The organism is Bacillus sp. PS108, from assembly GCF_037963335.1.
GTDB classification, from domain to species: domain Bacteria; phylum Bacillota; class Bacilli; order Bacillales; family Bacillaceae; genus Bacillus; species Bacillus subtilis.
Window position 1 is genome coordinate 1,304,393 of record NZ_CP150155.1, and the last position, 113,479, is coordinate 1,417,871.

A 113,479-nucleotide genomic window follows, 5' to 3' on the forward strand; every position below is an offset into this window, starting at 1 on the left:
ACGGTTTTCTCGCGGAGGCACGGGAGATTGATATCAATCACAGCTTCGAGGGCGGAACCGGCGTCGTGGTCGAGTCCTATGTGGCGCCCGATGATTTTATGATCGGGTCAAAGCGGATTACAAAGGGCTCATGGGTGCTCGTGACAAGAGCGTCAGACGAGGTGTGGGAACAGATCAAGGCTGGAATCATCACCGGCTACAGCATGGCGGGCACTGCAGATGTATATGAGGAAGAACCGGTTGAAAAAGCGGGATTCTTCAGTGTATTCAAGCAAATGCTTGCTGACAAAACAGGGAAGGAGACTGAAGAAATGAGAAAAGAAGACATGAAAGAATCATTCGAGCATGCGCTTTACCCTCTGCTCAAACGGCTTGAGCGGATTGAAAAAAACACAGACACGGAGGAAAAGCCGGAGCAGACGGGTGATGACGAGCGTCTGAAAAAGCTCGTTGAAGACATGCTTGCCCCGCTGATCGAACGCATCGAGGCTTTGGAAAAAGCGCGAGGCGCGTCTAAGCAGACAGCGGACGATACGGGCGGCAATACAGAGCAAGTCAAAAAATCAATCTGGAGCGGACTGCTGTAAAACCAGTCAAGGAGGAGGAAATCAATTGAGAAATCAAGAGATCATTCGGAAAGCGGAAATGTCGCTTTCTGCTTTAAAAAGCGGCGGGCTTATGAACCCTGCGCAAGCATCGGCTTTTATCCGCATGGTGCAAAACACGCCGACCATTTTCAGTGAATCCCGCGTGATTCAAATGGAAAATGACTCGCAAAAATTTGAGAAAATCGGCTTCGGCCAGCGTATTCTGCGGGCTGCGCAAGAAGGAAAAGCACTGTCAAACGACGAGCTGACAGTTCCAACGACAAGCACTGTCCAGCTGAACACGAAGGAAGTCATTGCGGAAATTAACATTACGTATGACACACTTGAAAACAATATTGAAAAAGACGGCCTGCAGCAGACAATCATGCAAATTTTAGCAGAGCGCGCAGCAGTTGATATTGAAGAGCTGATCGTTAACGGTGATACAGCATCAGCTGATCCGTATCTGGCACAGCTGGACGGCATCCGCAAACAGGCAGTTTCCCATATCGTTGACATGAACGGTGAAGAACTGTCCAGAGCGACATTCAAGAAGGGCTTAAAGGCAGTTCCGCCAAAATATTTGCGCATCCCTCAGGAATTTAGATTCTATACGTCTCACGGCTTAGAAGTTGAATGGAAGGACCGCGTGGCAGACCGCCAGACAAACCTTGGGGACCAGGCTGTTCAGGGCGGCTTGTCAACAGCATTCGGCGTACCGGTCAAAGGAGTATCCAATATTCAGCCGTACACAGTCGGTGAGGGAGACGCGCAATATGACGCTTCGGATATCATTCTCACACATCCGAAAAATATCATTCTCGGCTTCTCCCGCAATATCCGAATTGAAGTCGACAAAGACATCCGCTCCCGTAAATTCATTATTGTCTTAACGGCCAAGCTGGACAGCAAGTTCGAGGAAGAGGATGCCTGCGCGAAATTAATTAACGTAAAAGAATAATAGAAACGAGGTGGTCAGCTCATGCTCATTGAACCGACTGACGTAGCCTCCTATTCGGTTTATGATCGGGTGAAAAACAGGCCGGAAGAGCTGCTGGCGCAGGATATCATCGAGGCGGAAGCAGAAGCGGCTCTCATCACGGGCCACCGCTTTGAAGACAGCTTGTATGATCCGCTGCCCGGTAAGGTGAAGTTGGCTTTAGTAAAGCTTGCCCAGTATTTTGCGCTTGTCAACAGCGATGAATCTGCCTCATCAAGCTATCAGTCTGAGAAAATGGGGGATTATTCCTACACGGTTTCCGGAGAAGGCGGGATTCAGCGGCCTGAGGTGTATCATTTGCTCGAAGAGTTTATCAAGCCGAGCTACATCCCTGAATCCTCCAGACTGAAGGTGAGATCTTTATGAGCTACAGGCAGATGCTCATTCACCGCTGCGATATTTATCATGAAGCAGCCCAAGCGCCGTCTGCAGGCCGATTTGGGATTCCGGCAGACAGGCTGCAGCCGGTGATTTCATATCCGGAGACACCCGATGAACAAGATGTCCCTTGTTATTTTACCGAAAAAACGCAGCAGCTGATTCAGGAGGAGCCGGATCAAACTGTATATCATAGCTTTCTCGTCCATTTTCCGTTGTCAGCGGACATCCGCGTGAACGATAAAATCATTTGGGAGAATCATAAATATATATTAAAGCTGCCGAAAAGGATCAGGCATCATCATTGGGAGGTCGTCGCAGTCAGGGATGAAAGCCTATGAAAATAGCGGGATTGAAACAGCTGAACACGGCATTAAAAGAAGCGGCTTCAGGCGGTTTTTCCAGACAGGCGTCCCGGTGGCTTGAGGAGTGCGGGCAAGATTTTCTGAAGATCGTCCAATCTGAACTCATCAGCGCACAAACGATTGATACAGAAAAACTGCTCAGTTCCTTTGAGAAAGGCGCAGAGGACAATCTCTGGATTGTGCAAAGCGGCGGGCTTTCGCTTGAGGTGGGGACACAGCTTGATTACGCCTCATTTCTTAATGACGGCCATTGGACGTCAAAACAAGATGTGAGATGGGTGCCGGGGCGTTTTCAAGGCTCACGGTTTATTTATGATCCAGCGGCTTCAACGGGAATAGCGCTCAAGAGAAAATGGATACCGGGCACGGGTTACTGGGATCATGCACTGCTTTTATATGAACAGCTGTTTGAAAAATCGCTGGAAAGCAAACTGCGCCAGTGGCTGAAGAAGCTGTAAAGGAGGAGCAGGATGAACAGTGAAACAGGATCGATCATGGCGTTTTTGTACAGCCGGTGGTCTGTTCCCATTTATGAACGCGAGCTTCCTGATCACTTTCAGGTGCCGTCGTTATACGTCCCGCCACCATCTGTTTTCGAGGAAACAGATACGGTCTCCACATTTAAAAAAACCTACAGTCTCAATGTAAAACTGTTTCATCTGGACTCCGTTCAGGCGCTGGATGAAGCGGACAGGCTCGCGGATGCCATCAGAGAAGCGAGAAATATGATTCCGCTGCTGAGTGAATCCGGCGAGAAGACGGGGGATATGGTTCGCATCTCCCAAATCGAGACAAGGGTAGGAGACAGGGGCGAGGCGGCCATGGTGATCAGGTGGAGCAGCCGATATTATTATCACAAAATAGAACAGCCTGTCTTACAGGATATCGACATGAACAGCGGGGTGAAATAAACGGTGTCAAAGTACAAACAACAGAAGAAGGCTGTACATACAAAGAGCCGGGAAGCTCTATTTGATACAGCGGATTTGATTAAGCACGCGAAGGAACTGTTCGGCGTTAAGCCGGATATTCTTCAGGGGGCTTTATTTGGCGTGGATCAACCACGTATGACGAAATCAGAAGCCAACCAATTGATTCAAACATTTCTAACCAAGGAGGTCATGTCATCATGAATGGCGGAACATTTACAACAGGCAAAGAAAAAGAACGTGCAGGTATTTATTTTAACTTTAAAACGACGGCACAGGAGCGGGTATCACTCAGTGAACGGGGAACAGTCGCACTTCCGGTCGCATCAAGCTGGGGCGAAGCGAAAACGTTCGTCTCCATTTCCAGCGTTGAAGACCTAAACAAAAAAGTGGGCCTCAGCATTGATGACCCGTCTTTATTGCTGCTGCGTGAAGCGAAGAAAAATGCGAAAACGGTATTGATGTACCGTCTAACCGAAGGTGTCCGAGCGTCTGCTGATATTGCTGAAGGCGTCAAAGCAACTGCAGTATATGGCGGAACAAAAGGAAATGACATTATCATCCGCATCAATCAAAATGTGCTGGATGCTAATTCTTTCGATGTGACAACATATATGGACGAATCAGAGGTTGATAAACAGACTGTCAAAAAGGCTGAAGAATTAACAGCTAACGGCTATGTCACTTTTACCGGAACAGGCGATCTTTCTTCAACGATTCCTCTCACTGGATCAGAAGGAGACACTGCAGCTGAGACGCTGAATGCATCCGCGGGAATCCGTTTATCTGGCGGTACGGATAAAGCCCCTGTCAACTCCGACTATACAGATTTCTTAGCCGCGGCTGAAACGGAGAGCTTTGATGTGATTGCGCTGCCTGTTGCAGAAGGTGACCAGTTGAAGGCGACGTTTGCTGCTTTCATTAAACGCCTGCGCGACGGCCAAGGACAAAAAGTGCAAGGCGTCACAGCCAATTATGCTGGTGATTATGAAGGCATCATCAACGTAACCGAGGGTGTGCTGCTTGAAGATGGCACGGAAGTTACACCGGACAAAGCAACAGCTTGGGTAGCTGGAGCGAGTGCAGGAGCAACCTTTAACCAATCACTCACATTTGTAGAGTACGAAGGCGCAGTTGATGTGTTACACCGCCTTGACCACGATACGATTGTTGAACGTCTGGGCAAAGGTGAATTTTTATTCACATTCGACGCCCGTGATAAATCCGTCAGCGTAGAAAAGGACATTAACTCACTCGTGACGTTCACAGTTGAGAAAAACAAGAAATTTGCGAAGAACAAAATCGTTCGTGTCCTGGATGCTGTGAATAATGATTTAACACGCGAGCTGAAAGCCTTAATTAAATCAAGAAAAGGCAGCGGAAGCGATATCCCGGCATCTGAAGACGGACTGCAGTATGTAAAAACGATGATCACGCAATACATGACAACGCTTCAGGATGCAGGCGGCATCACTGGCTTTGATTCCGATGAAGATATCACAATTTCAATGAATGAAGATCGTGACGGCTTCTTGATTGACCTAGCTGTACAGCCTGTCGACGCAGCAGAAAAATTCTACTTTAATGTGGAGGTAAACTAATATGGCATTAAAAGCACAAAACACAATTTCAGGAAAAGAAGGCCGTTTATTCCTCGATGGCGAGGAAATGGCGCACATCAAAACATTTGAAGCAAACGTTGAGAAAAACAAATCTGAAGTCAACATTATGGGCCGCCGCATGACAGGCCATAAAACAACAGGGGCAAATGGAACAGGGACCGCGACGTTCTACAAAGTCACATCAAAATTCGTGCTATTGATGATGGACTATGTCAAAAAAGGCAGCGACCCTTATTTCACGCTCCAAGCCGTGCTGGATGATCAATCCTCCGGCCGGGGCACAGAGCGAGTCACGCTGTACGACGTCAACTTTGACTCTGCCAAAATCGCAAGCCTTGATGTCGATTCAGAAGCGTTAGAGGAAGAAGTTCCATTTACATTCGAAGACTTCGACGTCCCTGAAAAGCTATCTGACACGTTTTAATCAAAGCTGAATCAGCCCATACGCAGACCTTTCTCAGAAAGGTCTGTTTTTTTACAAGATGAAACTAAACAATAGACAAGGGAGTTTTTTACATGAGCGAGAAGAACGAAAACGTATATGATCTTTCCTTTTTTATGCCGGGAAAAACAATTGAAGCTGAGGAAATCAAAGTGCCGATCTCAAAGCGTTTTGTTGATAAAAAAGGGAATGTCATTCCGTTTATTTTAAAACCAATTACTACTGAACGGATTGATGAATTAGAGAAAGAAAACACCACATTTAAAAATGTGAAAGGCCGCGGCCGCGTCAAAGATTTAGACTCCCAGCGCTTTTATGCGAGAATTGCCATCGAATCTACTATTTATCCTGATTTTCGTTCAAAAGATTTAAGGGAAGCATACAAAACTGCGGATCCGGTAGAAGTTGCCAAACGTGTATTATCTGTTGGGGGAGAGTATGCGAACTGGCTGAATAAAGCAATTGAAATCAATGGTTTTGAAGATGATCTTGAAGATCTAGAAGAAGAAGCAAAAAACTAGTAAAGGATGGCGATAAGGAAGCTGTGTATTTGTACTATGCAATGCATGAGCTTCATTACTCGCCATCCCAACTTCTTGAATTATATGAAGCACCAAAACATTTTAAAGCTCTTTTATTTGGGTTGATAGGTTATAAGCTAGATCTATTAGAAAAAGAATCAAGGAGAGGAGGGAACTAATATCGCAAAATTAACAGCCCGTTTTGATCTCGAAGACAAGGTATCTAAAAAACTAAAACGGATACATAAAGGATTCCAAGAGGTCGAAAAAAAAGTCAAAACCATTAATCGGCAAATCAAAATCAGTATCAGAGCGGAAGATCAGGCATTTTACCGGCTGAGAAAAATAAACGACTATATCATTTTGAAATTCGCGAAATCGCTTGAAATTAAAGTTGTACTTGATGACCAAGTCACTTCAAAGCTTGATGCAATTGAAAGAAAACTTAAACGGCTGCCGAAAGAAACGAAGCTGACTGTCTCCTTGGTAGACCGGACAGCAGCTGCGTATAAAAAAATAAAGAAGATGCTATCTAATCAAAAGCTATCATTCCTTTTGATTCCAGATGACAAGGTTACTTCTACAGTTAAAAGGATTATCGGTTATATTAAGAAAAATTTGAAAAACGGATACACAGTAAAACTAAAGGTCATCGATGAAATCACCAAAACAGTTAATCGATTAACAGCACTTTTAAGGAAATTTGAAAAAACCTATTATGTAAAAGTGGTTGTTAAGACAAAAATATCAGACAAAATCAATAAAAAAGAAAGCCCGATTAACAAAGAAACTTCTAAGAGAGAATCAGACAAATCCTCAGATAAAGGCTCTGATAAGAGCTCAGATCAAAAACCTGGATGGGTCGGAAAAATAAAAGGTTGGCTGAAGGATTGGTGGACAAAATCAGCTTGGCCTTGGATTAAGGATACGCTCAATGAAATAGGCAAAGCTTTTTTGGATCGTTTCAAAGAGAGATTGATAGAAAAGCTGAAAAATGATGTGTTTGATAAGATCATTGATAAAATTCTAGGACCACAAAAAAAGGACGATTCTGGTGAAAATTCTGACACAGATAAAAAAGTCCTTAACCGTAATACAGGAGGAATTTGTTGCTGCGACTGCTGTGAAGGCGGCGATGTCAGTCCAGGCACTAAAAATAAAAAAACCTATAGAAAAAAGAAAAGTCCCACAAAGGTTCCAAACAGAACACTCAAGGTTCCTGGAGAGGTGATAAGAAGACGCCAGAGCGGCATACCTGCTGAAAGTGCACCTAGGACCTCGGGTTCCAAGTTAAAGAACTGGCTTGGAGGGTTAAAATCGCTAGGGAAGGATTCATCCAAACTAGGTAAAGCGTTCAGAGGAATGGGAAAGGCTGTTCCATACGTAGGATCTGCTTTAGCAGTGTTTGATTTAGCTGGAATCAATAAAGATAATGCTGGCGAAAAGGTTGGTTCAATCGGAGGACGCATTGCCGGAGCGGAAGCTGGTGCAACAGCCGGAGCGGAAGCTGGTGCAACGATTGGATCTTTCGTTGGTCCGGAAGGTACAGCAATCGGCGGGGCAATCGGTGGAATTGGCGGCGGATTAGTAGGCGGAATCGGCGGCGAAGAAGCAGGTAAGAACATTGGTAAGATGTTTGATACTTCTCAAATCAAAGAGAACATTTCAAATACATTATTTAATGGTGATTGGTGGAATGAAAAATGGACAGGTGTTAAAACAACAACGAGTGATACTCTCGGAGGCCTTAGTGATACGTGGACTAATATAAAAGATACAGCTTCTACTACTTTTTTTGACTCAAATTGGTGGGCTGAAAAAGCTGGTTATGCATACGGTACATTAGAGTCTACGCTTTTCAACAGTGATTGGTGGGGCGGAAAATGGGAATCGGTAAAAGGTTGGACACAGGAAAAATGGGATCAAGCTTCCTCTGTATGGAACTCTGTTAAATCAAAAGTAAAAGAAACAGTCTTTAATAAAGATTGGTGGTCCGGTAAGTGGGAAGGCGTTAAGAGCTGGGCTCAAGAAAAATGGAACGGTGCCGTTTCTGTTTGGGAATCAATTAAGTCGAAAGTAAAAGAAACAGTCTTTAATAAAGATTGGTGGTCCGGTAAGTGGGAAGGTGTTAAAGGCTGGACAAAGGAAAAATGGGAAAATACAAAGTCACTTTGGAAAAAATTCAAATCTACACTTGAAGACAGCCTATTTAATAAAGACTGGTGGTCTGGAAAATGGGATTCAGTAAAAGAGTGGGGGAAAAATATATTAGGAGATTCTTGGGATGCTATAAAGTCTGCAGGCGGGAAGGTAGTAAAAACTGCTCAAAAAGTGGGCGGCGGAATGAAGTCTTGGGTTCAAGAAAAGGTAGAGCATTTTCAAAATGGACGAGAGAAAGCTCACAGAGACTTTGGAATGAAAACTGATAAAAACGCCTCAGGTGGTTTTATTACGAAACCAACTATTTCTTGGATCGGTGAAGCGGGTAAGGAATTTGTCATTCCGGTCGACAACAATCGCGGCCGCGGCAAAATGCTGTTAGCGCAAGCCGCATCGAAATTGGGCATGCATGTGGTCGATGATATGGCATCAGCCTCTACACTTTCAGGTGGTACAGCTCTAAACACTGTTGGCAGCCATTCTGCTTCAATGTCACCTTCTATTAACACATCTAGCCTTAACGGACAAGCTTCAGACCTCGGACAGCAATTTTCAGAGGGCTTTGACAAGGGAATAAGTAACCAACCTGTCAAAATGGAAGACTGGAAAAAGAAAAACATCAATACGCCATTTACACAAATGATTTCTGCTTCACCAAATTACGGTAAACAAATGGTAAGCGGGTATGCCAAGGGCCAAAACGGCACTGCAACCGGAACGGACGGCTTTTTGCAATCAAAAGTTAAAACGCCGTTCCAAGCTACTGTAAATAAATCGTCATCATGGGGGACAGGTACGGTCAAAGGCTTTGCGCAAGGACAGAACTCGACCCAAACAGGGACAGCGCAGTATGTAAGCTCACATGTTGACAAGCCGTTCCTGCGTTCCAAAGACACATCCAACAGCTGGGGTTCAGGCTTGATCGGAAACTTTGTGACAGGCATGAATTCTAAATCCAGTGAAGTAAAACAAGCAGCAAAGGATATGGCCAAGAGAGTGGAGCAGGCTTTCCGTGAGGAGCTAGATATTCATTCACCTTCTCGAGTCATGATGAGCTTGGGGCGTTTTGCCTCTGTCGGTGTTGTAAAAGGACTGGATTCTGTCGATGTGAAAAAATACGCAGAAAAACAAGCCGGTTCATTGGCAGCTGCTTATTCCGGAATGGGTGCAGTAGGGGGAAATGTGAAACAGTGGCTTATGGCAGCAATGATGGCCACAAAAACACCATTAAGCTGGCTTCCGGGATTGATGACAATTGCAAAGTATGAATCAGGGGGCAACCCTAACGCCATTAACCTGTGGGATAGTAACGCGAAGGCAGGCAATCCATCCCAAGGGCTCATGCAGACAGTACCAACCACTTTTAACGCACACAAAGCGCCAGGCATGGGTAACATTAGAAACCCGATTCATAACGCTGCTGCCGCAATCGGCTACATCAAAAGCAGATACGGCTCTATTGACAATGTACCTGGTATTAAAAGCATGAAGCATGGCGGGCCTTATGTCGGTTACGCAAACGGCGGGCTGATTACAAAAGAACAAATCGCCCGTGTCGGTGAAGGAAACAAGCGGGAATGGATCATCCCAGAGGAACGGGGCATCCGAGGCCGCTACCTCCTTCAGAGAGCTGCGCAAGCTCTGGGAATGGAAGTGACAGATCCGTCTCAATCCCAGCAGTCTGAGCTTTCTTCAGGACAAGTTTCAGCAGTTACATCCGGTACACGGCAAACGATACAAACAGCCAGAACGAAAGAAATAAAGATTGAGTTTAACGGAGACCAGCACTTCCATAATGGACAGGACGCTGAAACCCTTGCAGCGAAAATCAAGCAGGCGCTTATAGATGAACTGCAAAAGGATATCAATATTGGAACGAAGGGAGTCGTTGCATTTGACTAAATCCGTATATGAATTTTGGATTTCACAAGGGAAGGACAAGCTGCGGCTCCCCGTTCTTCCCGACCAGATGAATATTTCAAATACGGTTCAGAATGAGACGGTTAAAGTAGCCAAGTTCGGTGACCTTACATTTATTGACGAACAAGGCGCGAAAGAAATTTCGTTCTCTTCGTTTTTTCCGAAGAAATACAGCCCAATAGCTGAATATCAAACCTTCCCGTCGCCGGAAAATGCGATAACAAAAATTGAAAAATGGATGAAGGCCAAAAAACCGGTTCAGTTTTTGATTACGGGAACTAAAGTGAATTTAACATGCAGTATTGAAGGTTTTTCCTATAGCGAAGGCCAGCAGGATATAGGTGATCGCACCTTTGATATTCAATTAAAAGAATACAAAACCGCTTCCCCGCGGAAAATCAAGCAGAAGAAAAAAACAAAGGCAAAACGTCCGTCGAAGGCTGCGCCGAAGACGTACACAGTCAAAAAGGGAGACACGCTATGGGACATTGCAGGCAGATTTTATGGGAACAGCACCCAATGGCGCAAAATTTGGAACGCCAATAAAACAGCAATGATCAAACGAAGCAAACGGAACATTAGGCAGCCGGGCCACTGGATTTTTCCCGGCCAAAAATTAAAGATACCGCAATGAAACAGGTGATGTATGATGATAGAACTGTTCGTCATTAAAGACACAGAGTGGCTTGAGCTGGTTGCAGAAAGCGTATCGCTTGAAGGCCATCGTTATCAGGCGCCGCGCGCCATTGAAGCGACCATCGTCACCAAACAGGGCGACCAGACGTATTACAGTGTCTCAGAAGGAGATACGGTCTTGTTTAAATGGAAGGGAAAAGAGCTGTTTCGGGGCATTGTTTTTGCAAGAACCCCGGACGAGCATACGCTTGCCTTCAGCGCTTATGACATGCTTCAGTACCTGGTCAAAAACCAGGATATGTACGTGTTTTCCAATCAGCGGGCCGACCAGATCATCAGAAGGATTGCGAGTGACTTCCAGATACCGACAACCTCGATCGCAAACACAGGCCATACGATCAAAAGTCTTGTCATTAAAAATGATACGACATTGTATGACATCATATTAAAAGCGCTGAAACAGACGAAAAGCCAGACAGGACGACATTACCAGCTGTATTCGGAAAAAGGAAAGCTCGGTCTGCGCGCTTGGCCAGATCCGTCAGAGGTATGGGTGCTTGAAACGGGCGTCAATATAACGGGCTACCAATACAGCACTTCTATAAACGACACTGCTACTCGGGTGGTGCTTCGCCGGCAAAAGGACAATAAGACATATAAAGCCTCTGCCAAGGACAGTTCAGGCTTAAATAAATACGGTGTGCTTCAATATACGGAAACGGTCACAGATAACATCAACCAGGCACAGCTTCAGCAGCGGGCAGATGTACGTCTTGCTGAAAAAAAGGGCGTGAAAAAAGAACTGAAAAATATTCAGGCAGTGGGCATCCCAGAAGTGCAGAGCGGCTTGCCCGTCTATATTTCGATTCCGGAGGCCGGCATCAAGAAAACCTATTGGGTAGATACGGACCGGCATGAATTTAAAGGAACGAAACATACGATGACGATCGATGTTGTCGAAAAGAACACGATGCCGGAAGGAGTATCCTGATGAGATTAAGTGAGGCTATAAAACATTTGGCAGTCGGCGCAGTTGACGCTGAGTCTCCGGTAGAACTGCTCCCGGCTGAAGTCGTTTCGGTTTCTCCTGTGGAAATCAAATTAAAAGAAAACAGCAAACTGATCATACCGGAAGACGCCATCATTATCCCAAAACGAATGCAGTCCGGAGGAGACGATGCACTCGAGCCGGGGGATCGCCTCATGACCGCGGCTCTGACTGGCGGGCAATCGTTTTTTATTTTAGATAAGGTATAGACAAACCGCTTCAGTACGAAGGGGTTTTTATTTAGCATGTAAAAGGAGTGGGCATCATGGCCCTGACACCAGAAGTGGAGTTTGAAGATATTGAAGATGTGAGTGAAATCATTGAAACCTCGCAAACGTACAAAATAGATTTTGAAAACGGAAGAATTACGAATGAGCTGATTACCGGGCTTGAAGCGATCAGGCAGTTCGTGTATATCGCCTTACAGACAGAACGCTATGCGTATTCCATATACAGCCATAATGTCGGAAACGAGCTTCAGGACGTGCTGACCGATCATGAGACAACTGATGCCTATAAAAAGATGGAGATCCCGAGGCTGATAGAAGAGGCGCTGGTTTATGATGACCGGATATCGGCTGTAACAGATTTTGAGATTGAAAAACAAGGCGACGCGTTTCATGTGTCCTTCGTGGTGGAGACGGATGAAGGAACGCTTGAGATTGAGGAGGTGATTGGCGAAGATGTTTGAAGATCAGACTTTTGAAGCGATTATGGAGCGTATGCTGAACAGCATTTCCGCAGATATTGACACAAGAGAAGGCAGCGTCATTTATAATGCGTTAGCCCCAGCGGCGGCCGAGCTTGCGAAGTCTTATATATGGCTGGATACTGTGCTTGAGCTCGTTTTTTCTGATACCGCACAAGGCGAATTTTTAGACAGGCGTGCAGCGGAAGCGGGAATTGAAAGAACTGCCGCGACAAAGGCTGTTAGAGCGGGAGAGTTTACATCTGGAGTTACTATTCCTGTCGGCTCCCGCTTTTACGTGGATAATCTTTATTTTCAATATACGGCAGACGGGACGCTCATCTGTGAAACACCTGGTGAAGCAGGAAACGCCAATCTGACCGGACGCAATTTACTGTCATTGGATACCATTCCCGGTTTAGAAACGGCCATAGTCAAAGAAATCCTGATTCCGGGACGCGAGGAAGAGGGAGATGACAGCTTGCGAGAACGGTATTTTACAAGGGTTCGGCGTGAGGCCGTCAGTGCCAATAAAATGCATTATAAAGAGTGGGCTGAGGAAGTGGACGGTGTGGGAAAGGCAAAGATCTTCCCGCTTTGGAACGGTGAAGGCACGGTCAAAATTGTCGTCACCAATGCGAATCTTGAGCCCGCTTCTCCTATTTTAATTCAAAAAGTGAAAGATTATATCGACCCTGAACCAGGACAGGGAGAGGGACAGGCGCCAATCGGAGCCGTTGTCACAGTGGAGAGCGCGGTCTGGAAAGAAGTTGAGATTTCTGCCGAAGTGCTGCCTGAGATCAATCACTCAATTGATGAAGTGAAGTCAGAAATTGAGGAAGGCGTTTTAAATCTCTTTAAGAAAATGGCGTTTGAAGATAACGTCATCCGCCTTTCTCAAATTAACAATATCGTCTATAATTCACCATCAGTCAGTGACTACTCCAATATTCAAATCAACGGCACGTCTGAAAATCTGGTGCTGAGCGACGTGGAAATTCCTAAGCTTGGGCAGGTGAAGATCATTGAGCAAACAAGATGACATGACAGCGTATCTGCCGCCGTTTCTCACCAGCCTTAAAGAAATGGCTGAGCTGCTGAAAGCGGAAGCGCCTGAGTTTGATAAACAAAATGACAGCATATTTGATCTGACGGATCAGTTATTCGTACCGACGGCGACTTGGGGACTCAGCCGCTGGGAAAAAATTTTAAACGTCCCGCGGGAATCAGGCGACACTGATGAGATCAGACGATTGCGGCTCATTTCCAAAATGTCGAACATCCCGCCAATCACATACAGGGCCATAGAGCAGGCGGTAAACCGTTTCTTGAAAAACCCGTCTGCACAGGTCCGCCTGCTTCCCGGCGAATACCGATTTAACGTCGATATCAATGTTGATGACCTCCAGCACATGAATGAGCTGATCGAAGCGATAGAAAACATGAAACCCGCTCATTTGGCGTATACGCTCAGAGGCGGATTGAATGAGACGCTGCAAATCAAAGATACAGTCATCCTGAATCACCGCAGATACCGAACAGCCAGTGAGCTCAAGGTCGGTTATTCTGTCACTCTTAACAACAATGAGGTGGTTTTAACTTGATTTCAACCATATACAGAGAACGCACAGCGGCTGATCTAAAAAGCAGAATCGATCACGTGCTGCTCAACGGCCAAAAAACAGAAATAGTAGAGCTCGCCATTGACGGTGCGACCGTCACCGTTCTGACAAAACGTGAGGAAGACATCAAGCATATCGAAACGGTACAAATTTTTGACGAGCTGGGCAATGTGATTACAGAGAGAAAGACTGACCTGGACGTCAGCGAAAACAGAACACTTGATTTCAGATTTACTTTTGAGGTGGTGTAAACATGGCATACGAAGAAAAAACAGACTGGCTTCCGGACGACCCCATCAACGAAGATGACGTCAACCGCTGGGAAAAAGGAATAAAAGACGCCCACACAGACCTGGCTGCCCACAAAAACGACATGAACAACCCCCACAATACAACAAAGGCGCAAATCGGGCTGGGGAACGTAGATAATGTGCAGCAGGCTTCAAAGACGGAATTTAATGAACATAATCATGATTCAACCCGGCATATTACATCAGTAGAACGTGATGAATGGAATGCGAAGGAAACACCTGCCGGAGCCCAGTATAAGGCAGATCAAGCTGAAGCAAACGCCAAAGCATATACAGACAATTTTGCTGCACGAAGAGATAATCCTAACCAAGTAACAAAAGCACAGGTTGGACTTGGGAATGTCGAAAATGTGAAACAAGCCTCACAAGCAGATTTTGATGCTCATTTAAGCAATTCTAAAGTTCATGTATCTGAAGAGGAAAGAAACAAATGGAATGCTGCCCAACTAATTAAACTTACTGGAGACGACGGTAAAAGAATACAACTCCAAGACGGTACAGATATTCTTACATTATCTTCAGGATTTTATTGTGCAGTTGGTCAGTCAGTTGTAAACAACCCGGTGGAAGGCGATGCAGCTTGGTATAACTACGATATTGTAGAAGGCGGTTCAGGAAGGAAAACAATAGTAGCTTACCAAAGTTGGGGAAGTATGATGTGGATTGGAATGGTTCACACTGATGGAGAATTTAGAGGATGGAAACAAATTGCAACAACAGATTTTATAGATAGAGTTCAAACAGAATTAGATCTTCATGAAAATGATAAAACTAATCCTCATTCAGTTACTAAACAACAAGTGGGTCTCGGAAATGTTGAGAATGTTAAGCAGGAGACACCTGATGGTGCGCAAAAAAAAGCTGATACTGCTTTAAACCAATCAAAAGATTATACTAACAGCACGGCCTTTATTACTAGACCATTAAATTCAATAACCGATGCAAATGATTTAAATCTTCCGCCTGGCACTTATCGTTTAGACACTAATTACATGAATGCAAATCCAGTTTTGCAAAATCAATTTCCGTTAAATGATAACAGAACAGGTTTATTAATTATCTACCCCTCTGCAAATAAATGGGCTACACGTCAAGATTGGTTTAGCATCTCTACGAAAACACTTTATACAAGGGTAGCAGTTAATGGTACTGAGTATACCGATTGGTATATATTGGAAACATCGGAAGGTTCACAAAGTAAAGCAGATAAAGCTTTAGCTGATGCTAAAAACTATGTTGACTCTAATTATACGAATAATAAATTAACAGTTCTTACAGGATCCAATGCAATTCAAGACGCTAGAACAAGCGGCAATGAGTATCCAGCTGGGCTGACTTTTATGGATATAGGAGCAAATAATACAACAGGTTACCCGCTTACCTATGGCATAGTAAAAAATGAAAAGTATAGTAATTATCGATTTGCTCAATATTTTTATGGGACAGGAAATGAGTCAAACTCTTATTTTACTAGTACAGGTTCTTGGATTCGCCATTGGTGGGCCGATTCCGGTTGGACAGCTTGGCATAAAATTTCTGGATTTGCTCATGCAAATATCGGAACTACAGGAAAGCAGCAATTGATTAAAGGAGAACTTCAAAAAGTAAAATATAATAGAAAAATAAAAGATAGCCATAATACTTTTGATACTAAAAACAATAGATTTATTGTTCCGAATGATGGAATGTTTTTGGTGAACGCGGGATTGTATATAGAAAATTATCAAAGGTATGTAAACTATGAATTGGACATTTATTTAAATGGTGTTAGATATAAAAATATTGCACACTATAGGGCAAATCCAGGAGACCAGTCGGATACTACCGAAATAAATGTTGGACTTTATGGAGCTGCGACAGTTCCAGCAAATAAAGGGGATTATATTGAAATTTACTTATATGTGGGATATAACGGTGATACTACTCGGTATACAACAGAAAGTTCAGGGTGGTATAACTACTTTGATATTACAGAAATCGGCGGCATAAATTACCCGAGAACTTAGGAGGTGCAAAAATGATATTATACGAGGCAATCATGTATAAATACCCTGACGCTGTGCCAAGAAAGGATTTTGAGCTGCGCAATGACGGCAATGGTTCTTACATTGAAAAATGGAACCTGCGCTCGCCCATCCCAACACAAAAAGAACTCGAATCCTGGTGGGAAGAGCTGCAAAAAAACCCGCCGTACGAGCCGCCTGATCAGGTGGAGCTTCTCGCTCAAGAATTGTCACAAGAAAAGCTGGCACGCAAGCAGCTTGAAGAGCTGAACAAAACTTTGGGAAGCGAGTTGTCAGATATAAAGCTATCATTACTTTTCTTGAAAGGAGATCTTGCCGAATGAATTATTGGGTGCTAGCCCTTTATTATGAGTGGGCGACAGCAGATATGGTAAAACAAGCATTAGCATATAAAGGCTGTTCAATTGAGGATCTGGCAGAGGGTGTGAACAAAAAGCTGATCACAGCTGACCAGTATAAAGAAATTACCGGTAAAGCCATGTAAGGCTTTTTTATTTTGCCTGTTTTTAGATCAAAGGAGGATGAAGATGGTGAAGTATCAATATGAATTTCCTCTCGATAAGGCTGGAAAAGCCGGCGCTGTAAAGCCCTATCGAGGAGGAAAAAATGATTTTGTGACACCTGTTTCGAATTTGTCAGGCGTAGCGGAGATTTTAACAAATGCTTCCTTAAAGGCGACTGAGGCATACAGTCAGCTCGGGCAGGACAGGCTTGGCGCAGTTCTGATTTCGAAAGTGAAGGGCTGGGCGTATGCAGATCGTGAAGGTACACTCTTTATAGAAGAAAGTGACAATAACAATGTTTGGACAACGACAGCAGCAGTTAATGTCGCAGCAGGTGTCCTGACAGCGACGGACTGGGTATATCTTTCTAAACGCTATTACCGTTTCCGCTATGTGAACGGGAATCTTCAGCAATCTGAGTTTGTATTATACCAATCAGTCGGTGCGGGTGAGATGGATGTGCGTGTCAATGGAAAAACGCCTTTACAGATTGACTTTGCGGAGAATCAAACACACGATGGACGGCTGAAAGTCGAGGCTCGCAAAACATTTGACTTTGTCTTTCATGAAAATGCAGAGTCCGCCGGAGAGGGTGCTTCTTTACCTGTTGACGGTGCCGCGCATTTACTCGTTGAAATCTACGGCACAGCGGAAATGAGCGAAGTCAAATTTTGGGGCAAATCGGTGTCAGGACAGAAACTGCCGATCAGAGGCGTGAAAACTGATGATGCCACCTCTGCTTTGAGTACATTAGGAAAAGCTGAGGCATGGGCCTTCGATATTAAAGGGTTTAAGGAGATCATCATGGAGATCGTCAGTATCACCGGCGGTACTCTCTCGGTAAAAGGGACCGCTGTTTCATAACAGTTTTGGCCCTCGGAAGGGAGGTGATCTGCATGTGAAGGAGGAGTGAATAATGCAGCAAGAGGCAGATGTGAATGTGTTTCAGCAGGACTTAGCAGACATAAAAGGCGAGCACAAAGCACTTGAGCAGAGGGTTTCCGCATTAGAACGCGTGTCTGACCGTCAAGACCAGCAAATCATGACGCTGAACGAAAAATTAAACAAAATTGAAGAAAACACCACGTGGATTAAACGCACCATCACAGGTGCCATCATTACAGCAGTGTCTACAGGCATCATTGGCGGAGCTATCGCCATTATGTACAGCTTGCTGCAGCATTAAAGGGGGATTTTTATGAACACGTTTGACAAGGGCACGGTCATCAGGACGGTGCTTCTTTTAATTGCTTTAATCAACCAGAGCATGCTGATGCTCGGCAAATCACCATTGGACATTCAGGAGGAGCAGGTCAATCAGCTCGCTGACGCTCTTTATTCAGCCGGTTCCATCGTATTTACAATTGGAACGACACTTATCGCTTGGTTTAAAAACAACTATGTAACAGAAAAAGGAAAAAAACAGCGCGACTTGTTAAGGGACAATAATCTGACGAAATAAGGAGAGATGAAAATGGTTAACATTATTCAAGACTTTATTCCGGTTGGCGCAAATAACCGTCCAGGCTACGCAATGACGCCGCTTTACATTACGGTGCACAACACAGCGAATACCGCAGTAGGAGCAGATGCTGCAGCGCATGCCCGCTATTTGAAAAATCCTGATACGACGACAAGCTGGCATTTTACAGTTGATGATACAGAAATTTATCAGCATCTGCCTTTAAATGAAAACGGCTGGCATGCGGGAGACGGAAATGGCAGCGGCAACCGGGCTTCTATTGGAATTGAAATTTGCGAAAATGCCGATGGCGATTTTGCAAAAGCAACAGCAAATGCCCAGTGGCTCATCAAAACATTAATGGCTGAACATAATATCAGTCTCGCCAATGTCGTCCCTCATAAGTATTGGTCAGGGAAGGAATGTCCGCGAAAATTGTTAGATACGTGGGATTCGTTCAAAGCAGGAATTGGGGGAGGCGGCAGCCAAACTTACGTCGTGAAACAGGGCGACACACTTACATCTATAGCGAGAGCATTTGGTGTTACGGTTGCTCAGCTGCAAGAGTGGAACAATATCGAAGACCCGAATCTTATTCGCGTTGGTCAAGTATTAATTGTAAGTGCTCCATCGTCCGCTGAAGAACCCGAGCTCTATCCGCTCCCTGATGGTATCATTCAATTGGCAACACCTTATACCTCAGGAGAACACGTCTTTCAGGTGCAACGAGCACTTGCGGCTCTGTATTTTTACCCTGATAAAGGCGCTGTTAACAACGGAATTGACGGCGTTTACGGACCGAAAACAGCTGACGCAGTTGCCCGTTTTCAGTCTGTTAACGGTTTAACTGCTGACGGTATCTACGGGCCTCCGACGAAAGCGAAGATCGCAGCGCAATTAAGCTGATCAAAGACCATAAAAATCCCGGAGCTGCTCCGGGATTTATTTTTTCTTCTTCAACTTTTTTATAATTCCAGCACTGCGCTCCCTCACCCGAAGCGAGTACCCGGAAAGCCCAAACCTTCCGTAATCAACAAACTTCACACGCCTCACCAATTTTTTCACTGTATCACCTGACATTATCCTCTGTTTGTATTTATTATATGTAACCCTTTAAGAAAAGGAATAAGGACAAGAGCTGTTTTCCCTTGTCCTTTTAGTGTGATCATGCTTTTTTTCGTTTATACTCGTCAATCAGCCGTTCGTTTTCTTTGAAGATTCTTGCTGTATGCGGACTGACTTGATAGCTTGCGACACTGGTGGTTGAACGTTTTTTCAGGATTTTAAACGGCTTCGCCGATCTGGGCTCGCATCTGTTTTGAAACGCACGTTCCATTATCCTTCACCTTCCTCCTCAATTGGCAGCACCAAATCATATATGCTCGTTAATGACGTAAATAGCAAATAATCAAATTCCGTGACAATGCTGTCAGACGTCAGCTTGATGACATAGTTCTGTGTCTCGATGGTAAAAGGGATGAGAACCACTTTTCCGTATTGGTCGTAATAAACATCCTTTCGATCGAGCCGTGTTTGTACATCTGCCGGATCATCCATATGCTCGGTTAACCGGTCTTTATCAGCCTGTGTCGAATAGTGGCAAAGAGAAGCCGTTAAGTTCATTTTATCAGCATAGGTTTTCAGCAGCTTATCAATACCTTCAGCATAAGCATCTATACTTCCATAATAAACATGGATCGGTTCGTTTTTCAATAGGTATTGGTATGTTTTCAGCCGATTGAGGTACATGTGGAGCATTTCGTTGTTTTCTTCAAGAATTTCTCTTGTGTCTGTCTCAAGCTCGCTGCCGGCCAGTTTTTTGACGTATGCACTTAAGAAGATAAAAGCATCAATCAAAGCAAAACTGACTGCGACAATGAGATACCGTTCCCAGTGGGTAAATAGGGAAGTGGGCTCATATGTCCAGTATACCATAGCGCCCAGAACAAACAGCAAATACCAAGTTTTCCGGATGGCGGACATTTTTTCTTTGACCTTCGCTTCGAAACGCCACGTGGCATACACGTATAACCCCAGTCCGGCCACGATGCACCAGACCATGATCTGAAAGAATAAAACCATATTCGAATCCCTCACATCTGAAATAGGTTCTGCTTATTGTATTCGAGAGATCCGGATGGTTTTCCTGTTCCATCAAAAAAACCGCTCCTTTGACAGAAGCGGTGTGACATTAAAATATCATATTTAAAATAAAGTAGGCGATGGCACCGAGTGTCGCTGAAATAGGAAGCGTGATGACCCATGTAATGAGCATTCGCTTGGCCGTACCCCAGTTTACGCCTTTTACGCGGTGGGACGCACCGACGCCAAGAATTGATGAAGAAATGACGTGGGTTGTACTGACCGGCAAATGAATAAACGTGGCGCCGAAAATAATGGCTGCTCCGGTTAAGTCAGCGGAAACACCGTTTACCGGACGGATTTTCATGATCTTTCCGCCAACGGTTTTGATGATTTTCCAGCCGCCGATTGATGTTCCGAGACCCATGGCTGTCGCGCAGGCGAATTGCACCCAGGTAGGAATGTCATTAGCAGAAGTATGTAAATTCGCTGTGATGAGAGCCATTGTGATAATTCCCATTGCTTTTTGCGCATCGTTTGTTCCGTGTGTATACGATTGCAGGGCAGCTGTTACAATCTGCACTCTGCGGAATTGCTTATTCGTTTTCGCCAAGTTGCTGTCTTTGAAAATCAGCTTAACGATGCTATAAAGAATAAAACCAAGGACAAAGGCAATAATTGGTGATAGGATCAGTGCTTCAATGATTTTAATGAAGCCCTTATAGTTTAACGCTGCAAATCCGGCTGCCGCAATGGCTGCACCGGCAATAGCGCCGATGATGGCATGGGATGAGCTGCTTGGGATACCGTAGTACCATGTGATAAGGTTCCAGGCAATTGCAGCGAGTAGCGCAGCCAAAATGACAACAGAGCCATTTTCCAGCGTATAAGGATCTACGATGTCTTTCGTAATGGTTTTGGCAACACCTGTAAACGTCATTGCTCCGACAAAGTTCATCACAGCCGCCAATATAATGGCATGGCGCGGTTTCAACGCTTTTGTTGATACTGAAGTCGCAATTGCGTTTGCCGTATCATGAAACCCGTTGATGAAATCAAACGCCAGAGCACAAATGACTATTAGTATCGTTAATATTAATAGAATATCCATTTTTACCCCTCGTTACGCGTTTTTCATAATGATGGTTTCAAGATTATTGGCAACACTTTGACAAGAGTCGGCGATTTCTTCAAGCGTTTCGTATATTTCACGATATTGAATGACTTTGATTGGATCTGTTTCATTTCCGAAAAGATTCTTTAATGATTTTCTGTGCAAGTTGTCACAGCTGTGCTCGTACTCTTTAATTTTGATTGCGTGAGGCTGAATATCCTTTAAGCGATTTTCTGCCAGCAGCTCGATCGTAATCAAAATCTCTTTCGCACATTCTCTGATATATCCGCTGAATTTATCAATATGCTCGTCTGATGAAGTAATTGAGAAAATCTCCATCATGGCAGAGAAATGTTCGATTCCGTCAAGCACATCATCCAAGCTGTTTGTCAGCTGAAGGATATCTTCGCGCTCAATAGGAGTGATGAACGCTTTGTTAAGCTCTTTAATCATGACATGAACATGATTGTCACCTTTTGTTTCATATTCCTTTAACGTATCTGCAAATTCTTTAAGAGTCGTTTGGTTAGTGACCTTGAAATTCACAAAATATTCTGCAGTTTCGTCTATGTTCTTTGCAATTTCTGTTAAAAGGAGTGAGAACTTATCTTTTTTTCTTCTTATCATTAAAAACCCTCCATAGTTTGAATGAACAATGCACACATCAAATTATTATATAGCCTTTTGTCGAAAAAAAACAGGTAAAGTCGAAAAAAACGTATCTTGACTTTTTTGATAAATCGTGTCTCCTTATTTTGACCTACTTCGCTTTAAAAAAACGACCCAAGTTTGCAAAAACTTTCTGCTTAACGTAAAAAGTATATCAAAAGTTGTGTTTTTCCTGTCAACTTTTATCTTCTGTTTCACCAAAAAACGGTTCCCTAAACAGGAACCGTTTTATCAGCTTGCTTTTCGTTTTTTCATCCCGTAATAGACAGGTAGTCCGGCAAGGCCGATGAGGATGGATAATCCGCAGCTCATTGTATCTGTAATGAGTGTGCTGCCTAACACAAAGAAGGAGCCCGCGATTGCCAGAATTGGCATAAATGGATAAAGCGGAACACTGTAGGCGCGCTTTTTTCCCTTTGCTCGCTTGCGGAGAATAAACACTGCAAAAAAGGCCATCACATAAAAAATGTAGATCATGAAAATGGAGATTTCTGAGAGCTTATCGGGGTTGCTGATCAGCATCATAATCAAAGCCAAAGCAATTTGAAAAGAAATCGCAATCCATGGTGTGCGGAACGACGGGTGTACATGTGACAGTTTTTCAGCAAATGGAAGCTGTTTGCGTTCCGCCATTGCAAATGAAACACGCGGGAAAGAAAGCACCTTTCCATTTAAGCACCCAAAGATGCTGACGATAATCCCTACACTGATCAGCTTTCCGCCAATTGAACCGAACAGCATGGTTGCAGCGGTGCTTGTCGCATTTTCACCAAGCGTGACAATTTCGTTCGCTGACAGGATGTGAAGCAATGCAAAATTAATGAAAATATAGATCGCCGTTACAATTAATAATCCGCCCGTCATAGCGCGTGGCAGCAGCTTTTCGGGATTTTTCATTTCTCCGCCGAGAGCGGCAAGGAGAATCCATCCGTCATAAGCAAACAACGTAGCTAAAATAGCCGCCCCGAAGTTCATATCAGAAATGCTTTCGTTTACTGCTGTGAAGATGTGCTGATCGCCTTTCCAAAGGCCAAAGATGATGATGCAGGCAATCGGAATCAGTTTTCCGATCGTTGTCAGCGTTTGGACAAAACCGCCATATTTTGTACCGATAATATTAATGACGCATAAAAAGAGAACTGCTATGATTCCAATGACTTTTGATAGTCCAGATCCCCAGCCGAAAAGATTCGCCATTAAAGATCCAAAATATAAACCCAGCGCGCCGATAATCGCCGGACCGTAAATGATAATCTGCACCCAGCCGCACAAAAATCCCCAAAACTCGCCGTACACTTCTTCAAGGTACGTATAAAGCCCGCCGGTTTTTGGAATCTGCGTTCCGATTTCCGCGATTGTCAAACCGCCCGCCAGTGTTAAAATACCGCCTAGCAGCCAGGCGAAAAGCGCCGTTTTTGAATCACCTGAATAAGCAAGCACAGCGCCGGGCTTCATAAAAACACCAGAACCGATAATGGTTCCGATGACAAGAGTAAGGGCAAACAAGAGGCCTATCTCTTTTTTCAAACCGTTGTCTTCAGTATGCATGTCCTTAACCTCCTATGATGTTGAAGCTTCATGTTGAAGAATCTATTTTTTCATATTGTAAACCCTATTTTAGAAAAGTGAAATAAAATAAATTTTCTGATTTTCGAAATTTGCTTTGGGTACAGTAGATAAAACTGTGGAAACACCTGTTTTAACGATCTATAAACGAATAAAATTCATGATTTTTATTTACAAAGTTCGTGTTTTCTGTATTAGGATTTTAGCCGGTACAGAGGGGAGGTGAGAATTCAGAAAATGAACGAACCTTCGGTGAAGCTGATATGTTGACTTTCTCATGCGAATAAAATACTTTGTTATTAGAACAATAAATATACAATTATGATATGATATCTCGAAATCGAGATAAAATAACCTGGAGGGACAGCATATGAAAGTTAACGGCATTCACCACGTATCGGCATTAACGGCCGACGCACAAAAAAACTTGGATTTCTATAAGAAAGTACTAGGATTAAAGCTCGTCAAAAAATCCGTCAATCAGGATGAACCGACAATGTACCATCTGTTCTACGGAGATGAAGTGGCAAACCCGGGAACTGAGCTGACGTTTTTCGAGATTCCCCGCATTGCACCGTTTCATGCGGGAACAAACAGTATTTCTTCTATTGGATTGCGCGTTCCAGGCACAGAAGCCCTGCATTACTGGAAAGAACGTTTTGAAGAGCAGCAAGTAACGCACAGCGGCATCTCCAAAAGAGCCGGACGTGACATATTGGCATTTCAAGATCATGAAGGGCAGCGACTTGTGCTGACTGCTGATGAGGAAGGAAAAGGATATGGCCTGCCTGTTAAACAGAGCGGCATTCCGGAAGAATTTTCGTTTCGCGGGTTAGGGCCGATTGAACTGACTGTGCCATATGCTGAACCAACCTTACACGTATTGACGAATATTCTTGGATTTACAGAAATCAGCCGTGAACCAGTCGAAGGGCAAGGAACCGCCGTTATTCTGGAATCAGGAGAAGGCGGTGCTGCAACGGAAATCCATTTAATAGAAAGAAATGATCTTCCGCGCGAGCGTCAAGGCAAAGGGAGTGTTCACCACGTCGCATTTCGGGTAAGAGATGAAGAAGAACTTGCCGGGTGGCACCGGATCATCAGCCGCGAAGGCTTTAGCAATTCCGGCATTGTGGAGCGCTACTATTTCAAGGCGCTGTATTTCAGAGAACCGAACGGCATTTTGTTCGAGTTATCAACGGACGGACCGGGCTTTATGGTAGATGAAAATCTTGACGAGCTTGGCCAAACGATTGCTCTTCCGCCATATCTAGAGCATCGAAGAGCAGAAATTGAAGCGAAATTGAAACCGATCCAATAAATTGTGATTCATTTGCCTTCCGGCGCCGCCGGAGGGCTTTTTTTATTACCATAATTAATTTTGACCTAAACAGCATGCCTTATTAGGGAGGAAATATCAGATGCTGATTGGGAGAATTGGCTTAAAACCCTTTGCAAATATGGGTGATTGGTATGGAATGGCCTCGGCAAAAATATTGTCTTTGTTTATTAATAGTTTATTCATATTTGCTTGTTACACTATTCCCAAGTTAGACAAAAAGGAGTGAAAAACACGTGGAAAAGAAAAAACGCGAGCTGGATATTTTCCTCATCCTCATTTTGCTCGCATCTGCATTCTTAAATATCTATAACATCTGGAATGATGATACGGTGAATCCTTATTACACCGCTGCAGTCACAAGTATGATGCAAAGCTTTCATAATTTTTTCTATGCCTCATTCGACGCGGCGGGGTTTATAACGGTTGATAAACCGCCTATTACGTTCCAGATACAAACCATCAGCGCACTTATATTCGGTATGCACGGCTGGAGCGTCATCCTGCCTCAGGCACTTGCTGGTGTAGGTTCTGTCCTTTTAATGTATCTGTTAATAAAACCGACATTCGGTAAGACAGCAGCAAGAATTGCCTCTTTCATAATGGCATGTACACCGATTGCTGTAGCTGTAGCACGTACAAACAATGTTGATGCATTACTGGTATTTTTCTTATTGCTTGCTACATGGCTTCTCTTTAAAGCGATCAGAAAAGGAAAGCTGATCTGGCTGTTAGCAGCATTTTTCGTTGTTGGAGTAGGTTTTAATACAAAAATGCTGCAGGCTTACATGATTTTACCGGCCTTCCTATTGTTCTATTTTATTGCGGCAAATGCCGCGATGAAGAAAAAAATCATTTCGCTGGTCAGTGCGTTAGCCGTATTAGCAGCCGTTTCGTTATCGTGGCCGCTCATTGTCGACAATATCCCTGCAAGCAAGCGGCCTTATATCGGAAGCAGCCAAACCAACTCTGTTTTGGAATTGGCTTTTGGCTATAACGGAATCCAGCGGCTGACAGGCCAAAATTCAGGCGGCGGCCAGGGTGCGCCAAACAAAGACGCTTCAAAAGAAATGTCTTCTTCTGATAACACTCAAGCACCGCCTAATCAGTCATCAAACAGCAGCTCATCAAATGATGACAAATCTTCAAATGGCAATATGACGGCACCTCCATCCAATGGCCAAATGCCAAGCGGAGGAGAAATGCCAAGCGGCGGTCAAGGAGGCCCTCCAAGCGGCGGAGATGGCGGCCAAGGCGGACCTGGCGGAGACGGAGGGAAAGGCGGTACAGGAACCGGTTCGAAAATGCAATCAGGTTCAGGGATGTTTGGAACGGGAACTCCTGGTCCTCTGCGGCTTTTCCAACAAGAGTTATCTGATCAAATCAGCTGGCTTCTGCCATTTGCGATATTTGGAATCGCAGGCTTACTGATCGCTGGCGCAAGAGAAAGAAGAAGATTATCTATAGAGCAGAAGGAAACGGTGTTCTGGGTTGCGTGGCTTGTACCGATTGCCGGATTCTTCAGTGTCGCAGAATTTTTCCATCATTATTATCTCATCATGCTGGCACCGCCGATTGCGGCTCTTGTCGGTGCGGGGTGGGTTGCTCTTGTTCATCTGTACCGCAATCAGACAGGCTGGAAAGCATGGCTTTTGCCGGGAGCAATTATTGCGACAACTGGATTTGAATTGTTTATTCTCAGAAACTACAACGATCAAATCGGTGCAGGCTGGAGCATCGGTGTAGGTGTTATCGGCGCGTTGTCAGCGATTGCTTTGCTGCTGTTTAAACAGCGCCAAAAACCGTTCAGTTATTATGTTTCACTTGCAGCTCTCCTCGCATTGCTGGTGATGCCGATTTATTGGGCAAGTACGCCACTTCTGTACGGAGGCAACAGCTCACTGCCTGAAACAGGCCCTCAGCTCGCATCAATGAGCGGAAAAGGCATGGGAATGTCTGATGCGACTGTAAATGAAAAACTGATCAAATATCTAGAGAAGAATAACTCCGGAGCTGAATACCTATTCGCCACAACCGATTCGAACACAGCGGCACCATATATCATTAAAACGAAAAAAGCTGTCATGGCTATTGGCGGATACAGCGGTTCTGACCCGGCGATCACACTGACTCAATTCAAAAAACTTGTAAAAGAAGGAAAAGTGAAATACTTCTTGGCTTCTGGAATGGGAAGAGGCGGAAACAATGACATTGTTGAATGGGTTGAGAAAAATGGAAAAGAAGTAGCATCAGAAAAATGGCAATCAAGTTCTGATCAAAAAACAGAAAATACTGATTCAGCTGATACATCAAGCAGCAAGGCTTCAGGTGAAAACGGCAAAATGGGCGGACCTGGCGGAATGAATCAGTCAGCAACATTATACGAACTACATGCTGATGAATAGGAGGCAAAAACATGAGCAGACATATTCAATATTCAATTGTTGTACCTGTGTATAACGAAGAGCTTGTCATTCATGAAACCTATCAGCGCTTAAAAGAGGTCATGGATCAAACGAAGGAAAACTACGAGCTGCTTTTTGTCAACGATGGCAGCAAAGACCGCAGTATTGAGATTTTAAGAGAGCACAGCCTGATCGATCCGAGAGTGAAAATTATTGATTTTTCAAGGAATTTTGGACACCAGATCGCCATTACGGCGGGTATGGATTATGCACAGGGGAATGCAATCGTCGTCATTGACGCCGATTTGCAGGACCCTCCTGAACTGATTTTAGAAATGATTGAAAAGTGGAAGGAAGGCTATGAAGTCGTGTACGCCGTACGGACTAAACGAAAAGGGGAAACCTTTTTCAAAAAACAAACCGCGGCTATGTTTTACCGGCTTCTCAGCGGTATGACAGATATTGATATCCCGATTGATACGGGGGATTTTCGCCTCATGGACAGAAAAGTCTGTGATGAAATGAAGAGATTAAAAGAAAAAAATCCATTTGTCAGAGGGCTAGTCAGCTGGGTGGGTTTCAAACAGACAGCGGTCGAGTATGTACGTGATGAAAGGCTCGCCGGAGAAACAAAGTACCCGCTCAAGAAAATGCTGAAGCTGTCAATGGACGGCATCACGACATTTTCACATAAACCGCTGAAGCTGGCAAGCTATGCGGGGATTTTAATGTCAGGTGCTGGATTTCTGTATATGTTTATCGTGCTGTATCTGAAGCTATTCACAGACAGCACGATTACCGGCTGGTCATCACTTATTGTGATCCAGCTCCTGTTCAGCGGCATTGTCCTTCTGATTTTGGGCGTGATCGGCGAATATATCGGCAGAATCTACGATGAAGCCAAAGACAGGCCGCTTTACATCGTCCAAAAATCGTATGGAATTGAAAATAAAAGACTCTATAGAGACCAGCATATGTCATAACCTCAAACCCCCTGTCCGTAATGGACAGGGGGTTTTTATGCTCTGAGCACGATCTAAAGCAAAAGATGCTGATAGATATATGGAAATTGGGTAAAGAAGAGATTGTGAGCTTGTACTGCGGTTCAGTCATGCCGAAATAAAAACAGCAAAACTTAAAGATTTCGTCATCGGCTTTGTTGCATGTCAGCTGTTAGATTGGGGGGCTTTTAAGAAACGCATGATTAGAGCCGTACCAGTTATGTTTAATAGAATACTGGTACCCAATACAATTCCCCACGTCAACGTCGATTCAGAGAGAAGAAAGCTCAGTAAAAGAAAAGCCAATCCTGCGCAGATCATACTCAGTCCCACGGTTTTCATGTTCATGCCTCCTAGCAAACGATGTTTCTAGCATCTGATGTGAATGATGTCAATCTGTATGATATACGGATATCTCGTCAGAAAGTTTCATAGAGCAATTAGGTCTTTTATCTAATAAAAAGCCTCAGACCGCTTTTACGGCCTGAGGCATTATGTCTTACGAAGTTTTCTCTTCTTTTTGATCCAGTTTAATTTTTTTCGTCATTTCTTTGCCGTTTCGGAGAATTTTCACTTCAACGGTATCACCGATCTTTGCGTCTTTATATAAGATATTGCGCAATTCACTGCCTGTATCAATTTCTTTACCTTTTAGGCCGATGATAATATCCTCCGCTTTTAATCCGGCCTTTTCAGCAGGAGAGCCTGAAGCGACCTCACGGATGTAAACACCTTTATTCAGCTGGCTGCCGAACAGGCCGAGTGTGCCTTCTTGGTAATTTTGCGGCACTTGTTCCAGATCAAGCATGCTGACACCGATATATGGACGTTCAATTTGGCCTTTAGACAGCAGTTCTTCAGCAATCGGTTTTACGTCATTGCTTGGAATGGCAAATCCGATACCCTCAACATCATCCTCACTGATTTTCATACTGTTAATGCCGACAATTTTGCCGTCTGTATTTAACAAAGGACCGCCGCTGTTACCTGGATTAATTGCTGCGTCTGTCTGAATGACGTTAATGCTCGTTTCGCCGGCTGATGTAGACATTGAAACCGTTCTGTCCACGCCGCTTACAATTCCTTGTGTTACTGTGCGGGACAGGTCTTTTCCAAGCGGATCCCCAATCGCAATAACGGTCTCGCCTGTTCTAAGATCAGATGAATCACCGAAGTTTGCCACTTTTGTGACGTGGTCATCACTGATTTGGAGGACGGCTAAATCAGTTAACGAGTCACTGCCTACCAGCTTTGCAGTAACCTCAGTGCCGTCATATAAAGATACCTTCAGTGATGATGCCCCTTCTACGACGTGGTTATTTGTAATGATATAAGCCTTGCCATTCTCTTTTTTGAAAATGACACCTGACCCTGAACCGCTTTCTGTATCTTCGCTGGAATCAGAAGAACTAGAGCCGAACAAAGAGCTGTTTGATTGTGCCTGAAGATTTGTAATACCGACAATCGCTGGTGAAAGGTCTTCTACCATATCTGAGATTTTAGAAGAGTCCTCGCTCTTGAATGCAGATGAGCTGCTTGAGCTTGATGAGCTTTTTTTAGATTCAGAGGAGGTGCTTGTTGCTGTAACAGATTGCGTTTGCTGCTGGCTGGATGATTGTTTTGCAGTGTCCTGAGAATCATGGTCGCCAAGCGGTGTAAACGTGTAAATGCCAAGGGCAAGACTGCCGCCGATCACTCCGCCAAGCAACGGTCTGAACCATCCGAAGCCTCGTTTTTTCTTCTCCTGATCATGAATGACATTGCGGGCCGAGTAGGAGGTGCTCTGATCGTTCTCTTTCGTTAAAAAGACCTCATTCTCATTACCTTTCGTTCTGTTTTCATCACGATAGTTATCCATCATGTTCACTCCGTTTCTCTATTTTCACATGTCTATTTATATTGATAGGTTTATGACTTGAGTTTATCATAAACAAAAACTGTGGGATAAAAATGAAAAGATTATGGGAAATTGTGAAAAAGTGCGGAAAACGGTACACTTCATATTGTATATGAAAGGACTGAGTCGATGGAACAGATTGGATTGATTGGATATGGCAGCATGGCGGATATGATCGCCAGACAGCTGTTGAAACATGAACAAATAAAAGAGAATGAGCTATTTATTGAGACGAGAACGAAGGGGGAGCGGCTGCGGGCACTCATGTCAGATTATCCAAACGTATCGGCTGATCCGTTGGAGAATTGGGCAAATACGTGCCAATTGATTTTGATATGCGTCCCGCCGCTCTATGTCATCGAAACAATGCGCCGTCTGCACCCGTATGTGAACAGAAATACTCACATCGTATCCATAGCTGCCGGTGTGCCGCTGCGTCTTTTGGAGGCAGAAACAGAAGCCGGTATCTCACGTGTTATTCCTGCCATTACGTCCGAAGCAGAAGCTGGCATCTCACTTGTCGTTCACAGTGAAGCACTGGCTGCAGAGAAAAAAGAACGTCTGAATGAATTGTTATCGGTTTTCAGCCGTGTACGAGAAATCAAAGAATCGAATTTAGATGCGGCCAGCAATTTAACGAGCTCGGCACCGGGATTCATAGCGGCAATCTATGAAGAACTGGCACTGTCTGCCGTCAGAAACAGCAGCCTGTCCAAAGAAGAAGCCTTTGATTTTCTGATTCATTCGCTATACGGAACTGGCAAGATGCTGATCGAAAAAAATATGTCTTTCGAGGAGACGCTGGAACGTGTCGCAACCAAAGGCGGAATAACGGGAGAGGGAGCTGAGGTGATACGCGCCTCTGTGCCAGACGTTTTTGATGAGGTGTTTGAAAGAACCCTGAAAAAATATGAACTGCTTACAGAACAGGTTGGTAAACAGACATGAATCCTTGAAAGAGGATTCTTTTTTTATCACTGAGTGGTTGAGATTTTCCCCAGTTATATTGCATTTTTCCTCTTTTTTTAATATAATCTGTTAGAATATTCATAATTTAGTAAAAAAGGAGGAGCGTTATGAAATTGTACATGTCAGTAGATATGGAAGGTATTTCGGGTCTTCCGGACGATACCTTTGTGGATTCCGGCAAGCGGAATTATGAACGCGGACGGCTTATCATGACTGAAGAAGCAAACTACTGTATTGCTGAAGCGTTTAACAGCGGGTGTACCGAGGTGCTGGTCAATGACAGTCATTCGAAGATGAATAATCTGATGGTTGAAAAGCTTCACCCTGAAGCAGACTTGATTTCTGGTGACGTCAAACCATTTTCAATGGTGGAGGGACTGGATGATACGTTTACAGGCGCTTTGTTTCTCGGTTATCATGCGAGAGCCTCGACTCCCGGTGTCATGTCACACAGCATGATTTTCGGCGTCCGTCATTTTTACATAAACGATCGGCCTGTCGGTGAGCTTGGATTAAATGCATACGTTGCCGGTTATTATGATGTCCCGGTATTACTGGTAGCCGGGGATGACCGGGCGGCGAAGGAAGCGGAAGAGCTTATCCCGAACGTGACGACAGCCGCAGTCAAACAAACCATTTCAAGATCCGCAGTGAAGTGCTTGTCCCCTGCGAAAGCCGGACGGCTGTTGACAGAAAAAACTGCGTTTGCCCTGCAAAACAAGGACAAAGTCAAGCCGCTCACCCCGCCTGACAGGCCAGTTCTGAGCATTGAATTCGCCAATTATGGCCAAGCAGAATGGGCGAATCTGATGCCGGGAACGGAAATCAAGACGGGAACTACAACCGTTCAATTTCAGGCGAAGGACATGCTTGAAGCCTATCAGGCGATGCTTGTCATGACTGAGCTTGCGATGCGGACATCATTCTGCTAAAGGGGTGTTTTAGGCTTTGGCGCGATACATGATAAAGCGTTTTTGGGCAATGGCAGCTACAATTTTGGTGATTACCACCCTGACTTTTGTTCTCATGAAGGTCATTCCCGGATCTCCTTTTAACGAGGAGAGAGGCACAAATGAAGCCGTTCAAAAAAATCTCGAAGCCTACTATCACTTAGACGATCCTCTCATTTTCCAATACATTTTCTACTTAAAATCCATCATTACATTCGATTTCGGACCTTCAATTAAAAAACCGTCGGACAGCGTAAATGATATGCTGGAACGCGGATTTCCCGTTTCCTTTGAGCTTGGGATGACAGCGATTGTCATTGCTGTGATTTCTGGGCTGGTGCTGGGCGTAATCGCTGCACTCCGCCGCAATGGCTTTTTGGACTACGCCGCGATGAGTCTTGCAGTACTCGGCATCTCCATCCCGAATTTTATTCTGGCAACATTGCTCATTCAGCAATTTGCTGTCAATCTCAAACTATTTCCTGCTGCGACATGGACGAGCCCGATTCATATGGTGCTTCCGACCGCAGCGCTTGCTGTAGGGCCAATGGCGATCATTGCCAGGCTGACACGGTCGAGCATGGTCGAAGTTCTGACACAGGATTATATCCGCACAGCAAAAGCAAAAGGGCTTTCTCCATTCAAAATTATCGTAAAACACGCACTCAGAAATGCACTCATGCCCGTCATTACCGTCCTGGGCACACTCGTCGCCAGCATCTTAACAGGAAGCTTTGTCATTGAAAAAATCTTTGCCATTCCGGGAATGGGAAAATATTTTGTTGAAAGCATTAATCAGCGGGACTATCCCGTGATTATGGGAACGACCGTTTTTTACAGCGTCATTCTGATTATCATGCTGTTTTTGGTCGATTTGGCCTACGGTCTCTTAGACCCGCGCATTAAACTGCATAAGAAAGGGTGAAGCGTGTGAATCTCCCTGTACAAACGGATGAACGCCAGCCAGAACAGCACAATCAGGTGCCTGATGAGTGGTTTGTCTCGAATCAGGAAAAAAATCGGGAAGCCGATTCGGTCAAGCGGCCGAGTTTGTCATACACGCAGGATGCCTGGAGGAGGCTGAAAAAAAATAAATTAGCGATGGCCGGACTCTTTATTCTTTTATTTCTTTTTGTCATGGCAGTTATCGGGCCCTTTTTATCGCCCCATAGTGTCGTACGCCAATCGCTGACAGAACAAAATCTTCCGCCCTCAGCCGATCATTGGTTCGGCACCGATGAACTCGGCCGGGATGTGTTTACCCGGACATGGTATGGCGCGAGAATCTCGTTGTTTGTCGGCGTGATGGCAGCACTGATTGATTTTTTGATCGGTGTCATTTACGGAGGCGTTGCCGGCTATAAAGGCGGCAGGATTGACAGCATTATGATGCGGATTATCGAAGTGCTGTACGGACTGCCGTACCTGCTTGTTGTCATTTTGCTGATGGTGCTCATGGGGCCGGGACTGGGCACGATTATTGTGGCGCTTACTGTGACCGGGTGGGTCGGCATGGCGAGAATTGTAAGAGGCCAGGTGCTTCAGATTAAAAATTATGAATATGTACTCGCCTCGAAAACCTTTGGCGCGAAAACCTTTCGCATCATCCGGAAGAATTTGCTGCCGAATACTATGGGAGCGATCATCGTACAAATGACATTAACCGTACCTGCCGCCATATTCGCAGAATCATTTTTAAGCTTTCTCGGCCTCGGCATACAGGCTCCGTTTGCAAGCTGGGGCGTGATGGCGAATGACGGCCTGCCCACGATTTTATCTGGGCATTGGTGGCGCCTATTTTTTCCGGCCTTTTTCATATCTCTGACGATGTACGCGTTTAATGTGCTGGGGGACGGATTGCAGGATGCGCTTGACCCTAAGCTGAGGAGGTAGCTGTATGGAAAAAGTTCTGTCAGTCCAAAATCTGCACGTGTCTTTTACGACTTACGGCGGGACGGTTCAGGCGGTCAGAGGGGTGAGCTTTGATTTGTATAAAGGAGAAACCTTTGCGATCGTCGGCGAATCCGGCTGCGGCAAAAGCGTTACCTCCCAAAGCATCATGGGCCTGCTTCCGCCTTATTCGGCGAAGGTGACAGACGGCAGCATTCTATTTAAAAACAAAGACCTTTGCCGTCTCTCTGACAAAGAAATGAGAGGTATAAGGGGAGCCGACATTTCTATGATTTTTCAAGACCCGATGACGGCGTTAAACCCTACGCTGACTGTCGGCGACCAGCTGGGGGAAGCGCTATTGCGCCACAAAAAAATGAGCAAAAAAGCGGCACGGAAAGAGGTGCTTTCCATGCTGTCATTGGTTGGTATTCCAGATCCCGAAGAGCGCCTAAAGCAATATCCCCACCAATTCAGCGGCGGCATGAGACAGCGGATTGTCATTGCGATGGCGCTGATTTGCGAGCCTGACATCTTAATTGCGGATGAACCGACCACCGCCCTGGATGTAACCATTCAGGCACAGATTTTAGAGCTGTTTAAAGAGATTCAGAGAAAAACGAATGTGTCTGTCATTCTGATTACACATGATTTAGGGGTCGTTGCCCAGGTAGCTGACAGAGTCGCAGTCATGTATGCCGGGAAAATGGCGGAAATCGGCACGAGAAAAGATATTTTTTATCAGCCGCAGCACCCTTATACAAAAGGACTGCTGGCTTCTGTCCCGCGGCTGGATTTAGATGGCGCGGAGCTGATCCCGATCGACGGAACGCCGCCGGATTTATTTTCGCCTCCGCCGGGCTGCCCATTTGCCGCCCGCTGTCCGAACAGGATGGTTGTGTGTGACAGGGTGTACCCGGGCCAGACGATCAGATCTGACTCGCACACCGTCAACTGCTGGCTGCAGGATCAACGAGCAGAGCATGCGGTGCTGTCAGGAGATGCGAAGGATTGAACATGAAAAGGGGGAAGAGGATGAAACGAGTGAAAAAGCTATGGGGCATGGGTCTTGCATTAGGACTTTCGTTTGCGCTGATGGGGTGCACAGCAAATGAACAGGCCGGAAAAGAAGGCAGTCATGATAAGGCAAAAACCAGCGGAGAAAAGGTGCTGTATGTAAATAATGAAAATGAACCGACTTCATTCGATCCGCCGATCGGCTTTAATAATGTGTCATGGCAGCCGTTAAATAACATCATGGAGGGGCTGACGCGTCTTGGCAAAGATCATGAGCCCGAGCCGGCAATGGCGGAGAAATGGTCTGTTTCGAAAGATAAAAAAACTTACACATTTACGATTCGGGAAAATGCGAAATGGACAAACGGAGATCCTGTAACAGCCGGAGACTTCGAATACGCGTGGAAGCGAATGCTTGATCCGAAAAAAGGCGCTTCATCGGCATTCCTAGGTTATTTTATTGAAGGCGGCGAAGCATATAACAGCGGGAAAGGGAAAAAAGACGATGTGAAGGTGACGGCAAAGGATGATCGAACCCTTGAAGTTACACTGGAAGCACCGCAAAAATATTTTCTGAGCGTTGTGTCCAATCCTGCGTATTTTCCGGTAAATGAAAAGGTCGATAAAGACAATCCAAAGTGGTTTGCTGAGGCGGATACATTTGTCGGAAACGGCCCGTTTAAGCTGACGGAATGGAAGCATGATGACAGCATCACTATGGAGAAAAGCGACACGTATTGGGATAAAGATACCGTGAAGCTTGATAAGGTGAAATGGGCGATGGTCAGTGACAGAAATACAGATTATCAGATGTTTCAATCAGGGGAACTTGATACCGCTTATGTCCCTGCAGAGTTAAGCGACCAGCTGATGGATCAGGATAACGTCAATATTGTTGACCAGGCGGGTCTCTATTTCTATCGATTTAATGTCAACATGGAGCCATTCCAAAATGAAAACATCAGAAAAGCCTTTGCGATGGCTGTGGATCAAGAGGAAATTGTAAAGTATGTCACGAAAAATAATGAAAAACCGGCGCGCGCCTTTGTATCGCCTGGGTTTACGCAGCCTGACGGCAAAGATTTCCGTGAAGCAGGCGGAGACTTGATCAAGCCTAACGAAAGCAAAGCGAAGCAGCTGCTCGAAAAGGGCATGAAGGAAGAAAACTATAATAAGCTTCCTGCGATCACGCTTACTTACAGTACAAAGCCGGAGCATAAAAAGATTGCCGAAGCTATTCAGCAAAAATTGAAAAATAGCCTTGGAGTCGATGTAAAGCTGGCCAATATGGAATGGAACGTATTTTTAGAGGATCAAAAAGCGCTGAAATTCCAATTCTCTCAAAGCTCATTTTTGCCTGATTACGCGGACCCTATCAGTTTTCTGGAAGCCTTTCAAACGGGAAATTCGATGAACCGCACAGGCTGGGCCAATAAAGAATACGATCAGCTGATCAAACAGGCGAAAAATGAAGCCGATGAAAAAACACGGTTCTCTCTTATGCATCAAGCTGAAGAGCTGCTCATCAATGAAGCGCCGATTATCCCGGTTTATTTTTATAATCAGGTTCACCTGCAAAATGAACAAGTAAAGGGAATTGTCCGTCACCCTGTCGGCTATATCGACTTAAAATGGGCAGATAAAAACTGATGGCGGTGATTGAAGAAATACTGCTTCTTTATGCGAAGGAGCGGTATTTTTTCTCTTTCTTGCACGTATACGTAGGGTGCAGAGCAAATGAAAGGAGTGTTTTCGTTGAATTACAAGCCGAAAGCGTTGAACAAGGGTGATACAGTCGGAGTGATCGCGCCCGCAAGTCCGCCGGATCCAAAAAAGCTTGACACCGCGCTTTTATTTTTAGAAGAGCTCGGTCTTCAGGTGAAGTTGGGCAAGGCGCTGAAAAACCAGCACGGCTATTTAGCGGGACAGGATGATGAGCGGCTGGCGGATCTCCATGAGATGTTCAGAGACGATGAGGTAAAAGCAGTGTTGTGCGCATGCGGGGGTTTTGGGACAGGACGTATCGCCGCGGGCATTGATTTCAGCTTGATCCGCAAACACCCTAAAATCTTTTGGGGATACAGCGATATTACGTTTTTACATACTGCCATTCATCAAAACACAGGTCTTGTCACTTTCCATGGCCCGATGCTCAGCACGGATATTGGCCTTGACGACGTTCACCCGCTGACAAAAGCGTCATATAAGCAGCTCTTCCAGGAGACGGAATTCACCTATACAGAAGAGCTTTCTCCGCTGACCGCGCTTGTTCCTGGAAAAGCGGAAGGCGAGCTTGTCGGGGGAAATCTGTCTTTGCTGACGTCTACACTGGGCACGCCATTTGAAATTGATACGAGAGGAAAGCTTCTGTTTATTGAAGATATTGACGAGGAGCCTTATCAAATCGACCGGATGCTGAATCAGCTGAAAATGGCGGGGAAGCTGACAGACGCGGCCGGAATTCTAGTTTGTGATTTTCACAATTGTGTCCCGGTGAAGCGAGAGAAGTCTCTCTCACTTGAGCAGGTGCTGGAAGACTATATTATTTCTGCGGGCAGGCCTGCTCTGAGAGGATTTAAAATCGGCCACTGCTCGCCAAGTATTGCCGTTCCGATCGGTGCGAAAGCTGCTATGAATACAGCAGAAAAAACAGTCGTAATAGAGGCAGGCGTTTCAGAAGGAGCGCTGAAGACATGAAAATCATTCGAATCGAAACAAGCCGAATCGCTGTCCCACTGACAAAGCCGTTTAAAACCGCGCTTCGCACTGTGTATACGGCTGAATCAGTCATAGTAAGGATTACTTATGACAGCGGTGCAGTCGGATGGGGAGAAGCACCCCCGACGTTAGTGATTACAGGAGACAGCATGGATAGCATTGAAAGTGCCATCCACCATGTGTTGAAGCCGGCATTGCTTGGAAAAAGCCTGGTGGGCTATGAGGCCATTCTGCACGACATCCAGCATCTTCTTACAGGAAATATGAGCGCGAAGGCTGCTGTAGAAATGGCGCTGTACGACGGCTGGGCGCAGATGTGCGGGCTGCCGCTTTATCAAATGCTTGGCGGATATCGAGATACGCTGGAAACAGATTATACCGTCAGTGTCAACTCACCTGAAGAGATGGCAGCTGATGCCGAGAATTATCTCAAACAAGGCTTTCAAACGCTGAAAATAAAGGTCGGAAAAGATGATATTGCAACAGATATCGCCCGTATCCAGGAAATCAGAAAACGTGTCGGATCAGCTGTGAAACTGCGTTTAGACGCTAATCAGGGGTGGAGGCCGAAGGAAGCGGTAACTGCCATTCGGAAAATGGAGGATGCGGGTCTAGGCATTGAGCTTGTCGAGCAGCCTGTCCATAAAGATGATCTCGCTGGGCTTAAAAAGGTGACAGATGCAACAGATACGCCGATTATGGCTGATGAAAGTGTTTTTACACCGCGGCAGGCGTTCGAAGTTCTGCAAACCCGGAGCGCAGACTTGATCAATATTAAATTGATGAAAGCGGGCGGCATCAGCGGAGCAGAGAAAATTAATGCCATGGCGGAAGCCTGCGGGGTGGAGTGTATGGTCGGCAGCATGATCGAAACGAAGCTGGGCATTACGGCCGCGGCGCATTTTGCGGCAAGCAAGAGAAACATCACACGCTTTGATTTTGACGCGCCGCTGATGCTGAAAACAGATGTATTCAATGGCGGCATAACATATCGCGGCAGCACGATTTCGATGCCTGGCAAACCGGGCCTCGGAATCACCGGGGCTGCGCTTTTGAAAGGGGAAAAAGAGCAATGATGCACACTGTCATATCAGCAGTGGCCAACATCTGGACAGCGCCTGATTCACCTCGTCCGTCTGATCAATTCATGCTTCAACCGACTGTAATGATCAGAGACTGGCTGGAGCGCATGACGTATGATGAACGGCTTGGATTATCTACAGACAATGTAATCCAAACTCAGGTTCTTTTTGGCGAAAAGGTACTTGTGACGGCGGAACAGGGGGAATGGGTTTCTGTGATCGTGCCTAGCCAGCCATCCCGAAAGGATCCGCGCGGATACCCAGGCTGGATGAAAAAGAACCAGCTGGAAAAATCTATGCCCATCCATTCACAACACGATGTGATGATCAGCAAACCTGCTGCCTTTTTGTACAAAAGCAATGGAGAAAAGGAGATCGAATTGAGCTTTTTGACAGTTCTCCCCCTTATTGCAGAAGAAAAAGGATATTTTAAGGTTTCGACTGTTTTGGGAGAAAGGTTTGTGAAGCAAAGTGATGCAGTGCCTGTCAGCAAACAGAAAGGGACTGCTGAAGACATCATTCAAATGGGAGCTTTTTTTCTCGGACTTCCCTACCTATGGGGAGGGATCAGCGGGTTTGGGTTTGATTGCTCCGGATTTATGTACAGTATATTTAAGGCGAATGGATATAGCATCCCCCGTGATGCGGGAGATCAGGCTAAGGCGGGGAAGGGTGTCCCGCTTGATGATATGAAAGCCGGTGATCTGCTGTTTTTTGCTTATGAGGAAGGAAAAGGAGCGATTCATCACGTCGGTCTGTATGTAGGCGGCGGGAAAATGCTTCATTCTCCAAAGACAGGGAAGTCAATCGAAATCCTCACATTAACAGAGACAATCTATGAAAAAGAATTATGTGCGGTGCGCCGCTGTTTTTCAGAATAAGGAGGGAGACAAATGAGGCGACTGCCTTTGTTAGAGGTCAGCCAGCTGAAAATGCATTTTGACGCAGGGAAAAAGCGGACAGTCAAAGCTGTCGACGGGGTCACCTTTCAGATTCGTGAAGGAGAAACGTTCGGGCTAGTCGGGGAATCAGGGTGCGGGAAATCAACCTTGGGGAGAGTGCTGATGCGCCTTTATCAGCCGACAGAAGGAAGCGTGACATACCGCGGCACAAATCTTCATGCACTAAGTGAAAAAGAGCAGTTTGCCTTCAACCGCAAACTGCAGATGATTTTTCAGGACCCTTATGCTTCACTTAACCCGCGCATGACCGTTCGAGAAATTATTTTGGAGCCAATGGAGATTCATAACCTCTACAATACCCATAAAGCACGGCTTCTCGTCGTGGACGAGCTGCTTGAGGCAGTTGGGCTTCACCCCGATTTTGGCAGCCGTTATCCGCATGAATTCAGCGGCGGGCAAAGGCAGAGAATTGGGATTGCGAGAGCACTGTCGCTGAATCCTGAATTTATCGTGGCGGACGAACCGATTTCTGCACTTGATGTCTCTGTTCAAGCGCAGGTGGTCAATCTGCTGAAGCGGCTTCAAAAAGAGAAAGGGCTTACGTTTTTATTCATTGCCCATGATCTTTCGATGGTGAAGCATATCAGTGACAGGATCGGTGTTATGTACTTAGGACACATGATGGAAATTACAGAGAGCGGCACCTTGTATCGTGAACCGCTCCATCCCTATACAAAGGCGCTTTTGTCCTCGATTCCGATTCCAGATCCTGAATTGGAGGACAAGCGTGAGCGTATTCTCTTAAAAGGAGAGCTGCCGAGCCCGGTCAATCCGCCAAGCGGCTGCGTGTTTCGGACCCGCTGTCCGGAGGCGATGTCTGAATGTGGAGAATCTCGTCCCCAGCTTCAAGAAATCGAACCCGGCCGTTTTGTCGCTTGCCATTTGTATCGAAATGCTGAAACGAAGGAAAAAGTGAGATAAATAAAAAGAGTGGCTCCTTTTTACTAGAGCCACTCCATTTGATTATACTTGATGTAAAAACTTTACACAAACCGGGTAAGGGACAGAAACCGTTGATGGGAGGAGTGTCAATCGGCCGGTTTCTTTGTCTCTTTCAAACAAGACAAGGTTGCCTGTTTCTTCATTTGAAGCAACGAGGAACTCTTCCGTTGGGTCAAATACAAAGTCACGAGGCCAGTTTCCTTCTGTCGACACTCTTTCTACGAAAGACAGCTCTCCTGAATATTGATTCACTTCAAATACGGCGATACTGTCATGGCCGCGGTTTGCGACATAAACAAAACGTCCGTCCTGCGTGACATGTATTGCGCTTCCCTGGCTGTTATCTGTAAAATCATCAGGGATGGCAGAAACGACTTGGATTTCTCTAAATTCGCCGGCTGTCGGGTTGTATTCAAGCGCAATCACTTCATTGCTTAATTCTGTCATGACATAAGCGTATTTTTCTTTCGGATGAAAAGCGATATGGCGAGGTCCTGCACCGGGAGCGAAGGAATGGCTTCCGGATTCAGTCAACACACCGTCTTTCAGCTTATAGGTGTAGAGCTTATCTATACCTAAATCAACCGCTACCACATAATTGTGTTCAGGTGTGAACCCCGCGTAGTGTGTATGCGGTTTTTCTTGTCTTTCGTGCGGCCCTTTTCCTGTGTGAGCGGCCTCTGAAACAGGTGATTGCAAGCTGCCGTCTTCCTGAACCGGAAAAACGTGTACCTTCCCGCTGTGATAATTGGCAGTCAGTACGAATTGTTTTTGATCATCAACGCTTACGTGGCATGGCGAAGGGCCATCAATTAACTGATGATTCAGAAATGTCAATTCGCCGCTGTTTTTATCGATTTGATAGGCAGCAACTCCGCCTTGGCCGTCTGCTTTTTCGATGGAATAAAGGATGGTGTTGTTTTTATTCGGCGCCACATATGTCGGGTTGCCCAGCTTAGCGGCCAGCTTTGGCTCGCTGAGTGCTTTTTTCTCAGTATCAAGCTCAAATGAATAAATTCCTTCGCTTCCGCCTTTTGTATATGTTCCCACATATCCTATGTATTTTGTCATGCGATTTCCCCCTTAAAAATGATGTCACCTCTATATTAACGTATCTTGATAAAATAAGCTGTTCAAAACATGAAAAAGGGGAAGATTCTTCATTCGCCTCGAATCAGCGGCATTGTGCAGCACCTGAAGGAGCCGCCTGATTTAATAATTTCTGACAGGTCAATTTCGATAATGTGATAGCCTCTTTTCGATAGCTGTTGATTGACATGGCGGTTGCCAGGGAGACTGATGATTGTTTTTTTTTCGATTGAAAGGACGTTGGTGCCAAGCGTAAATTGTTCGTCCTCGGGCACCTCAATAAGATCATAACGTTTTGCCAGCATATCGGCTGCATCTGGCTCAATGGCCTGTGGATAAATTAACGCTTCGCTTTCAGATACAATGTTAAATACGCAGTCCAAATGCAAAAATTTTTCATGAAGCTTCACTGGAACGATCGTATATTCAGGAAGTGCCTCTTCCAGCTGGCCGATAGCTGAAATGTCGGTGCGCTGGCTGATTCCGACATAGACAATGTCATCATCGATAATGACGTCTCCGCCTTCAATACTCGTATCAAGCATTCGGGTGTAAGAGATACCTTGGCTGTGAAAAAAATCTTTTATAACGGCTTCTTCTCCTTGGCGAATCGGTTCAGTCATGCTTGACAGAAAGGCTTTTTCTCCGATGACAAATCCTATGTCCCTAGTAAAAACCTGCTCTGGTAGTCCGTCGCGAACGGGCAAAAGGACGACCTCAACGTTGTGTGACCTAAGTGCCTCCACTAAGCGGCTGTGCTGGTCGTTAGCGGTTTTTACATGAATATTGTCATCTTCAAAATGTTTTTGTGTTTCGTTTATAACATCTTTTATGGTCATGTGCTCAGGTTTGCATAAGATCACTTTTTGAAGTGTGCCGTATTCCGTTCGGCATACCGTTTTGTGCTGAGATTTCGGGATGGATACGTCCATTTGTTTTTCCTCCTAAAGTGTGAAGAATACATTTATTATTCCCTCATCATGAAAATCATTAAACCATTTTAAATTTTAGACAAATGGAAGAGAATATTGTTTAATAGGAGAATATAAGTGCATTTAGCTAAAAGATCAGACATCAAAGGGGAGAAAGGTATGGAAACACCGGAAACAAGATTTTGTAAAGAGTCAAAGGTTGTGAAAACCAGCAGGGTGTTCCCGCTTGACACGAACAACCATAATACGCTGTTTGGCGGAAAATTAATGAGCTATATAGACGACATTGCCTCTATTTCAGCGGCGCGCCATTGCAGACGTGAAACGGTAACAGCTTCAATGGATTCTGTAGACTTTTTAAAGCCGATCGGGCAAAAGGATTCTGTCTGCCTAGAGTCATATGTGACATGGGTCGGCACATCTTCCATGGAAGTATTTGTGAAAGTCATTAAGGAGCATTTGATGACTGGCGAACGGGAACTCGCTGCCACATCCTTTTTGACATTTGTCGCATTAGATTCAAATGGCAAGCCGGTGCCTGTACCGAGGGTTGTACCGGAAACAGAAGAAGAAATCATGCTGCATAATACAGCTGTACAGCGCGCTAATGAACGTAAGAACCGCAAGAAACACAGCCAGGCGCTTGCAAATGCGCTCGGAACTGATAAGCCTTGGTGAACGTTAAACCCAAAACATAAGTTGTTTTGGGTTTTTTTGTACTTTTCAATGGTGATTATTACAATGGTTAGTCCGTTTTTGCTAGGGGATTCTATAAAAAAGCAACAAATGTCATGTTAAATTGATAATTTTGTGACAACTTTATTAAAGATTCATTTTAGATATATCTTTTATTCATAAGATCATGTATTTTAAAGATATATTTTAAATACATCTTTTCGAAAGGATTGTTTATAAAATGTTAGATAACAAAACAATCGACATTATTAAAAGCACTGTACCCGTATTGCAACAGCATGGAGAAACAATCACTGGCCGTTTTTACGATCGGATGTTTCAAGACCATCCAGAGCTTTTGAACATTTTTAATCAAACAAACCAAAAGAAAAAAACACAGCGAACTGCACTGGCAAATGCCGTTATTGCAGCTGCGGCAAACATTGACCAATTAGGAAACATTATTCCGGTTGTCAAACAAATCGGCCACAAGCACCGCAGTATCGGAATTAAGCCTGAGCACTACCCAATCGTCGGTAAATATTTGCTGATTGCGATTAAAGATGTATTGGGAGACGCTGCAACTCCTGACATTATGCAGGCATGGGAAAAAGCGTACGGAGTCATTGCTGACGCGTTCATCGGAATTGAAAAAGACATGTATGAACAGGCGGAAGAGCAAGCCGGCGGCTGGAAGGAGTATAAGCCATTCGTTATCGCAAAAAAAGAGCGGGAAAGCAAAGAAATTACATCCTTCTATTTGAAACCGGAAGACGGCAAGCCGTTACCTGAATTCCAAGCAGGGCAATATATCAGCATCAAAGTGCGGATTCCTGATTCTGAATATACGCATATCCGCCAGTACAGCCTGTCTGATATGCCGGGAAAAGACTATTATCGAATTTCAGTGAAGAAAGATGGTGTCGTGTCTTCCTACTTACACGATGGGCTGCAGGAGGGAGATTCAATAGAGATCAGCGCACCGGCAGGGGACTTTGTTTTAGATCATGCATCACAAAAAGATTTCGTTTTGATCAGTGCCGGAGTTGGCATTACACCAATGATCAGCATGCTGAAAACATCTGTTTCCAAACAGCCTGAACGGCAAATTCTGTTCATTCATGCGGCGAAAAACAGTGAATATCATGCATTGCGCCATGAAGTAGAAGAAGCAGCAAAACATTCTGCTGTTAAAACAGCATTTGTGTATCGCGAGCCGACAGAGGAAGACCGTGCAGGTGATCTGCATTTTCATGAAGGACAGATTGATCAGCAATTCCTCAAAGAACTGATTGCCAACACAGATGCGGATTACTATATTTGCGGTTCACCGTCGTTTATTACGGCAATGCATAAGCTTGTATCAGAGCTCGGATCAGCGCCGGAATCTATCCATTACGAGCTATTCGGCCCGCAATTAAGTTTGGCCCAGTCCGTTTGAACACATACATGAAACTCTTCTCCTTTCAGAGAAGAGTGTTTTATTGAGATATAAGAAGGCAGACAAGCGCCGGTTTCTACATCCGGACAATCACAGACCCGCCGCCATTTGTGCATACACGGTTTTGCTGTTCTTGCATTGTTCTCAGCAATTCATTGTTTACCTCAATTGCTCTAATTAGTTGCTCCATCCTTAGCTCCAAACCGGCCAGCCTGTCGATTGTTTGCTGCTGGTAGCCCTCGGGTTGGGGAGCCAATGGCAGATCAAAGGGTATTCGACTTCTGATTTTTCATATTGCGTATTGCGCCTTCAATCGATGTCACTTTCTATTGTGTTATGTTCAGTCGATGTGCACGTTCGCCTAGACACTGATGCATAGAGGGCCTGCCACGGGGCACAATAGGCTCAATATGACCAGCGGATGGAGGTAAAGATCGGTGTTATGGATGATATGGGTATTTTTACTGAAGCCAGTTATCGTATTTTCGATTGCATATATTTTGTTTCGGCTTGCCGGTAAAAAAGCTGTGTCACAAATGAACAATTTTGACCTGCTTTTGACCTTCGCAATCGGAACCATTATCAGTGAGCCGATCCTTACATCCAAGCTGCCGATGTCAATTTATTATGCGGGTGCTTTTTTGGTGCTTTATCTTATCATGAGCAAGCTCTCTTTATCTAATAAATGGCGATGGCTCCTAGTCGTGAGCCCGACTGTCCTAATCCGAAACGGGGATATTGATGAACGCGGCCTTCGTAAAGAAAGGCTGACTGTTAATGAGCTGCTTGGAAAGCTGAGGGAAAAGGGCTATGCCGACCCGGCTGACATTGATCTTGCTATCATTGAAGAAACGGGAGAAGTAAGCGTCATCCCGAAAGAGGAAGCGAGGGCGGTGCAGGTGCGGGATTTGAATATGGAAGCTGAACGGAATTTTATCCCGATTCCGCTCATACTGGATGGCGAAATCCTTGATCATAATTTGAAATATCTCCAAAAAAACCGATCCTGGCTGTTTGAGAAGCTTGAGGAAAAAGGGTACAGCCCCAAACTGCTGTCTTCGATTACCCTTGGCACGATGAATGCACGCGGTGATATATCCCTTGATTTAAATACCGCTAATGAACCGCAGCATGATCCTTACTTATATAAACCGGGAAATAACAATTAAGATGGCTCTCTCTTGTAATGAGAGCTTTTTTCTTTTTTAAAGGGAATTTTTGTTTGGTGTCAAATGTACCTAGTTAGGAGGGGAACTGAACATGAAGGACTTATCCATAAGAAACGACATGGCGCCAACGGTCAGTTTGCTGTATTCCGCAGTGGAAGAAAACAGTCTCCGTCTGGCTTCCATCGTAAGCCATATGACACACAGTGAACTTTACTATAAGGGGCGCTGCCAAACAAAAAACAGCACGGCTCAGCTTTTGCACCATATCACAAATGTTGATATCAGATGGGTCTGGCGTATCAAGGAAAATCGGATACCGAACCATATTGAACAGGCATACGGCCCCATGACAGATGAAAGCGGACGGCTGCCTGAACCGGTGAATCAGCCAGACTTAGATGAACTCCTGAAAAGACATCAGCATGTAGTAGACGAGCTGAAATCGGTATGCTTCACTTTAACTGAAAATGCTTTGAACCAGCCGCTTTCTTTCGAAGGTGACACCGCGACGATACGATGGGGAATTTGGCATATGGCAGATCATAACCGCTATCATCAAGCACATATTGAAGCTCTCAAAAAAGAATGGAAGCAGGATGTGGCGAAGTATGAACGCTAAAACGAAGCTTGTGACCGATCGAATTCGTTTGCGCTGTATGGAAGATCGGGATCAAGCAACTTTGTTTGGGCTGCTTTTTAATGATCCTGACGTCATGAAATATTATTCCGGTTTAAAAGATAAGAGGCAAACCCGCGAGTGGATCAATTGGAACCAACGAAATGAAAAAGGGTACGGCGTTAGTCTGTGGATCGCCGAAGATAAGCGGACAGGGGAGTTTTTGGGGCAATGCGGCATCGTTCCCCAGCAGATCGAAAATCAAACCGTAATGGAAATTGGCTATATGTTTGCCCGCCGCCACTGGGGGAACGGCTATGCGCAAGAAGCGGCTCGGGCCTGTCTGGACTATGGCTTTAACGAGCGGCAGTTCGGCAAAATGACGGCTTTGATTGATCCGGGTAACAAAGCGTCCATACGGGTAGCGGAGAAAATCGGCATGCATTACAGCAAAACGATCAGAAAATGGAATAAACCGATCGCGGTATATGAAAGAAAATCTTACAATTGAAAGATAGAGCTCAGTTTAGTATCATGATATCATGTAAAGTTTTCTAGGGTTCCGCATGTCAATTGACATGGACTGGTCCGAGAGAAAACACATACGCGTAAATAGAAGCGCGTATGCACACGGAGGGAAAAAAGCCCGGGAGAGTCAATCTCATGTGAGACGACTGTCCGGGGTTTTTTTGTTTTCGGAGAATCTTAATAGATAGAAAGGAATGACTCAAAATGAAATGGGGATTGGTCGTGCTTGCCGCTGTTTTCGAGGTTGTTTGGGTGATAGGCTTAAAGCACGCTGACTCAGCCTTAACATGGAGCGGCACTGCCATCGGCATCATATTCAGCTTTTACCTTCTAATGAAGGCGACTCACAGTCTGCCTGTTGGTACCGTGTATGCCGTCTTTACCGGCCTCGGCACAGCGGGAACAGTACTTAGTGAAATCGTTCTTTTTCATGAACCGGTTGGATGGCCGAAGCTATTGTTAATTGGCGTGCTCTTAATCGGTGTAATCGGGTTGAAGCTTGTGACACAGGATGAGACAGAGGAAAAAGGAGGCGAGGCATAATGCTGCACTGGATCAGTTTATTGTGCGCGGGCTGTTTAGAAATGGCCGGCGTGGCCCTTATGAATCAATATGCGAAAGAAAAAAGCGTGAAATGGGTGCTGTTGATCATTGTTGGTTTTGCCGCTTCATTTTCCTTGCTGTCGTACGCAATGGAAACCATTCCGATGGGAACGGCTTACGCGGTCTGGACAGGAATTGGCACCGCCGGCGGGGCGCTTATCGGCATCCTCTTTTACAAGGAGCAGAAAGACGCCAAACGGATCTTCTTTATCGCGTTGATTTTATGCTCAGCAGTTGGTTTAAAAATTCTGTCATAAATTGATTTTTATCAAATCTTCAGTATAATGGATAAATAGTTTAGACTTACAAAGATAAGAGGGATTATTCATGAAATCATATATGACTCAGCGGTTGGACGAATACCGTGACGGAAATGAGGATAAAGGTCGGCTCTTGGTCAGCTGCCCCGATCAGCCGGGTATCGTCTCTGCAGTTTCCGCGTTTTTATTTGAACACGGTGCCAATATTATAGAATCAAATCAATATACGACAGACCCTGAAGGCGGCCGGTTCTTCCTGAGAATCGAATTCGACTGCGCAGGCATTCGTGAAAAAAAATCATCACTTCAGGCAGCGTTTGCCTCTGTTGCGGAAAAATTCGACATGACATGGAGCTTAACTTTGGCGAGCGAACTGAAGCGTGTCGCCATTTTCGTTTCAAAGGAGCTCCACTGCCTGCATGAGCTGATTTGGGAATGGCAAACCGGCAACCTGATGGCGGAGATCGCTGTTGTCATCAGTAACCATGAGGAAGCGAGAGAGCTGGTTGAGCGCCTGAACATTCCATTCCACTATATGAAAGCGAACAAAGACATCAGAGCGGAAGTCGAAAAGAAGCAGCTTGAACTGCTGGAGCAGTACGATGTTGATGTCATCGTGCTCGCACGCTATATGCAGATTCTAACTCCTGATTTTGTTTCGGCTCATCCGAATCGCATCATCAATATCCACCATTCATTCCTGCCAGCTTTTATCGGTGCGAATCCGTACAAACGGGCCTACGAGCGCGGCGTGAAACTGATCGGTGCGACATCTCATTATGTGACAAACGATCTTGATGAAGGGCCGATCATTGAACAGGATATTGAGCGTGTGGACCACCGCGATAATGCGGAAGCGCTGAAAAACATCGGAAGAACAATTGAGCGCAGCGTGCTTGCCCGTGCTGTGAAATGGCATTTGGAAGACCGTGTCATCGTTCATGAAAATAAAACAATCGTCTTTAACTAGACTGCAAGAGGCCCGCGCAATGCGGGCTATTTTTGATGACAAAAAACCTTGACAAGTGTCTTTTTTCTTTGCATAATATAAAAAAATCATTGAGCGTTGAAGAGGATTAGTAAGCAGACCTTTCTGTGACAGAGAGCAAAATGAATCGCTGAAACATTTTGCCGCATGAAACCTGCCGAACCTGCCTTGGAGTCCTAGGGGGAAAACCTAGGCGCATAACCTGGCGTTACAGGAGAGCGGAGCGTGCACAAGCGCGTTCAATCAAGGTGGTACCACGGAAACCCATTTCGTCCTTATGAATCAGGATGAAATGGGTTTTTTTATTGTAGAAGAGCCGCGGAGGAGAATAAATGAAAAAACAAAGAATAGTAGTGAAAATAGGAAGCAGTTCGCTCTCGAATAGCAAAGGAAGCATTGATGAGGCAAAAATCAGAGAGCATGTTCAGGCGATTTCCGTGTTAAAAAAAGCGGGGCATGAAATGATTCTGATTACCTCGGGTGCCGTAGCGGCGGGGTTTTCCAGCCTCGGTTATCCATCCCGTCCCGTTACCATCAAAGGAAAACAGGCGGCGGCCGCGGTCGGACAAACACTGTTAATGCAGCAATATATGAATCAATTTAAACAATACTCACTGACTCCGGGACAAATCCTTTTAACGAGAAATGATTTTTCGAAAAGAGAACGGTACCGAAACGCGTATGCTACGATAATGGAATTATTAGAGCGCGGCGTCATTCCGATTATCAACGAGAACGATTCTACGTCTGTTGAAGAATTGACATTCGGAGATAATGATATGCTTTCTGCGTTAGTCAGCGGATTGATTCACGCGGACCAGCTCATGATTCTCACCGACATTAACGGACTGTATGATGCCAATCCAAATGAAAATCCTGAGGCGAAACGATTTGATTATTTGCCGGAGATCACGCCTGAATTGCTTGGATATGCAGGTTCAGCTGGATCAAAGGTCGGCACCGGCGGAATGAAATCAAAGCTGTTAGCCGCACAAACCGCGCTGTCTCTGGGAGTGAAAGTATTCATTGGAACAGGCAGCGGAGAGCAAAAACTTGCGGACATTTTGGACGGCAGGGGAGACGGCACTTATATCGGAGACAAAGAACTATCTTCGGTTAACAACACAAGGCAGTGGATTCAGTTCCACTCGCCGATATCGGGAGAAATTATCATTGATGCGGGTGCCGAGGAGGCGATGATCCATAATGGAAGCAGCCTTTTGCCCGCTGGCGTTGTGGGTGTGAACGGAAGCTTTCCGAAAGGGGCGGTTGTGGAAGTCAGGGGACCGGGCGGCGTGATCGGCAAAGGCCAAACTCATTACTCCTCCGAGGAGATTATGGAGGCTAAAGGCAAACGCAGTGACGAACTTGATTTTGAGAAAACGTTTGAGGTTATTCATAGGAATGACTGGGTCAATGTAAAAGACTAGGAGGCGGAAAAATGAGTGAAGTTTCTGTAAAAGCGAAGCTGGCGAAAGAAGCAGCAGCCGAAATGATCATGAAAACAACAGCCGAGAAGGATGAGGCGCTCAGCCTCATTGCAAACGGACTCCGCAAAGAACTGGATTTTCTCTTGGCGGAGAATGCAAAAGACATTGTGAACGGAAAAGAGAATGGTTTAACACCGGACATCATTGACCGTCTCACATTGGATGAGAAACGTATACGCGATATCGCGGACGCGGTGGAGCTCTTAATCGACTTAGCGGACCCAATCGGCGACTCTCTTGAAACGATTGAAAAAGAAAACGGCCTGTTTATTGAAAAAATCCGTGTGCCGCTTGGTGTCGTAGGAATGATTTATGAGGCGAGGCCAAACGTCACAGTTGATGCGGCTACCCTTTGCCTGAAGACAGGGAACGCGGTTGTGCTGCGGGGAAGCTCCTCAGCCATCCACAGCAACAAAGCGCTCGTCAGTGTCATTCACAGAGCACTTGAGCAATCAGCGCTTCCGATTCACGCTGTGCAGCTGATTGAGGATACGAGCAGAGAGACAGCAAAAGAGCTCTTTACGTTAAATGATGGCTTAGACGTATTGATTCCGCGCGGAGGCAAGAAACTGATTGATCTCGTTGTGAGAGAATCAACAGTTCCTGTATTAGAAACGGGAGCAGGAAACTGCCACATATTCATTGACGAAACAGCCAAACCGCAAATGGCAGAAAAGGTTGTCGTAAATGCCAAAACGCAGCGCCCTTCCGTATGCAACGCGATTGAATCATTGCTGATTCACAAGGCTTGGGCAAGACAGCACGGGAGAGAATTGCTGGACCAGCTGGAAAACGTGGGAGTTGAAATTCGGGGTGATGAATTGGTATGTGAACTTCATCCTTCAAGCAAACAAGCATCAAAAGAAGATTGGGAAACCGAATTTTTAGCGCCTGTCCTCAGCGTAAAGACGGTTGAAAACGTCCAAGAAGCTGTGAAGCATATCCAACAATACGGCACCAATCATTCGGAAGCGATTTTAACTGAAAATGACAAAAACGCGGCATATTTTCAAACGGCTGTCGATGCTGCCGCTGTCTATCATAACGCGTCAACCCGCTTTACCGACGGCTTTGAATTCGGCTACGGAGCCGAAATCGGCATCAGCACGCAAAAGCTTCATGCAAGAGGACCGATGGGGCTTCCTGCACTGACTTCTACAAAATACATCATTAAAGGAACTGGGCAAATCCGTGAATAGCAGGGCAATGTTCAATGAAAAAGCTTATCTCATTACGAGATAAGCTTTTTTATACGAGAAAAATTGACATTTCAAATTTAATTGTGTACAATTTAATTGTATAAAATATATTGGGGGAATGAAAAATGAGTCAGCCATTATTTACAGCAACTGTTTCAGCGGTAGGAGGAAGAGAAGGAAAGGTCATTTCATCAGACCGCGTTCTTGAGCTTGATGTCGCAATGCCGGGGACACCGAGAGCCAAGAAATTAGAAAAAGCGACAAATCCAGAGCAGCTGTTTGCAGCAGGTTATGCAGCTTGCTTTGACAGCGCCCTGCAGCTTGTCGCAAGAACAGAACGGGTAAAAGTAGAGACAGAGGTTATAGCGAATGTTAGCCTGTTAAAGGATGAAGCGGACCAGGGCTATAAGCTGGGTGTGACGCTGCAAGTAAAAGGAGAAGGAGTCAGTGCATCAGAATTGGAGGCGCTTGTGAAAAAAGCGCACGGCGTCTGCCCGTACTCAAAAGCAACCTCCGGAAATATTGATGTGACACTTGAAGTTGCTGAATAAATAAAAAGAGGATGCCTGTACAAGGCATCCTCAATTTTTTTGATGAAGTGTTTCCAGCAATGTATATAGAGCGGATTTTAACTGTTTGAGATCCTCCCCAGACTGCTTTGAGAGCCCCAGAATTGTCTCTGGAATGTCAACCGCTTTTTCTTTTAATAATGTTCCGTCCTCTGTCAGGCTGATCAACACAGACCGCTCATCCTCTTCAGATCTTTTTCTCGTAATCAAACCCTGTTGTTCCATTCGTTTAAGCATCGGAGTGAGCGTCCCTGAATCTAAATACAGCTGTTCGCCCATTTTTTTGACAGTAAGCGTTTCATGTTCCCATAACAATAGCAAAGCCAAATATTGAGGGTATGTTATATTCAGCTTATCAAGCAGCGGCTTGTATTGCTTTGTCATTTCCCGCGAACTCGCATATAGCAAAAAACAAAGCTGATTCTCCAATTTCATATGATCAAATTTATTTTCCATTTTGTTCACCAACTCTTTTTTGTCATTCGATTCTATTGTATCTGAAAAACCTCACTTTTCCTATTCTCGGCAAACATAGCATGTTTAAAAAGATCAGAAAGGGAAATATAACAACTAGATACAAATAAGGAGGTTGGGAAATATGGCACTATTTACAGCAAAAGTAACCGCGCGAGGCGGACGGGCAGGACATATTACATCAGATGACGGTGTTCTTGATTTTGATATTGTCATGCCAAATGCCAAAAAAGAAGGACAAACCGGCACAAATCCGGAACAGCTCTTTGCGGCAGGGTATGCTGCATGCTTCGGCGGCGCGCTCGAACACGTAGCCAAAGAGCAGAATATCGAAATTGATTCGGAGATTGAAGGGCAGGTCAGCCTCATGAAGGATGAGAGCGACGGCGGGTTTAAAATCGGTGTCACACTTGTTGTGAACACGAAAGATTTAGATCGGGAAAAGGCACAAAAGCTTGTCAACGCCGCTCATGAATTCTGTCCTTACTCAAAGGCAACCAGAGGAAATGTTGATGTAAAACTAGAATTAAAATAATGACCGGCATCCTGAGTGTTCTCAGGATGTTTTTTTGGTGTCGGAGCATGCGGGGCGGGCACAGATTTTTGATAAAACGTCAGAGAAGCGTTTGAAGCAAGCCTTTAAACCAAAAGTTACAGATGAAGGGAGCGGCTGGCTCGGTGTCTGCCAAGCTGAATTCCGGCGCGCATGATTGCTGTTTTGTATTTGCACAGGGCATAGCGGCTACTTGGAGAAATAACAAGGACCAGGACGTGCATGCCTGATCCTTTTAATATTCTTTCTTATTGGCGAAGTTCCGCCATGCTTGAAACGGGGATAAATGCTCTGTTAGTGTCACTTGATAAAAGGGGATCGTTCTTTCTTCAGCAGGTTTATCAATTTCTTTATAAATGAATGAATCATCAAACCCGGCTTCGGCAGCGTCTGTGTGCCCAGCTGCATAGAAAACGGCTTTAGGCCGGGCCCAGTAGATGGCGCCCAAGCACATTGGACATGGTTCACAGCTCGTATACAAAATGCAGTCATCAAGCTGGTATGCTCCTAGCACCTTACAGGCTTTTCGAATAGCTGTGACTTCCGCGTGGGCAGTCGGATCATTGCTTGTTGTGACGTTGTTCTGTCCTTCTGCAATAATGGCTCCGTCTTTCACGATAACGGCTCCAAAAGGCCCGCCGATTCCTGCATTCACTCCTTCACATGCGAGAGTGACAGCCCGTTTTAAGAACGTTTCATGATTCATCCCAATCCCTCCTGTCAATAGAGTGTTATTAGTATAGCCGAAAAGAATGCAAAGAACATTCTTAAAAAAGTGCAAAATAAACAAAGTAATTGGGGGATTTGCTAAATAAGAAACCGATTGTGGCTGTATTATAGAAAAAAACCATCTGCCAAATGCAGATGGTTTTTTCAAATTATACTAGCTGTGTCTGCTGTGCTCTTGCCTGTTTTGCGGCTTCAACCATATTTTTCAATGCTGCAACCGTTTCTTCCTGCTGTCTTGTTTTCAATCCGCAGTCTGGATTTACCCAGAAGCGGTCAGTCGGACAGACGGCAAGCGCATCAACGATAATATTGTACATTTCTTCAGTTGACGGCACACGAGGGCTGTGAATGTCATATACACCAAGGCCAAGCCCTTTCAAATACGGGTGGTTTTTTAAGTAATCTAAAAATCCTCCGTGGCTTCTGCTATGTTCGATTGTAATCACATCGGCATCAAGATCATTGATTGTATCAACGATATCTTCGAAGTTGCTGTAGCACATATGTGTATGAATTTGTGTCTCGTTTTTCACGGAAGAAGTGGTTAATCTGAATGCTTCTGCCGCCCAAGTCAAATACTCATCCCAATCGCGGGTTTTCAATGGAAGGCCTTCGCGCAGCGCTGGTTCATCGACTTGAATGATTTGAATGCCTGCGTCTTCAAGCGCTTTAACTTCTTTGCGAAGGGCAAGCCCGATTTGGAAGGCGATTTCTTTCCTCGAGATATCGTTTCGAGGGAAAGACCAGTTTAAGATTGTAACCGGGCCCGTCAGCATTCCTTTTACATGCTTGGAAGTCAATGACTGTGCGTAGACTGTGTCTTTCACTGTCATCGGTTCAATAAATTCAACATCTCCGTAAATGACTGGCGGGCGGACACAGCGTGAGCCGTATGATTGAACCCAGGCATATTTAGTGAAGGCGAAACCGGCCAGCTTTTCACCGAAGTATTCGACCATGTCTGTCCGTTCAAATTCGCCGTGAACAAGGACATCAAGCTCCAATTCTTCCTGAATATCAATCCATCTTTTTGTTTCCGCATTGATAAAGTTTTGATACTGTTCATCGGACCACTCAGCTTTCCGCCATTTTTGGCGTGCGCTCCGCACTTCAGCAGACTGCGGGAAGCTGCCGATCGTTGTCGTCGGCAAAAGCGGAAGGCCGAGAGATTCATTTTGCAGGGCTAAACGTTCTTCAAACGGAATCGGACGCTTGAAGTCTTTATCAGTTAATTGCTCAAGCTCTTTCTTTTGTTCAGAATTGGCGCCTGTTGCAAACTGTTTAAGCGCCTGGATATCAGCCTTAGCCTGCTGAATCTCTTCGCTGATCGCCGCTTTTCCTGATACTAAACCTTCTTTCAAAGCTGTCAGCTCGGCCAGCTTTTCTTTTGCGTAGGATAATCCGTTCAATAGGTCTTTTTCCAAATGCTCATCAGGGTGTTTCGCTACTGGAACATGCAGCAGGCTGCTGGAAGGCTGAATCCACAGTTCATCAACTTTTGCAATGCTGAGAATATCAAGAACGGCATCGAGACGCTCTTCAAGGTCCGCTTTCCAAATGTTGCGTCCGTCGATAACGCCGGCTGCCAGCACTTTGTCTGTCGGGAAGCCATGTGTTTTAAGCTGTTCCAGGTTTCTGCCTTTGTCGTGAACGAAATCAAGGCCAATTCCCTGAACCGGGTAAGAGATCAGCTCTTCATAAGCATCAACAGAATCAAAATACGTCTGCAAAAGCACATTCAAGGATGAAAGCTCACTTGTAATGCTTTCAAATAATTCTTTTGCACCGCGGACATCTTCACTAGTGGCGGTAACGAGCGCCGGCTCATCGATTTGAACCCATTTTACACCTTCTTCTTCAAGCTCTTTCAAAAGCTGTACATATAATGGCACAAGGCGTTTTTGGATCGCTTTTGCTTCAGACGGTTCATAGCCTTTAGCAAGCGTAACGAACGTATAAGGGCCGACAATCACAGGCTTTGTTTCCACACCGTATTCCTGTTTGATCCGGCGATAATCTTCGAGTTGTTTGTTTCTTGTCAGACGGAACTCAATGCTCTCGTCATATTCCGGAACGATGTAATGGTAATTTGTATTAAACCATTTTGTCATTTCACTAGATACGGCGTCTTTGATTCCGCGGGCGATAGCGAAGTATGTATCGGTAGCATCAGTCAAATGTCTGAAACGTTTCGGGATCCAGTTGAAGCTGACTGCTGTGTCGAGTACATGGTCATACTGTGTGAAATCAGAAACAGGCACAACATCAATCTGCTGGTCAATTTGTGTTTTTACTGCGGATAAAAATAGTTCGTCGATTTGCTTCAAAAACGTATCTTTATCAGTACTGCCTTTCCAATACGCTTCAAGTGCTTTTTTCCATTCCCGGTTCAGTCCGATTCTCGGAAATCCTAAATTCGATGTTTTGATGGTTGTCATTGTTTCTCCTCCTTTATATGTAAAACACTCTCGTTAACCCGCGGATACAGGCTGCTAAGAGGTTTTCTCACAACAAAAAGCCTCTTTCCCATGAGAGAAAGAGGCTTTTCTACGTAAAACACTGCCTCTCTCATCTCTCAGACACAATCTGATGGAATTAGCACCGTGCCTTATGAGACATCAGTCTCGGCGCGAAAAGCAGTGCGCCCCATTTCACAATGGTATTACGGTCGGTTGCTGTTGGGGTCAAAAGGCCAATCCCTCGCCCAACTCTCGATAAGAGAAAATGTTATTAATTTTTTGAAAAGTTGAATCATTTGTTGGTAATCTTAACAGTAATTCAAATTCATTGTCAACATAGAATTTGAAATTTTTATTTACATGATGTGGTGTATATTATATAAGAAAAATAATCTTATAGGGTCAACAAATGTGATTGCTCTGCTTTTTCTGCGAGCTTATCAGGAGCTGTTAAATACAGGAATCCATTGCCTGCCAGCGTTTTTGCAATATCAAGAGGAAGTGTCCTGCGGATTAGCTGTGCGAAAACCTCAGATTCAGAAAGCTTTCTTTGAAATGATTCTTCTTCATAGCTTTTGATTAAAGCAAGCGCACCGCTGACATGAGGGGCAGCCATTGAAGTGCCGGTCAGCTTACCGTACTTCTTGTTGGGAAGGGTGGATAAGATATTTTCTCCTGGTGCCACAAGGTCAATCTCTTTATTCGCGTTAGAAAATTCTGATAATTCTCGCGCTACAGAAACAGATCCAACTGCAATCACTTCATTATAAGCTGCGGGGTAGGAAAGCTCTTCTGTGCGTTCGTCGCCGTCACCTTCATTTCCCGCTGCACAAACGACAAGTACTCCGTTTTTGACTGCGTTTTTCACTGCTTCTTCCAGCTCTGGCACATCGCTTGGCCCTCCAAGGGACATTGAGATGATGTCGACTTTCTGTTCCACCGCGTAGTTGATGCCGTTAATTATCCATTCGTATTGTCCGCTGCCATTCTCGCCGCCAAGAACCTTCACAATCAATAGGCTTGCCTCAGGCGCGACTCCGGCAATGCCTCCGTTTGAATCATTAGCTGCAATCGTTCCGGCGACGTGTGTGCCGTGTCCGTTGTAGTCGGAAATCGCATCTTCCTTGCCGCCGTCGTCATCCGTGAAGTTCTTTCCGCCGATGATTTGATTTTTTAAATCAGGGTGGCTTGTGTCGCAGCCCGTGTCTAATACAGCAACTTTAATATTTTTGCCTTTTACCCCTTTTGCCCACATTTCTGGCGCCTTAATCACTTTAATGCCCTCAGGAAGCTCGTTTACATCCATGATCTGCTCATTCGTCACATACGGGATCAAGCGGATTTCACCATTCATAAAAAAGCCCTCCTTTTTTATGCTTTCAAGTGGATTCAAGGGTGTTGCCTCATATTATATGAAAAAAGCAAGCGCTCGGACAGAGCCATTTGAAGCATTTTGAAAAAATAGGATACACACCAAAGAATTAGTAATCTTCAAAATATTGGATGGCTTCGGCGTGTATGACTGGGATTCAACTGTAAGTCAAGTTATAATAGTGTTGGGGAAAGGAGCAGTGTCATGAAACTGAATGAAAAATTATATGCATTTTTTTCAGAGCATGTGGAACAAATGGCCGAGGAATGGATTGAAACGATGGAGGAAAGTGATCCGAATTCGCTTTACGCCCTACATAATGCAACAGTAACGGAAGAATTGAAAGAGCAGGACAGAGAGTTTTACCGGCATCTGAATTACATGTATGTTTTACCGGAAAAACAATTTCTCGAAGAGTTTCAAGAGTGGGTCATAGAGCTGACCAACGATCAAAAACATCTCGACACACCGGTTCAGTATGTCATTCGGGAGTTTATGAGAAACAGGAGATTATATACGAAGTATTTTGAGAAGTTCGCAGAAGAAAATGAGTCAGCGTTTGAACCGGGAGAGAAGCAAAAATGGGCTGATTTGATTGTAAAAGTATTTGATTTCACCATATATACATTCGTTGATCACGCTGAAATGAATGCCAAGCAGCAATTAAACGCCCAAAGAGAAATGATATTGGAACTAAGCTCACCTGTCATTACCCTGAGCAAATCAACAGCTCTGCTGCCCCTTGTCGGTGACATTGATACCGAACGGGCGAAGTTTATTCTGGAAAACACGCTTCAAGCTTGTGCGAAAAGACGTGTGGAGCATCTGTTAATCGATCTGTCAGGTGTTGTTGTGGTGGATACGATGGTGGCGCACCAGATCTTTAAATTGATTGAGGCGCTTAATCTGATCGGTGTCCGGTCAACCCTGTCAGGAATCAGGCCTGAAATTGCGCAAACTGCTGTACAGCTGGGGATTGACTTTTCGAATATTACCATTAAAACCAACCTTGCCCAAGCATTAAACTATCATCAATAAAAAAATCCGCTATCTGTGATAGCGGATTTTTTATGATGCGAAACATAAAGATACGAGAAAGGATCCCGCGAATAATAAGAGGACGAGGCAAAAGAACACCCAGTCGCGCCGGTTCACGCTCAATTTCCTATAATATGTCCGGTTTCTGCTTCCTGTAAAACCTTTCGATTCCATCGCAAGCGCTGTCCGTTCCGCTTTTCTGATGGCGCTTGCCAATAGCGGTATGGTATATCGTTTTAACGCACTGATTTTCTTAATGATGCCGCTCTCCGCCGCTCCTCCTCTGATTTTATGAGCCTGCTGAATCAGCTGGATCTCATCCTTTAACAGCGGAAGAAAGCGAAAGCCTGCAATGACACCGTACGCGAGCTTTGGTGAGAGCCTGCACTGCTGGACAAGGCTCAGCATAAATAAAATCGGATCGGTTGTAAAAACAAACATCATCGATAAGGCGGAAAAGCATAAAATACGAAACCCGAGAGAGATGCCGACAGACACATTATCGCTGTTAATTGAGATAGGGCCTGCTTGAAACAAAAAATTATCCGGTGTTGTCGGCACTTTTCCAAAAACTGCGGCTGTCCACACGCATCCGAATGCTAAAATCAAAAACGGAATCGTAAACAACAACCATTTTTTCAATGGGATTCCGGCCGCCAGTAGAACGCCCGCAACGATGATGATATAAAAACATGCCGGAGTGTATGGGTTGTAAATAAACGACAGCATGACGACACAACAAAAAACCGCCGCCGCTTTCACAGTCGGATTAATGAGATGTAACGGCTGCTTCATCACGCACCTCCTCTTGAAATGCCATCCATTCATATAGAAGGGGAAGGGTGAGCTTTGCTTTTTGAACAAGCCCTGTTTCTTGAGAAAACAACTGCGCTGGAGATCCGTCAAAGGCCAGGCCTGTATCGTGAAGCACAAGCACGCTGTCAGCATACGAAGAGACTAGCTCCATATCGTGTGTAATCATAAGGACAGCGGTTCCCTCTGCCTTGATACGCTGAATCATTTCCATGCATTCAGCCGCCGTGCGGGCATCCTGGCCAAAGGTTGGTTCGTCTAATAATAAAACCTTTACGTCATGCATGAGCATAGTAGCAACGCTCAGTCGCCGTTTTTGCCCTTGGCTGATCGCAAACGGATGATGATCAGCCAAATGCGCAAGACCAAAACGCTGCAGCAGGTGTTGCGCTTTTTTCTCAGTTTCAGCATTTGCTTTCTGGCCGAACAGAAGCTCGTCATATACCGTATCGGTGACGAATTGATGCTCAGGGTTTTGAAAAACAAATCCCATCCGTTTACGCAATTCTTTTTCTTTATATTTCTGCAGCGGCTGATCATAGAGAAGGATTTTGCCGCTTTGCGGTTTCATGAGACGGGCCAGAACTGATAGGAGCGTCGATTTTCCAGTTCCGTTCGGACCGACAAGCGCCGTTAAAGAGCCTTCGCGCAACGAAAAGCTGATGTCTTTGAAAATCGCCTGCTGTCCTCTCGCGAACGAAAGGCTGCTGACTTCAAGCACACTCTCCCCAGGAGGGGCTTTCTTCTTTTTGACACGCCCGGCAGGAATAGGCTCTTTGAACAGCATCTCTTTTGATAAAGTAAACGGCATACTCAGCTTTTCCTGCAGATGACAGACCTTTGGAATGGCGATGCCCAATTTCTTTAGTGTCTCCGTTTCATGCTGAAATAGATTTTTCGTCAGGCCATCCAGCGCCTTTTTGCCTGATTTGTCGAGTACGATCGTTCTCTCAATCCAAGGCGCCCATTCATCAAGCTGGTGCTCAATGACGAGGAGGCTGAAACCTTTTTCCCGCTGAAGATCCTTCATCAGATGAACGAACTCCCGCGCTGAGAAAGGGTCTAAAAGAGAGGTCGGCTCATCTAAAATAATAAGCTCAGGCTCCATCGCCAAAATACAGGCGAGAGCCACTTTCTGCTTTTGTCCTCCTGAAAGGGTTGAGATCATTTTTTCTTTTAAATGGGTAATGCGTAATTTTTCTAATACGGCGTTGATTTTCTCTGTCATTTCTTCTTTTGGAATTTGCAGATTTTCCAGCCCGAACGCTATTTCGTCCTCCACCGTCAGCATGCAGAACTGCTGATCAGGATCCTGAAAAACGACCCCGGCATGCTGAGCAATCGTTTCGGAGGTTTCAGCATCTGTGACCGGCTTTTGAAATAGAAAGACATGTCCGGACTGAACGCCGTCGCAAGCCTCCGGATATAGACCGTTTAAACAAAGGGCGAGCGAGCTTTTGCCGCATCCGCTCGGTCCTAATAATAAAACACATTCTCCTTTTTGAAGCTCAAACGAAATGTCTTGAAAAACCGGTTTCTCGTCTTCTTCATAAGAGAAGCTGAGCTGCTCAACCGTCAGAAGCTCATCAAAGGCTTGCATGTTCTGACGCCCGCTTCCGTTTCTTTTTCAGTTCCTTTCCGAGTGCCATTCCGTTTAACACACCTGTATAAGCGAGAGAGTCGCTGACAGCTTTTCCGAGAAGCCCCGCCAAAAGCGCGCCGGAAATGAGGCGGATCACAAGCATAATGAGCAGATAACCTGGTGAATAGGCTGCATAGCCAGAAACAAAGAGATCATAGATAAAGCTGGCTACTGAAGACCCCATACCGGCCAGCATAAGGACAGGGAGAGAGTATGCTTTCCAGCGTGTTGCAAGAAACACAGCCTCAGCCCCGAGTCCTTGAACAATGCCAATGACGATGACCATCGGGCCAGACGGATTTCCCAGCAGGCACTCAACGAGAGCGGCAATGATTTCAGAAACGAGCGCCGCACCCGGTTTTCGAATCATGTACGCGGCGATCACAGAAACGATAAACCAAATGCCGTAAATCGGTTCATAGGCGATTGGCCCAAACATACCTGCAAGCACGTTTCCGAAATGTGTAAATAATAAATAAACAACGGCAAATACGATACTGATAACCGACATGATGACAATTTCTTTTACTTTCCAGCTTTTCATTTTATCCCTGCTTTCTGTTTTTTCTTGATGGACTGTTAGCCGAAAGATTCACAGTCATGGTGATATGGTTTGTTTGCTGCTCGGCCATGCGGAAAACGGCTTCCAATGTGCTGAATACGTCAGGCGCATCCCCGTCAAGCTCGCTCGCGTAATGGACACTCTGTACGAAAGTGCCTTGGGCTTTTGCGATGTCGACAGCCTTCATAATCAATCCCATATAATCCGGCTCGTTCATTGGATAAAGGGCAAATTGGCACGGCGCTTCCGCCTTCAAGCCTCGGACAGCATCATCATTGACACGCTTATCACCTTTGTAAAGATATGTATCCCCCTGTGTGTCACCCGGGCATCCAATGGAAAACGTGCCGTTCATGACGATGTGTTTATCGCTGTTTGCTGCATGAAGGTAAATGGCTTTTGCAGCATCGAATACATGATCAATCGATCCGCGTAACACCGTGCTGATATGGTCGGTTTTCGTCCAAACCTTGGATGTATTTGTTTTTTTCAGCGCAGACTTGATCACACTGATAAAATCATCCGTCAACGGATATAAAGAGAAGCGAAAACCGGCGATTCTGCTTGTACCGCAAATATGCTCCATTTCTCCGACCTCCTGTTTTTTTGGTAAAATAAAAAACTGCATATCCTAAGGGAATATGCAGTCATAGATCGATTAAGCGCACACAAAAATACACCATTCGGTCAACCTGCACTTCCCCACGCTGGTATTATCCAGATCGGGTCATAAGGGATCAAAGCGCGTTTCTTTCGCGCTTTATCTCAGCCAAAACAGCACCCCTAGTGCTTTCCGTATACAATTTTTTATTTTGACATCATAATAGATGATAAGAATCATTTTGTAAACAACGAAATCATTTTTTTCAAATAGGGACGGGAGAGGATGATCAAATTTGGAAAAAGGACACATATTAATTGTGGAAGATGAAGAAAAAATCGCCAGGGTTCTTCAGCTTGAATTGGAATATGAAGGATACAGCGTCACCATCAAACAAAATGGCACAGAAGGTCTGGATGCGGCAGCGGAGGGCGGGTATTCCTTGGTGCTTCTTGATGTCATGCTTCCGGGGCTTAGCGGACTGGAAGTGCTGCGCCGCTTGAGAAAAAGGGATCAACAGACACCGGTCATATTATTAACGGCGCGAGACAGTATTCCTGATAAGGTAACAGGTCTGGACATCGGTGCAAATGACTATGTCACCAAGCCGTTTGAAATCGAGGAATTGCTTGCGAGAATCAGGGCGGCGCTGCGGCAAAATGGAACAAAAACTGAAGATATCGGCACCTTTCTTACATATGATGATTTGCGGGTGAACGAAAAAACCCGTGAAGTGAGACGCGGAGACAAAGAGGTGGAATTAACGCCGCGGGAATTTGATCTGCTCGTCTATATGCTAAAGCATCCGCAGCAAGTGCTGACACGGGAGCAAATTCTAAGCTCGGTATGGGGATTTGATTATATCGGTGATACAAATGTCGTGGACGTCTACATAAGATACATCAGAAAAAAACTGGACTATCCTTACGAAAAACAGCTGATCCATACGATTCGCGGGGTCGGCTATGCCATTAAGGGGTAAACGATGAAGCTGAAGACCAAGATTCATCTATACACATCAATATCACTGTTGATTTTATTAATTTTGGTGCATACCGCAGTCTATCTCATTTTTTCGTCTGCGCTGACATCAAAGGATGCATCCCGGCTTGCTGATGAGACGGATAACATTGCCGAAGCGCTGCGTGCCGCTGAAACAGAAGGAGTGGCTTTGCAGGATATGCTGCAGGCCTATCTTCCGGCAAATGGCATGGTGCGTGTAGTGAATGGTGATCAAAAAGCCGTTATGACGATCACAAAAGAAAAAGCCTATAAAGATTTTCCTCTCTCTTTTCATAGCGGAGAAAAGGCAGATGTGAGGAAACATGACGGCAAGCTGTTTGCCGAGGCTGCTGTTCCGGTGATTTGGACCGATGGACAAGTGGTGTCTCTTCAGCTGGTTGAAAGGCTTGAGAACACAGAAGAGAGTCTGTTTCTGTTGAAAATCATCTTAATCGCTGCAAGTGCTGCTGTCTGCATTGCTTCTTTTTTTGCAGGCAGCTTGCTAGCCCGCCGAATCATCAATCCGATCAGACGATTAATGATCACAATGAAAGACATACAGCGAGACAAAGAATTTAAAACGATTTCTTTAGAAGGACAGTCCAACGATGAATTGTATCAAATGGGGCTGACATTTAATGAAATGGCAATGATGCTGAAGGAGCACTATGATAAACAGCAGCAATTTGTTCAAGATGCTTCACACGAATTGAAAACGCCGCTCACCATTATAGAAAGCTACAGCAGCCTGATGAAGCGGTGGGGTGCAAAAAAGCCGGAGGTGCTTGAGGAGTCGATAGAAGCCATTCACTCAGAAGCGGTGCATATGAAAAAACTGACCAATCAGCTTTTGGCGCTGGCCAAAAGTCATCAAGAGCTTGAGCTTGATCTGAAAACAATCGATCTGATTGAAGCGGCGCGGGCGGTTATGCAAACGCTCCAGTCCGTTTATCAGCGTGACATATTGCTTGAAACAGATAAAGAGAGCCTGCTTGTAAAGGCTGATGAAGAACGCATCAAGCAGCTGTTGACCATTTTGCTTGATAATGCAATAAAGTATAGTGAAAAGCCTATTGAGATGTCAGCCGGAACGAGGAATGGACGGCCGTTTCTATCAGTGAGGGATGAAGGCATCGGAATACCTGAGGAGCATATCCCGCATTTGTTCGAACGGTTCTACCGGGCAGATGAAGCACGAAACAGAAAAACAGGCGGAACGGGTTTAGGCCTTTCCATTGCCAAGCAAATCGCCGATGAGCATGGCATTGAGCTGTCTGTCAAAAGCAAGCCGGGACAAGGAACAGCTGTCACCATGCAATTCAGCGAACAGAATGGGGGAGGCCGATGACTAAAACAATAAAAACAGTATCTTTTGCCGCAGCAGCCATTTTAGTTGTCATCATCTGTACGTTTCTCATCATTCGGCAAACCCATGAGAACGTATTGTCAAAGGAGACTGTCGTAAAAAAAGTCGAATCCTCTTATGAAGGCAAGGTCACGAAAGCAACACAATCAAAGGATAAAAAAACATATGATATAACGCTTGAAAATCAAAAGGGAACTTACTTTGTAAAAGCAGACGCAATATCGGCTGACATTCTTTCAATGAATAGAGTAAAAGCAGTGAATCCATCTGCCATGACAGAAAAAGAAGCCGAGCATCTCGCGCTTGAGCGGGTGCCGGGAACGGTCAAAAAACAAACACGACAAAGTCGAGTTGCCACTTATACCATACAAAAAGAAGATGGAAAAACATACGAAGTGAAGGTAGACATGCAGGCAAAAACAGTCTTGTCTGCCGATCAAATCAGCAGCAAAGATCAACAAAAAACGCCGATTACGAAAAAAGAAGCCAAAACAATTGCAGAGCGAAAAACGGGCGGAACAGCGGATGACGCAGATCTCGAAGAAAGTGAGGGCACTCTCATCTTTGAAGTGGACGTTGATCTTCCTGATAATAAGGAAGCGACAGTGAAAATCAATGCCTACACAGGAAAGGTAGCTAACATTGTGTATGAAGACTGACGGTTTCTCATCAAATTCTCATCTTGCTCTCGTTTTCCTTTCATGTTGAGTGTGTAAACTGTACTCATACAAAACAAAGGAGGACTCACAAATGCTCAAGAAAAAATGGATGGTCGGTCTTTTAGCAGGATGCCTAGCGGCCGGAGGATTCAGCTATAACGCGTTTGCCAAAGAAAACAATGAAAACAGACAGGCTTCTTCTAAGACGGATGCACTCACTGAACAAGAAGCAGAAGCAATTGCTAAAACAGTTGTTGACGGCACAGTAGAAGACATTGACAGAGACCTTTACAACGGCAAAGAAGTCTATGAAGTGGAGATTGAAAAAGAAGGTGAAGACTACGACGTTTATGTAGATATTCATACAAAACAAGCGCTTAATGACCCGTTAAAGGAGAAAGCAGAACAAGTCACCATAACCAAAGAAGAAGCTGAAGAAATTGCTTTAAAGCAAACAGGCGGAACCGTAACAGAAAGTAAGCTTGACGAAGATGACGGTGCTTACATCTATGAAATGGAAATCCAAACGAAGCAAGGAACTGAGACAGAATTTGAAATTTCCGCAAAAGATGGACGCATTATCAAACAGGAGATAGATGACTAATCAAAACCCCCGCTGCAGCGGGGGTTTTTCATGATAAGAAACCTTCTTTTGGACAATCTAAGTAGAAAAGGAGGCGAAACGCATGGAAAAGAAAGAGGAGCAATACATCAATCAGGCTGAATATGTCCCTCATCCGACGAAGGAAGGAGAGTACGCCTTATTTCTTCATGAAACGTATCATTTGCTTTCTGAAGATGACGAGACACAAACAACAGAATAAGGGCTTAGGCCCTTGTTTTGTTCCGTAATTGTGATGTAAGCGCATTTATTACTTTTTTGAGTTGACACAGCTTATTTTTTTCTGTAATCTCAGTGTGTCAATTCAATTAGGAACTTCGTTAGGTGAGGCTCCTGTATGGAGATACGCTGCTGCCCAAAAATGTCCAAAGACGCCAATGGGTCAACAGAAATCATCGACATAAGGTGATTTTTAATGCAGCTGGATGCTTGTCCTATGCCATACAGTGCTAAAGCTCTACGATTGAAGGCGCCCGCACGCTTTTTTTGCCGTGCTTCTTTCACCTTCAATCCCGAAGGCTTTTTTTATGCCTTTAAAACGAAACCAATCAAAGGAGGTGCGGAGTATGGATTCTCCCCATTCGAGTCAATCTGAAGAAGTACCCATATACTATGACAGCAAGACAATTGATTACACGATGAGGAGACGAACTGCCGCACCTTCTGGCGAGGCCGGCACGTCTCCGTAGAGGAGGTACGAGTCCCGATGGTTCAAAACATGACCTATGACGAACTCATTTTACGCATCATTATTTTACTGCGAGACGGGAAAATCAGGGATTTTAGAAGTGTTATTGATGAGCTTCAGCCCTATGACATGGCATTTATTTTTAAAGAAATGCCGGAAAAACACCGCGCCCGCTATTTATCTTATTTAACTGTAGACGATATCACTGATATGATCGGGGAGCTGGAACGCGAATTTCAGCTTGTCGTCTTAAATAAAGTCGGAAAAACAAAAGCAACACTGGCGATGAACAAAATGGACAACGATGACCTCGCTCAACTGCTTGAAGAAATGGACGAAGAACTGAAGGAACAGCTTTTGTCCAGCATGGAAGCGTCAGAGTCAAAAGCTGTACAGCTCTTGATGAATTACCCGGCTGATTCAGCGGGACGCATGATGACAAACCGGTATGTGTGGATCCCTCAGCATTACACGGTAAAAGACGCGGTCGTCAAACTGAAAAGCTTCGCTGAAATAGCTGAATCGATCAACTACTTATATGTTATTAATGAAAGCAAACAGCTGGTTGGGGTTCTTTCCTACCGCGATTTGATTCTGGGTGAACCTGAAGAAAAGGTGCAGGATTTAATGTTTACCCGCGTCATATCAGCAGATGCTCTTCAGGACCAGGAAGAAGTTGCCCGCCTGATTGAACGTTACGATTTTTTGGCAATACCGGTTGTAGAAGAAAACAACGTGCTTGTCGGCATTGTGACGGTCGATGATATTATCGACGTCGTTATTCGGGAAGCTGATGAGGATTACGAAAAATTTGCAGCTTCCGGTAAAGATATCACCTTTGACACAAAAGCTTACGTGGCGGCATACCGGCGCCTGCCATGGCTGATTTTACTCTTGTTTATCGGACTGATTTCAGGAAGCATTATCAGCTATTTTGAAGACGCACTGAAGCAGGTTGTCGCGCTTGCGTTTTTCATGCCGATGGTGTCAGGGATGACAGGAAATACGGGAACACAATCTCTCGCGGTTGTCATCAGAGGTTTGTCTAAAGAAGAAATGAACAAAAAAACGATTGTGCGCCTGATCTTCCGGGAGTTCAGAACAAGTATTTTTATCGGAGCGGTTTGTTCTGTGCTGATTGCGATTGTCTCTATCATATGGCAGGGGAATGCGCTTTTGGGATTTGTTGTCGCCTCTTCACTGTTCTTAACCTTAATCATCGGCACGATGTCAGGAACGATTATCCCTATTATTTTGCACAAACTGAAAGTAGACCCGGCAATTGCTTCTGGACCGCTGATTACAACGTTAAACGATATTTTATCTTTATTAATCTACTTTGGCATTGCCACTGCATTCATTCACTCATTATAAACGTAAAAAGTCCGCCTCAACTGCGAGCCGGACTTTTATTATTTAACGGTTTTTGTACCGAAAGTGAGCATTAAGCTGCCCCTCCAGCATTTTTTTCCGCACTTGCGGATCGTTTTTTAACATCTGTTCTTTTTTGCGCATATCCTTTAAAATCTCTGCCGTCTGTACGCCGTCTTCACGCTTATTGGCGATATCCATCAGCCGCTCTACATCGGCAAAGGAGTATTTTCTTGTCCCCCTTGAAGAACGCTGCGGGTAAATGAGCTTTCGTTCCTCATAATACCTGATCTGTCTTACGGACAATCCTGTCAGTTCACTCACAATTCCGATTGAAATCACTTTTTTGTCTTTATAAGAATGATCTTCTGTGGTCATTTTTCCACCCCTGGATGTCTTTTGATAATAGTATATAAAAAACAAAGAGAAAAAACCTGACGCTTGTCATATTTTCTAACATCAAATAGAAGATTTTTGAAAAAATACGGAAGAAAAATTAACAAGAATAATGCGTAACACCCAAGCGCGTTTTATCCTTTATGTAACGAATCAAACGAGGAGGAAGGATAATCATGGAGGAAGAAAAAGCGGTCTCACTGGCAAAAGAAATTATAGAGTTGGATATCAGGCGTGATGAAATGCTGGAGACGTTTATGCAGCTTGCCGGAGAACAGGCTTTTCAATTATTAAGATCGGTTCAAAACGGACAATACCGAAAATCTTCGTAAACATAAATTCTTTACATTAGATTCATACCACGTTCATTTAAAAAGAGTATCTTTTGTATAGGATACCTCAAAATGAAGGAGGACGCTATGAGTAATTTATTGAAATCAGCTTTAGAAAAAGAACGAAGCCATTATTCTGAAAAACTCTATCAGATTGGGGTTTATAATAAAGAGGTCATGAACAAAATGACGATTTCTGAGCTTCGGAAAGAATACGCTTATTTCTTTCGAAGCATTACAAATCATAAAAATTATCCTTATACAAGATAATGTATAAGGATTTTTTTGCTTTTAGAAGGAATTTCTCGAATTATAGCGAATACGTATAGTAAGGGACTGAACTCTTATTATATGTAAGGGTTTTCATTATTTTTTTATAAAAATCCTATATACGAGGTAGATATGATGAGATTATCGTTTAACGAAGAAGAAGTTGAGCGTGCGATGAATTTGTACAGAGTTTTTGCAAGGGCTTTCAAAAGTGTGTCCGAACATAGTATCCGTGATAGCAAAGAGCACGGTTTTAATCCCACTGAATTTGCTGTACTGGAGCTCCTGTACACAAGAGGCCCGCAAAAATTACAGCAAATTGGGTCGAGACTTCTGCTTGTAAGCGGAAACGTCACATATGTTATTGACAAACTAGAAAGAAACGGGTTTTTAGTAAGGGAGCAGGACCCGAAAGATAAACGCTCTGTTTACGCACATTTAACTGACAAGGGAAATGAGTATTTGGATAAAATTTATCCGATTCATGCACTGCGTATTGCGAGAGCGTTTTCAGGCCTTTCGCCTGATGAACAGGACCAGCTGATCGTCCTGCTCAAGAAAGCAGGCATACACAGCCAGCATTTGCTGTTTCGTTAACTATTCTACACTCTCTGTTTCAGGAGAGTGTTTTTTTGTTTCATAAGATTCTTTTTAAAACATCTTCAATCTTCCTATCAGACATTTCGCCAAGGTATCCATTGACGTGTTTTTTATACTCCTTCATCTGTTCGTTCGATTGAAAAAATGCCGCGATATACTCTTCTGCTTTCTTCATGTCCCAGTTTCTCATATCTGTGACGAGTTTCCTTTCATGTAGAAGGATTAAATTCATTTCCTCCTGTCCCGGCAGTGCATGATAAATAAATACCGGAAGCCGTTTCTGTAAGCATTCACTGATGGTCACGCCTCCGGGTTTAGTCATGATGCCTGTCGCCTGTTCGTACAAACGGTTCATCTCTGCTTTGCTGTGAAGGTAAGAAATCGCCTCGATCAAGGGGTGGTGTAAACTTTTGACATAGGAGTAGAGCTTTTCGTTTCTGCCGCATAATATTTTGTATAAGATCTTTCCGCCTGGCGACAGTTCCTGCACCCATTTTAAAATCCTGCCGACCCCCATACTGCCCCCTGTGATGATGATGGTATATGGCGGGTGGTGCTGCAAGGTATCTGCTGATTCCATTTCAAAATTTCGGTGAACTGGAATACCGGTCAAGTATATGTTGTTCTGATCGATCCCCTCTGATATTAGCTGCTTCTTTACTTCCGTGCTCGGAACAAAATGGTAATCAATGTTCTTCCGTCCCCATAATTGATTCACGAAAAAATCAGTGTATACATTCACAACCGTCAGATTCGGATATTCAGGCTTTAGTCGGTTCAGCAGATAAGAAGGCAGCGCATGTGTGCAGAAGGCGATATCAGGCTGTTTTTCTTGGAGGATGTGCCTCATTTGCTGTGTGAACAGCCATTCGTACATGAAATAGCGTTTGTCATGCTGAAATTCTCCGCAGGCGAGGAGCCTGTAAATGCCGCTGTACGTTTTCGGGAAATATTGAATCCATTTTAAATAAGCCACGGAGGACAATTTTTCTAACCGCCTATACGAATGTGAAAAGATATCAATCTTTTCAGCTGCCAGCCCTTGAGACTCTAATTCAGCCTGCAATGCATCAGCCACATGATGATGGCCGGTGGAAATGCTTAAAAAAGGAAAAATGAGAATGTTTTTCATGACAGTCCTCCTAAAAAAATATGGCAACTATATTTTGAGGAGAACGTTCACAAAATATAAGGGTGTTTTTGATTATGAGGAAGGTGAAGAGATGAAAACCTGTTTCCTTTCCATATGGAGAGTGGTTGATCCGATTTATTTCTTTTTTTCAAGGCTAAGCTTGATTGACAACGATCAAAAAAGCGTTTTTCGAGTCAGGCTGACGAAGTATAAAGGACATCATGTCGTGCTGAGCGATGGAACGCATATTAGAAAAAATGATGTGCTCGTTAAAATTCATCTGCACAATATTAAGCTGATAAGAGAACTGCAAAGCATTGAGAGCGCAGTCAGAAAAGGAATCATTATTTATCAGAAAGTATATCAATCGATGCCGCTTCTTCTTGACTATATCAACAATCATAAAAAAAGCGAGAAAATCAAAGGAATCATTGGGATTACAATGCTTGACAAAGGTGTGGAAAGGCTCGGCTTTGATGTGATCACCCCGGTGAATCCTTTTTACAGATGTTTTAAAAAAGTGTCCCATGTGCCGATTTTATATTTGACTTCAAAGCCTGTGAGCTTGCGGCATTTACCGAATTCATCCTATTTGTTTATCTCAAAAGAAAAGCTGCAGAAAACCTATCAAAAAAAAGACTGATGCCTCGGTCAGCACAGTCTTTTTTGATTAAATCTGATGAAATGTTACTTCAGGACGGCTTCCGACACGGATATTTACGCCGGTTTGTCCCAAGCCTCCGCTGATATAAAATGGTTTATCGTGATGATAATGAAGGCCTTTAATCATGTTCATTCGCACGAGCTTGCCCATTTTCACCAAATGATACGGTTTTGGCCAGTGAATTTGCCCGCCGTGAAAATGCCCTGACAGCAGGTAATCATAATGAACATCTTTCATATCCAGAATAATATTTGGGTCATGTGTTAAGACAAGATGATAGCCATTTTCCAGACTTTGATAAGAGCCGGTGATATTACTCCGATTCGTACTGTAATCATCAATGCCGATAATATTGACTGGCCCTGCAGCCGTCTCGATTCGAACATGTTCATTTTGCAGCGTGATACAGCCGTTTTTCTCTAAAACTCGCTTCAATCTCTGAAAGTCCTCTTCTTTTAATACATAATCGTGGTTACCGAACACCGCGTACATTCCATATGCAGGCTTTAGCTTTTGCAAGGCGTTCAAGTAACCTGCCAGCTTCGGAATATTACGTTTCCGATCAAGAAAATCCCCGGTAAGAGCAATGATGTCCACAGGCTGATCTTTTGTTAAATGATACAGCTCCTCAGGTGAGACTGAAATGTTTTCCAAGTGAAGATCAGATAAATGAAGGATATTTAATTTTTTTCTGGCTGGAAGGCCGTCTTTTTGGTCGATTGAAATGGTGTTGACTTTCACATCTTTTGTATTGCGGTTCGCTTTATATAGAAATGGCACAAATACGAGTATGGCCAATGAAAGTAAGATTGTAAACAAAATATATCCCCTCCCTTCTATCAGTATAGTAAGTGATCAAGCCCTATGGATAGCGGGAATTAATGGGTAGAGACAGGTTGAAAAACGGATTGTCATATGATGAATGATTTGGAAGGGAAAAGGGATAATAAATTTTGACACATGAGGCAGAACATGCCGACGGAGTCAGAATAACAAATGGATGTGTAAGCAATGTTACGATTGATGAGACAACAAAAAAAAGAAACATATTATCTCTGGATCGCATTATTTCTTCTTTTATTGTATGTATCCCCGCTTTTTATTTTAAAGGAAGATGCCCATATCCGGGTCCACGATAATTTAGATTCCAACATCGCTTGGTACAAGGTTCTGGCCGATAGCGGAGAAATCGTCGGCAAGGTTGACGCTGCCATTCCGCAAATCATTAACGGGCTGCCCAGGGATGCCTTTGGCACCGAGTGGAGCGGAATTGTTTGGCTCCATGCTTTCTTTTCTTCCATGACCGCCTATGCAATAAGCCAGACGGTTACAAGAGTTGTCGCTTTTTTTGGAATGTATGTGCTGCTGAAGAAACATATAATCCCGGAACCAAAAGCGGCTTTCATCCGAATTGGCGTATCGCTTGCATTTGCCTTAACACCGTTCTGGCCTTCGGGAATGCTGAGTACGCTTGGGTATCCCTTGGCACTGTGGGCTTTTTTAAATATCCGAAAAGGGGATATCTCATGGAGAGAGTGGCTGACGCTGGGCTTGCTCCCTCTATACTCAAGCTTTGTTCTAGGCTTCTTCTTTTTCCTGGCAGGGATGGCGTGTTTTTGGCTGTATGATGCCATTACAAAAAGAAGATGGAATTTGATGTTCTTAGGCAGTATTGCATTTATGACGAGTATCTATCTTTTCGTTGAATATCGGCTTGTCTATTCGATGCTGTTTGAACACGCACCGATGCATCGTATCGAATTTATCTCATCCAGGCATGACGTTTGGCATTCTCTTCGGCTATCCGTAAAAAACTTTGTCTATGGCCATAATCATGTGATGACCGTTCATACCGTTGTCATCCTTCCGATCCTGCTGGTCGTATTTGCTGCTCTGCTGTTCAAACGAAATCGGACAAATCCAGAAAATGTTTATCTGTTTTTATGTGTGCTTAATTACGGATTGTCATTATGGTATGCGTTTTGGTTCAACAAAATTTGGGCTGTTCCAAAGCAGAAATTTGCCTTTTTAGCAGAATTTAATTTTGCCCGTTTTCATTTTCTTCGGCCGCTTGTTATATACGTGAGCTTCGCGCTTGCTTTATATCTCATTTGGCGGATGGGGAAAGGATGGAAATGGCTTGTGTACGCCGCAGTCGCTGCACAGCTAATGGTGTTGGCGCCTTTTAATGAAGAATATACGTATGGCGTTCATTACAACGCGCCGACATTCAAGGAGTTTTATGCATCGGAGCAATTCAAAGAGATTAAGGAATATATCGGACGTCCGCAAGATTCGTATAGGGTGGCGAGCATCGGACTGCATCCGTCTATCGCCCAATATAACGGGTTTTATACGTTAGATACGTATAACAATCTGTATCCGCTTTCATATAAATATGAATTTAGGAAAATCATTGAAAAAGAGCTGGAAAAAAATTCTCGGCTGAAACAATATTTTGATGAATGGGGCAGCCGCTGCTACCTTTTTGTCGATGAACTCGGTAAACGATATGATTTCAAAAAGAACTCGAAGAAAACGATCAACAACCTTCAATTAAATACAGATGTATTTAAAAAAATGGGCGGACGGTACATTTTTTCTTCAGTTCCGATCATGAATGCTGAACAAAACCATCTCGCGCTCGTAAAGACGTTTGACCATAAAGATTCCGCCTGGCGCATTTATTTATATGAAACAAGATAAGGAGGATATCGATTGAAACAGTCACAGCCAGTATTAACCATCGTCGTCCCGTGTTTCAATGAAGAGGAAGTGTTTCAAGAAACAAGCCGTCAGCTGACAGAGGTTGTAGATGATTTAATTGAAGAAAAATTAATTGCTGAAGACAGTAAAATTCTGTTTGTCGATGATGGCAGCAAAGACCGCACTTGGGCTTTGATTGCTATGGAGAGCATAAGAAACAAGAAGGTTACCGGCTTAAAATTAGCCTGCAATGTCGGCCACCAAAAAGCGCTTTTAGCCGGACTGCATAAAGCGAAGAATAGGTCAGACTGCGTCATTTCGATCGATGCTGATCTTCAGGACGACATCTCTGTGATCCGGGATTTTATGCTGAAATATCATGAGGGCTGCGAGATCGTTTACGGTGTACGCCGGAGCAGAAAAACCGATACCTTTTTCAAGCGCACGACCGCGTTAGGGTTTTATCGTCTCATGAATAAGCTTGGGATTAAATTAATTTATAATCATGCTGATTTTCGTTTAATGAATAAAAGGTCCCTCGAAGAGCTTGAGCGTTATCCGGAAGCGAATCTGTTTTTAAGAGGTATTGTCCCCATGATCGGCTTTAAATCGGCCGAAGTTTTGTATGACCGCAAGGAACGCTTTGCCGGCAAAACGAAATATCCGCTGAAAAAGATGCTATCCTTCGCTTTTAACGGGATTACTTCATTCAGTGTCGCACCAATTCGATTCTTTACGCTTTTAGGGTTTGTTTTGTTTTTCCTCAGCGCTGTGGCAGGGATTGGCGCGTTTATTCAAAAGCTGCTCGGCCATACGAATGCAGGCTGGGCGTCTCTTATCATATCCATTTGGTTTTTGGGCGGGTTGCAATTGATGGGAATTGGAATCATCGGAGAGTATATTGGAACGATTTTTTCTGAAGTGAAAAGACGGCCGAAATACGCGATTGATATTGATTTGTATAATGAACAGCTGAGCCCGCTTCAGCGCCAGGAAAAAGAGCGGTTAGAAAAAAAGTACAGTTAAACACGGAAAGAGCTGACTTCATTAGTCAGCTCTTTTTCTTCAACTGATGCAATATAGCGCTAAGCGGTTCGTCTTGCGGGTTGCGGTAAAAATCAAAAAATGGGCAGCCCTGCTTCTTAATTCGATCGATGACCGTATCAATTGTAAACAGAGCGGGTGTTAAAGATGATTGCACCTCATGCCAGTAGAGCGGGGCTGCAACAGTCCCAAGCTCATTTCCTCTCGTCGAATAGGGACAGATAATCGTTTTTCCTTCTGCATGCTGCAAATAATCAAGATACAATTTGCCGTGTCTGTTTTTAATCAAGCGTTCAGTGGTAAAGAGCTCGGGAAATGCATTGGTGCAGTACTCTGCGATCAGCTGCGTAAATTGGCGTGTTTCTTCATACGTAAATGCCTCGGGAGACAAGGGAATATAAAGCTGGATGCCTTTGTTGCCGGACAGCTTCGGGTACGATGTGATGCCAAAGGAATCCAACAGCCGCTTCAGTTCATTTGCGGCCTGCACGGCCATAAGAAAGTCATCTCGCGAAGGCGGGTCTAAATCAATGACAATCTCAGCCGGACGCCTGCTTTTAATGGTTTGAAAAGGAACGTGAAACTCCAAAGCAAGCTGGTTGCAAAGCCATAGCAATGTAGACATATCCTCACAGACAATATGTTCATGGCTTCCATCATAGAAAGATTGAACAAAATCCGGCGCATAGTCCGGCTTGTTTTTTTGGAAAAATGATTCGCTCCTAGATCCATGCGGATAGCGGATGACGGTGACAGCCCGGTTTTTCAGAAATGGGAGCAGGTAGTCACTGACTTCAATCATATACTGAATAAAATCTTCTTTTGTTTTTTTATTCTTTTCAAATATGATTTTATCCAGGCTTGTGAACTGGAGCTTTGGGTGAACCGGTTTGGAGTGTCGTATGACTTGCGCATACGTGCATTCGGTCCAGTCCATTTGGAATTCGAAACCGATAAACGATACCTCTCTTAATGTGCCTTGGAGAATTGTTAAGTATTGAACAGCTGCACAAATCGAAGGTTCAAGACTAAATTCGCCTGAGGGTGTTTGATGTCCGTGCTGTTCCATAATCTCGCGTATAGCGCTTTTTTCCTCATCGCGCATTCCGTGCGAGACAGAGGCAATCGGTGTCATTATTCCGTTTTTTAACACCGATACCGTCAGAAACCCGTTGTTAGGGTTGAACCCTGTTATGCAAACATAAGCTTGTTTAAAGTTTTTATATTTGAGCCAATCGGACGACCGCTTCTTTTCAAGCCATTTGCTGTTTGTTTTCTTCGCTACAATTCCTTCTCCGTCATATTTTATTACCATCTCCCAGAGTTGATCAAAATGATCATAACAGGGAATGGATTGAATGGTTTCTTTTGCGTAAGGATCTGGAGATGCAGGAAGCTTTGCTGCGGATATGAGTTCACGCAGCGATTTTTTGCGGTCCAAATACGAAAGAAGCGTTACATCTTCTCCGCTTCGCTCTAACAAATCAAAGGCGAGAAAGCAGCACGGCCGCGCGTTTGCCGATTCCTGAATCTTGTCTGGCCTTTTCAAACGCCCCCGCACTTGAAGGTGTTCAAAATCTGCACGACAGGGATTCACCAAACATACGATTTCACCGTCAAGTGTCAGCGGAAGCTCTTTTTCTAGGTGCTGAAAGGCAGTTTTGGTGAATTGTGTGATTTCAGGGAAGGTGCTGCTGAGCTCCACACCATTTCTGCTGGTTAAGGTCACACCTGAAGAATGGATGCGGAGAATACAGCGGTACCCATCATATTTTACTTCGTAACGCCATTCTGCTCCGATTGGCGGTGACGAAGTTAAGACCGGCTGCATGGTAAACGCCATGCGCTATGATGTGCCGGAGGCTTTTTTTCTAGTTGTTTTTTGTTTTTTATCTCCGGCTCCTTTCGGTTCAGCGGCTTGTGCAGGTGCGGCAGCCGGTGTCTCCCGGTTCGGCCTTCTGGTTCTGTCGATGCTGGCTTGCAGAGCGCTTACCAGGTCAATGACATCTTCACGAGGTGGCGCTTTATCAGGAGTGACAGCCGTTTCTTTATTTTCTAGCTTGTCGTTGACTCTTTGCAGCAGCGCCTGTCGGTACGTGTCTTCATATTTCTCAGGCTCAAACTTAGCAGTCAGTTCATCTATTAATGTGATAGCAGTTTGCAGTTCCTTATCGTTTACATTCGATTGATCAGGTACACCTGGGACTTGAGCGGCGCTTCTGACCTCATCGGGATAATGGATAGACTCCATGACGATACAATTTTCATAAACGCGGAGAATCGCCAGCTGCTGCTTTGACCTGATTGTCATATTGGCGATACCGATCTTTCCGGTTGAGCGCAGCGCCTCACGCAGCAGGGTATAGGCTTTCGTCCCATTATCCCCGGGGCCGACAAAGTAGGAGCGGTTAAAATAAATCGGATCAATTTCCTGAAGCTGAACAAAGTCAACAATCTCAACTGCTTTCTCCTCATGCTCCTGTTTTAAGCTTTTTAAATCTTCGTCTGTCAGCACTACATATTTTCCTTTTACATATTCATATCCCTTCACAATTTCATCAGGACTAAGAGTTTTTTCGCAATTTCTGCAAACTTTCTCGTATTTGATTGGTGCGTGATCCTCTTTATGGAGGCTGCGCAGTTTAATATCTTTATCTTCTGTGGCCGCATATAGCTTGATGGGGATGTTTACTAATCCGAAGCTGATCGATCCCTTCCACATTGTATGCATATCGATAAACCCCTTTTTTTCTTTAGTGTGAAGAGAAGGAGTACGATTCATGTGTAGTAACTTATGGGTGAAAAAAAGCCGGCGCTGTTATTGCGACGGCTGTTCAATAATGAATTGTTCGAATTGTTCCGGAGGTATTGGCCTGCTGAAAAAGAAGCCCTGAAATGGTCGCAGCCTTTTTCAAAAAGAAGCTGCTTTTGAGCTGCATTTTCCACACCTTCGGCAATCACCTGCAAAGACAGCTGATGCCCCATGGCAATAATAGCTCCGGTAATTTGCTCTGATTTAGGATGGGTCTGAATATCGTCAATAAATGATTTGTCAATCTTCAGCCTGTGAATCGGGAAGTCCTTCAAATAGCTAAGAGAGCTGTGACCAGTACCGAAATCGTCAATACTGATTCTGATTCCTAATTCTGTTAGGGATGACAAAACCTTTTTGGAGTGATCGAGATTGTCCATTGTCATGCTTTCCGTCACCTCCACTTCAAGAAGCTGCGGAGGAAGCTGGTATTTATTAAGCGTATCCTTGATGAGGGGAATCAGATCTTTAGATTGAAACTGTCTGGCGGAAATATTAATGGCGACAGAAAGATCATAGCCTTTGTCATGCCAAATCCTTGCCTGCTTGCCTGCTTCATCTATAATCCACTTTCCGATATCAATAATAAGTCCCGTTTCTTCTGCAACACCGATGAATTCTCCGGGCGGACGCAGTTGCCCGTCTGGTGTCACAAGGCGTATCAGTGCTTCTGCTCCTGTCATTTTTTGTTTTTTCACACTGAATTGCGGCTGATAATGCAAGACAAATCTATCGTTTTCGATTGCTTCTCTGAGTACCATCTCTTGGTTAAGCTTAACGGTTTCTTTGTTGCCGATTGAAAAAGAATAGTATCTGTATTTGCTTTTGTTTCGTTCTTTAGCCGCATACATCGCCATATCAGCCTTTTTCATCAATTCAAGGCCATCCGTCCCGTCTTTTGGAGATATCGCAATCCCGATACTGACAGATGTGACAAGGGTGTGATCTTGAATCTTGAAAGGTTTTTTGGATAATTTTTCTTGCTAAAACATCTGCTTCGCCTGTTCCTGTATTGGCGTCTGTTAATATAATAATAAATTCATCACCGCCAAGACGGGCGATAAATCCGTTATCAGGGACTACAGATGACAAACGTTTAGCCGCAAACTGAAGCAGTTGATCACCGACATTATGCCCTAATGCATCGTTAATCACTTTAAACCGGTTTAAGTCGAGAAAGAAAACAACGGTGTTATAATGCAAGGTATGCTCGCGATTCAGTACCTTTGTTAGATGAGAGATGGCATGTCTTCTGTTAGGTAAGTCTGTAAGCGAATCATAATGAGCCATTCTATGGATTTCTTTTTCTGCTTTGTACTGCTTCGTCATGTCTTTGCAAATGACATAAATGCTGTCCAGTTCTTGATTGACCTCAACAGGTATGAGAGTAATATTTAAGTGAAACTGGCCTTTTTCAGTGATAAGTTCGCCATCACTGTTCATCGCTTGTTTATCTTTTTTAACTTGCTCAAAAAGGTGCTTAATCTTCAGTGATGTGTAATTCCTCCAGTCATGCATGCTGAAGCCAAATTTGCTGATCATTTCCTCACCAGCGTGATTGGAAGATATTATGTCTCCTTCTAATGATAAAATAAAAATTGCATCAATATTGTGGACGATTAAAGACTGAAATCGCTGTTCGTTATCCTTTATGCGTTCGCTCTGTTTAATAAACTTTCGATCTGCATGGGAACTGAATAACAATAACGTTTGGATACAAAAAATAATTAAAGTAACAAAAATTGACCAATGAAACGTTTGCACCTCCATATGGCTTCCGGGCGGAGCCATGTCCTTATGGAAAGTTGCCGCAAGCATCCCTGTGTAGTGCATGCCCGAAATCCCAATGCCCATTACAATTGAACTGACGACTTTATAGAATATAAGATGCTCAGAATGTTTTTTTACGGCCAAGTCAAAGAATATTTTTAACGAGACGAAAGAGGCTGCAATCGCAATGATAATTGAAACTGTAAATAAAATCGGTTCGTAAATAATCATTACCCGGGAAATGGCAGACATTCCGATATAGTGCATAGAAGCAATAGATGCGCCAAGCACAACTGATCCGGTAAGCAGTCTGTAATATGTAAGAATGTGCCGGCTGACAAAATATAATGACACAAATGATCCCGAAACAGATGCGCCAATGGCTGCCATTAAAGGCATGAATTCATATTCCATCGGCATTTCCATATGGACGGCCATCATCCCTACAAAATGCATTGACCAAATACCGAATCCCATAATAAGTGAGCCGCCGATCAGCCAAATTTTACTTTTTAAGCCTGTATTGATGGTGACTTTCCTTGAAAGTTCAAGGGAAATATACGAGGCGGTACAGGCAATTAGAATAGATAAACATATGAGCGTCGTATTATACGTAACGTGTATTTCCAAATGGAGATTCCCCCCCCCCGTATCGTGTGTTCCAGTCTTGTTGACTCTCTTTATTATCGGCTGCTTAACCGCAGAGTTTCAGCCTTCAAAACGATAGAAATACGAGGGAGATCTATTTTTAGTTCAACTGACCGTGAAAAATGTGTTAAAATCATCTTGACGTTTTCCGAAAAAACAAAAATGTATGATACATAAACATGAAACAAGGGAGTTGGTGGCTATCGAAGAGCTGGTTATGTCATGGATAGAAGCATTTAAAAGCTTATCTTATTTTGGAATATTTCTAGCGCTCAGCATTGAGTTTATTCCGGCCGAAGTCGTCTTGCCGCTTGCGGGCTATTGGGTATCTAAAGGCGATATGACACTTGCCGGCGTTGTTTTGGCAGGATCGCTTGGAGGAGTGGCCGGTCCGCTTACGCTGTATTGGATAGGCCGGTACGGAGGAAGGCCGTTTCTTGAACGTTTTGGGAAGTATCTCTTTATTAAACCTGAAGCGCTTGATAAGTCAGATGAATTTTTCAAAAAACATGGAGGCTTTGTCGCCTTCAGCGGCCGTTTCTTGCCTGGCATCAGGACATTGATTTCCATACCGTGCGGAATTGCAAAAATGAATGTTTGGGTGTTTTCGCTTTATACATTCATTGCTATGCTTCCGATTACATTTGTATATGTTTATCTCGGTGTGAAGCTCGGTGAAAATTGGAAGGAAGTCGGCTCTATTCTTGATCAATATATGCTTCCGATCGGGATAGCCATTTTGGCGCTTTTCCTGCTCTACTTACTGATGAAAAAGAGAAAGAAACGCACGCACTCCGAACAATTATCTGTATTTTTGAAAAATAAACGTTGACAAATCATTGCGCTGCGCATATCATTGACGTATAAAATCATATTTCTTGAAATCCCAAAGGGGAGTAGCGTCCGGAGTGTATTCCGGAAACAAAGTCGTCATTTCATGGATTGTATCCATCGGCTTTGTTGGCATGCCTGAATTCATGTCTAGCAAGACCTTTGCCTTATGTCGGCAAAGGTCTTTTTTGCATGGTCCGGCCGGCATAAGATCGGATGAAGAGAAAGAAAACAACTTTTTTGGGAGGGTATCATTTATGGATGCAGCATTATTATTAGAGTATGGTTGGGTTCTTCTCGTCTTGATCGGGCTGGAAGGGATTTTAGCCGCCGATAACGCGCTGGTTATGGCGGTAATGGTAAAACATTTGCCGGAGGAAAAAAGAAAAAGAGCGTTATTTTATGGATTGGCAGGGGCTTTTGTTCTGCGATTTGGCTCTTTATTCGCCATTTCATTTTTGGTCAACGTATGGCAGGTTCAAGCGATTGGCGCGATCTATTTGCTGTATATCTCAGCAAGCCACTTATTGAAAAGATATGTATTTAAGAAAGAAGACACACATAAAGAGACGAAGCAAAGCGGCTTTTGGCCGACTGTTTTAAAAGTTGAACTGGCAGATATCGCGTTTGCTGTTGATTCCATCTTAGCAGCAGTAGCGCTGGCGGTTACACTTCCTGGGACATCACTCCCGAAGATCGGCGGACTTGACGGAGGACAATTTCTCGTCATTTTGGCCGGCGGTATCATCGGACTGGTGATCATGCGGTTTGCGGCTTCCATGTTTGTGAAGTTATTAAAGGAACGTCCAAGCCTAGAAACAGCAGCCTTTGTGATTGTCGGCTGGGTCGGAGTGAAGCTTGCTTTATATACGCTTGCCCATCGCGACATAGCGGTTGTTTCTGAGCACTTTATTCATTCTGGAACATGGAAGCTGATATTCTGGGGTGTCTTAGCAGCAATCGCGGTTTGCGGCTGGTTTATGTCAGGTGGGAAAAAACAGCCGGAGGGCGCACAAAACGAACAAAAAAACAGCACCCGTGAACGGGCGTAATCTGAAAGACTCTGCTTAAAAGCAGAGTCTTTTTGTGTTTGAAGCGTTTTCATAAGCGAAATAAAATAACATTTTTATAACATCTTTGTTACAAAAAACACGCATAAAACCCCCTTAATTCTTTAGAAAGGCACGAAATCATGTATAGGACGTCAGAATGGTTTGTCATAATTGAGACATTGGAAATCAATATTTCTTTTTCTCCTTTGCGAATCCCTATCAAATTAGCTATCATTAATGAGTAGTTATAGGGAGGAACTGAGGTGAAACCAGTGCTTAGCCTTTTGTTTAAATTGGGAAAAAAGAAGCAAACACTTGAAAAAGCTGTTGAGAGTATACAAAAAGGCAATAAAGATCTGCAAAATGAATTAATACAGCAATATAAGCCATTTATCGCAAAGACGGTTTCATCCGTTTGTAAACGATATATAGATGAAAAAGACGATGAGTTCAGTATTGGACTGATCGCGTTTAATGAAGCTATAGAAAAATATTCACCTGAAAAAGGAAATTCTCTGCTCGCATTTGCTGAGCTTATTATAAAAAGAAAAGTCATTGATTACATTAGAAAAGAAGCCAGAAGCGCACAAAATATAAATATCGATTTACAGGAAGGAGACGATCAGGAGTCATCACAAAGCCTGATTGAAGCCGAGCTTTCCATTGATGAATACCGCCGTCAGATTGAACAGGAGCAGAGGCGGGAGGAAATCCTCTATTTTCAAAAGCAGCTCAAGGATTATGGTTTATCGTTTAAAGAACTGCTTGAAAATTCTCCAAAGCACACGGATGCAAGGCAAAACGCCATAAAGGTGGCAATGACGCTTGTTGAACATGAAGAATTGGCCGCTATCCTGTATACAAAGAAGCAGCTTCCGGTCAAACAGCTTGAACAGCTTGTCTCTGTAAGCCGAAAAACGATTGAGAGAAACAGAAAATATATTATTGCGATGTGTATTATCATTACGGGTGATTATATTTATTTAAAAGATTATCTTAAAGGGGTGCTGCACTCATGAGAAGAGGGATTATAGTAGAGAAAAATAAAAAATTCGTCACGTTGCTGACCCCTGACGGACAATTTTTAAAAGCCAAAAATGATCGACACAGCTATGAAATCGGTGAAGAAATCATGCTTCCGAGTGAAACACGCATGGGCAGAAGGGCCAGCTTTTTTGATTTTTTTAAACTGCGCCCTTTCAAAATGGGGATTTTTACGATGACTGCTATTATGCTTTTTATTTTTATAGTTCTCCCCGTTTTTTCTAATAATAAGGCCTATGCGTATATGACAATCGATATCAATCCAAGCGTCGAAATGGCGTTAAACAGCGATTATGAAGTGATTGAACTGACGCCTCTAAACGATGAGGGACAGAAGGTCGTGAATGATATAGATGATTGGGAGAAGACTGATTTTAAAAAGGTGATTGACGATATTATAACCGACTGCAGTGAACACGGGTATGTAAAGAAATCGAAAGAAATATTGATTTCCACTGTTTATGAAAACACAGAAGACAATACATATAAAAAGGCTGTGAAAAAACAGCTGAATGATGTGACTGAAAAATATAAAACGACATACCGCATGGAATCTCTCGAGTCAGATATGCAAACGAGGGAAAAAGCGAAGAAAGAAGGCGTCTCAACAGGCAGCTACATCAAATCAAATGAAAAGAATGACAATAAAGATTTAAAAGATGACTCCAGCAAACCATCCGGGGAAGAGGATCAAAAGAGTGATGAAAATGAGGATGAAAACACCGATCAAACTGACACCCAGGACAGCAAGCAAGGAGATAATGAACAGCTGAATGATGCGGATTCCGGAGACCAGAAAGAAGAGAAAGCGGATGACCAGATTGATGATAGTGACCAAGACAAAAAAATAAAGGAATCAGATGAAAACACAAATACCGAAAAAGATGGGGACCATGAGCAAACCCCAATACAAGATCCTCAAGATAAAGGAAATGAAAATAACGGCGCTGACAAGGGCCAAAGCCAATATCACAGGGACTGGAACAATGGTGAACAAGGCAAGAACCGTTCTTCGTCCAGAAGGGATAACGATTCAGACCGACGTAATCCAAACGGCTACAGCAGTGATAATAATTCAGCTCAAAATGAAGATTCGCCGAGTGCCCCCGGCGAATAAAGACCTGAATTTATTTAGTTGTGCCATTTAATTGTGATTGTGCTTGCTGTACCAGCCGCTTTGTCATTTCTCCGCCTACAGAGCCGTTAGCGCGTGCGACTGTATCAGAACCAAGGTTCACACCGAATTCTTGAGCCACTTCGAGTTTAAATTGGTCTAGTGCCTGCTCCACCCCTGGAACAACGAGTTTATTTCTGCTCGCCATCTTTTTCATCTCCTTTTTCGATAAAGAAATTCTTAACGCGTATTTAGTTTGAAATATACGGGGTTTATTTATGCTGGCAATTGTTGTAGAGAAAAATAATACCCCGGCCTCTGAGCCGGGGTGGCGCAGACTATAGAATGTCTGCTGTCATTTTATGTGCGGTTGCCTGAATATGGAATGTCAAAATGGAGAGGACTGTAATGGCGATAATCTGTCTGATTTTAAGCCATTGGCTGTCATTCAGTTCTTCAAAACGGTGACGGAGACGCTCTGTCTCCTGTTCGGCGATCTCCTGCAGATTTGATTCTTTCATAGAAGGAGTATCTTGGTGATGGATGGCATCAAGCACATATGCGCAGCTTTCATAATAAGCAATCGGGCTGATGACATCATCAGATCTGTCTGAGATTGTGTTAAAGGCCACTTTTAAAATAGCCCGTATGTGTTCAAAGTCATAAATGGATTTTAAATCACGTACAATTAAAAGAATTACTGCCTGTTCAATTGAGTATTTTTTGCCCAGCTCAGGGTGTCCGATCAGATCTTTGATATCACGCTTTACCCAGTTTTGAATCGCGGTTGACTTTAACGAAGTCAGCTCGCATAAGTTGCCAAGCTCTACGATTTCATTTGTAGACAGACCGTATTCTTTTTTCTGTTTTTTTCGTTCGTATCTTGTAAGAAATTCAGGAATTTCTAGATGATTGGCTGCTTTTTCTGCTGACATGTTCGCTGATTGGACGAGAATGTCGAGCGGGCTATGTTCTCCTTGTCCTTTTAGGGAATAGAGCAGCCGCACCATATCGGTTCGAGAGAGTTTAAAAATGTTCATTGTTCACCTCTTTAAACAATTTGACGCGGATATAGGTCTATGTATAAGTTCAAAATTCAAGCGTCAGCAAATTACATTAACATCATACGTCGAATTCCTTGCATTTTCAAATGGATGTTTTATAATTTAAATATACGGGTTCTTTTGAACTTAAAATAACGGAGGTTGTTATGGCGAAAAGAATTTTTCTGTTTATTCTAACGAATATTTTGGTGCTTACAACAATCGGGATCGTTTTGTCTGTTTTAAGCTCTGTTACAGGAGTCGGGACGTACTTTACAGCTGATGGCGGTATTGATCCAATGGCGCTTCTTGTGTTCAGTTTAGTCGTTGGATTTGTCGGTTCCTTTACGTCTCTTGCGATGTCCAGATGGATGGCAAAGACGATGATGGGCGTCAGAGTGCTGAATCCGAAAAAACACTCGCTCAGCTATGAGGAACAGCAATTGGTTGATCGTGTTCACAGATTAAGCCGCTCTGCCGGTTTAACGAAAATGCCGGAAGTCGGGATTTACCGTTCACCTGAAGTAAACGCGTTTGCGACTGGACCGTCAAAACGCCGTTCACTTGTCGCAGTATCGTCAGGGCTGCTGGAGCAGATGGATGACGCAGCGGTTGAAGGTGTGCTTGCCCACGAGGTCGCGCATATCACAAATGGTGATATGGTAACAATGACGCTTTTACAAGGTATCGTTAATACCTTTGTCGTCTTTTTATCGCGTATCGCTGCTTGGATAGCAAGCCGTTTTGTCAAAGAAGATCTAGCGCCGATCGTTCATTTTATTGCAATGATTATTTTTCAGATTGTCTTTTCGATACTTGGCAGCCTGGTTGTGTTTGCGTATTCACGCCATCGTGAATTCCATGCTGACAGAGGAGGAGCGGATCTTGCCGGCAAGGACAAGATGATTCATGCGCTGCGGACGCTTAAAAGCTATTCTTCCCGGATTATGGAAGACGATCAGACAGCTGTCCAAACGTTAAAGATTAATGGCAAGAAGCGCTCTTCACTTTTCTCTACTCACCCTGATTTAGATGAGCGAATCAGACGGCTGGAAGCTAAATAATACAAACACATTGTTCCTCTGAGAGAATTCTCAGAGGTTTTTTATTTTATCCATTGACTAAAATCATAAAAAAATAAGCAAGTTAAGAAAATGTTTCGTAAAAGCCTTTAAAAATGGACCTAATATCTTTAGAATAATTACCGTACTTAAAAAGAGAGGCAGAAGGATTTTACATGAGATTAAAGTTTGGAAAATTGATACAGGCCTTGTCACCGGCCCAGCTGATCGCATTATATTATTTTCTTGCAGTTACTGTGGCCGTTATATTGCTGAGTTTGCCGGCGGCCCATAAACCGGGGGCGGATTGGACGTTTATTGATGCGCTTTTTACAGCTGTCAGTTCAGTCAGTGTAACGGGACTGACAGTTGTTGATACAGCTGATACATTCAGCACAATAGGGATTTTTATATTAGCATTTGTTCTGCAATTTGGCGGAATCGGAATTATGACGCTCGGAACGTTCATTTGGCTGATCATGGGAAAACGAATCGGGCTGAAAGAACGGAAGCTGATTATGGTTGATCAAAACCAATCCCAGTTTTCAGGAATTGTCAATCTGATGAAGCAGGTACTGTTTCTGATCTTGTGGATTGAATTTTTTGGCGGGCTGATACTCGGCACATATTTCTTAACCTACTATGACTCCTATCAGGAAGCTTATTTACACGGATTTTTTGCCAGTATCAGTGCAACGACAAACGGCGGATTTGATATTACCGGTAATTCGATGATTCCATTTCGCCACGATTACTTTGTGCAGTTTATTACAATGCTTTTAATTATATTTGGAGCGATTGGATTTCCCGTGCTTGTTGAAGTAAAGGATTTCCTGTTTTCAAAGCATCGGCGTTATCCATTTACGCTTTTTACAAAGATCACGACGATTACGTTCGGCTCACTTGTCTTGTTTGGAGCCATTGGCATCTTTGCCCTGGAAGCAAACCATGCGTTCGCAGGAAAATCATGGCATGATATTTTGTTTTTGTCCCTGTTTCAATCAACGGCAACCCGAAGCGGGGGACTGGCAACAATCGATATCAGCCAATTATCAGATTCCACACTCTTTTTTATTTGTGCGCTGATGTTTATCGGAGCATCGCCAAGCTCAGTCGGGGGAGGCATACGGACAACGACTTTTGCTTTGAACCTTCTTGCGCTGTTTCATTTTGCCCGCGGCAATAAGGCCGTAAAGGTATTCAAACGGGAGCTTCACCCTGCTGACTTGATGAAGTCGCTTGTTGTCACGATGATGGCGATCCTGCTCGTTTTTGGCGCGACACTCATTCTGACCATTACAGAAAAACATTCCCTGCTGGAGCTTTTGTTTGAAGTGTGCTCGGCATTCGGTACAACCGGCCTGTCGCTTGGAATTACGGCAGATTTGAGCAGTGTTGGAAAATGCGTCATTATGATTGTCATGTTTATCGGGCGAATCGGCATCCTAACCTTCCTGTATCTGATCGGAAGAAAGGAAATTGAAGCGAACTATCACTATCCGAAAGAAAGAGTGATTATCGGATAGGCAAAACACCGCATATTTTGCGGTGTTTTTTGATTGCCAAAAAAAAGATGTGTGCCTCCTGTTCAGTTGGAGAACCTAACTTCGACAGGTGCAATTTACGCTCCTGCATCTTAAAATGTCTGAAAATTGGCGAGGAGGATTCGTATGAAGCGTAAAGCTGAAGTGAATGAAGCCATTAAAAATAACAATACACCTACCGAGAGCATGGACCCTAATTCATATAAGACACAATATCATGATGACCCCAATTTTAGAGGGGCAAACCGCAATTCCAAACAGGGCCAGCAGGGAGGCATGTAATTGTGAAGAAAAACCGTCATAGCAAAGACATGCAAAATCATAAAAAACCTATGAATAAAAAGGTGCTGGAGGAAGAGTTCTCAAGTGAACTTGGGGATTACAATGCCGGGAAGATCATCGAAACGCTGGAAGTCACCAAGCCTGAAAAGAAAAAAGAAAAAAACAAAAATAAAAAACACCAATAAAAAAGACCTCTTAGGCGGCGTCCCGCTTAAGAGGTGCTTTTCTATTTTAAATAAGCATTTTTGCCCGTTCCTCTGACAAATTGCAATAAGCTGGTCATCCTCAGCTCAATGAAGGGCTGAGCGACTGTCTTAACAAAGTTGCTCGAGAGGACTGATGTCAGGGCTGCTGTTAAAAGCAAGAGGATCACTAAGCTTTGATAGTCAGTAAGCCAATCCTCAAGCCCGACCTGCCGTAATGTTTTAATAATAAACCCGTGAAGCAGATACACGTAAAATGTCCGGGTTCCCCATCTGGTAAAGAAATACCGTTTTTGCGGAACAAGCGCTAAAAAGCTGAAGGTTGCCCCAAAGGCGAGTACATACCAGCCGATTCGGGATAGTCCGCTTACAAGGGTAACGTCTCCAAATGAAGAATACGGTTTTGAACCAAACAGAAAAGAATAGTCAAAATCGATGCCCCAGCAGATGACGAATACTGCGGAAAGCACTCCGAGCGCAATTTGTTTGCCGCGTTTTGATCTCAATAGATCAAAATGATGTTTATTTAAATAAAAACCGACAAGGAACATCGGTAAGAATACGAATGTCCGTGACAAGCTCAGCGTGCTGCTGACAAAGTCCAGATAACCGATCAGCACGGCGATTCCGCAGCTGACAAACAGCGCCCACTGCTTTGAAAGCTTTGAAAAAGGATATAGGAGCAGGTTCCAAAAGAATAAGCTTACAAGAAACCATAACGACCATTGCGGATCAATCGGGTTCACATTTGCCATGCTTTCATCTTGCATAATGTAATAAAAGACGGAATAAATGATTTGGAAAATCAAATACGGAATAATCAGCTTGACCGCCAGCTTTTTTACATATCCCGCCCGTTTAAAGCCTTTCGCGAAATAACCGGATACAAGAATAAATGCAGGCATATGGAATGTGTAAATGAACTTGTAGAGGTAGAGCATAAAATGATTATCATTAATAAAGGAACGAAGGATATGACCGAATACAACAAGGAATATCAATAAAAATTTTGCGTTATCGAAATAACTGTCCCGCGATTTACTCATAGCATCACCTTCTCTTTCATCAGTCACTAAGAGATTATTCCCTGCTGGTACATATTTTAAAATAAAAGATGAAAAAGGAATCTAAAAAAATGCTGATTGTTAGGTCGATGTAAAGTGACGGTAAGGATCGTAGAAAATGTCTTCGTAATGTAATGGCGCTGAAATTTTCTGAAATTTATAGGGCAAATGAAGGAAGTTCCCGCATTTTGTAGAAATATTGAGGGATAGGTTTTGAAGAAGGAGTGTACATGCATGGAAACTCTTGGTGTCCAGACAAACTCGGAGCTGCGAGAGGAACTGAATCGCCTCAAAGAAGAAAACGCGCGACTGAAAAAGGAATTGAATCAGCATCAAGTGATTGTCAACAATACGCTCGATGCTATTTTTATTTGTGATAACGAAATGCGGATTGTTAAGGCAAATGAAGCAACAGAAAGGATGCTTCAAGTTGACTCGGAAGATTTGAAAAAGCGTTCTGTTTTGGATTTTTTGTTTTCAATCCCAAAGGATGAACTGAATCTTTCCGTAAAGAAGTTTTTTAAAAAAGGCTTTCTGTGGAAGGAGGTTCCGATCAGGCTTGATTGCGGGGCAACAAAATACATAGAGTTTCTGGCCAAAAGAGGCATTGGTGAGGATTTCTTTTTTGTTGTCATGAGGGACATATCTTCTAAGAAGATTCTGGAGCGGGAATTCTCTATGAATGAACAGCTTTTTAAGGACTTGTTTGACAGAGCAGTTGACGGAATCGTCCTGTTTGATAAAGATGGCGGTTTTATTGATGCCAATTTGTCCTTTTGTAAAAGCTTTGAAATCAATCATAATGAGCTGTCTCATTTATCTTTGTATGAGTTCATAGACAGCGGCTCACGAAAAGATTTCGACAATATTTGGAAGGCGCTCAACCGCAAGGGAAAAGCGAAGGGGGAGCTGCCTGTCAAGCTTCGTTCAGGAGTTCAAAAACTATTTGAATTCACGATTACATCAAACATCATCAGCGGTTTTTATATGTCCATTATGAGGGATATCACAGAGAAGCGGTCTATGGAGCTGCAGCTCTTTAAAAGTGAGGAGCGCTTCAGAGAAATCTTTGAAAATGCAATGGACGCCATCATCATCTGGTCGAATGACGGAAGAATCGTAAAAGCGAATCAATCAGCCTGTAAAATTTTTGAGCTGCCGATGAATTTGCTGTTGAAAAGAAAGCTGTGTGATTTTCTCGTTGACTCGCAGCAGAAATACAGCATAACGAAGAGGAAATACGCAAAATACGGAGAGATCAGAGAAGAGCTGCTGTTTCAAATGGGGAACGGCCAATTCAAAGAGCTTGAATTTACTTCAAAACGGACAATCCTTGAAAATCAGCATTTGACGATCTTAAGAAATGTAAGCGACAGAAAGCGGATGGAAAAGGAGCTTCGGGAAAGCGAGCTGAAATTCAGAAAAGTATTCAACGGCTCAATGGACGGCAATGTATTGTTCGACAATCAATACAGGATCATTGACGCCAACCCGTTAGCAAGCCATATTTTGGGCCTGTCACATGAAGAGATCAAACAGCACAGCCTGTTAGATATTATTTCTGCTTATGAAATAGAAAATCTGGCATCACCGGCAAGGCAGATTAATTTTGATGAAATGGACAACGAAATTCCATTTTTGCTGAGCAGCGGTGATAACAGAAAACTCGAATTCTCATTTAAACGGAATATTATTCAAAATATGAACTTGGCTATCTTTAAAGACGTAACAGAGCGAAAAGAATTGGAGGAACGCCTGCGCAAATCAGATACCCTTCATGTTGTCGGCGAACTCGCAGCCGGCATTGCTCATGAAATCAGAAATCCGATGACTGCTCTTAAAGGCTTCATTCAGCTTCTGAAAGGGAGTGTCGAGGGAGACTACGCCCTTTACTTCAACGTGATCACCTCAGAACTAAAGCGCATCGAATCCATCATCACCGAATTCTTGATTTTAGCCAAGCCCCAGGCCATTATGTATGAGGAAAAACATGTTACCCAAATTATGAGGGATACGATAGACCTTCTAAATGCGCAAGCCAATCTCAGCAATGTACAAATGCAACTTGATTTAATTGACGACATTCCCCCGATTTACTGTGAACCGAATCAGCTGAAACAGGTTTTTATCAATATATTAAAAAACGCCATCGAAGTGATGCCTGACGGCGGAAATATTTTTGTAACGATAAGGGCATTGGATCAAGATCATGTTCTTATCTCCTTAAAAGACGAGGGAATCGGAATGACAGAAGATAAATTAAAGCGCCTTGGTGAACCATTTTATACGACAAAGGAACGGGGAACTGGACTTGGGCTTATGGTAAGCTATAAAATTATTGAAGAACATCAAGGCGAGATTATGGTAGAAAGTGAAGAAGGGAAGGGCACCGTTTTTCATATTACGCTTCCTGTCAGACAGAATGCTGAAGAAAGAAGGAATGATGAATGAACTACTATACGACAGCCGAGACGCCGCTCGGTGAACTTATCATTGCCGAAGAGGAGGACCGGATCACTCGTCTATTTCTCAGTCAGGAAGATTGGGTGGATTGGAAAGAAACGGTTCAGAATACTGAGCACAAGGAAACACCTAATCTTGCAGAAGCGAAACAACAGCTTCAAGAATATTTCGCAGGCGAAAGGAAGACATTCTCCCTGCCGCTCAGCCAAAAGGGCACTCCTTTTCAGCAAAAAGTGTGGCAGGCGCTGGAGAGGATTCCATATGGCGAATCCCGAAGCTATGCGGATATTGCCGCTGCGGTCGGCAGTCCGAAAGCGGTGCGCGCTGTCGGGCAGGCTAATAAACGTAACGACCTGCCGATTTTTGTCCCGTGCCACAGAGTGATCGGCAAAAACAGTGCGTTAACAGGATACGCCGGAAGCAAAACGGAGATCAAAGCATTTTTGCTAAACATCGAGCGAATCTCCTATAAAGAAAAATAAAACATATGGCACGTTCCCTTTTTTCACGGCCGACATATCATTTTATTAAGTTAAAAAAGTTGGTCTGATGAAAAAGGAGGACAAAGCAATTGAAGCCGAGCCGCTCTGAGAAACTTGCCGTTTTTGCCGAACTGTTTGTGAAACTGCATATCTTATCAAGCGCTCAAAAAGATGAAATCATCAATGTTAACAAAAAGAAACAAAAAAACCGCTGACTCGGCTCCAAATGAGCAAAGTCCAGCGGTTTTTTAATGCACCTTTTCTCCTCTAAACAGCTGTTCAATCTCTTCTTCATAGTTTCCGGTCATAATCCCTTTTTCTGTGATGATTCCTGAAATGAGATCATGAGGTGTAATGTCGAAAGCGGGATTAAAGACAGGCACATTGGATGGAGCGGTCCGAACTCCGGAAATCTGCCTGACTTCCTCGGGATCGCGTTCCTCTATCGGGATATCAGCGCCGCATTCGACCTTTGTATCAAATGTAGATAAAGGTGCGGCGACAAAAAACGGAATATCAAAGGCGTTTGCTAAAATAGCAAGACCGTATGTGCCGATTTTATTTGCCGTATCACCGTTCTTTGCAATTCGGTCGGCTCCGACGATAACAGCGGAAATTTGTTTTTCCTTCATCGTATGGGCAGCCATGCTGTCTGTGATCAGAGTGACATCAATGCCCCCCTGCATCAGCTCCCAAGCAGTAAGGCGTGAACCTTGCAGGACAGGCCTTGTTTCACAGGCATAAATGTGTAATCCCAAATCTTTTTGTTTGGCCAAGTAAAACGGAGCTAGCGCCGTTCCATAGCGGCTTGTCGCGATTGAGCCGGCATTGCAGATTGTCATGATCCTGTCGCCTTTTTTGAAAAGCTGCAGGGCGTTTTGGCCGATCAACCGGCACGTTTCCTCATCCTCAACCTGAATCTGAATGGCTTCATGGACAAGGTTTGTTTTTGCTTCATTTACGGAAATCGCGTTTGCGACCGAATGACTCAGTCTCTCAAGCGCCCATGACAAATTAATGGCGGTAGGCCGTGAGCTGTTTAAATATTGTTTGATGTCTTCCAGTCTGCGGCGGAATTCCGTGACATTATCTGTTTCAATGTTTTTGGCAGCAAGCGCCAGTCCGAAGGCAGCCGTAATGCCGATCGCCGGAGCGCCCCTTACTTTGAGCGTGACAATCGCATCAAATACATCCTCTTTCGTCGTCAGCTCCAAATATTCCGTCTCATCAGGAAGCTTTTGCTGATTTAAAATGGTAATAGCTGTTTCTTTCCATTCAACAGAACGTGGAACAGCAAATGAATGGGTCATGAATGGATCATTCCTTTACAAGTAACTTAAATAATTCAATAACATCTGTTATCGTTTTGAATTCCGAACGTTTTTCGATAAAGGCTGTGCCGGTTTCGAGCGCCAGGCGTTTTCTGCCAATTCGTTTATCAAACGGCACGATCGTATCCAGGTCAGCTACGTGGGCAAGGCCGATCGTGCGTCGTATCAGCTCACAGCCCGCAAATCCGATTGCTTCTTCAAAAATATGGCTGAGCGTATCAGTGAGGTAACCGTCGATGTTGGCGTAAACATCCAGACTGTCCTTCTGCCAGGCTTCACTAAACGTCTCTTCAAACGTTTCCCAGACCTGGTTGACATGTTCATATAACGGCTCTCTGTCAGCCCCGTCACGGCTGAGTGCGTTCAAAAATAAGTTGGCGATAAATTGCCCTACATCAAAGCCGATCGGTCCGTAAAAAGCAAACTCAGGATCAATCACCTTTGTTTCGTGCTCACTTGCGAAAATGCTTCCTGTATGCAAATCACCATGAATCAACGTTTCTGCAGACGTTAAAAATGACTTTTTCAGCTTAGCGGCTTCGATTTTAACGCTGTCATTATTCCAAAGCTTTTCGACAAAAGGACGAAGCTCTTCTTCAAAATCATTTGTGTCATGGTCGAAGAAAGGATCTGTAAAAACAAGTCTTTCCGTAATGTCGCATAGCTCTGGATTTGTAAACTGTTTAACAAGCTGTTTTTTCACCTTAGGTTCAAGCGCGTAATCTGATGAGTAGAAAAGTGTTTTTCCTAAAAATTCACCGATGTGCTGCGACAGATGAGGATAGTTTTCACCCTCAATGAGTCCTTTTCTTGCGATCTTGAGGTGAGAGAGATCCTCCATGACGGTAACGGCCATTTCCGTATCAGAATAAAACACTCTTGGAACCAGGTGAGGCACATGCTCGCCCTGACGGATGAGAGCGCTGCTTTCGATTCTTGCACGGTCGATTGTCAGCGGCCAGCTTTCTCCCACCACTTTTGCATACGGAACCGCCTGTTTAATGATCAATGCTCTGTCATGTTCTTGATCATAAATATGAAAAACGTAATTTAAGTTGCCGTCTCCGATCTCCTGGCATGTCAGCGTGCTTTTGCTTGGAAATAGGCCAAGCTTCACCGCCAACGCCACAGCGGAGCTTTCATTTAACGTTTCGTATAAAGGTGTTTTTGTGACTCCCATCATCATAACCTCCAATTATGTAATCACTTAATATGTGGCCGTAAAAAAGCCTCCTTCTCAGAGAGAAGGAGGCTTAACATCTATGTCCGCCTCTCTTATCTCTCAGATCAGATCTGAATGGAATTAGCACCGTGCCTTAAGAGACCAGCGTCTCGGCGCGAAAAAGATGCGCCCCATTTCACAATGGAATTACGGTCGGTTGCTGTTGGGGTCAAAAGGCCAAATCCCTCGCCCAACTCTCGATAAGAGAATATATTCACTTGTTTGACAATTCTAATTTATCAGTTGATGAACATGGTAACAGGTAATTTAGTTAGTTGTCAATATATTTTTTAATATAAATCTTTTCTGATATCATCGAAAACAGGAATGCTCTCCCGAACTTCTGCGCTTTCTTGAAGGTCGATTTCCGCTCGGACTATGCCTTCTTCCCGTCCGCCTTCAGCAAGTACACGCCCCCATGGATCAATAATTAGGCTATGTCCTGCAAATTCATTATCCGGATTTGAACCGGTACAATTGCAGGCTGCGACAAAGCATTGGTTTTCAATGGCCCGCGCAATAAGCAGGCTTTTCCAATGATCAAGGCGGGGAAGAGGCCATTCCGCAGAAATAAACAGCACGTTGGCGCCTTTTGTCGTATGTTTTCTGATCCATTCCGGAAAACGGATATCGTAACAGATCAATCCTGAGCTTTTGACGCCGTCAAGCTCAAAGTATCCGTCTTCGGAACCGGCTGATAAATACAGATGCTCATCCATCAGCTGAAAAAGATGGGCTTTTCTGTACTCTTTAATGATTTGCCCTTCCTTATCCGCGATGTACATTGTATTATAAACATCAGAATTCTTCCTGACAGCGACCGATCCGGCGACAATATGAACACCATGTTTTTTTGCCGTTTTCTTCAGCCAGCTCTGAGCGGAGCGGCCGTCTTCATCAGCGAGTTCATCAAGATTGGCCAGGTCATATCCGGTCGTCCATAATTCAGGCAGAACAAGAACATCAGCATGTTTGCTTTCTTTTTCGATGAAAAATTCAGCCTTTTTTATATTTTCCGAAGGTTTTCCGTATGAAATATCAAATTGAAGACAAGATATCGTCCATATCATCTTTTTAACACCCCAAATTTTTCTTTACTTTTTTCATTTAACCATATATGATGATGGACTATCATTTCAAGATTTTTTTAGAAGGTGAGAATAGATGAAATTTGAACAGTCTCTTGTATTGAAGGAATTGCCTAAACAATTCTTCGCTTCTTTGGTGCAGAAAGTGAACCAAAAGCTCGCAGAAGGACATGACGTTATCAATCTAGGACAGGGAAATCCAGATCAGCCGACTCCTGAACATATTGTTGAGGAGATGAAACGAGCTGTTGCTGATCCTGAGAATCATAAATATTCGTCTTTTCGCGGCTCATACCGTCTGAAGTCAGCGGCTGCTGCATTTTACAAAAGAGAATACGGCATTGATCTGGATCCGGAAACCGAAGTCGCTGTATTATTCGGCGGAAAAGCCGGTCTAGTCGAGCTCCCGCAATGCTTGTTGAATCCCGGTGATACGATTTTAGTTCCCGATCCGGGTTATCCTGATTACTGGTCGGGTGTCACACTTGCAAAAGCAAAGATGGAAATGATGCCGCTCGTAAAGGACAGGGCGTTTCTCCCTGATTACAGCAGCATAACCGCTGAAGTAAGGGAACAGGCGAAATTGATGTATTTAAATTATCCGAATAATCCGACTGGAGCTGTTGCTACTTCCGAGTTCTTTGAAGACACCGTGCGTTTTGCGGCTGAAAACGGAATCTGCGTCGTTCACGATTTTGCTTACGGCGCTGTAGGATTTGACGGCTGCAAGCCTTTAAGCTTTTTGCAGACTGAAGGTGCGAAGGATAACGGAATTGAAATTTACACGCTGTCAAAAACGTATAATATGGCAGGATGGCGGGTTGGCTTTGCCGTCGGAAACGCTTCGGTCATTGAAGCGATCAATCTTTATCAAGACCATATGTTTGTCAGTCTTTTCAGAGCGACTCAAGAGGCTGCAGCAGAGGCACTGTTAGCCGATCAGACGTGTGTGGCAGAGCAAAATGCCAGATATGAGAGCAGGAGAAACGCTTGGATCACGGCATGCCGGGAAATCGGCTGGGATGTAACAGCTCCCGCAGGTTCTTTTTTTGCATGGCTACCTGTGTCTGAAGGCTATACTTCTGAGCAGTTCTCAGATCTTTTGCTGGAAAAAGCGAATGTGGCGGTTGCGGCTGGAAACGGCTTCGGTAAATATGGCGAGGGCTACGTCAGAGTCGGACTTTTAACAAGTGAAGAAAGACTTAAGGAAGCCGCTTATCGAATTGGCAAACTGAACCTGTTTACCCAAAAAAGCATTGACAAGACCTTATAACGATGGGATAATTCAAAATAATTTATAAAATCTATATTTTCTTATCAAGAGCAGGCAGAGGGACGAGCCCGATGAAGCCCGGCAACCGACTTATAAAGCACGGTGCTAATTCTTGCAGCTAGCGGCTGAGAGATAAGATTCGGACGAGAAACGAAACCTCTTTAGACGCGATTGCAGTTTGAAGAGGTTTTTTGATATGGATGAAAATGAAAGGAGCTCTGGCATGAGTGAGTTATTAGCGACATATCTCCTGACCGAACCGGGAGCCGATACAGAGAAGAAAGCAGAACAAATCGCAACAGGATTGACAGTAGGCTCCTGGACTGATCTGCCCCTTGTAAAACAGGAGCAAATGCAAAAGCATAAGGGGCGGGTGATAAAAGTTGAGGAGAGAGAGGGAACTCCTGCATCAGAAAAACAAGCGGTCATCACAATTGCCTATCCTGAAATCAATTTCTCTCAGGATATTCCGGCTTTGCTGACAACAGTGTTTGGCAAGCTGTCCCTGGACGGAAAAATCAAATTGATCGATCTTCACTTCTCTGAAGCATTTAAGCGTGCACTGCCGGGACCAAAGTTTGGCGTATACGGCATCCGGAAGCTGCTGGGAGAGTTTGAGAGACCGCTGTTAATGAGCATATTTAAAGGCGTAATCGGAAGGGACCTGAGTGATATTAAAGAACAGCTCCGGCAGCAGGCGCTTGGCGGAGTTGACTTGATTAAAGACGATGAAATTTTCTTTGAGACAGGTCTAGCGCCTTTTGAAACAAGAATTGCAGAAGGAAAGCAAATATTGAAAGAAACGTATGAGCAAACCGGACATAAAACGCTGTATGCGGTGAATTTGACTGGACGTACGGCTGATCTGAAAGACAAAGCGAGACGCGCCGCCGAGCTGGGAGCGGATGCGCTTTTGTTTAATGTCTTTGCTTACGGCTTGGACGTTATGCAAGGCCTAGCAGAAGATCCTGAAATCCCAGTTCCGATTATGGCGCATCCAGCAGTGAGCGGAGCGTTTACGTCTTCTCCGTTTTACGGTTTTTCTCACGCTCTTTTACTCGGAAAATTAAATCGATATTGCGGTGCTGACTTCAGCCTCTTTCCGTCTCCATATGGTTCGGTTGCGCTTCCAAGAGCAGACGCACTGGCGATCCATGAAGAATGTGTGAGAGAGGATGCTTTTAACCAAACATTTGCGGTTCCGTCAGCAGGCATTCATCCCGGCATGGTTCCGCTATTAATGCGTGATTTCGGCATAGACCACATTATTAACGCCGGAGGAGGCGTACATGGACATCCGAACGGTGCCCAAGGCGGGGGGCGAGCGTTCAGAGCCATTATTGATGCGGTCCTAGAGGCCCAGCCGATTGATGAAAAAGCCGAACAATGCAAGGATCTTAAGCTTGCGCTAGATAAATGGGGAAAGGTTGAAGCCGTATGACGACTCGAAAACCTTTTGTTATTTGTGATTTTGACGGAACAATCACGATGAACGACAACATTATAAATATCATGAAAACATTTGCTCCCCCAGAGTGGGTGGCATTAAAAGACGGCGTACTTTCCAAAACGCTATCGATCAAGGAAGGTGTCGGGCGGATGTTCGGCCTTCTGCCCAGCCGTTTAAAAGAAGAGATTACAAGTTTTGTATTGGAAGATGCAAAAATCAGGGAAGGCTTTCGGGAATTTGTAGCATTTATCAATGAGCACGAGATTCCGTTTTATGTCATAAGCGGTGGAATGGACTTCTTTGTATATCCTTTGCTTGAAGGCATTGTGGAGAAAGACCGCATTTATTGCAACCATGCTTCATTTGACAATGACTATATCCATATTGACTGGCCTCATTCCTGCAAGGGCACATGCAGCAATCAATGCGGGTGCTGTAAGCCGTCGGTCATCCATGAACTTTCTGAACCGAACCAATATATCATCATGATCGGTGATTCGGTTACAGATGTGGAGGCAGCAAAGCTGTCTGACCTATGCTTTGCAAGGGATTATTTATTAAACGAATGCCGGGAGCAGAACCTCAATCATCTTCCGTATCAAGATTTTTATGAGATCAGAAAGGAAATTGAGAATGTAAAGGAGGTACAGGAATGGCTGCAAAACAAGAACGCTGGCGAGAGCTCGCTGAAGTAAAACGGGAATTGGCAGAGAGAGATTGGTTTCCAGCGACTAGCGGCAATTTGTCAATTAAGGTTACAGATGAGCCTTTAACATTTCTCGTCACTGCAAGCGGAAAAGATAAACGCAAAGAGACGGTTGAAGATTTTCTGCTGGTCAATCAAAACGGAGAGCCTGCTGAAAGCGGGCATTCTCTGAAACCGTCAGCAGAAACGCTTTTGCATACACATTTGTACAATAAAACCAATGCCGGATGCTGCCTGCATGTCCATACGGTAAACAATAATGTGATTTCAGAGTTATACGGAGACCAAAAGAAAATCACATTCAAAGGCCAGGAAATTATAAAAGCACTCGGCTTGTGGGAAGAGAACGCAGAAGTGACCGTTCCGATTATAGAAAATCCGGCACATATCCCAACGCTTGCGGCACTGTTTGCGGAAGAGATTTCAGAAGATTCAGGAGCTGTTCTGATCCGAAATCATGGTATTACGGCTTGGGGGAAAACAGCATTTGAGGCAAAAAGAGTGCTTGAAGCGTATGAATTTTTGTTCAGCTACCATTTGAAATTGAAAACACTCCAGCATCAGCTGGTTAAATAAAAGGAGGAATTGAAATGGCTACAATTCGAATTCATGATGAGGCAAATACAACGATTGAAAATCAAGAGGAAGTGGCAAGCTTTCTGGACAGTCAAGAGGTTATTTATGAGCAATGGGATATCACGAAACTTCCGGAACATCTCTCAGAGAAATATGATCTGACAGAAGAAGAAAAACAGCAAATTCTTGATACCTTCGAAACTGAAATTAAAGATATCTCAACCCGCCGCGGCTATAAAGCACAGGATGTTATTTCATTGTCAGACAGCAATCCGAAACTTGATGAACTGCTTGAAAACTTTAAAAGAGAGCATCACCATACAGACGATGAGGTTCGTTTTATTGTAAGCGGACACGGTATTTTTGTCATTCAAGGCAAGGACGGCACGTTTTTTGATGTCCGTTTAAACCCTGGAGATTTAATCTCCGTGCCTGAGAATATCCGCCATTACTTCACGCTTCAGGAGGACCGCAAAGTTGTCGCGGTGAGAATTTTTGTCACAACTGAAGGCTGGGTTCCGATTTATGAAAAAGACAGCGTGAATCAATAAGCATGAGATAGCCCCGTTCATCGAACGGGGCTTTTTATATTTATTGCAAACGCCACTTTTCATACTGTGACAGTTCTTTTTTAATCAGTGTCCAAATCAAACCTAAAACAGCTGCATCGTCAATGAACCCAAGACCGAGGATTACGTCTTGAATGATATCGAGCGGCATGACGATATACAGAATTGCGGCAGTTAACAGCAAAAGTGTTTTAACCTGTGACCGAGGATAGTCGCCATTTCGCCAATCGCGAAGCATCTGAAAAAAAATAGTGATGTGCTGAATACATTTTTTTCGGTTTATCCTCTTCAAAATTGCTTTTCCGCCTGCCGCTCCGAGCATAATTGCTTTCTTTTTCTTCATTGGGCATTCCTCCTGCCTGGCGGCGTGTTTAAGATATTCTTCACCTGGGTATTGTTCTTCTAATCCTATCAATATATCTATTATACCTGAAAAATTAACTTATTTAATGAAAATATGTTTACAAATAAAGTATAATCTGTAATAATGCACAATAACCCAATCAAACTTGTTTCCTATTTCTTAGCGGCGAGGGGTGAAGTGAATGGGCGGTTCTTCTGAACAAGAAAGATTGTTGGTGTCTATTGATGAAAAAAGAAAGTTAATGATAGATGCCGCTAGAAAGCAGGGATTTACAGGGCATGACACGATCAGGCACAGTCAGGAGCTGGATTGTTTAATAAATGAATATCACCAGCTTATGCAAGAAAACGAACATTCCCAAGGGATTCAAGGCCTTGTAAAGAAATTAGGCTTGTGGCCCCGCAGAGATGTTATGCCAGCATATGATGCAAATAAATAGCGGCCTATCAGATGCATATATAAAGAGAGAGCTTTTCGGAAGCGCTCTTTTTTTCTGGAAAAAATTCATATGAAAGAGGGAACTAATGAAAGAACTAGCGATTCTCATTACCGAAATGGTCAATCAATTTCATGATGCTTTTATTTCCTTATGCGGAATATTTGGCATTCATTTAACTGACAAAGAAATGCATTTTTGGGTGATCGGCATTTTTGGCATATTCTTTTTCGGCGTCACTCACGCTGTGTTTACATGGCTTTCTAAATGGAGTATGACAGCCTTGTCCTTTATCTATACTGTTACAGTCATCATTGTCATCGTATTTGCGATTGAGATTCAGCAAAAGGTGACGGGTAGAGGGAATATGGAGTTTTTAGATGCCACGGAAGGTATAAAGGGTTTTTTAGTATTTTTTATGTTTTTTTTGCTTTTGAAAATGCTGTTGCGTTTCATCAAAATCCTTTTTTCTGGAAGACCAGCAAGCAAATCGAATGGCAATGCCCGATCACGAAGATAAAAAACCCTCCTGACATGGTCAGGGGGGCTATGATGCGGATACGGGGAGGGTGATTGTCACCTCTGTGCCTCTTCGCACTTCACTTTCAATATGAATAGAGCCTCCGTACATCAGCACGATCCGTTTACAAACAACAAGGCCGAGACCGGTTCCTTTTTCTTTAGAAGTAACAAAGGGAAGGAAGATGTGATCCAGCATTTCCTGAGAAATCCCTTCACCGTTATCCACAACTTTGATTATGGCTTTTTTATCTAAAGCTCCCAGGGAGATCGTCAGTTTGCCTCCTTCAGGCATTGACTCGAGGCCATTTTTTGCTACATTTAAAATCACTTGTTTAATATGATCTTTTGTACATTTTACGAGTAAGGGCTGCTCGGTTAAATACTGTAATTCGACTTCAACATTGTATAGATTGCCCTCAGAATAAATGATCGGCATAATTTCTCCGATAATGTCCTGAAGTGAGTTCAGCTCCCATTTTTCAGCTGTCGGCTTGCCGAGAACAAGAAACTCACTCACTATTTGATTGATGCGCTTGATCTCCTGTTCGATAATGGAGAAGTAAAGCTGATCTTCCTCACCTTTATATTTCTTTTGCAACAGCTGAATAAAGCCGCTTATGCCGGTAAGAGGATTACGGATTTCATGGGCTGTGCTGGCAGCAAGCGTCCCGATCAGCTCTAATTTTTGCGCCTCATTTTCTGAGCGCTCCAGCTGGGTCTGCCGCTTCAGCAAATAATACAGCACGAGAATAAAAAGGATATTCAGCAGAACAATAATACATGAAAGCGGAAGCACAAGGCTTTTCGTCAGTTCTTCTATTGTGACCGGGTTCGGATAGACTTTCATATTCCAGCTGATATCATCCAGATATCCGCTGACAGGTTTCTGATCCTCTGCATGAGATGCTTGTCCGCTCGCAAAAATCATTTTCCCGTCTTGGTTCACAACTTCAATATAAACATCAGGGCTTAGTAAGTTAATGAGATTTTTCAAATAATCAATTTGAATAGCTGCGACAAGATAATCTGTCACATTACGTTTTGAGTCCAAAACAGGGACACAAATTGTGAAAATTGGCTGACCAGTAATTCTGCTCGAATAACTATCTGAAATGACTGTCTTTTTAGTTTCCTTTGCTTTTGTAAAAAAAGATCTGTCGGCCAGGTTTACATTCGTTTTTAATTCGGTTGTGCTTGCGGTGACGTCTCCTTTGGCATTGAGAAAATAGAGACCGGAAAATCTCGGCTCTGAATCAAAGGTCTTTTCCAAAATTGACTGCATTTTCTTTATATCAACCGGTCTGTCGATGGCGATGGACAAGGAGGTCATTCTCGCCATTGTTTCTCCGATTAAATAATTGATTTTGTTGCGGTGAAGGTTTAGCAGGACACTTGCTTCTTGTTTATGTTCTGCAGCTATTGTATCTTTTTCTTTTTCATATACGAAAAAGCTGATGACGATTGCCGGAATCACGACCAGTATGATATAAAGTTTGACTCTCCCGCAGGCGCCTTTTAGTATTTTCAATTTGCATCGCTCCAACATACACCTGATTAGAGGTATTATATCATTGTTTCTTCTTCTTTAATAAGAAAAAATAACCAAAAAAATTAGAAAAAGGTGTTGGCAAGCTTACATTTTAAAAAAGAAGAGAAATATTGGAAAGATTTTTATTGACATTTTGGTCTTTGTTTATTAATGTTTCTCTGTAACGGTTTCTAAAAGGATGATTGAGACATGACAGAAAAATCACTGAAGTTATTTATCGTGCTGTCGCGCGCGTATCGGTCTATTAACGATCATATGAATAAGCATATTCATAAGCATGGGCTGAATCCGACTGAATTTGCTGTGCTAGAGCTTTTGTACCATAAAGGCGATCAGCCGCTGCAGCAGATAGGAGATAAAATTCTCTTGGCTAGCGGGAGCATCACATACGTTGTAGATAAGCTGGAGCAAAAAGAACTTCTCATTCGGAAAGCGTCTCCTACAGACAGACGAGTGACATTTGCGCAAATTACTGAAAAAGGCATCGGTCTTTTGAACGATATTTTCCCTGATCACGCTGCTGAAATTGATGAAATGATCAGCGTATTAAGCGAAGAAGAGGTAGAGATGTGCACCGAAATGTTAAAAAGAGTAGGATTAAACGCAAAACAGTTTCATAATAAGTAAAAAAAGGAAGCCTGATATGTCACAAGGCTTCCTTTTTTGCTATTTTTCATTTGTTTCCGCTGCGCCTCTTGGCAAAATGAGAACTTCAACCCGCCGGTTTTTGCTTCGGCCTTCCGCAGTTTTGTTGGAAGCCACCGGTTTATACTCGCCATAACCCTTGGCGCTGAACACTTTTGCATCGAGCTTGGGGTTTTCAATCAGGAGCCCCATAAAGTTTACCGCTCTCATGACGCTTAAATGCCAGTTTGATTGGAATTCAGAATTTTTAATTGGCATATTATCAGTATGTCCGCTGATAATGATATTTCTTGGCGGGTTAATCACAAGAAGATTTGAAATCTCTTTTGCAAGCGGCACATCTTCCTTACGGATGGTCGCTTTTCCAGAATCAAAGAAGATGCTGTCTTTAATCGTAATCAGAAGGCCTTCACTAGTCATCTTCGTCTCCAGCTGATGTTCCAGCTTTTTATCTTTGATGAACTTTTCCACCTGGCTCTTCACATTTTCAAGTTCTTCTTGATCAGCTGCTTTTTCTTTTTCTTTCTTGTTTTTCTCTTTCTCTTCTTTTTCCTTTTTCACTTCATCGATGCCGTCTGACTCGTTTTCAGGAGGAGTGACACTGGAGTAGTCCAGTACACCGGTTCCGCCTGTAAAAACTTCATTAAATGATTTTGAGAGCATTTGAAACTTAGCTGCGTCAATCGAGCTGCTCGCGTACAGCACAATAAACAATGCCAGGAGAAGAGTAAGGATGTCGGCGTAAGGAACGAGCCATGATTCATCAACGTGCTCGTCCTCATGCTTCTTCTTCTTTTTTCTCGCCATTTTGCGCCTCTCCTTGTTCTGCAAATTTCAAGCGGTCCTTCGCAGGAAGATACATTAAAAGCTTTTGTTCGATGACTTTCGGTGCCTGTCCTTCTAAAACGGATAAAACACCTTCAATCATGACCTCACGCAGTTTTACTTCTTGTTTTGATTTTCGTTTTAATTTATTTGCGAAAGGATGCCATAACACATACCCTGTAAAGATACCGAGAAGTGTGGCAACAAAGGCGGCACTGATGGCGTGTCCAAGCTCATCTGTATTGTCCATATGAGAGAGAGCGGCAATCAGCCCGATTACAGCGCCGAGTACTCCAAGTGTCGGAGCGTACGTTCCTGCTTGTGTAAAAATAGCGGCTCCGGCTTGGTGTCTGTCCTCCATTGCTTCGACTTCCTCTGTCATAATATCTCTGATAAATTCCGCGCTTTGCCCGTCAACAGCCATGCTGAGCCCGTTTTTCAAGAAAGCATCATCTACATCCTCAATGCTTGCTTCTAAAGCAAGCAGACCTTCGCGGCGTGCAAGCTGAGCCCATTCAGAGAACATAGGAATGAGTTCCTCTATTGTGAGCTGTTTATTTTCCTTAAATAACACTCGAAACAGCGCAGGCACTTTTTTAATTTCTTTTGTTGGGAACGCAATAACGACTGCTGAGATTGTCCCGGCGATAATAATTAAAATGGCAGCGGGGTTTGCAAGGGCGCTGAAACTGACGCCTTTCAGAACCATCCCGACGCTCAATGCCACAAAAGCAAGAATAATACCGATTAACGAAGTTTTATCCATAGTTTTTCACCAAATCCTTTTTTACTATCTTGTCTATGGTTAATATCGGTTTTGGTGCCCGGAACTTTAGGGACATTGTGAATTTGTTCATGAAATATTCAAGGAAGAGGCATAGAAGGGAGAAATAAACAAAAACGGGCTCTCCAAAATTGAAAAGCCCGGGTGTCTACTGAAATTAGCAGCTTTCTTGCAAGCTGTCCTTCAGATGGTATTCATATAATAGTAGAAATACATATTCACTGTATATAAACATGTTCCATCCCTCCTTAAAAAAAGTGTAAAGGATGAAGGGAAGTAGCGCTTCAGGGGAAGGGACGGTATTTTCTAAGTCAAGAGTATGAAAGCATAAAAAAAGCGGCTTCCTAAAAGGAAACCGCTGATTGTTATTTCGCTCGCACTTTGATTTTATCATCTTCTAAAATCACGTGAAAACTTGTGATCTCGCCATTATCAAGCAGCAGATCGGTCATTTCATCCTCAACCCATTCTTGGATGGTTCTTCTAAGCGGACGTGCACCGAATGAAGGGTGGTAGCCCAGCTCAGCGATTTTTTCTTTCGCTTCATCTGTCACATTCAAGCTAATGCCCCGTTCCGCCAATGTTTCTTCAAGTTCTCCAAGAAGAAGGCTGACGATTTTGACAAGATGTTCTTTTTCCAATGAGCGGAACTCAATAATGCTGTCAAAACGGTTGAGGAACTCAGGTTTAAAGAACATGCTCAGTGAATCAATTAATGTTTGTTCTTCGATGACACTGTCATCTGATTGGAAACCGACTTTCGTTTGTTTCTCACCAGCACCCGCATTACTTGTCATGATGATCACAGTGTCTTTGAAGCTTACGGTTCTGCCTTGGCTGTCTGTCAGACGGCCATCTTCCATAATTTGCAGGAACATATGCTGAACGTCTGGGTGTGCTTTTTCAATCTCATCCAGCAACACAATGCTGTAAGGATTGCGGCGCACTTTCTCAGTTAATTGTCCAGCTTCCTCATGGCCGACATATCCAGGCGGTGAACCGATAATTTTAGATACGGCGTGTTTCTCCATGTATTCGCTCATATCGAGTCGGATAATAGCGTCTTTTGTGCCGAATAATTCATCTGCCAGTGTTTTAGAAAGCTCTGTTTTCCCTACGCCGGTAGGACCGACGAAGAGGAAGGAGCCGACTGGTCTGTTTTTGGATTTTAAACCGGCGCGGCTTCGTCTTACCGCCTTTGCCACTTTTTGAACAGCGGCTTCTTGTCCAATCACGCGTTCATGAAGTTTTGCTTCGAGTTCTTTCATTTTCGTTTGTTCGTCTGCCTGCAGTTTGCCGACAGGGATGCCTGTTTTTTGTTCAACAATTTCCTGAATGTGCTCAGCTTCCACAGTGACAGCAGTATGAGCGGAGGAGCTGTTCAGTTTTTTCTCCAATGCGAGTTCTTCATCACGGAGTTTTGCAGCCAGTTCGTAATTTTCTTCTTCCAGGGCTTTTGTTTTTTCGGCTTCAATTGCAGTTAAGCGTTCAGCGGCATCCTCATCATTCAGTTCATCAATTAACAGGTTAGCTTTTGAACCTGCTTCATCTAATAAATCAATTGCTTTATCCGGCAGGTGTCTGTCCTGAATGTAGCGGGATGATAAAGTGACACACGCTTTGATTGCTTCATCACTGAATGTTACGCCATGGTACGCCTCGTATTTGTCTTTAATCCCTTGCAGAATGAGGATAGCCTGTTCAATTGAAGGCTCCTGCACCATGACAGGCTGAAAACGTCTTTCCAGCGCGGCATCTTTTTCGATTTGACGATATTCTTTCAGTGTTGTCGCGCCAATGACTTGCAGTTCGCCTCTGGCTAGGGCCGGTTTGAGAATGTTGCCGGCGTCCATTGATCCTTCTGCAGAGCCTGCGCCAACGAGAAGGTGAATTTCATCAATGAACAGAATGACATTTTTTCGTTCCTTCAGCTCAGTGATCAGCTGTTTCATTCTCTCCTCAAATTGGCCTCTGATCCCTGTGTTTGCAACAAGGGATGCAACATCAAGCAAATATAGCTCTTTGTTTTTCAGTTTGTTTGGAACATCACCTTCAGCAATTTTTAAAGCGAGCCCTTCAGCGATGGCAGTTTTCCCTACACCCGGCTCACCAATAAGAACCGGATTGTTTTTGTTCCGGCGGTTTAGAATTTCGATCACTCGCGCCACTTCATCATCACGGCCGATGACGGGATCAATGAGACCGGCTTTAGCACCGTTTGTAATATTTTGAGCCAGCTCATCAAGCAGCCCTTTTTTTCCGCTTTGTTTTGCTGCGCTCTTTTCTTTCGGCTGGAATGCCTGTTCAAACGGAAATCCGAAAGATTGAGGACCCATACTCATTGAAGGTTTACGGGTCAGTTCGTTATAGCAAGTTTCACAAAGAACCATCTGTTTATGAACGGAATTTATTTGCATGTTAAGGCGAATCGTCGCCTCGTTTTGATGACAATGTTGACAACGCATTTGCCAAAACCTCCTTAATAATTTGATCTTCTTTGACCAATGAAAGTGAATAAAAAGGTCTATTGGATTTGACCTTCTTTGACTATTAGTATACGGCAAACTTAACGGCTTTCAAACCAATATGCTCAAAGCAGACTGAATATTTGACTATCTTTGACCAATTGGTTTTTAAAAAAGGCCGGTTTGTTTGACCAACTTTGATTAATAGTATACTCTGACCATCTTTGACTTTCAAGCCTTTTGCACAACATTTTTTAATTTGTTACAAAGTAAAACATGTTTTCTTCGTCTTTTCAAGGAACTTGTCTCATAGGTTATAAAAAGGCATCTATGGACAAAACTGCGGTTCGTTCGGAGGGGAGAAATGGAACAATCAAAAGGGTCTGCAAGTCAGCTTGCTTTTGTGTATGTCGGCACAGTAGTCGGAGCTGGATTTGCGACTGGCAGAGAAATTGTTGAGTTTTTTCTGAAGTTCGGCTGGTTCGGTTTATTCGGCATTCTCGTCAGCGGCGGAATGTTTACGTTTCTGGGCGCCAAGCTGATGATCATTTCAAAGCGAATCAATGCCAAGTCATATCAAGAAATGAACATCTTTTTGTTCGGGGCGGCGGCTGGGCGAATTATCAATGTATTTATGCTGTTTGTTCTCCTCGGAGTTACATCTGTCATGCTTTCAGGAGCAGGGGCGCTTTTTGAGGAACAATTGGGGATGTCCGCTCAGATTGGGATGCTTATTACAATCGGTCTGAGCTTAATTGTGATGACTAGAGGAGTAAAAGGCATTTTCGGTGTCAATGTGTTTGTTGTTCCCCTTTTAATCCTCTTTTCAATGATTGTAGTGGCCGACTCTTTTATATTCAGCGAATCACGAAACGCAGCTCAGTGGGTCTGGCCGCATCGCTGGGATTGGCTGTTATCAGCCTTTTCTTACGGGGCTTTGAATTTATCGCTTGCCCAAGCAGTTTTGGTTCCGCTGGCGAATGAAATGTCCTCGGAGAAAGTGATCAAAAAAGGCGCTTTAATCGGAGGGACGATGCTGACGATTGTGCTGTCCGCGAGTTTTCTGTCTTTGTCAACTCTTCCGGATGTATTTTTGTATGATATACCGATGGCACAAGTGGTTTATCTCTTTGCACGATCTGTCCATTTGATTTATTTACTCATTATTTTCGGAGAAGTGTTCACATCAGTTATCGGTAATCTATATGGATTAGAAAAACAAGTGCAAAGCTTTCTTCCAGTGAAAAGCAAATATATCTTTGCGGCCATTATGATCACGGCTTATATTACGAGCCAAATAGGGTACGGCAGGCTTATTTCAACGATTTATCCCTTGTTTGGCTATGTGAGCCTGGCCTTCATAGGCGCTTTGCTTTGCAAAAAAGCTCCTCGGCGGCGCAGTTTATAAATATATATAATGAAACGAACCGTCACTATAGAGCGATAATTGATCTAGGAACCGGGGACTGACTTTTTTATTGTCAAGAAAAACATCATTATGGTAAGATAGCAGAAGTGAAAAAATTGAAGAAAATCCGTGCGATATGCGGGAGAGGTTCTAGCTACACCCTCTATAAAAAACTAAGGACGAGCTGTATCCTTGGATACGGCCTTTTTTATGTTTTTCTAGAGCACCTTCCGAAAAAAGGTGTTTTTTTGCGTGAATTAGCTGTAGCGATGTCTCTCGCCGGCGTTTTTATTGCGGAGAAGGAGAGGAATCATGAAAAAAGAAAAAGCAATTGTCGTATTTAGCGGCGGCCAAGACAGCACAACATGCTTACTGTGGGCCTTAAAAGAATTCGAAGAAGTCGAAACGGTGACTTTTCATTATAATCAGCGACATTCGCAGGAAATTGAAGTGGCAAAATCCATTGCGGAAAAGCTTGGTGTGAAAAATCATTTGCTTGATATGTCACTTTTAAATCAGCTTGCACCGAATGCCCTGACTAGAAATGATATTGAGATAGAAGTAAAAGACGGCGAACTGCCATCCACATTCGTTCCAGGCCGCAATTTGGTATTCTTATCCTTTGCGTCTATCCTGGCTTACCAAATTGGCGCGCGCCACATTATTACAGGAGTTTGCGAGACAGACTTCAGCGGTTATCCTGACTGCCGTGACGAATTCGTGAAATCTTGCAATGTCACGGTAAATCTGGCAATGGAGAAGCCGTTTGTGATCCACACGCCTCTCATGTGGCTCAATAAGGCGGAAACGTGGAAGCTTGCAGATGAGCTTGGCGCGCTGGATTTTGTGAAAAACAACACGCTGACATGCTATAACGGCATCATCGCAGACGGCTGCGGCGAATGTCCGGCATGTCACCTTCGTTCAAAAGGTTATGAAGAATATATGGTGATGAAAGGAGAGCGTGCATAAATTGTTATCTCAAATTTATCCGCAGGCCCAGCATCCTTATTCGTTTGAACTGAATAAGGACATGCATATCTCAGCCGCTCATTTTATCCCTCGGGAAAGTGCGGGAGCGTGCAGCAGGGTTCACGGGCATACGTATACCGTAAATATAACCGTTGCCGGCGACGAACTTGACGATTCAGGCTTTCTTGTCAATTTCAGCGTACTCAAAAAACTGGTGCACGGAAACTATGATCACACGCTATTAAATGATCATGAAGATTTTTCTCAGGACGACCGGTATTCGCTGCCGACAACTGAAGTCGTGGCGAAAACGATTTATGACAACGTACAGGCTTATTTAGACACTTTGGAGAATAAGCCGACCTGTGTACAGGTGTTTGTCCGTGAAACACCGACAAGCTACTGTGTCTACCGTCCGAAAAAGGGTGGTTTGAATGGCTAAAGGAATTCCTGTATTAGAAATTTTCGGCCCGACGATTCAAGGAGAAGGCATGGTGATCGGACAGAAAACGATGTTCGTCCGGACAGCCGGCTGCGATTATTCCTGCAGCTGGTGTGACTCCGCTTTCACTTGGGACGGGTCTGCTAAAAAAGATATTCGCTGGATGACGGCGGAGGAGATTTTTGCGGAGCTTAAGGACATTGGGGGAGATGCGTTTTCTCATGTGACGATCTCAGGCGGCAACCCGGCTCTGTTAAAACAGCTGGATGCTTTTATTGAACTGCTGAAGGAAAATAACATCCGTGCAGCGCTTGAAACTCAAGGGACCGTTTATCAGGATTGGTTTACGCTGATTGATGACCTGACAATTTCTCCAAAACCGCCAAGCTCAAAAATGGTAACGAACTTTCAAAAGCTTGACCACATTTTAACTTTACTTCAAGAGAATGATAGACAGCATGCTGTCAGCTTGAAGGTTGTCATCTTTAATGATGAAGATCTGGAATTTGCCAAAACTGTGCACAAGCGGTATCCGGGAATCCCGTTTTATTTACAAGTCGGAAATGATGACGTGCATACGACAGATGATCAGTCACTGATTGCACATTTGCTTGGAAAATATGAAGCGCTTGTTGATAAGGTAGCTGTCGATGCGGAGATGAATCTCGTCAGAGTGCTCCCGCAGCTGCACACCCTGTTATGGGGCAACAAACGCGGAGTATAATAGAAAGGAAGATGAACATGACGACAAGAAAAGAATCAGAATTAGAAGGTGTAACATTGCTAGGCAATCAAGGTACAAATTATTTGTTCGAATATGCACCGGACGTGCTGGAATCCTTCCCGAATAAACATGTAAACCGTGATTACTTTGTAAAATTCAATTGCCCGGAATTCACATCTTTATGTCCTAAAACAGGCCAGCCTGACTTTGCGACAATCTACATCAGCTACATTCCTGATGAAAAAATGGTTGAAAGCAAATCATTAAAGCTGTATCTATTCAGCTTCAGAAACCATGGTGACTTCCACGAGGACTGCATGAATATCATCATGAATGACTTGATTGAATTAATGGACCCGCGCTACATTGAAGTATGGGGCAAATTCACGCCAAGAGGCGGAATTTCCATTGACCCGTACACAAACTACGGAAAGCCTGGCACGAAGTATGAGAAAATGGCCGAATACCGTATGATGAACCATGATTTGTATCCGGAGACAATTGATAATCGTTAATTATTCCGTTGTGTGATACGGAGTGTGAAACGAAGTGGAGTCACAGTAAAATCCGAACATTCAGCGTTAATTTTCAGCGGAATTGTAACCGAGTCACAGCGAAGTGTGACCCGCACTAAGCTCAATAAAAGTGTGACCTGAGGTGCAACCTGAACTGTGACTTTTATGCAGTGAAAAATTGATAGTACAGAAGCAGATTAAGGCGTACAATTTGTACGTCTTTTCTTTTTTATCCGAAAGAAAAAATGCCTATCTAGAGATCATAGGCATTAAATATTATTATCAATATCTTCATTATTTTTTGGCTAAGTTTCTGAACCTTCTCTTTAACATTTGAAACAGCTCTTTTTTGAATTTCATCAAAGTTCTCCTGAATATAGTCGATGACACTTCTTATTAGAACTTCACTTTCAAAATTGAATATCTCATTTATTTCTGACTGTTCTTCATCTGTTAGGTGATGGTATTGAAGTTGTTTAGCATTTACTTCAGCAGCTACATCAATCCTAACTTAGTTGTTCTGGTTGTACAATTTCATATTCACCTTCTGCATACTCTTGCTCCGCATAATGGCCTCCCCATTGACAGAGCTCCTGCAAGATAGGTTTAAGAGATTCTCCAAGTTCAGTGGATGAATATTCAACCTTCGGCGGTACTTGATTATACATCTTTCTGCTCACAAGTCCACTGGCTTCAAGCTCTCTAAGTGTTTGAATCAGCATTTT

At 43.9% G+C, this 113,479-nt stretch carries 123 protein-coding genes, 4 pseudogenes and 7 riboswitches (2 of these 134 cut by a window edge); of the genes and pseudogenes, 91 read left to right on the top strand and 36 right to left on the bottom strand.

Features of this window, described 5'->3' with window-relative positions; translation table 11 throughout:
- The 26 genes from NSQ16_RS06820 to NSQ16_RS06945 form a co-directional block, all read left to right on the top strand.
- A protein-coding gene (locus tag NSQ16_RS06820) for an XkdF-like putative serine protease domain-containing protein (protein ID WP_003245836.1) crosses the window boundary here: on the top strand, positions 1-587 show its 3' portion. It extends 241 nt beyond the left edge of the window; the window shows 587 of its 828 coding nt (coding positions 242-828); its start codon lies off the left edge, out of view; the stop codon is at positions 585-587.
- Positions 588-612: 25 nt separating this feature from the next.
- Positions 613-1,548 carry a phage major capsid protein gene (locus tag NSQ16_RS06825; protein ID WP_003232690.1) on the top strand — a complete coding sequence of 312 codons (936 nt, stop codon included), beginning with the start codon at positions 613-615 and terminating at the stop codon, positions 1,546-1,548.
- Between the two features lie 21 nt (positions 1,549-1,569).
- On the top strand, positions 1,570-1,953 hold the full coding sequence (locus NSQ16_RS06830) for a DUF3199 family protein (protein ID WP_230488568.1): 384 nt from the start codon (positions 1,570-1,572) through the stop codon (positions 1,951-1,953).
- Positions 1,950-2,306, top strand: a complete 357-nt coding sequence (locus tag NSQ16_RS06835; RefSeq protein ID WP_230488567.1) for a YqbH/XkdH family protein — start codon at positions 1,950-1,952, stop codon at positions 2,304-2,306. Before NSQ16_RS06830 ends, NSQ16_RS06835 begins: the two co-directional genes overlap by 4 nt.
- The gene (locus NSQ16_RS06840; RefSeq protein ID WP_076457803.1) at positions 2,303-2,788 is read left to right on the top strand and encodes an HK97 gp10 family phage protein; all 486 of its coding nucleotides are present in this window, start codon (positions 2,303-2,305) and stop codon (positions 2,786-2,788) included. Before NSQ16_RS06835 ends, NSQ16_RS06840 begins: the two co-directional genes overlap by 4 nt.
- Before the next feature lie 12 nt (positions 2,789-2,800).
- The gene (locus tag NSQ16_RS06845; RefSeq protein ID WP_024572798.1) at positions 2,801-3,241 is read left to right on the top strand and encodes a hypothetical protein; all 441 of its coding nucleotides are present in this window, start codon (positions 2,801-2,803) and stop codon (positions 3,239-3,241) included.
- 3 nt (positions 3,242-3,244) lie between these two features.
- The gene (locus NSQ16_RS06850) at positions 3,245-3,463 is read left to right on the top strand and encodes a hypothetical protein (protein ID WP_088325677.1); all 219 of its coding nucleotides are present in this window, start codon (positions 3,245-3,247) and stop codon (positions 3,461-3,463) included.
- On the top strand, positions 3,460-4,860 hold the full coding sequence (locus tag NSQ16_RS06855) for a phage tail sheath family protein (protein WP_230488566.1): 1,401 nt from the start codon (positions 3,460-3,462) through the stop codon (positions 4,858-4,860). The genes NSQ16_RS06850 and NSQ16_RS06855 overlap by 4 nt, the downstream gene beginning before the upstream one ends.
- A 1-nt stretch (position 4,861) precedes the next feature.
- Positions 4,862-5,305 carry a phage tail tube protein gene (locus NSQ16_RS06860; protein ID WP_003232677.1) on the top strand — a complete coding sequence of 148 codons (444 nt, stop codon included), beginning with the start codon at positions 4,862-4,864 and terminating at the stop codon, positions 5,303-5,305.
- Between the two features lie 92 nt (positions 5,306-5,397).
- Positions 5,398-5,844 (top strand): phage-like element PBSX protein XkdN, encoded by a 447-nt coding sequence (locus NSQ16_RS06865; RefSeq protein WP_003232676.1) that lies wholly within the window; start codon positions 5,398-5,400, stop codon positions 5,842-5,844.
- Between the two features lie 29 nt (positions 5,845-5,873).
- Positions 5,874-6,023, top strand: coding sequence for a hypothetical protein (locus tag NSQ16_RS06870; RefSeq protein WP_003239113.1), 150 nt, complete (start codon positions 5,874-5,876; stop codon positions 6,021-6,023).
- A gap of 1 nt (position 6,024) precedes the next feature.
- Positions 6,025-9,906 (top strand): transglycosylase SLT domain-containing protein, encoded by a 3,882-nt coding sequence (locus NSQ16_RS06875; protein WP_230488585.1) that lies wholly within the window; start codon positions 6,025-6,027, stop codon positions 9,904-9,906.
- On the top strand, positions 9,899-10,558 hold the full coding sequence (locus tag NSQ16_RS06880; RefSeq protein ID WP_230488565.1) for a LysM peptidoglycan-binding domain-containing protein: 660 nt from the start codon (positions 9,899-9,901) through the stop codon (positions 10,556-10,558). Before NSQ16_RS06875 ends, NSQ16_RS06880 begins: the two co-directional genes overlap by 8 nt.
- A 15-nt stretch (positions 10,559-10,573) precedes the next feature.
- A complete protein-coding gene (locus tag NSQ16_RS06885; RefSeq protein ID WP_230488564.1) occupies positions 10,574-11,551 on the top strand; it encodes a phage portal protein in 978 nt (325 codons plus the stop codon).
- Entirely contained in the window at positions 11,551-11,817 is a 267-nt protein-coding gene (locus NSQ16_RS06890) for a DUF2577 family protein (protein ID WP_003244812.1), read from the top strand. Before NSQ16_RS06885 ends, NSQ16_RS06890 begins: the two co-directional genes overlap by 1 nt.
- Before the next feature lie 56 nt (positions 11,818-11,873).
- Entirely contained in the window at positions 11,874-12,299 is a 426-nt protein-coding gene (locus NSQ16_RS06895; RefSeq protein ID WP_038428827.1) for a DUF2634 domain-containing protein, read from the top strand.
- Positions 12,292-13,338 (top strand): baseplate J/gp47 family protein, encoded by a 1,047-nt coding sequence (locus NSQ16_RS06900; RefSeq protein ID WP_003232669.1) that lies wholly within the window; start codon positions 12,292-12,294, stop codon positions 13,336-13,338. Before NSQ16_RS06895 ends, NSQ16_RS06900 begins: the two co-directional genes overlap by 8 nt.
- Positions 13,322-13,900, top strand: coding sequence for a YmfQ family protein (locus NSQ16_RS06905; RefSeq protein ID WP_015483131.1), 579 nt, complete (start codon positions 13,322-13,324; stop codon positions 13,898-13,900). Before NSQ16_RS06900 ends, NSQ16_RS06905 begins: the two co-directional genes overlap by 17 nt.
- A complete protein-coding gene (locus NSQ16_RS06910) occupies positions 13,897-14,169 on the top strand; it encodes a hypothetical protein (protein ID WP_003232665.1) in 273 nt (90 codons plus the stop codon). The genes NSQ16_RS06905 and NSQ16_RS06910 overlap by 4 nt, the downstream gene beginning before the upstream one ends.
- Before the next feature lie 2 nt (positions 14,170-14,171).
- Positions 14,172-16,235 (top strand): terminase, encoded by a 2,064-nt coding sequence (locus NSQ16_RS06915; RefSeq protein WP_230488563.1) that lies wholly within the window; start codon positions 14,172-14,174, stop codon positions 16,233-16,235.
- Between the two features lie 11 nt (positions 16,236-16,246).
- Positions 16,247-16,576 (top strand): XkdW family protein, encoded by a 330-nt coding sequence (locus NSQ16_RS06920; RefSeq protein WP_230488562.1) that lies wholly within the window; start codon positions 16,247-16,249, stop codon positions 16,574-16,576.
- Positions 16,573-16,737 (top strand): XkdX family protein, encoded by a 165-nt coding sequence (locus NSQ16_RS06925; RefSeq protein WP_230488561.1) that lies wholly within the window; start codon positions 16,573-16,575, stop codon positions 16,735-16,737. Before NSQ16_RS06920 ends, NSQ16_RS06925 begins: the two co-directional genes overlap by 4 nt.
- 43 nt (positions 16,738-16,780) lie before the next feature.
- Positions 16,781-17,620, top strand: coding sequence for a phage-like element PBSX protein XepA (gene xepA / locus NSQ16_RS06930; RefSeq protein ID WP_230488560.1), 840 nt, complete (start codon positions 16,781-16,783; stop codon positions 17,618-17,620).
- Between the two features lie 52 nt (positions 17,621-17,672).
- Positions 17,673-17,942 carry a hemolysin XhlA family protein gene (locus NSQ16_RS06935; RefSeq protein WP_015252265.1) on the top strand — a complete coding sequence of 90 codons (270 nt, stop codon included), beginning with the start codon at positions 17,673-17,675 and terminating at the stop codon, positions 17,940-17,942.
- 12 nt (positions 17,943-17,954) lie between these two features.
- Positions 17,955-18,218 carry a phage holin gene (locus NSQ16_RS06940; protein WP_131227350.1) on the top strand — a complete coding sequence of 88 codons (264 nt, stop codon included), beginning with the start codon at positions 17,955-17,957 and terminating at the stop codon, positions 18,216-18,218.
- Positions 18,219-18,230: 12 nt separating this feature from the next.
- Complete coding sequence (locus NSQ16_RS06945; protein ID WP_327836604.1) at positions 18,231-19,124, top strand: N-acetylmuramoyl-L-alanine amidase; 894 nt, start codon at positions 18,231-18,233, stop codon at positions 19,122-19,124.
- Positions 19,125-19,160: 36 nt separating this feature from the next.
- Here NSQ16_RS06945 and spoIISC read toward each other — a convergent pair whose 3' ends face one another.
- From spoIISC to steT, 6 genes are all read right to left on the bottom strand, one after another.
- A complete protein-coding gene (gene spoIISC, locus NSQ16_RS06950; protein WP_003232648.1) occupies positions 19,161-19,298 on the bottom strand; it encodes a three component toxin-antitoxin-antitoxin system antitoxin SpoIISC in 138 nt (45 codons plus the stop codon).
- Between the two features lie 85 nt (positions 19,299-19,383).
- Positions 19,384-19,554: a three component toxin-antitoxin-antitoxin system antitoxin SpoIISB gene (gene spoIISB, locus NSQ16_RS06955; protein ID WP_339232634.1), complete on the bottom strand. Its 171-nt coding sequence runs from the start codon at positions 19,552-19,554 to the stop codon at positions 19,384-19,386.
- Positions 19,554-20,300, bottom strand: a complete 747-nt coding sequence (gene spoIISA, locus NSQ16_RS06960; RefSeq protein WP_003244695.1) for a toxin-antitoxin-antitoxin system toxin SpoIISA — start codon at positions 20,298-20,300, stop codon at positions 19,554-19,556. Before spoIISA ends, spoIISB begins: the two co-directional genes overlap by 1 nt.
- 109 nt (positions 20,301-20,409) lie before the next feature.
- Positions 20,410-21,411, bottom strand: coding sequence for an inorganic phosphate transporter (locus tag NSQ16_RS06965; RefSeq protein WP_003232642.1), 1,002 nt, complete (start codon positions 21,409-21,411; stop codon positions 20,410-20,412).
- A gap of 12 nt (positions 21,412-21,423) precedes the next feature.
- The gene (locus NSQ16_RS06970; protein ID WP_003218470.1) at positions 21,424-22,041 is read right to left on the bottom strand and encodes a DUF47 domain-containing protein; all 618 of its coding nucleotides are present in this window, start codon (positions 22,039-22,041) and stop codon (positions 21,424-21,426) included.
- Positions 22,042-22,314: 273 nt separating this feature from the next.
- Positions 22,315-23,631, bottom strand: a complete 1,317-nt coding sequence (gene steT / locus NSQ16_RS06975; protein ID WP_015252262.1) for a serine/threonine exchanger — start codon at positions 23,629-23,631, stop codon at positions 22,315-22,317.
- A 388-nt stretch (positions 23,632-24,019) separates the two neighbouring features.
- Between steT and NSQ16_RS06980 the strand changes: the two genes are divergently transcribed.
- The 4 genes from NSQ16_RS06980 to NSQ16_RS06995 all read left to right on the top strand — a co-directional run bounded on the left by NSQ16_RS06980 (position 24,020) and on the right by NSQ16_RS06995 (position 28,376).
- On the top strand, positions 24,020-24,970 hold the full coding sequence (locus NSQ16_RS06980) for a ring-cleaving dioxygenase (protein ID WP_128992698.1): 951 nt from the start codon (positions 24,020-24,022) through the stop codon (positions 24,968-24,970).
- Between the two features lie 100 nt (positions 24,971-25,070).
- Positions 25,071-25,217 (top strand): hypothetical protein, encoded by a 147-nt coding sequence (locus NSQ16_RS06985; RefSeq protein ID WP_339232636.1) that lies wholly within the window; start codon positions 25,071-25,073, stop codon positions 25,215-25,217.
- A gap of 7 nt (positions 25,218-25,224) precedes the next feature.
- Positions 25,225-27,393: a glycosyltransferase family 39 protein gene (locus tag NSQ16_RS06990; protein WP_339232637.1), complete on the top strand. Its 2,169-nt coding sequence runs from the start codon at positions 25,225-25,227 to the stop codon at positions 27,391-27,393.
- Positions 27,394-27,404: 11 nt separating this feature from the next.
- Positions 27,405-28,376, top strand: a complete 972-nt coding sequence (locus tag NSQ16_RS06995) for a glycosyltransferase family 2 protein (RefSeq protein ID WP_042974298.1) — start codon at positions 27,405-27,407, stop codon at positions 28,374-28,376.
- A gap of 517 nt (positions 28,377-28,893) precedes the next feature.
- Here the strand turns inward: NSQ16_RS06995 and htrA are convergent.
- Positions 28,894-30,252, bottom strand: a complete 1,359-nt coding sequence (gene htrA, locus NSQ16_RS07000; protein WP_015252257.1) for a serine protease HtrA — start codon at positions 30,250-30,252, stop codon at positions 28,894-28,896.
- A 168-nt stretch (positions 30,253-30,420) separates the two neighbouring features.
- Between htrA and proG the strand changes: the two genes are divergently transcribed.
- The 10 genes from proG to NSQ16_RS07050 all read left to right on the top strand — a co-directional run bounded on the left by proG (position 30,421) and on the right by NSQ16_RS07050 (position 40,800).
- Positions 30,421-31,239, top strand: a complete 819-nt coding sequence (gene proG / locus NSQ16_RS07005; RefSeq protein WP_327836606.1) for a pyrroline-5-carboxylate reductase ProG — start codon at positions 30,421-30,423, stop codon at positions 31,237-31,239.
- A gap of 128 nt (positions 31,240-31,367) precedes the next feature.
- Positions 31,368-32,192 (top strand): D-aminopeptidase DppA, encoded by an 825-nt coding sequence (gene dppA, locus NSQ16_RS07010; protein ID WP_033884945.1) that lies wholly within the window; start codon positions 31,368-31,370, stop codon positions 32,190-32,192.
- 16 nt (positions 32,193-32,208) lie between these two features.
- Positions 32,209-33,135, top strand: a complete 927-nt coding sequence (gene dppB / locus NSQ16_RS07015; protein WP_003245446.1) for a dipeptide ABC transporter permease DppB — start codon at positions 32,209-32,211, stop codon at positions 33,133-33,135.
- Positions 33,136-33,140: 5 nt separating this feature from the next.
- Entirely contained in the window at positions 33,141-34,103 is a 963-nt protein-coding gene (dppC, locus tag NSQ16_RS07020; RefSeq protein WP_014476568.1) for a dipeptide ABC transporter permease DppC, read from the top strand.
- 4 nt (positions 34,104-34,107) lie between these two features.
- The gene (gene dppD, locus NSQ16_RS07025) at positions 34,108-35,115 is read left to right on the top strand and encodes a dipeptide ABC transporter ATP-binding subunit DppD (protein ID WP_029727040.1); all 1,008 of its coding nucleotides are present in this window, start codon (positions 34,108-34,110) and stop codon (positions 35,113-35,115) included.
- 2 nt (positions 35,116-35,117) lie between these two features.
- Positions 35,118-36,767 carry a dipeptide ABC transporter substrate-binding protein DppE gene (gene dppE / locus NSQ16_RS07030; protein ID WP_080530050.1) on the top strand — a complete coding sequence of 550 codons (1,650 nt, stop codon included), beginning with the start codon at positions 35,118-35,120 and terminating at the stop codon, positions 36,765-36,767.
- An 87-nt stretch (positions 36,768-36,854) separates the two neighbouring features.
- Positions 36,855-37,814 (top strand): LD-carboxypeptidase, encoded by a 960-nt coding sequence (locus NSQ16_RS07035; RefSeq protein ID WP_043857354.1) that lies wholly within the window; start codon positions 36,855-36,857, stop codon positions 37,812-37,814.
- On the top strand, positions 37,811-38,911 hold the full coding sequence (gene ykfB, locus NSQ16_RS07040; RefSeq protein ID WP_327836613.1) for an L-Ala-D/L-Glu epimerase: 1,101 nt from the start codon (positions 37,811-37,813) through the stop codon (positions 38,909-38,911). The genes NSQ16_RS07035 and ykfB overlap by 4 nt, the downstream gene beginning before the upstream one ends.
- The gene (gene eepC / locus NSQ16_RS07045; RefSeq protein ID WP_327836615.1) at positions 38,908-39,798 is read left to right on the top strand and encodes a gamma-D-glutamyl-L-lysine dipeptidyl-peptidase; all 891 of its coding nucleotides are present in this window, start codon (positions 38,908-38,910) and stop codon (positions 39,796-39,798) included. Before ykfB ends, eepC begins: the two co-directional genes overlap by 4 nt.
- 12 nt (positions 39,799-39,810) lie before the next feature.
- On the top strand, positions 39,811-40,800 hold the full coding sequence (locus tag NSQ16_RS07050) for an oligopeptide/dipeptide ABC transporter ATP-binding protein (protein ID WP_192858378.1): 990 nt from the start codon (positions 39,811-39,813) through the stop codon (positions 40,798-40,800).
- A gap of 42 nt (positions 40,801-40,842) precedes the next feature.
- Here the strand turns inward: NSQ16_RS07050 and pgl are convergent, their stop codons facing one another.
- Positions 40,843-41,892, bottom strand: coding sequence for a 6-phosphogluconolactonase (pgl, locus tag NSQ16_RS07055; RefSeq protein WP_327836618.1), 1,050 nt, complete (start codon positions 41,890-41,892; stop codon positions 40,843-40,845).
- Positions 41,893-41,981: 89 nt separating this feature from the next.
- Positions 41,982-42,842, bottom strand: a complete 861-nt coding sequence (locus NSQ16_RS07060) for a dimethylarginine dimethylaminohydrolase family protein (RefSeq protein WP_029317691.1) — start codon at positions 42,840-42,842, stop codon at positions 41,982-41,984.
- 159 nt (positions 42,843-43,001) lie between these two features.
- Here NSQ16_RS07060 and NSQ16_RS07065 point away from each other — a divergent pair, with 159 nt between their 5' ends.
- Together NSQ16_RS07065 and hmpA are read left to right on the top strand one after the other, a co-directional pair.
- The gene (locus NSQ16_RS07065) at positions 43,002-43,520 is read left to right on the top strand and encodes an acyl-CoA thioesterase (RefSeq protein ID WP_003232595.1); all 519 of its coding nucleotides are present in this window, start codon (positions 43,002-43,004) and stop codon (positions 43,518-43,520) included.
- Positions 43,521-43,758: 238 nt separating this feature from the next.
- Positions 43,759-44,958: an NO-inducible flavohemoprotein gene (gene hmpA / locus NSQ16_RS07070; RefSeq protein ID WP_327836621.1), complete on the top strand. Its 1,200-nt coding sequence runs from the start codon at positions 43,759-43,761 to the stop codon at positions 44,956-44,958.
- A gap of 76 nt (positions 44,959-45,034) precedes the next feature.
- Here hmpA and NSQ16_RS07075 read toward each other — a convergent pair.
- Positions 45,035-45,251, bottom strand: a pseudogene (locus NSQ16_RS07075) (hypothetical protein).
- A gap of 144 nt (positions 45,252-45,395) precedes the next feature.
- On the opposite strand from NSQ16_RS07075, the gene NSQ16_RS07080 reads away from it, so the two are divergent.
- The 9 genes from NSQ16_RS07080 to NSQ16_RS07120 all read left to right on the top strand — a co-directional run bounded on the left by NSQ16_RS07080 (position 45,396) and on the right by NSQ16_RS07120 (position 52,362).
- Positions 45,396-46,127 (top strand): DUF421 domain-containing protein, encoded by a 732-nt coding sequence (locus NSQ16_RS07080; RefSeq protein ID WP_033884976.1) that lies wholly within the window; start codon positions 45,396-45,398, stop codon positions 46,125-46,127.
- Between the two features lie 91 nt (positions 46,128-46,218).
- Complete coding sequence (locus NSQ16_RS07085; protein ID WP_086343750.1) at positions 46,219-46,746, top strand: DinB family protein; 528 nt, start codon at positions 46,219-46,221, stop codon at positions 46,744-46,746.
- The gene (locus NSQ16_RS07090; protein ID WP_327836622.1) at positions 46,736-47,254 is read left to right on the top strand and encodes a GNAT family N-acetyltransferase; all 519 of its coding nucleotides are present in this window, start codon (positions 46,736-46,738) and stop codon (positions 47,252-47,254) included. The genes NSQ16_RS07085 and NSQ16_RS07090 overlap by 11 nt, the downstream gene beginning before the upstream one ends.
- 32 nt (positions 47,255-47,286) lie before the next feature.
- Positions 47,287-47,398: riboswitch (guanidine-I (ykkC/yxkD leader) on the top strand.
- 77 nt (positions 47,399-47,475) lie between these two features.
- Positions 47,476-47,814 carry a multidrug efflux SMR transporter subunit YkkC gene (gene ykkC, locus NSQ16_RS07095; RefSeq protein ID WP_003232583.1) on the top strand — a complete coding sequence of 113 codons (339 nt, stop codon included), beginning with the start codon at positions 47,476-47,478 and terminating at the stop codon, positions 47,812-47,814.
- Entirely contained in the window at positions 47,814-48,131 is a 318-nt protein-coding gene (gene ykkD, locus NSQ16_RS07100) for a multidrug efflux SMR transporter subunit YkkD (protein WP_015252242.1), read from the top strand. Before ykkC ends, ykkD begins: the two co-directional genes overlap by 1 nt.
- 70 nt (positions 48,132-48,201) lie before the next feature.
- Positions 48,202-49,104, top strand: a complete 903-nt coding sequence (purU, locus tag NSQ16_RS07105; RefSeq protein ID WP_003245802.1) for a formyltetrahydrofolate deformylase — start codon at positions 48,202-48,204, stop codon at positions 49,102-49,104.
- A 350-nt stretch (positions 49,105-49,454) separates the two neighbouring features.
- Positions 49,455-50,552, top strand: coding sequence for a glutamate 5-kinase (proB, locus tag NSQ16_RS07110; protein WP_339232642.1), 1,098 nt, complete (start codon positions 49,455-49,457; stop codon positions 50,550-50,552).
- A gap of 11 nt (positions 50,553-50,563) precedes the next feature.
- Positions 50,564-51,811 carry a glutamate-5-semialdehyde dehydrogenase gene (gene proA / locus NSQ16_RS07115; protein ID WP_229762408.1) on the top strand — a complete coding sequence of 416 codons (1,248 nt, stop codon included), beginning with the start codon at positions 50,564-50,566 and terminating at the stop codon, positions 51,809-51,811.
- A gap of 125 nt (positions 51,812-51,936) precedes the next feature.
- Entirely contained in the window at positions 51,937-52,362 is a 426-nt protein-coding gene (locus tag NSQ16_RS07120) for an organic hydroperoxide resistance protein (protein ID WP_144453078.1), read from the top strand.
- Between the two features lie 30 nt (positions 52,363-52,392).
- Here the strand turns inward: NSQ16_RS07120 and ohrR are convergent, their stop codons facing one another.
- Entirely contained in the window at positions 52,393-52,836 is a 444-nt protein-coding gene (ohrR, locus tag NSQ16_RS07125; RefSeq protein WP_033884981.1) for an organic hydroperoxide resistance transcriptional regulator OhrR, read from the bottom strand.
- Positions 52,837-52,978: 142 nt separating this feature from the next.
- Between ohrR and NSQ16_RS07130 the strand changes: the two genes are divergently transcribed.
- Entirely contained in the window at positions 52,979-53,389 is a 411-nt protein-coding gene (locus NSQ16_RS07130) for an organic hydroperoxide resistance protein (RefSeq protein WP_230488556.1), read from the top strand.
- A gap of 34 nt (positions 53,390-53,423) precedes the next feature.
- Positions 53,424-53,593 (top strand): annotated as a pseudogene (locus tag NSQ16_RS07135) (hypothetical protein).
- Between the two features lie 49 nt (positions 53,594-53,642).
- On the opposite strand, the gene guaD reads toward NSQ16_RS07135, so the two are convergent.
- From guaD to isp, 3 genes are all read right to left on the bottom strand, one after another.
- A complete protein-coding gene (guaD, locus tag NSQ16_RS07140; RefSeq protein ID WP_230488555.1) occupies positions 53,643-54,113 on the bottom strand; it encodes a guanine deaminase in 471 nt (156 codons plus the stop codon).
- A 172-nt stretch (positions 54,114-54,285) separates the two neighbouring features.
- Positions 54,286-56,574, bottom strand: a complete 2,289-nt coding sequence (metE, locus tag NSQ16_RS07145; protein ID WP_327836629.1) for a 5-methyltetrahydropteroyltriglutamate--homocysteine S-methyltransferase — start codon at positions 56,572-56,574, stop codon at positions 54,286-54,288.
- 127 nt (positions 56,575-56,701) lie between these two features.
- Positions 56,702-56,857: riboswitch (SAM riboswitch) on the bottom strand.
- 132 nt (positions 56,858-56,989) lie between these two features.
- Entirely contained in the window at positions 56,990-57,949 is a 960-nt protein-coding gene (gene isp / locus NSQ16_RS07150; RefSeq protein ID WP_106610741.1) for a serine protease Isp, read from the bottom strand.
- A 222-nt stretch (positions 57,950-58,171) separates the two neighbouring features.
- Between isp and rsbRB the strand changes: the two genes are divergently transcribed.
- Positions 58,172-59,005: an RsbT co-antagonist RsbRB gene (gene rsbRB / locus NSQ16_RS07155; RefSeq protein ID WP_003232560.1), complete on the top strand. Its 834-nt coding sequence runs from the start codon at positions 58,172-58,174 to the stop codon at positions 59,003-59,005.
- A 30-nt stretch (positions 59,006-59,035) separates the two neighbouring features.
- Here rsbRB and thiX read toward each other — a convergent pair whose 3' ends face one another.
- The 4 genes from thiX to thiU are packed head-to-tail and all read right to left on the bottom strand — an operon-like array spanning position 59,036 to position 62,608.
- Entirely contained in the window at positions 59,036-59,800 is a 765-nt protein-coding gene (gene thiX / locus NSQ16_RS07160) for an HMP/thiamine ABC transporter permease ThiX (protein WP_029317696.1), read from the bottom strand.
- A complete protein-coding gene (locus NSQ16_RS07165) occupies positions 59,775-61,418 on the bottom strand; it encodes an ABC transporter ATP-binding protein (RefSeq protein ID WP_106610740.1) in 1,644 nt (547 codons plus the stop codon). Before NSQ16_RS07165 ends, thiX begins: the two co-directional genes overlap by 26 nt.
- On the bottom strand, positions 61,405-62,004 hold the full coding sequence (locus NSQ16_RS07170; protein WP_003232554.1) for an ECF transporter S component: 600 nt from the start codon (positions 62,002-62,004) through the stop codon (positions 61,405-61,407). The genes NSQ16_RS07165 and NSQ16_RS07170 overlap by 14 nt, the downstream gene beginning before the upstream one ends.
- 1 nt (position 62,005) lies before the next feature.
- Entirely contained in the window at positions 62,006-62,608 is a 603-nt protein-coding gene (gene thiU / locus NSQ16_RS07175; protein WP_106610739.1) for an HMP/thiamine ABC transporter substrate-binding protein ThiU, read from the bottom strand.
- Between the two features lie 96 nt (positions 62,609-62,704).
- Positions 62,705-62,817: riboswitch (TPP riboswitch) on the bottom strand.
- 101 nt (positions 62,818-62,918) lie between these two features.
- Between thiU and ykoG the strand changes: the two genes are divergently transcribed.
- The 7 genes from ykoG (at position 62,919) to mgtE (ending at position 68,334) form a co-directional block, all read left to right on the top strand.
- Positions 62,919-63,605 carry a two-component system response regulator YkoG gene (gene ykoG, locus NSQ16_RS07180; RefSeq protein ID WP_085186165.1) on the top strand — a complete coding sequence of 229 codons (687 nt, stop codon included), beginning with the start codon at positions 62,919-62,921 and terminating at the stop codon, positions 63,603-63,605.
- Between the two features lie 3 nt (positions 63,606-63,608).
- Positions 63,609-64,973, top strand: a complete 1,365-nt coding sequence (gene ykoH / locus NSQ16_RS07185; protein ID WP_339232646.1) for a two-component system sensor histidine kinase YkoH — start codon at positions 63,609-63,611, stop codon at positions 64,971-64,973.
- Positions 64,970-65,650, top strand: a complete 681-nt coding sequence (locus tag NSQ16_RS07190) for a PepSY domain-containing protein (protein ID WP_128737789.1) — start codon at positions 64,970-64,972, stop codon at positions 65,648-65,650. Before ykoH ends, NSQ16_RS07190 begins: the two co-directional genes overlap by 4 nt.
- Positions 65,651-65,741: 91 nt before the next feature.
- Positions 65,742-66,254: a PepSY domain-containing protein gene (locus NSQ16_RS07195; RefSeq protein ID WP_032721406.1), complete on the top strand. Its 513-nt coding sequence runs from the start codon at positions 65,742-65,744 to the stop codon at positions 66,252-66,254.
- 82 nt (positions 66,255-66,336) lie between these two features.
- The gene (locus tag NSQ16_RS07200) at positions 66,337-66,474 is read left to right on the top strand and encodes a transcriptional regulator SplA domain-containing protein (RefSeq protein WP_003218541.1); all 138 of its coding nucleotides are present in this window, start codon (positions 66,337-66,339) and stop codon (positions 66,472-66,474) included.
- A gap of 107 nt (positions 66,475-66,581) precedes the next feature.
- Positions 66,582-66,747, top strand: a riboswitch (M-box (ykoK) riboswitch).
- Between the two features lie 91 nt (positions 66,748-66,838).
- Positions 66,839-66,961: a hypothetical protein gene (locus tag NSQ16_RS07205; protein WP_009967087.1), complete on the top strand. Its 123-nt coding sequence runs from the start codon at positions 66,839-66,841 to the stop codon at positions 66,959-66,961.
- A gap of 17 nt (positions 66,962-66,978) precedes the next feature.
- Positions 66,979-68,334, top strand: a complete 1,356-nt coding sequence (gene mgtE / locus NSQ16_RS07210; RefSeq protein ID WP_003232543.1) for a magnesium transporter — start codon at positions 66,979-66,981, stop codon at positions 68,332-68,334.
- Positions 68,335-68,376: 42 nt separating this feature from the next.
- Here the strand turns inward: mgtE and tnrA are convergent, their stop codons facing one another.
- A complete protein-coding gene (gene tnrA / locus NSQ16_RS07215) occupies positions 68,377-68,709 on the bottom strand; it encodes a MerR family transcriptional regulator TnrA (protein ID WP_003232541.1) in 333 nt (110 codons plus the stop codon).
- 194 nt (positions 68,710-68,903) lie between these two features.
- On the opposite strand from tnrA, the gene NSQ16_RS07220 reads away from it, so the two are divergent.
- The 3 genes from NSQ16_RS07220 (at position 68,904) to NSQ16_RS07230 (ending at position 69,926) form a co-directional block, all read left to right on the top strand.
- Positions 68,904-69,059, top strand: a complete 156-nt coding sequence (locus NSQ16_RS07220) for a hypothetical protein (protein WP_015252234.1) — start codon at positions 68,904-68,906, stop codon at positions 69,057-69,059.
- 87 nt (positions 69,060-69,146) lie between these two features.
- Positions 69,147-69,329, top strand: a complete 183-nt coding sequence (gene ykoL / locus NSQ16_RS07225; RefSeq protein ID WP_015252233.1) for a stress response protein YkoL — start codon at positions 69,147-69,149, stop codon at positions 69,327-69,329.
- Between the two features lie 132 nt (positions 69,330-69,461).
- Entirely contained in the window at positions 69,462-69,926 is a 465-nt protein-coding gene (locus tag NSQ16_RS07230) for a MarR family transcriptional regulator (protein WP_003232536.1), read from the top strand.
- Positions 69,927-69,931: 5 nt separating this feature from the next.
- On the opposite strand, the pseudogene NSQ16_RS07235 reads toward NSQ16_RS07230, so the two are convergent.
- Positions 69,932-71,061, bottom strand: a pseudogene (locus NSQ16_RS07235) (glycosyltransferase).
- A 91-nt stretch (positions 71,062-71,152) separates the two neighbouring features.
- Here NSQ16_RS07235 and NSQ16_RS07240 point away from each other — a divergent pair.
- Entirely contained in the window at positions 71,153-71,704 is a 552-nt protein-coding gene (locus NSQ16_RS07240; protein ID WP_003245777.1) for a hypothetical protein, read from the top strand.
- Positions 71,705-71,731: 27 nt separating this feature from the next.
- Here NSQ16_RS07240 and NSQ16_RS07245 read toward each other — a convergent pair whose 3' ends face one another.
- Positions 71,732-72,544, bottom strand: a complete 813-nt coding sequence (locus NSQ16_RS07245; RefSeq protein ID WP_327836638.1) for a metallophosphoesterase — start codon at positions 72,542-72,544, stop codon at positions 71,732-71,734.
- Between the two features lie 192 nt (positions 72,545-72,736).
- On the opposite strand from NSQ16_RS07245, the gene NSQ16_RS07250 reads away from it, so the two are divergent.
- Together NSQ16_RS07250 and NSQ16_RS07255 are read left to right on the top strand one after the other, a co-directional pair.
- Complete coding sequence (locus NSQ16_RS07250; protein ID WP_327836640.1) at positions 72,737-74,431, top strand: DUF6044 family protein; 1,695 nt, start codon at positions 72,737-72,739, stop codon at positions 74,429-74,431.
- A 12-nt stretch (positions 74,432-74,443) separates the two neighbouring features.
- Positions 74,444-75,457, top strand: coding sequence for a glycosyltransferase family 2 protein (locus tag NSQ16_RS07255; protein ID WP_015252230.1), 1,014 nt, complete (start codon positions 74,444-74,446; stop codon positions 75,455-75,457).
- Positions 75,458-75,482: 25 nt separating this feature from the next.
- On the opposite strand, the gene NSQ16_RS07260 is transcribed toward NSQ16_RS07255, so the two are convergent.
- The 3 genes and pseudogenes from NSQ16_RS07260 to NSQ16_RS07270 form a co-directional block, all read right to left on the bottom strand.
- Positions 75,483-77,318 (bottom strand): DNA ligase D, encoded by a 1,836-nt coding sequence (locus NSQ16_RS07260; RefSeq protein WP_339232650.1) that lies wholly within the window; start codon positions 77,316-77,318, stop codon positions 75,483-75,485.
- 3 nt (positions 77,319-77,321) lie between these two features.
- On the bottom strand, positions 77,322-78,257 hold the full coding sequence (locus NSQ16_RS07265; protein WP_128422198.1) for a Ku protein: 936 nt from the start codon (positions 78,255-78,257) through the stop codon (positions 77,322-77,324).
- Between the two features lie 36 nt (positions 78,258-78,293).
- Positions 78,294-80,687 (bottom strand): annotated as a pseudogene (locus tag NSQ16_RS07270) (EAL domain-containing protein).
- 184 nt (positions 80,688-80,871) lie between these two features.
- On the opposite strand from NSQ16_RS07270, the gene NSQ16_RS07275 reads away from it, so the two are divergent.
- From NSQ16_RS07275 to rsgI, 4 genes are all read left to right on the top strand, one after another.
- Entirely contained in the window at positions 80,872-81,537 is a 666-nt protein-coding gene (locus NSQ16_RS07275; RefSeq protein WP_026113618.1) for a DedA family protein, read from the top strand.
- A 76-nt stretch (positions 81,538-81,613) separates the two neighbouring features.
- Positions 81,614-82,588 (top strand): TerC family protein, encoded by a 975-nt coding sequence (locus tag NSQ16_RS07280; RefSeq protein WP_327836646.1) that lies wholly within the window; start codon positions 81,614-81,616, stop codon positions 82,586-82,588.
- Between the two features lie 263 nt (positions 82,589-82,851).
- Positions 82,852-83,607 (top strand): RNA polymerase sigma factor SigI, encoded by a 756-nt coding sequence (gene sigI / locus NSQ16_RS07285; RefSeq protein WP_003245855.1) that lies wholly within the window; start codon positions 82,852-82,854, stop codon positions 83,605-83,607.
- The gene (gene rsgI, locus NSQ16_RS07290) at positions 83,604-84,749 is read left to right on the top strand and encodes an anti-sigma-I factor RsgI (RefSeq protein WP_327836648.1); all 1,146 of its coding nucleotides are present in this window, start codon (positions 83,604-83,606) and stop codon (positions 84,747-84,749) included. The genes sigI and rsgI overlap by 4 nt, the downstream gene beginning before the upstream one ends.
- A gap of 10 nt (positions 84,750-84,759) precedes the next feature.
- Here the strand turns inward: rsgI and sspD are convergent, their stop codons facing one another.
- Positions 84,760-84,954 (bottom strand): acid-soluble spore protein SspD, encoded by a 195-nt coding sequence (gene sspD / locus NSQ16_RS07295; RefSeq protein WP_003218568.1) that lies wholly within the window; start codon positions 84,952-84,954, stop codon positions 84,760-84,762.
- A 130-nt stretch (positions 84,955-85,084) separates the two neighbouring features.
- A complete protein-coding gene (htpK, locus tag NSQ16_RS07300) occupies positions 85,085-85,786 on the bottom strand; it encodes a transcriptional regulator HtpK (RefSeq protein ID WP_003245220.1) in 702 nt (233 codons plus the stop codon).
- A gap of 170 nt (positions 85,787-85,956) precedes the next feature.
- On the opposite strand from htpK, the gene htpX reads away from it, so the two are divergent.
- The 4 genes from htpX to NSQ16_RS07320 all read left to right on the top strand — a co-directional run bounded on the left by htpX (position 85,957) and on the right by NSQ16_RS07320 (position 88,861).
- Positions 85,957-86,853: a protease HtpX gene (gene htpX / locus NSQ16_RS07305; RefSeq protein WP_003232513.1), complete on the top strand. Its 897-nt coding sequence runs from the start codon at positions 85,957-85,959 to the stop codon at positions 86,851-86,853.
- Positions 86,854-87,026: 173 nt separating this feature from the next.
- On the top strand, positions 87,027-88,376 hold the full coding sequence (gene ktrD, locus NSQ16_RS07310; protein ID WP_003244672.1) for a Ktr system potassium transporter KtrD: 1,350 nt from the start codon (positions 87,027-87,029) through the stop codon (positions 88,374-88,376).
- Between the two features lie 144 nt (positions 88,377-88,520).
- Positions 88,521-88,676, top strand: a complete 156-nt coding sequence (locus tag NSQ16_RS07315) for a hypothetical protein (protein WP_003232510.1) — start codon at positions 88,521-88,523, stop codon at positions 88,674-88,676.
- Positions 88,677-88,678: 2 nt separating this feature from the next.
- Positions 88,679-88,861, top strand: coding sequence for a hypothetical protein (locus NSQ16_RS07320; RefSeq protein ID WP_029317708.1), 183 nt, complete (start codon positions 88,679-88,681; stop codon positions 88,859-88,861).
- Positions 88,862-88,902: 41 nt separating this feature from the next.
- Here the strand turns inward: NSQ16_RS07320 and NSQ16_RS07325 are convergent, their stop codons facing one another.
- Complete coding sequence (locus tag NSQ16_RS07325) at positions 88,903-89,925, bottom strand: acyltransferase family protein (RefSeq protein WP_086343766.1); 1,023 nt, start codon at positions 89,923-89,925, stop codon at positions 88,903-88,905.
- Between the two features lie 252 nt (positions 89,926-90,177).
- Here NSQ16_RS07325 and kinE point away from each other — a divergent pair, with 252 nt between their 5' ends.
- From kinE to NSQ16_RS07340, 3 genes are all read left to right on the top strand, one after another.
- On the top strand, positions 90,178-92,394 hold the full coding sequence (kinE, locus tag NSQ16_RS07330) for a sporulation two-component system sensor histidine kinase KinE (protein ID WP_327836651.1): 2,217 nt from the start codon (positions 90,178-90,180) through the stop codon (positions 92,392-92,394).
- Positions 92,391-92,888 carry a methylated-DNA--protein-cysteine methyltransferase gene (gene ogt / locus NSQ16_RS07335; RefSeq protein WP_003232502.1) on the top strand — a complete coding sequence of 166 codons (498 nt, stop codon included), beginning with the start codon at positions 92,391-92,393 and terminating at the stop codon, positions 92,886-92,888. Before kinE ends, ogt begins: the two co-directional genes overlap by 4 nt.
- An 89-nt stretch (positions 92,889-92,977) precedes the next feature.
- The gene (locus tag NSQ16_RS07340) at positions 92,978-93,103 is read left to right on the top strand and encodes a hypothetical protein (protein ID WP_003232500.1); all 126 of its coding nucleotides are present in this window, start codon (positions 92,978-92,980) and stop codon (positions 93,101-93,103) included.
- Between the two features lie 33 nt (positions 93,104-93,136).
- Here the strand turns inward: NSQ16_RS07340 and mtnA are convergent, their stop codons facing one another.
- The 3 genes from mtnA to NSQ16_RS07355 all read right to left on the bottom strand — a co-directional run bounded on the left by mtnA (position 93,137) and on the right by NSQ16_RS07355 (position 96,511).
- Positions 93,137-94,198 (bottom strand): S-methyl-5-thioribose-1-phosphate isomerase, encoded by a 1,062-nt coding sequence (mtnA, locus tag NSQ16_RS07345; RefSeq protein ID WP_029317710.1) that lies wholly within the window; start codon positions 94,196-94,198, stop codon positions 93,137-93,139.
- A gap of 7 nt (positions 94,199-94,205) precedes the next feature.
- Positions 94,206-95,399 (bottom strand): S-methyl-5-thioribose kinase, encoded by a 1,194-nt coding sequence (mtnK, locus tag NSQ16_RS07350; protein ID WP_003244973.1) that lies wholly within the window; start codon positions 95,397-95,399, stop codon positions 94,206-94,208.
- 92 nt (positions 95,400-95,491) lie between these two features.
- Positions 95,492-95,648: riboswitch (SAM riboswitch) on the bottom strand.
- 83 nt (positions 95,649-95,731) lie between these two features.
- The gene (locus NSQ16_RS07355) at positions 95,732-96,511 is read right to left on the bottom strand and encodes a carbon-nitrogen family hydrolase (protein WP_327836653.1); all 780 of its coding nucleotides are present in this window, start codon (positions 96,509-96,511) and stop codon (positions 95,732-95,734) included.
- Between the two features lie 94 nt (positions 96,512-96,605).
- Between NSQ16_RS07355 and mtnE the strand changes: the two genes are divergently transcribed.
- The 5 genes from mtnE (at position 96,606) to mtnD (ending at position 101,085) form a co-directional block, all read left to right on the top strand.
- Positions 96,606-97,802, top strand: coding sequence for a methionine-glutamine aminotransferase (gene mtnE, locus NSQ16_RS07360; protein WP_029317713.1), 1,197 nt, complete (start codon positions 96,606-96,608; stop codon positions 97,800-97,802).
- 38 nt (positions 97,803-97,840) lie between these two features.
- Positions 97,841-97,941, top strand: a riboswitch (SAM riboswitch).
- Between the two features lie 84 nt (positions 97,942-98,025).
- A complete protein-coding gene (mtnW, locus tag NSQ16_RS07365) occupies positions 98,026-99,243 on the top strand; it encodes a 2,3-diketo-5-methylthiopentyl-1-phosphate enolase (RefSeq protein ID WP_033884236.1) in 1,218 nt (405 codons plus the stop codon).
- Positions 99,240-99,947 carry a 2-hydroxy-3-keto-5-methylthiopentenyl-1-phosphate phosphatase gene (gene mtnX / locus NSQ16_RS07370; RefSeq protein ID WP_017695070.1) on the top strand — a complete coding sequence of 236 codons (708 nt, stop codon included), beginning with the start codon at positions 99,240-99,242 and terminating at the stop codon, positions 99,945-99,947. Before mtnW ends, mtnX begins: the two co-directional genes overlap by 4 nt.
- A complete protein-coding gene (locus tag NSQ16_RS07375; RefSeq protein ID WP_339232656.1) occupies positions 99,905-100,534 on the top strand; it encodes a methylthioribulose 1-phosphate dehydratase in 630 nt (209 codons plus the stop codon). The genes mtnX and NSQ16_RS07375 overlap by 43 nt, the downstream gene beginning before the upstream one ends.
- A 14-nt stretch (positions 100,535-100,548) precedes the next feature.
- A complete protein-coding gene (gene mtnD, locus NSQ16_RS07380; protein ID WP_003232483.1) occupies positions 100,549-101,085 on the top strand; it encodes an acireductone dioxygenase in 537 nt (178 codons plus the stop codon).
- 40 nt (positions 101,086-101,125) lie between these two features.
- On the opposite strand, the gene NSQ16_RS07385 is transcribed toward mtnD, so the two are convergent.
- Positions 101,126-101,446, bottom strand: a complete 321-nt coding sequence (locus NSQ16_RS07385; protein ID WP_339232659.1) for a YkvA family protein — start codon at positions 101,444-101,446, stop codon at positions 101,126-101,128.
- A 202-nt stretch (positions 101,447-101,648) separates the two neighbouring features.
- Between NSQ16_RS07385 and spo0E the strand changes: the two genes are divergently transcribed.
- Both spo0E and NSQ16_RS07395 read left to right on the top strand, forming a co-directional pair.
- On the top strand, positions 101,649-101,906 hold the full coding sequence (spo0E, locus tag NSQ16_RS07390) for an aspartyl-phosphate phosphatase Spo0E (protein ID WP_003218598.1): 258 nt from the start codon (positions 101,649-101,651) through the stop codon (positions 101,904-101,906).
- Between the two features lie 85 nt (positions 101,907-101,991).
- On the top strand, positions 101,992-102,423 hold the full coding sequence (locus NSQ16_RS07395; RefSeq protein WP_003245685.1) for a hypothetical protein: 432 nt from the start codon (positions 101,992-101,994) through the stop codon (positions 102,421-102,423).
- Positions 102,424-102,450: 27 nt separating this feature from the next.
- On the opposite strand, the gene kinD is transcribed toward NSQ16_RS07395, so the two are convergent.
- A complete protein-coding gene (gene kinD / locus NSQ16_RS07400; RefSeq protein ID WP_080477770.1) occupies positions 102,451-103,971 on the bottom strand; it encodes a sporulation kinase KinD in 1,521 nt (506 codons plus the stop codon).
- A gap of 192 nt (positions 103,972-104,163) precedes the next feature.
- On the opposite strand from kinD, the gene mhqR reads away from it, so the two are divergent.
- Positions 104,164-104,601, top strand: coding sequence for a MarR family transcriptional regulator MhqR (mhqR, locus tag NSQ16_RS07405; protein ID WP_003232475.1), 438 nt, complete (start codon positions 104,164-104,166; stop codon positions 104,599-104,601).
- A 39-nt stretch (positions 104,602-104,640) separates the two neighbouring features.
- Here mhqR and motB read toward each other — a convergent pair whose 3' ends face one another.
- The 3 genes from motB to clpE all read right to left on the bottom strand — a co-directional run bounded on the left by motB (position 104,641) and on the right by clpE (position 108,693).
- A complete protein-coding gene (motB, locus tag NSQ16_RS07410; protein ID WP_003232473.1) occupies positions 104,641-105,426 on the bottom strand; it encodes a flagellar motor protein MotB in 786 nt (261 codons plus the stop codon).
- Positions 105,398-106,210 carry a flagellar motor stator protein MotA gene (motA, locus tag NSQ16_RS07415; protein ID WP_003238984.1) on the bottom strand — a complete coding sequence of 271 codons (813 nt, stop codon included), beginning with the start codon at positions 106,208-106,210 and terminating at the stop codon, positions 105,398-105,400. The genes motB and motA overlap by 29 nt, the downstream gene beginning before the upstream one ends.
- A gap of 383 nt (positions 106,211-106,593) precedes the next feature.
- Positions 106,594-108,693 carry an ATP-dependent protease ATP-binding subunit ClpE gene (clpE, locus tag NSQ16_RS07420; RefSeq protein WP_029317717.1) on the bottom strand — a complete coding sequence of 700 codons (2,100 nt, stop codon included), beginning with the start codon at positions 108,691-108,693 and terminating at the stop codon, positions 106,594-106,596.
- 364 nt (positions 108,694-109,057) lie between these two features.
- Here clpE and NSQ16_RS07425 point away from each other — a divergent pair, with 364 nt between their 5' ends.
- The 5 genes from NSQ16_RS07425 (at position 109,058) to queF (ending at position 112,754) form a co-directional block, all read left to right on the top strand.
- Positions 109,058-110,101 carry a membrane protein gene (locus NSQ16_RS07425; protein ID WP_021479408.1) on the top strand — a complete coding sequence of 348 codons (1,044 nt, stop codon included), beginning with the start codon at positions 109,058-109,060 and terminating at the stop codon, positions 110,099-110,101.
- Between the two features lie 138 nt (positions 110,102-110,239).
- Positions 110,240-110,284: riboswitch (PreQ1 riboswitch) on the top strand.
- Positions 110,285-110,413: 129 nt separating this feature from the next.
- Positions 110,414-111,073 (top strand): 7-cyano-7-deazaguanine synthase QueC, encoded by a 660-nt coding sequence (queC, locus tag NSQ16_RS07430; protein WP_021479407.1) that lies wholly within the window; start codon positions 110,414-110,416, stop codon positions 111,071-111,073.
- Positions 111,066-111,515, top strand: coding sequence for a 6-carboxytetrahydropterin synthase QueD (gene queD / locus NSQ16_RS07435; protein ID WP_003232462.1), 450 nt, complete (start codon positions 111,066-111,068; stop codon positions 111,513-111,515). Before queC ends, queD begins: the two co-directional genes overlap by 8 nt.
- Positions 111,508-112,239 carry a 7-carboxy-7-deazaguanine synthase QueE gene (queE, locus tag NSQ16_RS07440; RefSeq protein WP_029317718.1) on the top strand — a complete coding sequence of 244 codons (732 nt, stop codon included), beginning with the start codon at positions 111,508-111,510 and terminating at the stop codon, positions 112,237-112,239. The genes queD and queE overlap by 8 nt, the downstream gene beginning before the upstream one ends.
- A gap of 17 nt (positions 112,240-112,256) precedes the next feature.
- Entirely contained in the window at positions 112,257-112,754 is a 498-nt protein-coding gene (gene queF, locus NSQ16_RS07445; RefSeq protein WP_003218613.1) for a preQ(1) synthase, read from the top strand.
- 506 nt (positions 112,755-113,260) lie between these two features.
- Here the strand turns inward: queF and NSQ16_RS07450 are convergent.
- Positions 113,261-113,479 carry the 3' portion of a winged helix-turn-helix transcriptional regulator gene (locus NSQ16_RS07450; protein ID WP_014417586.1) on the bottom strand. The gene runs 138 nt beyond the window's last position, so only the last 219 of its 357 coding nucleotides appear in the window; its start codon lies off the right edge, out of view; it ends in the stop codon at positions 113,261-113,263.

Excerpts from the sequence above, each read along its gene's own strand:
- NSQ16_RS06830 (WP_230488568.1), top strand. The coding sequence starts at position 1,570 with ATGCTCATTGAACCGACTGACGTAGCCTCCTATTCGGTTTATGATCGG.
- NSQ16_RS06835 (WP_230488567.1), top strand. The coding sequence starts at position 1,950 with ATGAGCTACAGGCAGATGCTCATTCACCGCTGCGATATTTATCATGAA.
- NSQ16_RS06840 (WP_076457803.1), top strand. The coding sequence starts at position 2,303 with ATGAAAATAGCGGGATTGAAACAGCTGAACACGGCATTAAAAGAAGCG.
- NSQ16_RS06845 (WP_024572798.1), top strand. The coding sequence starts at position 2,801 with ATGAACAGTGAAACAGGATCGATCATGGCGTTTTTGTACAGCCGGTGG.
- NSQ16_RS06855 (WP_230488566.1), top strand. The coding sequence starts at position 3,460 with ATGAATGGCGGAACATTTACAACAGGCAAAGAAAAAGAACGTGCAGGT.
- NSQ16_RS06860 (WP_003232677.1), top strand. The coding sequence starts at position 4,862 with ATGGCATTAAAAGCACAAAACACAATTTCAGGAAAAGAAGGCCGTTTA.
- NSQ16_RS06865 (WP_003232676.1), top strand. The coding sequence starts at position 5,398 with ATGAGCGAGAAGAACGAAAACGTATATGATCTTTCCTTTTTTATGCCG.
- NSQ16_RS06885 (WP_230488564.1), top strand. The coding sequence starts at position 10,574 with ATGATAGAACTGTTCGTCATTAAAGACACAGAGTGGCTTGAGCTGGTT.
- NSQ16_RS06890 (WP_003244812.1), top strand. The coding sequence starts at position 11,551 with ATGAGATTAAGTGAGGCTATAAAACATTTGGCAGTCGGCGCAGTTGAC.
- NSQ16_RS06895 (WP_038428827.1), top strand. The coding sequence starts at position 11,874 with ATGGCCCTGACACCAGAAGTGGAGTTTGAAGATATTGAAGATGTGAGT.
- NSQ16_RS06900 (WP_003232669.1), top strand. The coding sequence starts at position 12,292 with ATGTTTGAAGATCAGACTTTTGAAGCGATTATGGAGCGTATGCTGAAC.
- NSQ16_RS06915 (WP_230488563.1), top strand. The coding sequence starts at position 14,172 with ATGGCATACGAAGAAAAAACAGACTGGCTTCCGGACGACCCCATCAAC.
- NSQ16_RS06920 (WP_230488562.1), top strand. The coding sequence starts at position 16,247 with ATGATATTATACGAGGCAATCATGTATAAATACCCTGACGCTGTGCCA.
- NSQ16_RS06925 (WP_230488561.1), top strand. The coding sequence starts at position 16,573 with ATGAATTATTGGGTGCTAGCCCTTTATTATGAGTGGGCGACAGCAGAT.
- xepA (WP_230488560.1), top strand. The coding sequence starts at position 16,781 with ATGGTGAAGTATCAATATGAATTTCCTCTCGATAAGGCTGGAAAAGCC.
- NSQ16_RS06935 (WP_015252265.1), top strand. The coding sequence starts at position 17,673 with ATGCAGCAAGAGGCAGATGTGAATGTGTTTCAGCAGGACTTAGCAGAC.
- NSQ16_RS06940 (WP_131227350.1), top strand. The coding sequence starts at position 17,955 with ATGAACACGTTTGACAAGGGCACGGTCATCAGGACGGTGCTTCTTTTA.
- NSQ16_RS06945 (WP_327836604.1), top strand. The coding sequence starts at position 18,231 with ATGGTTAACATTATTCAAGACTTTATTCCGGTTGGCGCAAATAACCGT.
- spoIISC (WP_003232648.1), bottom strand. The coding sequence starts at position 19,298 with ATGTCAGGTGATACAGTGAAAAAATTGGTGAGGCGTGTGAAGTTTGTT.
- spoIISB (WP_339232634.1), bottom strand. The coding sequence starts at position 19,554 with ATGGAACGTGCGTTTCAAAACAGATGCGAGCCCAGATCGGCGAAGCCG.
- spoIISA (WP_003244695.1), bottom strand. The coding sequence starts at position 20,300 with ATGGTTTTATTCTTTCAGATCATGGTCTGGTGCATCGTGGCCGGACTG.
- NSQ16_RS06965 (WP_003232642.1), bottom strand. The coding sequence starts at position 21,411 with ATGGATATTCTATTAATATTAACGATACTAATAGTCATTTGTGCTCTG.
- NSQ16_RS06970 (WP_003218470.1), bottom strand. The coding sequence starts at position 22,041 with ATGATAAGAAGAAAAAAAGATAAGTTCTCACTCCTTTTAACAGAAATT.
- steT (WP_015252262.1), bottom strand. The coding sequence starts at position 23,631 with ATGCATACTGAAGACAACGGTTTGAAAAAAGAGATAGGCCTCTTGTTT.
- NSQ16_RS06980 (WP_128992698.1), top strand. The coding sequence starts at position 24,020 with ATGAAAGTTAACGGCATTCACCACGTATCGGCATTAACGGCCGACGCA.
- NSQ16_RS06985 (WP_339232636.1), top strand. The coding sequence starts at position 25,071 with ATGCTGATTGGGAGAATTGGCTTAAAACCCTTTGCAAATATGGGTGAT.
- NSQ16_RS06995 (WP_042974298.1), top strand. The coding sequence starts at position 27,405 with ATGAGCAGACATATTCAATATTCAATTGTTGTACCTGTGTATAACGAA.
- htrA (WP_015252257.1), bottom strand. The coding sequence starts at position 30,252 with ATGGATAACTATCGTGATGAAAACAGAACGAAAGGTAATGAGAATGAG.
- proG (WP_327836606.1), top strand. The coding sequence starts at position 30,421 with ATGGAACAGATTGGATTGATTGGATATGGCAGCATGGCGGATATGATC.
- dppA (WP_033884945.1), top strand. The coding sequence starts at position 31,368 with ATGAAATTGTACATGTCAGTAGATATGGAAGGTATTTCGGGTCTTCCG.
- dppD (WP_029727040.1), top strand. The coding sequence starts at position 34,108 with ATGGAAAAAGTTCTGTCAGTCCAAAATCTGCACGTGTCTTTTACGACT.
- dppE (WP_080530050.1), top strand. The coding sequence starts at position 35,118 with ATGAAAAGGGGGAAGAGGATGAAACGAGTGAAAAAGCTATGGGGCATG.
- NSQ16_RS07035 (WP_043857354.1), top strand. The coding sequence starts at position 36,855 with ATGAAAGGAGTGTTTTCGTTGAATTACAAGCCGAAAGCGTTGAACAAG.
- ykfB (WP_327836613.1), top strand. The coding sequence starts at position 37,811 with ATGAAAATCATTCGAATCGAAACAAGCCGAATCGCTGTCCCACTGACA.
- eepC (WP_327836615.1), top strand. The coding sequence starts at position 38,908 with ATGATGCACACTGTCATATCAGCAGTGGCCAACATCTGGACAGCGCCT.
- NSQ16_RS07050 (WP_192858378.1), top strand. The coding sequence starts at position 39,811 with ATGAGGCGACTGCCTTTGTTAGAGGTCAGCCAGCTGAAAATGCATTTT.
- pgl (WP_327836618.1), bottom strand. The coding sequence starts at position 41,892 with ATGACAAAATACATAGGATATGTGGGAACATATACAAAAGGCGGAAGC.
- NSQ16_RS07060 (WP_029317691.1), bottom strand. The coding sequence starts at position 42,842 with ATGGACGTATCCATCCCGAAATCTCAGCACAAAACGGTATGCCGAACG.
- NSQ16_RS07065 (WP_003232595.1), top strand. The coding sequence starts at position 43,002 with ATGGAAACACCGGAAACAAGATTTTGTAAAGAGTCAAAGGTTGTGAAA.
- hmpA (WP_327836621.1), top strand. The coding sequence starts at position 43,759 with ATGTTAGATAACAAAACAATCGACATTATTAAAAGCACTGTACCCGTA.
- NSQ16_RS07085 (WP_086343750.1), top strand. The coding sequence starts at position 46,219 with ATGAAGGACTTATCCATAAGAAACGACATGGCGCCAACGGTCAGTTTG.
- NSQ16_RS07090 (WP_327836622.1), top strand. The coding sequence starts at position 46,736 with ATGAACGCTAAAACGAAGCTTGTGACCGATCGAATTCGTTTGCGCTGT.
- ykkC (WP_003232583.1), top strand. The coding sequence starts at position 47,476 with ATGAAATGGGGATTGGTCGTGCTTGCCGCTGTTTTCGAGGTTGTTTGG.
- ykkD (WP_015252242.1), top strand. The coding sequence starts at position 47,814 with ATGCTGCACTGGATCAGTTTATTGTGCGCGGGCTGTTTAGAAATGGCC.
- purU (WP_003245802.1), top strand. The coding sequence starts at position 48,202 with ATGAAATCATATATGACTCAGCGGTTGGACGAATACCGTGACGGAAAT.
- proB (WP_339232642.1), top strand. The coding sequence starts at position 49,455 with ATGAAAAAACAAAGAATAGTAGTGAAAATAGGAAGCAGTTCGCTCTCG.
- proA (WP_229762408.1), top strand. The coding sequence starts at position 50,564 with ATGAGTGAAGTTTCTGTAAAAGCGAAGCTGGCGAAAGAAGCAGCAGCC.
- NSQ16_RS07120 (WP_144453078.1), top strand. The coding sequence starts at position 51,937 with ATGAGTCAGCCATTATTTACAGCAACTGTTTCAGCGGTAGGAGGAAGA.
- ohrR (WP_033884981.1), bottom strand. The coding sequence starts at position 52,836 with ATGGAAAATAAATTTGATCATATGAAATTGGAGAATCAGCTTTGTTTT.
- NSQ16_RS07130 (WP_230488556.1), top strand. The coding sequence starts at position 52,979 with ATGGCACTATTTACAGCAAAAGTAACCGCGCGAGGCGGACGGGCAGGA.
- guaD (WP_230488555.1), bottom strand. The coding sequence starts at position 54,113 with ATGAATCATGAAACGTTCTTAAAACGGGCTGTCACTCTCGCATGTGAA.
- metE (WP_327836629.1), bottom strand. The coding sequence starts at position 56,574 with ATGACAACCATCAAAACATCGAATTTAGGATTTCCGAGAATCGGACTG.
- isp (WP_106610741.1), bottom strand. The coding sequence starts at position 57,949 with ATGAATGGTGAAATCCGCTTGATCCCGTATGTGACGAATGAGCAGATC.
- rsbRB (WP_003232560.1), top strand. The coding sequence starts at position 58,172 with ATGAAACTGAATGAAAAATTATATGCATTTTTTTCAGAGCATGTGGAA.
- thiX (WP_029317696.1), bottom strand. The coding sequence starts at position 59,800 with ATGAAGCAGCCGTTACATCTCATTAATCCGACTGTGAAAGCGGCGGCG.
- NSQ16_RS07165 (WP_106610740.1), bottom strand. The coding sequence starts at position 61,418 with ATGCAAGCCTTTGATGAGCTTCTGACGGTTGAGCAGCTCAGCTTCTCT.
- NSQ16_RS07170 (WP_003232554.1), bottom strand. The coding sequence starts at position 62,004 with ATGAAAAGCTGGAAAGTAAAAGAAATTGTCATCATGTCGGTTATCAGT.
- thiU (WP_106610739.1), bottom strand. The coding sequence starts at position 62,608 with ATGGAGCATATTTGCGGTACAAGCAGAATCGCCGGTTTTCGCTTCTCT.
- ykoH (WP_339232646.1), top strand. The coding sequence starts at position 63,609 with ATGAAGCTGAAGACCAAGATTCATCTATACACATCAATATCACTGTTG.
- NSQ16_RS07190 (WP_128737789.1), top strand. The coding sequence starts at position 64,970 with ATGACTAAAACAATAAAAACAGTATCTTTTGCCGCAGCAGCCATTTTA.
- NSQ16_RS07195 (WP_032721406.1), top strand. The coding sequence starts at position 65,742 with ATGCTCAAGAAAAAATGGATGGTCGGTCTTTTAGCAGGATGCCTAGCG.
- NSQ16_RS07200 (WP_003218541.1), top strand. The coding sequence starts at position 66,337 with ATGGAAAAGAAAGAGGAGCAATACATCAATCAGGCTGAATATGTCCCT.
- NSQ16_RS07205 (WP_009967087.1), top strand. The coding sequence starts at position 66,839 with ATGGATTCTCCCCATTCGAGTCAATCTGAAGAAGTACCCATATACTAT.
- mgtE (WP_003232543.1), top strand. The coding sequence starts at position 66,979 with ATGGTTCAAAACATGACCTATGACGAACTCATTTTACGCATCATTATT.
- tnrA (WP_003232541.1), bottom strand. The coding sequence starts at position 68,709 with ATGACCACAGAAGATCATTCTTATAAAGACAAAAAAGTGATTTCAATC.
- NSQ16_RS07220 (WP_015252234.1), top strand. The coding sequence starts at position 68,904 with ATGGAGGAAGAAAAAGCGGTCTCACTGGCAAAAGAAATTATAGAGTTG.
- ykoL (WP_015252233.1), top strand. The coding sequence starts at position 69,147 with ATGAGTAATTTATTGAAATCAGCTTTAGAAAAAGAACGAAGCCATTAT.
- NSQ16_RS07230 (WP_003232536.1), top strand. The coding sequence starts at position 69,462 with ATGATGAGATTATCGTTTAACGAAGAAGAAGTTGAGCGTGCGATGAAT.
- NSQ16_RS07240 (WP_003245777.1), top strand. The coding sequence starts at position 71,153 with ATGAAAACCTGTTTCCTTTCCATATGGAGAGTGGTTGATCCGATTTAT.
- NSQ16_RS07250 (WP_327836640.1), top strand. The coding sequence starts at position 72,737 with ATGTTACGATTGATGAGACAACAAAAAAAAGAAACATATTATCTCTGG.
- NSQ16_RS07260 (WP_339232650.1), bottom strand. The coding sequence starts at position 77,318 with ATGGCGTTTACCATGCAGCCGGTCTTAACTTCGTCACCGCCAATCGGA.
- NSQ16_RS07265 (WP_128422198.1), bottom strand. The coding sequence starts at position 78,257 with ATGAATCGTACTCCTTCTCTTCACACTAAAGAAAAAAAGGGGTTTATC.
- NSQ16_RS07275 (WP_026113618.1), top strand. The coding sequence starts at position 80,872 with ATGATACATAAACATGAAACAAGGGAGTTGGTGGCTATCGAAGAGCTG.
- rsgI (WP_327836648.1), top strand. The coding sequence starts at position 83,604 with ATGAGAAGAGGGATTATAGTAGAGAAAAATAAAAAATTCGTCACGTTG.
- sspD (WP_003218568.1), bottom strand. The coding sequence starts at position 84,954 with ATGGCGAGCAGAAATAAACTCGTTGTTCCAGGGGTGGAGCAGGCACTA.
- htpK (WP_003245220.1), bottom strand. The coding sequence starts at position 85,786 with ATGAACATTTTTAAACTCTCTCGAACCGATATGGTGCGGCTGCTCTAT.
- htpX (WP_003232513.1), top strand. The coding sequence starts at position 85,957 with ATGGCGAAAAGAATTTTTCTGTTTATTCTAACGAATATTTTGGTGCTT.
- ktrD (WP_003244672.1), top strand. The coding sequence starts at position 87,027 with ATGAGATTAAAGTTTGGAAAATTGATACAGGCCTTGTCACCGGCCCAG.
- NSQ16_RS07315 (WP_003232510.1), top strand. The coding sequence starts at position 88,521 with ATGAAGCGTAAAGCTGAAGTGAATGAAGCCATTAAAAATAACAATACA.
- NSQ16_RS07325 (WP_086343766.1), bottom strand. The coding sequence starts at position 89,925 with ATGAGTAAATCGCGGGACAGTTATTTCGATAACGCAAAATTTTTATTG.
- kinE (WP_327836651.1), top strand. The coding sequence starts at position 90,178 with ATGGAAACTCTTGGTGTCCAGACAAACTCGGAGCTGCGAGAGGAACTG.
- ogt (WP_003232502.1), top strand. The coding sequence starts at position 92,391 with ATGAACTACTATACGACAGCCGAGACGCCGCTCGGTGAACTTATCATT.
- mtnA (WP_029317710.1), bottom strand. The coding sequence starts at position 94,198 with ATGACCCATTCATTTGCTGTTCCACGTTCTGTTGAATGGAAAGAAACA.
- mtnK (WP_003244973.1), bottom strand. The coding sequence starts at position 95,399 with ATGGGAGTCACAAAAACACCTTTATACGAAACGTTAAATGAAAGCTCC.
- NSQ16_RS07355 (WP_327836653.1), bottom strand. The coding sequence starts at position 96,511 with ATGATATGGACGATATCTTGTCTTCAATTTGATATTTCATACGGAAAA.
- mtnE (WP_029317713.1), top strand. The coding sequence starts at position 96,606 with ATGAAATTTGAACAGTCTCTTGTATTGAAGGAATTGCCTAAACAATTC.
- mtnW (WP_033884236.1), top strand. The coding sequence starts at position 98,026 with ATGAGTGAGTTATTAGCGACATATCTCCTGACCGAACCGGGAGCCGAT.
- mtnX (WP_017695070.1), top strand. The coding sequence starts at position 99,240 with ATGACGACTCGAAAACCTTTTGTTATTTGTGATTTTGACGGAACAATC.
- NSQ16_RS07375 (WP_339232656.1), top strand. The coding sequence starts at position 99,905 with ATGGCTGCAAAACAAGAACGCTGGCGAGAGCTCGCTGAAGTAAAACGG.
- mtnD (WP_003232483.1), top strand. The coding sequence starts at position 100,549 with ATGGCTACAATTCGAATTCATGATGAGGCAAATACAACGATTGAAAAT.
- NSQ16_RS07385 (WP_339232659.1), bottom strand. The coding sequence starts at position 101,446 with ATGAAGAAAAAGAAAGCAATTATGCTCGGAGCGGCAGGCGGAAAAGCA.
- spo0E (WP_003218598.1), top strand. The coding sequence starts at position 101,649 with ATGGGCGGTTCTTCTGAACAAGAAAGATTGTTGGTGTCTATTGATGAA.
- NSQ16_RS07395 (WP_003245685.1), top strand. The coding sequence starts at position 101,992 with ATGAAAGAACTAGCGATTCTCATTACCGAAATGGTCAATCAATTTCAT.
- kinD (WP_080477770.1), bottom strand. The coding sequence starts at position 103,971 with ATGTTGGAGCGATGCAAATTGAAAATACTAAAAGGCGCCTGCGGGAGA.
- mhqR (WP_003232475.1), top strand. The coding sequence starts at position 104,164 with ATGACAGAAAAATCACTGAAGTTATTTATCGTGCTGTCGCGCGCGTAT.
- motB (WP_003232473.1), bottom strand. The coding sequence starts at position 105,426 with ATGGCGAGAAAAAAGAAGAAGAAGCATGAGGACGAGCACGTTGATGAA.
- motA (WP_003238984.1), bottom strand. The coding sequence starts at position 106,210 with ATGGATAAAACTTCGTTAATCGGTATTATTCTTGCTTTTGTGGCATTG.
- clpE (WP_029317717.1), bottom strand. The coding sequence starts at position 108,693 with ATGCGTTGTCAACATTGTCATCAAAACGAGGCGACGATTCGCCTTAAC.
- NSQ16_RS07425 (WP_021479408.1), top strand. The coding sequence starts at position 109,058 with ATGGAACAATCAAAAGGGTCTGCAAGTCAGCTTGCTTTTGTGTATGTC.
- queC (WP_021479407.1), top strand. The coding sequence starts at position 110,414 with ATGAAAAAAGAAAAAGCAATTGTCGTATTTAGCGGCGGCCAAGACAGC.
- queE (WP_029317718.1), top strand. The coding sequence starts at position 111,508 with ATGGCTAAAGGAATTCCTGTATTAGAAATTTTCGGCCCGACGATTCAA.
- queF (WP_003218613.1), top strand. The coding sequence starts at position 112,257 with ATGACGACAAGAAAAGAATCAGAATTAGAAGGTGTAACATTGCTAGGC.